We start from the raw sequence: 112,723 nt of genomic DNA, 5'->3' as shown, positions 1-112,723 counted from the left end.
AAGGCCGCTTGGTGCTGTGCGACGTGATGTGGTACGCGCAGGAGCGGTTCAAACCGGTGGGCATGATCGATCTGGCCACCCTGACCGGCGCAATCATCATCGGTCTGGGGCATGAAAACGCGGGCGTGTTTTCCAACAACGACACCTTCTGCGATGCGTTCCTCAAGGCGGCTCGGGCCGAGGACGAAGGCGCGTGGCGGATGCCGCTGGGCGAGGCTTATGACAAGCAGCTGGAATCGCGCATCGCCGACATCAAAAACGTGGGCGGCCGGCCCGCGGGGTCGATCACTGCGGCGCAGTTCCTGCAGCGTTTCGTCAAGGAAGGCACGCCCTGGATCCATCTGGACATCGCCGGTGTTGCCTCGGTGGCCAAGGAAACCGCCTATGCGCCCAAAGGCGCGACCGGCTGGGGCGTGCGGGCGCTGAGCCGCTTCGTGCAGGACAATTTCGAGTAGGCCGATGGGCGCCGTCTATTTCTACCACCTGACCCGTCACCCGCTGGAGCACACCTTGCCGGTGCTGCTGGACAAGGCGCGACAGGCCGGGTGGCGGATTGCCGTGCGGGGCACCGACCCCGCGCGGATGGACTGGTTGGACGAAAGACTGTGGCTGGGCCCCGAGGAATCGTTTCTGCCGCATGGGCGCGCGGGCGGGCCGCATGACGCGCGGCAGCCGATCCTGCTGACCACCGGACCCGAGGCCGCCAATGACCCGGCCTGTCTGATGGCGGTGGACGGGGCCGAGGTGGCCGCCGACGAGGTGACCGCGCTGCAGCGGGTCTGCATCCTGTTCGACGGGAACGATCCGCAGGCGCTGGATCATGCGCGGGGGCAGTGGAAGGTGTTGACCGGGGCGGGCTGCGCCGCCCAGTACTGGTCCGAGGAATCGGGCCGGTGGGAGAAAAAGGCCGAGTCCGGGTGAGGCGGCCACGGGCGGTGGGACCGCCCGCGAGGACAGGAGAGACTGAAATGAAGATGAAGCCTTTGGGCCGCACGGGGATCGAGGTATCGGACCTGTGCCTGGGCACGATGACTTTCGGCACCCAGACCGCCGAGTCCGACGCGCATCGGCAGATGGACACGGCGCTGGCGGCGGGGATCAATTTCGTCGATACCGCCGAAATGTACCCGGTGAACCCGATCTCGAAAGAGACGGTGGGGCGAACCGAGGAGATCCTGGGCAACTGGAATGCCACCCATCCGGCGCGGCGGGCCGAATATGTCCTGGCGACCAAGCATTCGGGTGCGGGTTTTGCCGGCGCGCGCGATGGCGCGCCGATCTCGGCCGAGACCATTCCGGGCGCCGTCGAGGGGTCTCTGCGGCGTCTGCGGACCGACTATATCGACCTGTACCAATTCCACTGGCCCAACCGCGGCAGTTACATGTTCCGGCAGAATTGGGATTACGACCCGTCAGGCGGCGACAGGCAGGCGGTTCTGGACAACATGCGCGAATGCCTCGAGGCGCTGCAGCTGCAGGTGGACAAGGGCAATATCCGCGCCTTCGGACTGTCGAACGAAAGCGCCTGGGGCACCGCCCAGTGGCTGCGCCTGTCCGACGAGATGGGTGCGCCGCGGGTGGCCTCGGTCCAGAACGAATATTCCTTGCTGTGCCGCCTGTACGACACCGACATGGCCGAGCTGAGCGCCTATGAGGATGTGGGGTTGCTGGCCTTCTCGCCGCTGGCCGCCGGATTTCTGACCGGCAAGTATCAGGGCGGGGCGGTGCCCGAGGGATCGCGCATGTCGATCGTGCCGCAGATGGGCGGGCGCAAGGGCGACCGGGTGTTCGATGCGGTCGCGGCCTATCTGGAGATTGCCGCGAAACACGGGTTGGACCCGGTGCACATGGCGCTGGCCTGGTGCCAGGCGCGGCCGTTCATGACCTCGGTCATCTTCGGCGCGACCACGCAGGCGCAGTTGGAGCGGATCCTGGAAGGGCGGGATGTCGTGCTGTCGGATGAGGTCTTGGCCGAGATCAACGCGGCCCATCGCGCGCACCCGATGCCGTATTGAGGGATGGGGGCGCTGCCCCCGTCGCCCTTGGCGACTCCCCCGGGATATTTTTGGCCAGATGAAGTGTGCGCCCGTCAGTGATGGGTGGGCTGGGTGCGGTTCTGTCTGAGGTCGCGGGCGGACTGCCCGTGCGCGGTTCGGAAGGCGCGGGCAAAGCTGGATTGTGACGTGAACCCCGTGGCTTGCGCCACGTCCATCAGCGGCATGTCGGTGTCGGTGACCAGACGGCGGGCCTCGGCCAGGCGCAGTTGCAGATAGTGGTCCTGCGGCGTGGTGTTGAGGCGCAGGCGGAATTGCTGCTGCAGGGTGCGCGGGCTGGTTCCCAAGGCCTTTGCGATCTCGGCCAGGGGCAGCGGATCGTCCAGCGCGGCCTGCATGATCGCGTTGGCGCGGGCGGTCAGGGCGCTGTGGCGGTGTGGCGCGCCGGTGCGGCTTTGCGGTTTGCCGGGTTCGGGGGCGCCTTCGTAGAGGAACAGGCCTGAGACACGGGCCGCGAAGCCGGCGCCGTGGCGTGCCGCTATGATGTGCAGCATCATCTCGACCGCGGGGATCGCACCGCCTGAGGTCAGGCGGTTGCCGGATACGGTGTACCGGTCGGGGCGCACGTCGACTTCGGGGAAACGGGTGGCGAAGGTCTCGAGATCTTCCCAGTGGGTGGTGGCGGCGTGACCGTCAAGAAGCCCCGCTTCGGCCAGCAGCCAGGGGCCTCCGTCGATTCCCGCCATCGTGGCACCGGTATTGGCGATGCGGCGCAGCCCGGCCAGAAGGCTGGGGGTGGCGTGGCGCACCAGGTTGAACCCCGCGATCACGATCATCAGGTCGCAGTGGTCGAGACGCGCCAGCGGGATGCCCGGCACTTGCAGCGCGCTGGTCAGCATCGCCGGCTCGGGCGTGGCGGTCACGTAGTCCCAGTCGAAGGCCGGGCGGTCGGCCAGCCGGTTGGCGGCGCGCATCGGGTCCACCGCCGAGGCGAAGCTGAGCGTGTTGCACTCGTCCAGCACCAGAACGGCGGTTTTCAGCGCGCGGTGCTCGGGCTGGAGGATGTTTTTTGCGGATTTCATCAAGTCTGATTCGCATTCTGGCAAGTTGTCCAGCCAAGGCTGCGCCAGAGTCGGGGCCAGACGCAAATCGGAATCCGGGGAGAAGCCTGGGGAAAACCCATGGCGAAGCCGGGTATAACCTGGGGATAACACCATGCCTTTGGAATTGAACCGCGAAGTCTTCATCACTTGTGCCGTGACCGGCTCGGGCGGGACGCAGGATCGCAGCCCACATGTGCCGCGTTCACCCAAGCAGATCGCCGACAGCGCAATCGCGGCGGCCAAGGCCGGGGCGGCGGTGGTGCATTGCCATGTGCGCGACCCTGAAACCGGCGCGCCCAGCCGCCGTCTGGACCTGTATCGCGAGGTGACGGACCGCATCCGCGACGCCGAGGTGGACGTGGTTCTGAACCTGACCGCCGGCATGGGGGGCGACATCGTGTTCGGCGGGGTCGAAGCCCCGTTTCCCGTGGCCGAGGGGACCGACATGATCGGTGCCTCGGAACGCGTTGCCCATGTGGCCGAATGTCTGCCGGAAATCTGCACGCTGGATTGCGGCACCATGAACTTTGCCGAGGCCGACTATGTGATGACCAACACGCCCGGTGCGTTGCGTGCGATGGGGCGGATGATGACCGATCTGGGCGTGAAGCCCGAGATCGAGGCCTTTGACACCGGTCATCTGTGGTTTGCCAAGCAACTGGTGAAAGAGGGCGTTCTGGCCCCGAATGCGCTGGTGCAACTGTGCATGGGCGTGCCGTGGGGCGCGCCGGATGATCTGAACACCTTCATGGCGATGGTGAACAACGTGCCCGACGACTGGCCCTTCAGCGCGTTCTCGCTGGGGCGGCATCAGATGGCCTATGTGGCGGCCTCGGTTTTGGCCGGCGGCAACGTGCGCGTGGGGCTCGAGGACAACCTGTGGCTGGACAAGGGGGTACTGGCCGAAAACTGGCAACTGGTCGAGCGCGCCGGAACGATCATCGAGAACATGGGCGCGCGGGTGATCGGCCCGGCCGAGGTGCGCGAGAAGTTGGGATTGGTCAAACGGGCGCCTGTGGCGTCCTGACGGCAGGGCGACCCTCGCAAAATCTGTCGAACAACGATGGCCCCCGGTGCGGCGCGGACGTTCGGGGCGAAGGAGAGAAGATGAAGACGGCAGCGATCATCGGTGGCGGCGTGATCGGCGGCGGATGGGCCGCGCGGTTTCTGCTGAATGGCTGGGACGTGCGGGTGTTCGACCCGGACCCCGAGGCCGAGCGAAAGATCGGCGAGGTCCTGGACAACGCGCGGCGGTCGCTGCCCGGGCTAAGCGATGTGCCCCTGCCGCCCGAAGGCGCGTTGAGCTTTCATGCCGACATGGCCGACGCGGTGCAGGGGGCAACGTGGATACAGGAGAGCGTGCCCGAGCGGCTGGATCTGAAGCTGACGGTTTACAAGGGGTTGCAGGAGGCCTGTGATCCGGGGGCGATCATCGGGTCGTCGACCAGCGGGTTCAAACCCTCCGAACTGCAGGAAGGTGCGCTGCGGCCCGAACAGATCGTGGTGACGCACCCGTTCAACCCAGTCTACCTTCTGCCGCTGGTCGAGCTGGTGCCTTCGGCCGCCAATCCGCCCGAACTGGTCGCGCAGGCCAAGGATGTGTTGCGCTCGGTCGGTTTTTTCCCGCTGCAGGTCCGCATGGAGATCGACGCGCATATCGCCGACCGGTTCCTCGAGGCCGTCTGGCGCGAGGCGCTGTGGCTGGTCAAGGACGGCGTAGCCACGACCGAGGAAGTGGACGAGGCAATCCGCATGGGCTTTGGCATCCGCTGGGCGCAGATGGGCCTGTTCGAGACCTATCGCGTGGCCGGGGGCGAGGCTGGGATGCGGCATTTCATGGCCCAGTTCGGCCCGGCGCTGAAATGGCCCTGGACCAAGCTGATGGATGTGCCCGAGTTCACCGACGATTTGGTCGACATGATCGCCGAGCAGTCGGACGCGCAGTCGGGGATGCACTCGATCCGCGAGTTGGAGCGGATTCGCGACAACAATCTGGTGGGCATGATGCGGGCCTTGAAGGCGCGCAACTGGGGCGCGGGGGCGGTGCTGAACCAGCATGACGCGCTGCTGAAGCCGGGTGCCCTGCCGACGCTGGATCAGGCGGATCTGAGCCAGCCGATCCTGACGCTGGCCCGCGCGGTGCCGCTGGACTGGACCGACTACAACGGCCACATGAACGAGGCGCGGTATCTCGAGGCCTTTGCCGCAGCGACCGACCGTTTCATGGAGATCATCGGCTGCGATGCCGACTACATCGCGTCGGGCGGCAGCTATTTCACGGCTGAAAATCACATCCGGTATCTGGACGAGGCCCATGCAGGGGCGAAAATCGAGGTGCGCACGCAGATGCTGTTGGGGCAGGGCAAGAAGCTGCACCTGTTCCACAGCATGTACAAGGGCGACAGACTGCTGGCCACGGGTGAGAGCTTTCTGCTGCATGTCAGCCTTGAAACCCGTCGGCCCTGTGCGCCGTCGCCGCAGATCGAAGCCGCGATGTCTCGCATCGCCGAAGCGCAGGCCGGGTTGCCCTATCCCGAGGGCGCAGGGGCGGCCATCCGCAAACCGGCATGACGGGGCGGGTTCTGATCACCGCCGGGGCCTCGGGCGTGGGGCGCGCGATGGCCGAGGCATTCGACGCCGCCGGCGCGCAGGTCTGGGTGGCGGATGTGGACGCCGAGGCGTCACGGGCCTGCCCGGATCACTGGGGGCGATCGCAGGTCGATGTATCTGATGAGGCCGCCGTCGCAGCCCTGTTCGACGAGATCACGGCGCAGTGGGCCGGTTTGGATGTTCTGTGCGCAAATGCGGGTGTCGCAGGGCCGACCGCATTGGTCGAAGATGTGGCGCTAAGCGATTGGCAGAAATGTATTTCCGTCAATCTGGATGGGGCGTTTCTGTGCGCGAAATACGCGGCCCCGATGCTCAAACGGCAGGGGCGCGGCGTGGTGTTGATCACATCCTCGACCGCCGGGCAATACGGCTATCCCAACCGTGCGCCCTATGCGGCGGCGAAGTGGGCGGTGATCGGGCTGGGCAAGACCCTGGCGATGGAGCTGGGGCCGCACGGCGTGCGCTGCAACGTCATCTGCCCCGGCGCGGTGGAGGGCCCGCGGATGGAGGGCGTGCTGCAACGAGAAGCGGCCGCCAAGGGCATGACCCGCGACCAGGTCTATCGGGGCTATGCGGCGGGTACTTCGATGGGCCGCTTCGTCGAAGCGCATGACATTGCCGCCATGGCGGTGTTCCTGGCCTCGGATGCGGCGCGGCTGGTGTCGGGGCAGGTCATCGCCGTCGATGGGCACACCGTGAACCCCGACCCAAAGCTTTAGCCTTGGTTGGGGCCGCGCATCTGGCGGATCGAGGCGCGAACGGCCTGCCAGTTCTGTGCCTCTTCCACGTTTCCGGCGGCTTCGAATTCGCGGGCTTTCTGGGCAGCTTCCGCCTCGGCCTTGTCGCCATGCGCCGAGTAGAGCGCGCGCGCGTATTGAGCAGTTTTGAGAGCGTCCATTCCTGATATCCTCCTTTGGGTCGGATCGTTCGGATTTTCGCGCACCTCAATATAGGCGATCGGTCGGGAAATTGCACCCGTGGACTGGCGTCACCCTGCCGAAATGGCCGCGCGCAGTTGGCGCAGGTGGGTCGGAAAATGCCGGGCGGTCAGATCAGCTTCGCGGACCAAGCTATCGAAATGGCGCGTAAAAACCTCGATCCGGTCCCGATCGCGAAAGGCCATGTAATGGCTGCCGGCATAGAACACGCAGAGCAGCGGACCAAAGATGGTGACCGGCGCGGAATAGAGCCGCTTGGCATCGAACAGGTAGATGCGCATGCGCGGATACAGCTGTTCGCACAGCTCCAGCATGTGGTCGATCTGGTCCAGCCGCACCTGCAGGGGCAGCCCGTCATAATAGCCAGTGCCATGGGCAAAGCTGTGAATCTCGTACAGCGGCATGGCGATTTCGTAGTCAGACTGGGCGCCGCGCATCCAGGTCAGTCGGTCCTCGGAGGCGCCGATGGCCTGGTCGGCGGTTCGGCCCAGATGCGGCGCGTATTCCCATTCCAGCACGGCGCGGGTTTTCAGCATGTCGGGCAGCGTGGCCGGAACATAGCGGATTTTGTAGCCCGCGGCCTGCTGGTGCCATTCAAAGATGCGTTCGTCGACCAGCGCGCGGGGGGCCTCGGTCATGGTCAGCGAACTGGCCAGCAGCTCGGCCGCGCTCTCGGGTCGGTCCGAGAGGCTGAGCAGCCAATCCGCCGACACCCCCAGAGCCGAGGCGCAGCTGCCCACCACATGGGCATTGGGCAGGCGTGCGCCCGTATCGGTCAGCAACTGGGACACGGTCGAGCGATCGACCCCGATGGTGCGCGCCAGTGCGCTTTGGCTCATCTTCCGCTGGTCCATCGCGCGGGCCAGGCGCAGGCGGAACTGCGCGGCGCGGTCTCGTTTGTCGAAATTTTCCTGCATGTGATGATAAATATCACGGTCGCTGAGATTTGTTAATCATATTCGGAATTCTCGACAAGGCCGGCGGCAGGTAACGCTTGTTTGAAAAGCAAAAAAGACTGGGGACCGGAATGGAAACGCGGCGAAGATCTGTCGTGAAGGCAATCATTTGGAATGCGATGGGCCTTGCGGTCATGACCGTTGTGGGGCTGATCGCCACCGGCTCGGCCGCCGTCGGAGGCGTATTGGCGGTGGTGAACACGGCCATCGGGCTGACGCTCTACGTGATTTACGAACGCATCTGGGCCGGAATTTCCTGGGGGCGGCATGGCTGAGGCGACCACCCCCAAATCCCCCGAATGGCCGACCTTTGCCCTGATCGTAGCCTGCTATGCCCTTTGGCTGATTGCGATTTTCGGCGTTGCGGCGTGGTCGCTGTGGCTGGCGGTGCCGATGATGGGTGTCGTCGCGGCGCTGCATTCTTCGCTGACGCATGAAGCGCTGCACGGCCACCCGTTCCGCGCTAAGTGGCTGAACGAAGCGCTGATGGCGCTGCCGCTGACCCTGTTCATCCCCTACAACCGCTTCCGCGATCTGCATCTGGCGCACCATCAGGATGCCAACCTGACCGACCCCTATGACGATCCGGAGTCCAACTATCTGGACCCGGCGGTCTGGGTCAGGCTGCCGCGGTGGCAGCGGTGGGTCTATCAGGCGAACAACACGCTGTTGGGGCGCATGGTGTTGGGTCCGATCATCGGCCAGCTGGCCTTTCTGCGCGACGACTGGCGCGGCGCAGTGCGTGGGGAACGTGACATTTGGCTGGCCTGGGCCTTGCATCTGCCGGGCGTGGCGGTGGTTCTGTGGATCGTGGCGCAATCAGCGATGCCGGTCTGGGCCTTTTTCCCTTCGGCTTATCTGGGACTGGCGCTGGTCAAGATCCGCACCTTTCTGGAACACCGCGCGCATGAAAAGTCGCGCGCCCGCACGGTGATCGTCGAAGACCGCGGACCGCTTGCGTTTCTGTTTCTGAACAACAACCTGCACGTCGTTCATCACATGAACCCGGCGGCGCCATGGTATCGGTTGCCCGCGCTCTACCGCCGTGGGAAAGAACGCTATTTGGCGTGCAACGAGGCCTATGTCTATCGCTCGTACGGGCAGGTCTTCCGGCAGTATTTCTGGCGCGCCAAGGATCCGGTGGCGCATCCGCTCTGGCCAAAACCCTGATTTGACGACAGAAGGGAAGCCATGAGTTTGTGGATTCCCGTGACCTTGGCCGCCGCCACCTTTCAGACGGTGCGCTTCATGCTGCAGAAATCGCTGAGCAGCGTGAAGCTGTCGGCGACCGGCGCGACCTTTGCGCGCTTTGCCTACTCGGTGCCTCTGGTTTTGTTGGGGTTGGTGGGGGCGATGCGTCTCAGCGGTCTGCCGCTGCCGACGCTGCCGCCTCTGTTCTGGCTCTATGCTGCCATCGGTGGGCTGTCCCAGATCCTTGCCACGATCTGCGTCGTGGCGCTGTTCAAGCAGCGCAACTTTGCCGTCGGCATCACCTTCAAGAAAACCGAGGTGATCCAGACCGCAATCGTCGGCTTCGTCGTGCTGGGCGACCGGGTTTCAACCGGTGCGTTCGCGGCCATCCTGCTGGGGCTGCTGGCGGTCCTGCTGTTGTCGAAGACGCCGGGCGGCAGTGGGGCGTGGTGGCGTCACCTGACCAACCGCGCCTCGCAACTGGGGCTGGGATCGGGCGTCTTGTTCGCCTTTTCCGCGGTCAGTTACCGTGGCGCGTCACTGCAACTGGGCGATGGCGAGGCCTGGTTCCGGGCGCTGGTGACGCTGGCGGTCGTGGTCTCGATCCAGTTCCTGTCGATGGCGCTGTGGCTGGTTTGGCGTGACCGGGCCGAGCTGCGCGCGGTGTGGGACACGCGGCGCACCGGTATCTTCGTCGGGCTGACCAGTCTGGGCGGGTCGTTCTGCTGGTTCTGGGCCTTCAGCCTGCAGAACGCGGCCTACGTCAAGGCGCTGGGGCAGGTTGAGCTGATTTTCAGCCTCATGGCCTCGGTCCTGGTCTTCCGCGAGACGGTGACACGGCGCGAGATTGCGGGGATGGTCCTGCTGGGGCTGTCGATCCTGATCCTTGTCGCCGCGATCTAAGACGCAAAAAAGGCGCGCAGAGGACCGTGCGCCTTCTGATCTTTTACTGTGCCGGCGGGTCAGCCCGCGCGGCGTTCGTCAAAGCTGAGTGCGATGAAGCTGGGCAGGTGATCGCCCATGCCGACGACGGCCGGACCGCCCTCGTCGCGGCGTCCACGGCCCCTGCCACGTTTTTCCTTGGCAGGTTTGTCGGTCGACGCGGCGTCCTTGGCGGGCTTGTCCTTCTTGCCCTCGTCCTTGCGGGTCGAGGCGCGCGATTTCTTTTCGGGCTTTTTGTCCTCGGCCTCGGCCGGTTCGGCCTGAACCGGGTTGTCCAGACGCGGGATTTCCTTCTGGATCAGCTTCTCGATCGCATCCAGCGCCTTTTCATCGCGGGCCGAGCAGATCGTGATCGCCTTGCCTTCGCGCCCGGCGCGGCCGGTGCGGCCGATGCGGTGCACATAGTCCTCGGGGTGGCTGGGCACGTCGAAGTTGAACACATGGCTGACCGACGGAATGTCGAGCCCGCGCGCGGCGACGTCAGACGCCACCAGCAAACGTACCGAGCCGTCGCGGAACCCGTCCAGCGTCTTCATCCGCTGCGACTGGTCCAGATCGCCGTGGATCGGCGCGGCGTTGTAGCCGTATTTCTTGAGCGATTTCGCGGTGATGTCCACATCGGTCTTGCGGTTGCAGAAGATGATGGCGTTGGTGCATTTGTCACCTTCGGCATCGATCAGTGCCCGCAGGACCTTGCGCTTGGTGCTGCCCTCGCGGTCACGGCGGCGGCCTTTGACCATCACGACCCCCTGTTCGATGGTCTCGGACGCGGTGGCCTGACGCGCCACTTCGATCCGGGCCGGGGCGGACAGGAACGTGTCGGTGATCCGCTCGATCTCGGGCGCCATGGTGGCCGAGAAAAACAGCGTCTGCCGGGTAAAGGGCGTCAGCGAGAAGATGCGTTCGATATCGGGAATGAACCCCATGTCCAGCATCCGGTCGGCCTCGTCCACGACCATGATCTGCACGCCGGTCAGCAGCAGCTTGCCACGTTCGAAATGGTCCAGCAGACGGCCGGGCGTGGCGATCAGAACGTCCACGCCGCGGTCGATCAGGGCCTCTTGTTCCTTGAAGCTGACGCCGCCGATCAGCAGCGCCTTGGTCAGCTTCAGATGCTTGGTGTAGGTGTCGAAGTTTTCGGCCACCTGCGCCGCCAGTTCCCGCGTCGGGCACAGCACCAGCGACCGCGGCATCCGCGCCCGGGCGCGACCGCGCGCCAGCAGGGTGATCATCGGCAGGGTAAAGCTGGCGGTCTTGCCGGTGCCGGTCTGGGCGATGCCCAGAACGTCTCGCCCTTCCAGCGCCGGTGGGATGGCGCCTTCCTGGATCGGGGTCGGGGTTTCGTAGCCGGCTTCCTCAATAGCTTTGAGGACCTTGGGGTTCAGGTTCAGATCGGTGAATTTCGTCATGTATGTCCGGTTCATGCGGACACTGACCTGGCCCGCGCGTATGAAAAATGCCGGGCCCGGATGGCCATGCGCACCATGCGCGTTTCGGCTTGGTTGCGGACATAACAAAAAGGTGTGGCAGGGTCAAATGAAGTCGCCGTCATGTGCGGCCGTCATCTGTGATTGCGCTTTTGACGCGACAATTCAGCAACTTCCTGACAAGTGTTTCTGCGGTTTCGTGCCTGGAGGCAACCGCATGTGCAGGCCATGTCCCACGCTCCATCGACACGATTCCCCGGCGTGGCGCTGCGGCCCTCGGGGTGTCATGTCGCGGCGCTGCGGTCAGGTTCGGATGGCAGGGCATCCGGCCCGGGCGGCCGGTCCGACCAGGTCAGGGTGCGATAGTCGAACCCGTATTCGATCGTCGGTTTCACGATGCGGAAATAGGGCGACAGGTCAAAGTCGCGCGGGGCGAACAGCGAATGGTGCCGGATGCTGAGGATCTCGCGGACCTGTCCCGCGTCGCAGTCCTCGGTCAGGACCGGCAGGATCGGATAGCGCACGCTCTGGAACGCTTCGGCGATCAGGGTCGAGCAGATGGCGCGGGTCGGGTCGCCCGAGCCCAGTTCCAGCATCTTGCGGCGAAAACGGGCCGGAACCGGCGGATTCGGCAGCAGATACCGCAGCAGGTCGAAGATGTTCTTCAGGTCATAGGTCTTGCCGATGCTGCCGCGCATGAAGGCGATGATCTGCGCCTCGTCTTCCGGGGTCAGGCCGATGGGGCGGCAGATGCGGGTGTTGAGATGGGCGAAATGCGAAACCGGAACCGCGCGCACGCCCTCCTGCAGGTCGGCCTCGATCATCTGGGTGTCGGGGTCGTCGCCCCCGGCGTAGAAGGCCACATGCGACCAGGTCGAGTTGGTGAGATACTTGATCGCCGAGGCGACCCGGCTGTTGCCCTCGACCAGCAGCACGTCGCAGGGCCGCAGGGTGCGGCGCAGGCGCTCGGGCGTGGTGGTCGAAAAGCTCTGATACCCTTTCAGCGGCTTTTCGATGAACCGCGACAGTGCCCGCCCAACCGTGCCCAGAAGCCTGTTCATGCCGCATCCTCCGCGCTGTGTCCGACGGCAGCATACCGCCCAATCCGGTCCGAACCGGATCACAAACCCGTTGTTATTACGTCATCATCTCCTTGGTCGCGGTCAAGGACAGTTTGGGATAGTCGCGCACCACGCGGTCGATGTCCCACTGAAGCCGGGTCAGATAGACGATGTCGCCGTCGTGGTCATGGGCGATGTGCTGCTTGTTTGCATTGACGAACCTGTCGATCTCGGCCTTGTCGCCCGACACCCAGCGCGCACTGGTGAATTGCGAGGCCTCGAACCGCACCGGCAGGCCGTATTCCAACTCGATCCGGCTGGCCAGCACTTCGAATTGCAGCGCGCCCACGACCCCCACGATGAAGCCCGAGCCGATCGAGGGCTTGAACACCTTTGCGGCACCTTCTTCGGCAAACTGCATCAGCGCCTTTTCCAGGTGCTTGGCCTTCATCGGGTCGCCCGCGCGCACGCCCTGCAGCAGTTCCGGCGCGAAGGACGGGATGCCTGTCACGCGGATCGCCTCGCCCTCGGTCAGGGTGTCGCCGATGCGCAGCTGGCCGTGGTTGGGGATGCCAATGATGTCGCCGGCCCAGGCCTCTTCGGCCAGTTCGCGGTCGGATGCGAGGAACAGCACCGGGTTCGACACCGCCATCGGTTTCTTGGTGCGCACATGGGTCAGCTTCATGCCGCGCTTGAAATGGCCCGAGGCCATGCGGACAAAGGCCACCCGGTCGCGGTGCTTGGGGTCCATGTTGGCCTGCACCTTGAAGACAAAGCCCGCCACCTTTTTCTCGTCGGGCGAAATCTGGCGCGGTTCGGCCGATTGCACCTGCGGCTGCGGTCCGTAGGCGCCGATGCCTTCCATCAGTTCCTTGACACCGAAAGAGTTGATGGCCGATCCGAACCAGATCGGGGTCATGTGGCCTTCCAGAACCGCCTGCGGGTCCAGCGCGGGCAGCAGTTCGCGCGCCATCTCGACCTCTTCCAGCAGCTTGTCCAGCAGGTGCGCGGGCACGTGCTCGGCCAGTTTTGGGTCGTCCAGCCCGTTGATCTCGATGCTTTCTGCCACCTTGTTGCGGTCGGCGCGGTCCATCAGCTCCAGCCGGTCGCGCAGCATGTCATAACAGCCGATGAAATCGCGCCCCATGCCGATGGGCCAGCTGGCCGGGGTCACGTCGATGGCCAGCATCTCCTGGATCTCGTCGATGATCTCGAACGTGTCGCGGCTTTCGCGGTCCATCTTGTTGCAGAAGGTCAGGATGGGCAGATCGCGCAGGCGGCAGACCTCGAACAGCTTCTGCGTCTGGCTTTCCACGCCCTTGGCCCCGTCGATCACCATGACCGCCGCGTCAACGGCCGTCAGCGTGCGATAGGTGTCTTCGGAAAAGTCCGAGTGGCCAGGCGTATCGACCAGGTTGAACCGGTAGGGGCCATAGTCAAACGACATGGCCGAGGCCGAGACCGAAATGCCCCGGTCCTTTTCCATCTGCATGAAGTCCGACCGCGTGCGCCGTGCCTCGCCCTTGGCGCGCACCTGTCCGGCCATCTGGATGGCGCCGCCATACAGAAGGAACTTTTCGGTCAGGGTCGTCTTGCCCGCATCCGGGTGCGAGATGATGGCAAAGGTCCGGCGCCGTGCGATCTCGGGCGGCAGGGTGGGCTGGTTCGAGGCGGTATCAAGCATGACCGCGCGCATAGGCGGGGAATCCTGCCGAGGCAAGACAAAGGGGGTGGTTCGAACCGGGTGGGTGTGTCACACAGAACATATAGTGAACAAATAGTGGAGTGGACCAATGAATTTGAAGGAAATCGCCCAGGAACTGGTGGCCGGCTGCCGCGAGGACCGCGCCAAGGAGAATTTGGAAAAGCTGTATGCGCCCGACGCGGTCTCGGTCGAGGCAATGGACATGCAGGGCATGGGCCGCGAGACCCACGGGATCGAGGGCATTCGCGGCAAGCATGACTGGTGGGAAGGCGCGCACGAGGTGTCCGGCGCGTCGGTCAGCGATCCGTTCCTGCATGGCGAAGACCGCTTCGCCGTAATCTTCGAGGTTCAGGGAAAGGTGAAGGACAGCGGCGAAACCTTTGATATGAAAGAGGTCGGCGTCTATCACGTGGCCGATGGCAAGATCGTGCGCGAGGAGTTCTTCTACTGATTTGCCGCTGCCAATCTGGTCTTCCCTGTCTGGCCGGTGCTAGACATGCGGGCAACAACAGACAGGGGGGATCAGATGGATCTGGGAATCAAAGGAAAACGCGCGCTGGTCTGTGCCAGCAGCAAGGGCCTGGGGCTGGGCTGCGCCGAGGCGCTGGCCGCCGAGGGCGTCGATCTGGTGATGAACGCGCGTGGTTCCGATGCGCTGGTGGCGCAGGCCGACCGGTTGCGCGCCGAACATGGCGTCGAGGTGCAGACCGTGGCCTGCGATGTGACCACGCCTGACGGCCAGGCGCAGGTGATCGAGGCCGCGCAGGGCGTTGATATCCTTGTGACAAACGCCGGTGGCCCGCCGCCGGGCCTGTGGTCCGAATGGGATCGCGAGGATTTCATCAAGGCGCTGGATGCCAACATGCTGACGCCGATCGCCTTCATGAAGGCGCTGTTGCCGTCGATGATGGACAAGGGTTGGGGCCGGGTGGTCAACATCACCTCGCAATCCGTGCGGGCGCCCATTGCGGTGCTGGGTCTGTCGAACGCGGCGCGCACCGGGCTGACCGGCTATGTCGCCGGAACCGCGCGGCAGGTGGCCCCCTATGGCGTGACCATCAACAACCTGTTGCCCGGCATTCACGCCACCGACCGGGCGGACTCGCTGGATGCCGGGGTTTCGGCGCAGAAGGGCATCTCGCTGGACGAGGCACGGGCCGAGCGCGCGGCCACGATCCCGGCGCGGCGTTATGGCACGCGGCAGGAATTCGGCGCGACCTGCGCGTTTCTGTGCTCGCAACATGCAGGGTTCATCGTGGGGCAGAACATCCTGCTGGATGGCGGCGCGACCAACCTGACGATGTGACCGTGGCGCAGGGGTTTTCGCTGAAGGATCAACTGTTCAACGCGGAAAAGACCCGTTACCTGGCCGGCCTGTTCACGCAGGCCGACGCCGGTTTTGACGGCGACGCGTTCGAGGCGCGGGTCATGTCGCGCCTGCCGGAGTTGGAGCTGAAGCAGCGGATCGCGTGGATTGCCGATTGTTTGCAGACGGCCTTTCCCGGCGCGCTGCCCGACGTGGCCCCGGTGATCCTGCGCGCCCTGCCACCGCCTCTGGACCCATCCCTGAGTGATAATGATTTCGGCGACTTCATCTTTGCCCCGCTGGGCGAGTGGGTGGCGCAGGTCGGCGCGGACCATCCCGAAATGGCGCTGGATGCCCTTGCAGAGCTGACCCAGCGGTTTTCGATGGAATGGGCGATCCGACCGTTTCTGAACAGCCATCCCGATCTGGTGCTGGACCGGATGCAGGACTGGTGCGGGCATTCCAGCTATCACGTCCGGCGGCTGGTCTCGGAAGGCACGCGCCCACGGCTGCCTTGGGGGCAGGCGGTCGGGCTGGACCTGTCGGACCCGCTGCCGCTGCTGGATCGATTGCACTCGGATCCGACGCGCTATGTCACCAGGTCGGTGGCGAACCATCTCAACGACATCACAAAGAAAGACCCTGACCTGGCGCTGGACCGCCTGACGACGTGGCATGCCTCGGGTGCGCAGGAGGCCGGCGAGATGCGGTGGATCACCGCACATGCCCTGCGCGGGCTGGTCAAGTCCGGCCATGGCGGGGCGATGGCGCTGCTGGGCTATGATCCCGACGCACCGCTGGAGGTGGACGTTGCGGTGATTGGTGAGGCCCGAATCGGTGGTGTTCTGGAGTTTTCCGTCTCGGTTTCCGGCCCCGAAGATCTTCCGGTTCTGATCGACTATATCGTGCATTTTCAGCGGCCTGGTGGGAAAATCTCACCCAAGGTTCACAAGCTCAGGCAAGCCAATCTGTCAGATGGCCGCCTGCGGCTGAGCAAGCGGCACAGGCTCAAGGGCGACGCCACCACGTTTCGGCTGGTGCCGGGGCCGCACAGGCTTGAGATTCAGGTCAACGGCAAAGTCCGCGCGGGCGTGTCGTTTGAACTGCTGGCCTAGCGCCTCTCTTGCGCCCGATGGGCGCGGTTGTTATCCCGGCGCAAGCCCGATGAATTTGATCGGGAAAAGGCAATTGGGGTCCGTCGGTGGCAATCAACACAGCTCCTCCGCGATTGGAAATCCGCAATCTGGTCTGCCGGTTCGGCGGGCGCACGGTGGTGGATGATGTCTCGCTGACCGTTCAGGCGGGGCAGGTGACCTGCCTGCTGGGCCCGTCGGGCTGCGGCAAATCCACGACTCTGCGGGCGATCGCCGGGGTCGAGATGCAGGATGCGGGCGAGATCTATGTCGACGGCAAGCTGATCTGCGACACCGTGTTCCGGGTGCCGCCCGAACGGCGCGAGATCGGGCTGATGTTCCAGGACTTCGCCCTGTTCCCGCATCTGAGCGTGGCCGACAACGTGGCCTTCGGCCTGAAGGGCGGGAAGGACGAGAAACGCGCCCGCGTCGAGGAGCTGTTGGGCAAGGTGGACCTGCTGCGCTATGTCGACGGCTTTCCGCACCAGCTGTCGGGGGGCGAGCAACAGCGGGTCGCGCTGGCCCGTGCGCTGGCGCCGCGTCCCCGGATCATGCTGATGGACGAGCCGTTCTCGGGCCTCGACAACCGTCTGCGCGACGGCATCCGCGACGAGACGCTCGCCATCCTCAAGGAAGAGGACGCCGCCGTGCTGCTGGTCACGCACGAGCCCGAAGAGGCGATGCGCATGGCCGACGAGATCGCGTTGATGCGGCGCGGCAGGATTGTGCAGCAGGGCGCGCCCTACAACGTGTATACCCGGCCGGTCGACAAGGCGGCGGTAGCGTTTTTCAGCGATGTCAACGTGTTGCGGTCACAGGTGAACGGGGCGCTGGCGGAAACGCCGTTTGGCCAGTTCCTGGCGCCGGGCATCCCGGACGGCACCGATGTCGAGATCGTGTTCCGCCCGCAGCATGTGCGGCTGGATTTCGACCGCAACGGCAAGGGGCCGCTGCCCACCGCCACCGACGGCGTCCCGGCCCGCGGCGTGGTCGAGCGGGCGCGGTTCCTGGGCAACGAAAGCCTGATCGAGTTTCGCATGGACTATGACGGCTCGATCCTGAAGGTCACCGTGCCCAACGTGTTCGTGCCCAATCCGGGCCGGGTGATGTGGCTGACCATCCGCCGCGACAAGTGTTTCGTTTTTCCGGCCTGACCGCCCTGCGCCGTCGATTTACCCGCAAGTGGTGCGCGAATGCCGCAGAAAGGGCCGGGGCGTCGCTTGCCGCATTCGGTGGCTGCGTCTATCAAGGGCCAAACGCGGGGGCACAGCAGGCAGATGCGCATACTTCTGACGAATGATGACGGGATCAACGCGCCGGGGCTGATGACGCTCGAGGCGATCGCGGCGGATCTGGCCGGGCCCGAGGGCGAGGTCTGGGTCGTGGCGCCCGCATTCGAGCAATCGGGGGTGGGCCATTGCATCAGCTACACCCATCCGATGATGATCGCCAAGCTGGGCGAACGCCGGTTCGCGGCCGAAGGGTCGCCGGCCGATTGCGTTTTGGCCGGGCTGCACGAGGTCATGAAGGACGCCCGGCCCGATCTGGTTCTGTCCGGGGTGAACCGGGGCAACAATTCGGCCGAGAACACGTTGTATTCCGGCACCATCGGCGGCGCGATGGAGGCCGCCCTGCAGGGCATACCCGCAATTGCCCTGTCGCAGTATTTCGGGCCGCGCAATCTGGGGCTCGAGGATCCATTCCAGGCCGCGGCGCGCCACGGCGCCGATCTGGTGCGGCGCATCCTTGCGGCGACACCGCCCGAGCAGGTCGACTACCGCCTGTTCTACAACGTGAATTTCCCGCCCGTTCCTGCCGACGAGGTGCTGGGCACCCGCGTGGTGCGCCAGGGCTTTCGGCGCGACACGCATTTCTCGGTCGAGCCGCACACCTCGCCCTCGGGGCGGCGGTTCCTGTGGATCAAGGGCGGTTATCAGCACAACCCCACCGCGCCCGGAACCGACGCGGCGGCCAATCTCGAAGGTTACATCTCGGTCACGCCGATGCGGGCCGACCTGACGGCGCATGACGCGCTTGACGCTTTGAAGACGATCGAATGACTGGACCGGACCCGGAAACCAAGATGCAGTTCCTGTTTGCCCTGCGCTCGCGCGGGGTCACGGATGCGCGCGTACTGGACGCGATGGAGCAGATCGACCGCGGCAGGTTCGTGCGCGGCCTGTTCGCCGAACGGGCCTATGAAGATACGCCGCTGCCGATTGCCTGCGGTCAGACGATCAGCCAGCCTTCGGTCGTGGGGTTGATGACGCAGGCGCTGCAGGTCTCGCCGCGCGACAAGGTGCTCGAGGTGGGCACCGGGTCGGGCTATCAGGCGGCGGTTCTGGCCAAGCTGGCGCGCCGGGTCTACACGGTCGAGCGCCACAAGCGCCTGGTGCGCGAAACCGGAGAGCTGTTTCGCGAGTTGGGGTTGACCAACATCACCGCGATGCATTCGGACGGATCCTTTGGATTGCCCGAACAGGCCCCCTTTGACCGGATCATCGTGACCGCCGCCGCCGAGGACCCGCCCGGGCCGCTCTTGGCGCAGTTGAAAATCGGCGGTATCATGGTGTTGCCCGTGGGGCAGTCGGATGCGGTGCAGACCCTGATCCGGGTCACCAGAACCGAATCCGGCTTCGACTATGACGAATTGTTGCCCGTCCGGTTCGTGCCCTTGTTGGAAGGGCTGGGCCGCGACGAAGCGTAGAAGCCGTAGCAAAAAAAGGGCGCCAGAACCCCGGCAAACAGGGGCAGGTGTTGAGGACAGAGACATGAGAGCAGTTTCCAGGTCAGTCTTGGGTCGCGGCGCGTCGGCGCTGGCCACGGTCGCGGTGCTTGCCGGGTGCGAGGGGCCGCTGGATTACGATCTGCGGGGCCAGGTCGGCGGGTTTTCGACCACCGCGGCCGCCTTGTCGGCCACAGCAGACCGTCCGACGCCGGATGCGCGCGGGGTGATCACCTATCCCACCTATCAGGTGGCGGTGGCCCGGCGGGGCGATACGGTCGGCGCGGTCGCGGCGCGCGTCGGCCTGCCCGAGGCCGAACTGGCCCGGTTCAACGGATTGCTGCCCAGCGACCAACTGCGCGAGGGCGAGGTTCTGGCCTTGCCCCGGTCGGTCGGGGCCGGGGCAGGCAATGTCGATATCGCCTCGATCGCCACGACGGCCATCGATCAGGCACCGGACACCGGTGACGTGCGGGTCTCGACGCTGGAACCGGCCAAACCTGCGCCGGTCACCTCGACGGACGAGCCGATCCGCCACAAGGTCAAGCGCGGCGAGACGGCCTATACCATTTCCCGCCTGTACCAGGTGCCGGTGGATGCGCTGGCCGAATGGAACGGGCTGGGCCCCGATTTCGCCGTGCGCGAGGGGCAGTACCTGCTGATTCCGGTCAAGGACCAGAGTGCGCCGCGCCAGGCGGCGGCGCCCGCGGCAACGGCGGTGACCGAGCCGGGGCAGGGGTCGCCGACGCCCACGCCGCCCAGTGCCACCCAGCCCCTGCCGGATGAAAAGATCGCACCGCCGGCCCCGGCGCCGGACGTGACCGCCGAGGCGCCGACCCAGACCAGCGCTTCGGCCCTGGCGATGCCGGTCACCGGCAAGATCATCCGGCCCTATGCCAAGGGCAAGAACGAGGGGATCGACATCGCCGGCAGCCCCGGCACACCGGTCAAGGCGGCCGAGGCCGGAACCGTGGCCGCGATCACGGCCGATGCCGACCAGATCCCGATCATCGTGGTCAAACACAGCAACGATCTGCTGACGGTCTATGCGAATGTCGAGGGGATCTCGGTCAAGAAAGGCGACCGAGTCAAGCGCGGCCAGAGCATTGCCAAGCTGCGCGGGGGCGAGAACGCCTATGTGCATTTCGAGGTGCGCGAAGGCTTCGAGTCGGTCGATCCGGAAACCTATCTGCGCTGAAAACTCCGCGCGATCTTTCAGGGCTGACGGGTCTCAGGCGGTCGGGTCGTAATCGGCCAGCCGCTTTCCGGGCTCGTCGGCAAAGATCTCGGGCAGGGGCGTGACGCTTTCGATCAGGTCGATGCGGAACACGCGGAAGGCGTCGCGCAGTTCGCACCAGGCGGTCAGGGTCCAGACCCGGCCCCAGTATTCCATGTGCAGGGGGCGGATCGTGCGTTCGGTCAGGGTTCCGTCGATGCGCCGGTAGGTCAGCCGCAGTTTCTGGCGCGATTTGATGGCCGCCCGGATCGGCGCCATATGCGCCAGCCCGCGGGCGGCATCGGCAAAGGGGTAGACGGCGAATTTCCAGGCATCCGCCTCGGCCACCACCTGGGTGGGCAGTACCGCGTCGATCTTGGCGGCCAGCGACTCGGCGGCGGCCTTCAGGTCGGGGTCGGCGGCCTCGGCCACGATGGCCATCCCGAGGTTCAGCGCCTCAAGCTCGGCCGGGCTGAGGTTCAGCGGGGGCAGGGTGATCTGCTCGCGCACCATGTAGCCCACGCCGCGTTCGCCCTCGACCGGAACGCCCGACGCCATCAGCGTGTCCATGTCGCGATAGATGGTGCGGACCGAAACCTCGAGCCGGTCCGCGATGTCCTGCGCGCGGTGCAGTTTGCCGTCGCGCAGGATCTGGATGATGTCGAACAGGCGGTCAGTACGGCGCATGACACGCCGACCGGACCGCGATCAGGCGGTCATGTTCCATAGCACTTTCTCGTGGCGCATCTGGATGCTGGCGGGATCGATGGCCGCCATCAGACCGGCGGCAAAATCCTGCTGCGGGAACTGCGCGGCGGCGTCCTGCGCGGCCTTCATGTCGGTCCAGATGACATAATCGGTCCAGCGGCCATCCTCGCCCTGGCTCAGCTGTCGGTGTGCAAAACCCGGGGCCGCGCGCACGAAGGCTTCGGTCGTCTGGCTGAGCCTGACGAACTCTTCCGGCGTGGTGCCATCGGCGAGGGTGAAGGTGACGATTTCAGCAACATGGGTCATGTGAGTCTCCGTTGACCAGGTTTCGATGCCCTGTTCCTAGTCGCCTACAACTGACATAAACCTGTCAGTTGGAAATTGCCAGCCCGCAAAAAGCGCCCGAGCGGCCCGGATTTGAACGCGGATTTGACTTGCGTCACTTTTTTCGGCGGTCCGGTGGGCGTAGACAGGCTTCCAGATCACATTCCCGGCGCGGCGCGCCGACGTAGAAGGAGAAGAGACATGCTCAACAATATCGGCCTTCCCGGCCTGCTGCTGATCGCCGTCGTGGTGCTGGTGCTGTTCGGCCGCGGCAAGATCAGCTCGTTGATGGGTGAAGTGGGCAAGGGCATCACCGCATTCAAGAAGGGCGTCAAGGAAGGCAGCGAAGAGATCGAACAGGACGCGTCCGAGCTGGCCAAGGATGTCACGCCCGAGACCGACAAGGACAAGGTCTGATCGCCCATGTTTGACCTGGGCTGGACCGAGCTGCTGGTCATCGGCATCGTTGCCCTGATCGTCGTGGGGCCCAAGGACCTGCCGGTGCTGTTCCGCAATGTCGGGCGGTTCATCGGCAAGGCCCGTGGCATGGCGCGCGAGTTTTCCAGCGCCATGAACGAGGCGGCCGACCAGGCGGGCGTGAACGACATCAAGAAAGGTCTGGACGCGGCCACCAACCCGGTGGGCAGTGCGATGGACGGCGTCAAGCAGGCGGCCCAGGACATGGCCAAGAGCATGGACCCGACCAAGTTCGACCCCGACAGCGAAACCGGCAAACTGGCCGCTGAGCGCGCCGAGCAGGCCAAGAAGATCCAGGCCGCCACCGCCCGCGCCGCCGCCGAGCGCAAGGCGAAGGAAGCCGCCGAGGCCCTGGCCAAGGCCGAAGAGGCCGAAGCCGCGCTGAAAACCGAAGGCAAGACATGAGCAAGACCGACGAGATCGAGGATACCTCGGCCCCCCTGATCGAGCATCTGGCCGAGCTGCGCACGCGTCTGATCCACAGCGTCGTGGCCTTTCTGATCGGCATGATCATCTGCTTTTCGGTGGCGACGCCGATCTTCAACTTTCTGACCCAGCCCCTGTGCGATGTTCTGTCCCAGCGCGGACAGGACTGTGACCTGATCTTCATCTCGCCGCAGGAGGGCTTCTTCGTGGCGATCAAGGTCTCGCTCTTGGGCGGGTTCATTCTGGCCTTTCCGTATATCGGGTTGCAGATGTGGCGGTTCGTTGCGCCGGGGCTCTACAAATCGGAAAAGAACGCCTTTCTGCCGTTCCTCGTGGCCTCACCTTTCATGTTCCTGCTGGGCGCCAGCTTCGCCTTCTACGTGGTCACGCCGCTGGCCTATGACTTCTTCCTTGGGTTCCAGCAATTCGGGGCCGAGGGCGAGGCCGTGGCCGAAGGAGCTGCGCCGCTGAGCGTGGTTTTCCAGGGCTCGGCGCAGGAATATCTGAACCTGACGATCAAGTTCATCGTGGCCTTTGGTCTGTGTTTCCAGCTGCCGGTTCTGTTGACCCTGATGGGCAAGGCCGGGCTGGTCAGCGCCGAAGGTTTGGGCGCGGTGCGCAAATATGCCGTGGTGGGCATTCTGGTTCTGGCCGCCATCGTGACCCCGCCGGACGTGATCACCCAGATCATCCTGTTCGTCGTGGTCTATGGCCTGTACGAGATTTCGATTTTCCTGGTGGCCCGGGTCGAGCGGAAGCGTGAAGAACAGCTGCGGGCCGAAGGCTACTATGACGATGAAGAAGCCGCCGATGATGCGATGATGGATGAGTTTGACGCAGAAGACGGCAAATAAACCCGAGCAGTAAATGGGGAAGGGCGTGCCTTGGCGGGTGCGCCCTTTCTTCATCCGGGTCTTGTTGGCGGCCCGTGAACGTGGTTGAAATCGGCCGCAAGACTTCGGAGGACCCATGGACGACCAAGCCCTGAACCGCATCGCCGACGCCTTGGAGCGCATGGCCCCGGCGCCGCTGGCCGCGCCCGATTTCTCGGCCGCCCCCGCCTTTGTCTGGCATGTCGCGCCCGACCGGCTTGAGCCGGTGCACCATGTCAACCGCGTCGATCTGGATCTTCTGGTGGGCATCAACCGGTCGCGCGATACGCTGCTGGACAACACGCGCCGCTTCGCCGCCGGGTACAAGGCCAACAACGCGCTGCTGTGGGGGGCCCGCGGCATGGGCAAGTCCAGCCTGGTCAAGGCGGTGCACGGCACCCTTCAGCCCGAGTTTCCCGACCTGAAGCTGGTCGAGCTGCAGCGCGAGGACATGGGTTCGGTCGCGCGGTTGCTGAACCACCTGCGCGCCGCACCTTACCGGTTCATCCTGTTCTGCGATGACCTGTCGTTCAGCCATGACGACCAGCACTACAAGTCGCTGAAGGCCGTGCTGGACGGCGGGATCGAAGGCCGGCCCGAAAACGTGGTGTTCTATGCCACGTCGAACCGCCGCCACCTGATGCCGCGCGACATGATCGAGAACGAGCGTTCGAGCGCGATCAACCCGTCCGAGGCGGTCGAGGAAAAGGTTTCGCTGTCCGACCGGTTCGGGTTGTGGCTGGGGTTCCACCCCTGCGATCAGGACGAATACCTTGCGATGATCGACCGGTATTGCGCGGCTTATGGCGTCAGCGTCGATGCCGACGTTCTGCGGGCCGAGGCGATCGAATGGCAGGCCACGCGCGGCGCGCGTTCGGGCCGGGTGGCGTGGCAGTTCTTTGTCGATCTGGCGGGCCGGAAGGGCGTTCACATCGAATGAAAACGGCGCCCGCTTGGGGCGCCGCAAAATCTTTCCCGTCTTTCTGACCGAAAGGTCTCAGCCCAGCATGGACAGCAGGCGCGCGGCCTCGTCCGAGGGGCTGGCCAGCTTCGACCGGTCCTCACCGGGGAAGAAACGCGCGCGCAGGGCTGTGGCCATCGGCTGGGGCTGCAACACATGAACCTTAGGCCCGGTGCGCACGGTTTCGGCGGCCCAGCTGCGTGCCATGGCGATCTGCGCGGCCTTGGTTGCACCATAGGTGGCGCAGAACTTCTCGCCCGCGCGGGGGTCATCAAAGAACACAGCCTGTCCAGCCTCACCCAACAAGGGCGCGACATAGGGGATCAGCACCGAAGTTGCCGAGGCGTTCACGTCCACGGACTTTTGCCAATCCTTGGGGTCGATGAAATTTGCGGGCGTCAGCGGTGCGGTGTGAATGGCCGTATGCAGCCACAGGTCCAGCTTGCCCCAGCGGTCATGGATGCCCCGGCACAGCGTGGCCATGGCGTTGGGGTCGGCGATATCCATCGGCGCCAGGGTGGCCGCGCCCCCTTTGGCCTTGATGCGGTCATCCAGGTCTTCCAGCCCGCCGGTGGTGCGGGCAACGGCGACGATGTGATACTCGGGCGCCAGCGCCTCGGCCAGAGCGGCACCAAGGCCGCGCGACGCGCCGGTGACAAGTGCGATTTTGGTCTGATCGGTCATGCGCGGGGTTTGAACCCAAGCGCGCAGCCCGTCAAGCCCGGATCAGCTTCCGGGGATGGCGATGCGCTGGGTCCGGCCGCTTTGTCGCAGCATGATGCCATCTTTGTCGATGGCTACGATCGTGCCCGAACCAAAGCGGCTGCCTGTCTTGACCTCTTTCACCCGTCCAGACGATGAGCGCATCAGCGCGCGCATGTCATTGGCGGGACCGAAGACGCCCAGGACGGTCGTGCCATTCTTGCTGAGCGCGCCCTTTTGGGTGGCCGCGCTTTCGACTCTGGGATTTGCCATGTGAACTGGCCGGATTGGTGACCCGGCCTCCGAGTGATTGCGTGAGTGAGCAGCCGGCTGGCTAGCAGAGCCAAAGGGGAAGGAAAAGCCGGTGCAGAGACCCTCGGCCATGTTTTGCCATGCCGCGTGCGCCCATGAAAAAGGGGCCTTGCGGCCCCTGAAACAAGTCCCTGATTCCCGGCCTTATTCGGCCGCCGGTTGCATCTTGAACCCTTGTTCAACCATGTCCGCCGGAGTGACCGGATATTCACCCGAGAAGCACGCATCGCAATACTGCGGGCAGTCCTTGTTGCGGCCCTGCGATTCGCCCACGGCCCGGTACAGCCCGTCCAGCGAGATGAACCGAAGGCTGTCGACCGCCAGATGCTTGGTCATCTCGTCCTCGGTCATGGTGGCGGCCAGCAGCTTTTCGCGCTGCGGCGTGTCCACGCCGTAGAAACAGGGCCAGGCCGTGGGCGGCGAGGCGATGCGGAAATGCACCTCTTTCGCGCCGGCATCCAGGATCATTTCCTTGATCTTGCGGCTGGTCGTGCCGCGCACCACCGAGTCGTCCACCAGGATCACCCGCTTGCCCTCGATCAGGGCGCGGTTCACGTTCAGCTTGAGCCGCACGCCCATGTTGCGGATCTGCTCGGTGGGCTCGATGAAGGTGCGGCCCATGTACTGGTTGCGGATGATCCCCATCGCGTAGGGAATGCCCGATTCCAGCGAGTATCCGATGGCCGCGGGCGTGCCGCTGTCTGGCACGGGGCAGACCAGATCCGCCTCGACCGGGCTTTCCTTGGCCAGTTCGCGCCCGATGGCCTCGCGCGTTTCATAGACCGAGCGCCCTCCCAGAATCGAGTCGGGGCGTGAGAAATAGACATGCTCGAAGATACAGAATTTGCTGGGCTGCGGGCGGAACGGGAAATGGCTTTCGACCCCGGTGTCGGCATTGATCACCACCATCTCGCCGGGTTCGATCTCGCGCAGGAATTCGGCGCCGATGATGTCCAGCGCGCAGGTTTCCGAAGCAAGACACCAACCATCGCCGATCTTGCCCAATACCAGCGGGCGCACGCCCAGCGGGTCGCGCACGCCGATCAGCTTGGTGCGCGTCATGGCGACCACCGAGAAGGCGCCCTCGACCCGGCGCAGCGCGTCCTCCATCCGTTCGGGGATGTTGCGCTGAAGCGAGCGCGCCATCAGATGGATGATGCATTCGCTGTCGGACGAGCTCTGGAAGATCGAGCCGCGCTCGATCAACTCGCGCCGCAGGGCGTTGGCGTTGGTGATGTTGCCGTTATGCGCAATCGCGGCGCCGCCCATGGCGAACTCGCCGAAAAACGGTTGAACGTCGCGGATGGCGGTCTGGCCCTTGGATCCGGCCGTAGAATAGCGCACATGACCGATGCCGATCGGTCCGGGCAGGCTTTCGATGATGTCGGACGAGGTGAAATTGTCGCGCACATAGCCGAACCGGCGGGCCGAGTTGAAGCCAAGCTGGGGGTCGTGGGTGACGATCCCTCCGGCCTCTTGCCCGCGATGCTGCAGGGCGTGCAGCCCCAAAGCGATGAAACTTGCGGCATCCTGGACGCCGACGACACCGAAGATCCCGCATTCTTCGCGGAGTTTGTCGTCATCGAACGGGTGGGCGGGGGGCATCTGCGGGCTTGGCAAGACGGGCAGCTCCGATTCCGTGGCGGGTTGGCCCTCACATAATGTCTAAACCCGCGCATGTCATCAAAGGATCACAAATCGTTTTGCCGCAGCGCGGATTTGGGGTTCAATAATGGGCAAAAATATCGCCACCGCAGGTGTTCCGAGGAGTACGGACCTGCGGTCCCAAGCCGAGATGGAGGTGGCATGTGGCAAGGTCGACCCGGACCCAAGAAGGAAGAACGCGTCAAGCGCAGGTGTCATCGGTGCCGCGGAATGGGACGCGCGCCCTGCCAGATCTGCATGGGCAAAGGTGAGGTTCTGAAAGGCCGCGATCATCTTGGCCGTCCGCAATTCGCCCGCTGCGATGGCTGTTTCGGCCTGAAGACATCGCGCTGTTCGATTTGCGGTGGCGAAGGGTTCGTCTGACCGGAAAAAGAAAAAGCCCGGCCGCGGCCGGGCTTGGTCGGCAATTCCGGGTCGCCGTTATTGACCCTGTGAACCCGCGGTGCAGGTTGCCACCAGTTGCTCGTATTGCGCGGTGACCCAGCCCAGGGCGGCCTCGGGGTTCTGCTCTTGGATCTTGTCGCTGAACTGTTCGAACACCTTGGCCGAGCGGCTTTCATCGACGATCGTGTAGGACTGCCCGGTCATGACGGTGTCGTAGACAAAGAAGGCGATGGCCACCAGAAGGATGCCGCGCGCGATGCCGAAGAAGAAGCCCAGCGCCTGATCCAGACCTCCCAGCGCCGACCGCTGCACCAGCGAGGAAAACAGCGGGGTGAAGATACTGACCACGATCAGGGCCACGGCGAACACGGCGGCGAACCCGGTGATGACAGACAATTCGCAGCTGTCGCGCAGGAAATCCCCGACCACCGGGATTTCCTTGACCAGCGGTACCGCTTGAGGCGCGAAGATGAAGGCCAGAACTGCGGCGGCAACCCATCCGGCGATGGCCATGACCTCGCGCATGAAGCCGCGTGAATAGGCCAGGATGCCCGACAGCACGACGATCAGGGCAACGACCCCGTCAATGATTGTAAAACCTTCCATGGCCCTCGCCTGTTCTTTTCTTCTACCCCTCGGGGCGCGACCTTAACCTGCTCCGAAGGTTTCGCCAACAAACCCGGCCAGATCAGAGGGTCGGGTGAGTGTCAGACCTGCCACAGTGCCGGTTTTCCCGCCTGCCGGAGCAATTGCCGATGTGAAACCAAGTTTTTGCGCTTCTTTCAACCTGTTTTCGGTCTGCGGGGCCGGTCTAAGTGCCCCGGACAGCGAGATTTCTCCGAAAACCACGGTGTCGGCGGGCAGAGCGGCGTCCTCGCGCGCGCTCAGCAGGGCGGCGGCCACGGCGAGGTCGGCCGCAGGCTCGCTGATCTTCAGGCCCCCGGCCACGTTCAGATAGACGTCGAGCCCCGCAAAGGGGATGCCGCAGCGCGCTTCGAGCACGGCGAGGATCATCGCCAGCCGTCCGCCGTCCCATCCGACGACCGTGCGGCGGGGCTGTGAATGGGGCGAGGGGGCGACCAGCGCCTGCAGTTCGACCAGAACCGGCCGCGTGCCCTCGATGCCCGCGAAAACGGCCGAGCCGGGGCTGGGCGTGCCGCGTTCCGACAGGAACAGGGCCGAGGGGTTGGTGACCTGTGCCAGACCTTTGCCCGTCATCTCGAACACGCCGATCTCGTCGGCGGGGCCAAAGCGGTTCTTGACCGCGCGCAGGATGCGGAACTGGTGGCCGCGCTCGCCCTCGAAATAGAGGACGGTATCGACCATGTGTTCGACCACGCGGGGGCCGGCGATCTGGCCTTCCTTGGTGACGTGGCCGACCATGATGATGGACACGCCATGGCGCTTGGCAAAGCTGGTCAACTCATGCGCGGCGGCGCGGACCTGGCTGACCGATCCTGGCGCGCTGTCGACATTGTCCGCCCACATGGTCTGGATCGAGTCGATGATGGCAAGGCCAGGTTTTTCGGCCTCGAGCGTGGTCAGGATGTTGCGCAGGTTGGTCTCGGCGGCCAGCTGCACCGGTGCGTCCTCGAGCCCCAGACGGCGCGCGCGCATGCGGACCTGCGCGCTGGCTTCTTCGCCCGAGACATAGATGGTTTTCAGCCCCGACCGGGCAAACCGCGCGGCGGCCTGCAGCAGCAGGGTGGATTTGCCGATGCCCGGATCTCCGCCCACCAGCAGGGCCGAGGCCGGGACCAGCCCGCCGCCCAGGACACGGTCCAGTTCCTCGACACCGCAGACTGTGCGGGGGGGCGGGGCCTCCTCGGTGGAGAGGTCCGTCAGGGTGACGGTCTGCCCGCGTTTGCCGCCCAGCGATTTCTTGGCTGGTCCGGCTGACAGCGGGGTGTCCTGCACGATCGTGTTCCACTCGCCGCAGGAATCGCACCGCCCGGACCACCGGGAATGCGCCGCGCCACAGGCCGAGCATGAGAAAGAGGTTGATTTTGCCATGCCGCATTTGGTGCCCGAGGATGGGCGGTTCTTCAAGCCCTTGCGTGGCGCTGTTCCGGCAGGCGGGCCGCGGCGTCAGGCCCGGAGGGGCCATCCTTCGCGGCGGGTGCTGGCGCACCCGTCGACCAGTGCCTAATCGGTAGCGCGGGGCGGGGGCATGGCGATGACGCTCGACGCGGCCGGGTCGCTGTCGTCCGGCGGGGTCTGCAACTGGGCGGACAACTCGGGCAAAAGCTCGAACAATTCCTCGCGAAGGCGGGCCAGTTGCGCCTTGGCGATGGATTCCTCGATCTCGATGTCGCGGGTCCACTGCCGCAATTCATGCTGTATGGTCTGGGCCTCTTCGATCCGCTGCTGGAACAGCGCGACCTCTTCCTGCCGCTGTTGCAGGAACGCCCGCGCCCGGGCGACCTTGGCCGCGCCATAGGTCTCGGCCAGTTCGTGGCTGACCTGGCTCATCTGTGCGGCCAGTTCGAGGATCTCGGGTTCCAGCGATTGCAGGTCGGGATGGTCGCGGAGGAACGCCATGCGCTCTTTGACCGCGTCGAATTCCGAGGCCAGCGCGAACACGCCGCTACGGTCGGCCGCATGGGCGATCTGGTAGGCGTCGATTACGTCCTGCATCTGCAGCGAGAACGTCCGATGCGCGTTTTCCAACGCCATCATGCGCGCGCTGGAAGGCAGATAGAAGGCGAGCATCAGAACCAGAGCGGTCAGGCCGATCTGGATGTAGGTGCCGGCGTTCGGGATGTCCCGCCCGCCCAAACCAGCCTGCATCGTCAGCCAGGGCCAGACATTCACGGCGGCCAGCAGGGTGGCGGACACGGCAAACAGGGCGGCGGCGCAGATCAGGAAAAACGTCAGTCGCAGGAATGCGTTCTGGAAATGAATTGAAATCGAATGGAGGGCGGCCATGACAGTCCTACTCCTTTTGAAACCGGCAAAACCGGGCCCGGGCGGAGTATCCATCAAACGTGCAAGACGGTCCGCGTCGGACCCTGAAACAAAAATGACTTGGCTGCTCGAATACAGGTCATCATAGCCAGAAATGCGTTTTCAATCAATCAGGTCCGGGGGTTTCGTGAACCAGATTTCACTTCGGTAACGTAGCCCAGCGCGATCGAGGCAAGGATGCAGCCGGTGAACAGGTAGAGGCCCCACGCTGTTTCGATCGTTGCGTAGGAAATGCCCTTGGCCAAGGTGATGTAGAGCGCGATGAGAAAGATATCGGCCATGGCGAGCTTGCCCATGACGTTCAGCGCGGGCTGAACCCGCGGGTCCAGCAGGTCCCATTGGACCAGCGCGGTGCCGATGGTTTTGATGTACGGGGCAAACAGGGCGAAGACGGTGACGACCAGCGCGAGGAAGATGTCGGATTTCCACAAGGACTGGAGGCCGGTGATGACGCTGATCTCAGAAAGGCCGAAGATCGGCAGCAGGCCCGCGCGCATCAGCGGGGCGAACCACGCGATGGGGTAGAGGATCAGCAGCAAGAGGGTGGCGAGGCGGAGGGTCATGACTACTGCGCTGTCTCAAACTCAAGGCTTACCCACCCCACCAGCGTCGCCATGACTAGGAAAACAAGAGCTGTCGCGATATTGCCTTTCCTCTTCTTTTGGAAGCGCAAGAGCACCTCTTTATGCAACAACCAAGCCGAAATAGCGACTCCGACTAAGGCGGGCGCGCTATCAAGGAAGATGGAGTTTTTGCCAGCAAATGCAACGATGTTTGAAATGATTGTTCCCGGGATAATACCGTACACCAGGCATCTTAGCAGTGGTTTTGGGACCGAAAATGAACGGGCAATCGAGAAAATCAAGCCGTGTTCAGAGAAAAAAACCAAACCAGTAGTACGGAAATGAAGTAGACGCCGGGCAGCGACAGAAAAAAACATCTGTGAAGGGCTTATCACCGCACGGCCTCAATCGGTCCCTCGGCATTGCCACTGATGAATTGCTCGACATAAGGATCACCCGAGGAATCCATCTGGCTGACCGGGCCGGTCCACTGGATCACCCCGTCATGCAGCATCGCCACGTTGTCGGCAATCGCGCGCACGGAACTCATGTCGTGGGTGATGGTCATCGCGGTGGCGCCCATCTCGGTCACGATTTCTCGGATCAGGTCGTTGATGACGCCCGACATGATCGGGTCCAGGCCCGTGGTGGGTTCGTCGAAAAAGATGATCTCGGGGTCGGCGGCGATGGCGCGGGCCAGCCCCACGCGTTTCTGCATGCCGCCCGACAGCTCGGAGGGGTACAGATCGGCCACATTGGCGCGCAGGCCCACGCGGCGCAGCTTGTCGATGGCGATCTCGCGGGCCTCGTGCGCCGGGCGCTTGAGCGAGCCGCGCAGCAGACGGAAGGCCACGTTCTGCCAGACGGGCAGGGAATCGAACAGAGCGCCGCCCTGGAACAACATGCCGAACCGGGCCAGAAAAGCGTCTCGGTCGCCGGTTTCGGCATCCTGACCATCGACATAGATCTTGCCGCTGTCGGGCTTGATCAGGCCCAGAATGCACTTCAGCGCCACCGATTTCCCGGTGCCCGACCCCCCGATGATGACCATCGAGGTGCCCGTGGGAATCTCCAGGTTCACGCCTCGCAGAACATGGTTGTCGCCAAAGGCCTTGTGTACGTTTTCCAACCGGATCATAGCGAGAAGAACACCCCCGTCAGAACGAAGTTGGCGGCCAGAATCAGAACGGCCGCGGCCTCGACCGAGCTTTTGGTCGCGCGGCCCACGCCCTGGGCGCCGCGGCCCGAGTGCATGCCGTAGTAGCAGCCCATGATGGCGGCGATCACTCCGAAGGCCGCGCCCTTGACCAGCGAGGACAGGATGTCCAGCGGTTCCAGGAAATCGACCGTATTCTTCAGATAGGCCGCGGGGTTGAAGCCCAGGTTCTGGGTGGCCACCGCATAGCCGCCGGCGATGCCGATGATGTCGCCCACCGCCACCAGCACGGGCAGGGTGATCAGTGCGGCCAGAACGCGCGGGGCGGTCAGGTATTTCATCGGGTGGGTCGACAGGGTGACCAGCGCGTCGATCTGCTCGGTCACTTTCATGGTGGCGATCTCAGCCGCGATCGACGAGGTGACGCGCGCCGCGATCATCAGGCCGACCATGACGGGCCCCAACTCGCGCACCATGCCGATGGCGACGATCTGGGGCACCACGGCCTCGGCGTTGAAACGCGCGCCGCCGGCATAGATCTGCAGCGCCAGCGCGCCACCGGTGAAGATGGTGGTCAGCCCCACCACCGGCAGCGACAGCCAGCCGATGTTCAGCAGGGCCACGCCGAATTCACGCGGGTAGAAGGGCGGGCGAAAGATATGCGACACCGCATCCAGCGCAAACAATGCCACGCGGCCGAACGCGGCCAGCAGGTTCAGGACCGCGCGGCCCAGTTCGCCAAGCCATGCGATCGGATTCATTCGACGTAACCCCGCGAATAGCGGCTGCCGAGCGAGGTCAGGATCTCGTACCCGATGGTGCCTGCGGCCTCGGCCAGGTCGTCCACCGTCTGATGGCCGTTGAGAATGCGCAGACGTTCGGGAGTGTGCGGCAGGTCGGTCACGTCGACGGTGATCAGATCCATCGAGATGCGGCCGACCACCGGGCAGGGCAGGTCACCGGCGAAGGTGTCGATGCCGCCTCCGATGGCGCGGTGCAGCCCGTCGGCATAGCCCGCGGCCACCGTGGCGATGCGCGACGGGCGCCGGGCCTTCCAGGTATTGCCATAGCCGACGGTTTCGCCGACGGCCAGATCGCGCACCTGGATCACCGGCAGGTCGACGGTGACGACCGGCTTGGCCGCGGCGAAGGGCAGGCCGCCATACAGGCCGATCCCCGGGCGGCACAGGTCGAAATGGTATTCGGGGCCCAGCAGCATGCCGCCGGTGGCGGCCAGCGACCGGGGGGCCGAGACGCCCTCGGTCATGCCTCGAAACGCCTCGAGCTGCTGGCGGTTCATCGGGTGGTCGGGTTCGTCGGCGCAGGCCAGGTGCGACATGATCAGCACCGGGTTCAGCGCCTCGGCCCGGTTGCGCAGGGCGGACCAGTCGGCGGGCTCCAGCCCCAGGCGGTTCATGCCCGTGTCCAGTTGCAGGCCGAACGGATGCACCGGTAGCGCCTGGATGTGGCGCTGGAATTGTTCGGGCGAGTTGAGCAGCGGCACCAGGTCGTGATCGCGCAGCAGATCCGCGTCGCCTTCCATGTGACCGGAGAACACGAAGATCAGAGGGCCGGGGCCGATCGCCCGGCGTACGGCGGCGCCTTCCTCGGCCACGGCAACAAAGAACTTGCGGACGCCTTCCTCGGCCAGCGTGCTGGCAACGGGACCGGCCCCCAGGCCATAGGCGTCGGCCTTGACCACGGCGCCGGTCTCGGTGTCGGTCTTTGCGTCGAGCGCCCGCCAGTTCCCGGCCAGCGCGTGAAGGTTGATCGTCAAACGTGCGGTACTCATGATCCGTTCATGACATCGCGCTGCACGAGGTCAAGGGGGAATGCGCCGCAAATGTGCGGAATCTCCGCGACTTGGGCCGCATGTGGCCGGGCCGGCCCCGACCGGGGCGCGATTGACGGCCACCCGCATTGTTCCCCCATCAGGGTCAAAGTCGGCGACTGACCTCGATCGTTCACATGGCCGACAGGGGAGAGGGGGTCAGTACCCCTCGATCTGACCACTCTGCTGCCAGGGTTTGACAAGGTTGCCGAACCGGGTGAACTGCGCCTCGAAGGCCAGTTCGACCGTGCCGATGGGGCCGTGGCGCTGCTTGCCGACGATGACCTCGGCCTTGCCGTGCAGGCGCTCCATCGCCTGCTTCCACTCTTCCATCTTCTCCAGTTCGTGATCTCCGGGTTTTTCGCGCTCTTTGTAGTATTCCTCGCGGAACACGAACATCACCACGTCGGCGTCCTGCTCGATCGAGCCGGATTCGCGCAGGTCGGACAGTTGCGGGCGCTTGTCGTCGCGGTTTTCCACCTGACGCGACAGCTGCGACAGGGCGATGACGGGGATGTTCAGTTCCTTGGCGATGGCCTTCATGCCCATCGAGATCTCGGCGATCTCGTTCACGCGATTGTCGGACATGCCGCGGCACAGCTGCAGATAGTCGATCACCAGCAGGTCCAGCCCATGCGTCCGCTTGAGCCGCCGCGCGCGCGCCGCCAGCTGGCTGATCGGCAGGGCCGGCGTGTCGTCGATGAACAGCGGGCAGGCCTCCAGCGCCTTGGCGGCGTCGACGAAACGGCGGAACTCGTCCTCGGTCATGTCGCCCTGGCGGATCTTGTGGCTGGAGATCTCGGACGCCTCGGCCAGGATCCGCCCGGCCAGCTGCTCGGCGCTCATCTCCAGCGAGAAGAAGCCGACGACGCCGCCATCGACCGCCCCTTCGGTGCCATCGGCGCGGATGCCGCGCTTGTAGGCCTTGGCCACGTTGAAGGCGATGTTGGTCGCCAGCGAGGTTTTCCCCATCGACGGCCGCCCCGCAAGGATGATCAGGTCGGACGGATGCAGCCCGCCCAGCTGCTTGTCCAGATCGATCAGCCCGGTCGAGATCCCGGCCATGCCGCCGCCGCGCTGATAGGCTTCGTTGGTGACGTTCACCGCCTCGGTCACGGCCTTGAGGAAGGACTTGAACCCCTGTTCGGTCTGCCCCTGTTCGGACAGCTGGTAGAGCTTCTGCTCGGCTTCGACGATCTGTTCCTTGGGTTCGCTGGCCACATCGACCCGCGCCGCCTTGTCCGAGATGTCACGGCCCAGCCGGATCAGCTCGCGCCGGATCGCGAGGTCATAGATCATCTGGGCATAGTCATGCACGGCGAAGGCGCTGATCGAGGCGCCGGCCAGCTTGACCAGATAGGCCGGACCGCCAAGCTCCTTGAGACCCTCGTCCTCGGCCAGGAAGGATTTCAGCGTCACCGGCGAGGCCAGCGCGTTCTTGGCGATGCGCGCGGCGGCGACCTCGTAGATGCGGGCATGGACCGGATCATAGAAATGCTCGGGCCCGATGATCGAGGCGACCCGGTCGTACAGGTCGTTGTTGGTCAGGATCGCGCCCAGAAGCTGCTGTTCGGCTTCGATGGAATGCGGCATGGTCTCGGCGTTCTGAATCTGCGCCGCCGCCTGCTCGATACTGCTGATCTCGTTCATTGCTGCTCTCGCTGTCCCCATGGGACGAAGGTCATATCGCGGCCCCGTGAGTCGGGGCAAATTGTATGTTTTCTGGGGATATGCTGTGCATATCTTTCGCCCTCTGCATCTTGCCGCAGGGACCGGTCATTCGTCAACATCTTGTGGATAGGCAGCCAGGCTGACGGCCAGTGTTTCCCGGCCGTCAACAATGGCCCGACGGTCAGACCTTGTTGGCCTCCTGCCAGCCGCGCGGGTCGTTCAGGAAGGCTTCGACCCCGTCAAGTGTTTCCGCATCAAAGGCTTGCTGCGCCTTGGCCTCGGCCAGAACGTCCCACCAGGTGCACAGGTGGTGCAACTGCACGCCATGATCGCCCAGCGTCTTTTCGGTTTCGGGGAAGATGCCATAATAGAAAATCACCGCCGTATGCCCGCAGGTGGCGCCGGTTTCGCGGATCGCGTCCACGAAGGAGAGCTTCGAGCCGCCATCGGTGGTCAGGTCCTCGACCAGCAGCACACGCTGGCCTTCGGTCATGGCCCCTTCGATCCGGGCGTTGCGGCCATAGCCCTTGGGCTTCTTGCGCACATAGGTCATCGGCAGGGCCATGCGCTCGGCCACCATAGCGGCGAAGGGGATGCCCGCGGTTTCACCGCCGGCGATGTTGTCGAAGGCCTCGAAGCCGGCATTCCGCATGACGGTGACCGTCAGGAAGTCCATCAGGGTCGATCGGATGCGCGGGTACGAGATCAGCTTGCGGCAGTCGATATAGGTGGGGCTGGGCAGGCCGCTGGCCAGCGTGAACGGCTCGCGCGCGTTGAAATGCACCGCCTTGATCTCCAGCAGCATCCGCGCGGTCAGGCGGGCGATTTCCGTGCTGTCGGGAAAGGAACTGGGGATCATGGCGGGACCTCGGTGCTGAAATGACGTTGCGGGCTGATAGCCTGCCGACCGGCCCGATGTCGAGAGGGGTTGGCGCAAAAGAAAAGCGGACCTTGCAAGAGGTCCGCTTGGTGCCCGGATGGGCAGTCGAGTCAGCCAAGGTGGGCTTAGCTGCTCATGTCATAGGCCCGTTCTCCGTGGACCGACAGGTCGGGCCCGTTCGTTTCGGTCTCGGCGTCTACGCGAAGCGGGGTGACAAGCGCAACCACCTTGACCAACACAAACGTGACAACTGACGTAAAGACACCCACGATCACCAGCCCGCCCAGCTGCGCGGTCCAGGTTCCCAGGCCGAAGACGGCGATCATGATGGTGCCGAAGATGCCGCCCACGCCATGCACGGCGAACACGTCCAGCGTATCGTCGATGTTCAGCACGTTGCGGACCACGTTCACCGCCTCCTGGCACAGGATGCCGGCGACCGCGCCGATGATCAGCGCCTGAACCGGATCGACATAGCCCGAGGCCGGCGTGATCGAGGCCAGACCCGCGATGGTTCCGGTGACCAGACCGACCAGCGAGGCCTTGCCGTATTTGATCCGCTCCCACAGCGCCCAGCTGAGCGATGCGGTGGCGGCCGAGATATGCGTGACCGTCAGCGCCATGGCCGCGCCGCCATCCGCGGCCAGCTGCGAGCCGCCGTTGAAGCCGAACCAGCCGACCCACAGCATCGCGGCCCCGATCATGACGTATCCGGGGTTGTGCGGCGGGGTGGTGCGGTTCTTGCGCGGCCCCAGGACCCACGCGATGATCAGAGCGGCCAGACCGGCGGTTTCGTGCACCACGATGCCACCGGCAAAGTCGCGCACGCCGATTTCACCCAGAATGCCGCCATCGGTCAGGATGCCGCCGCCCCAGATCCAATGCACAACCGGCGCATAGCACAGCAGCATCCACAGCCCCGAGAAGACCAGCACGAAACCAAAGCCCACGCGTTCCACATAGGCGCCGACGATCAGGGCCGGGGTGATGATGGCAAAGGTCATCTGGAAGGCAAAGAACAGCACCTCGGGCAGGGTGCCCGACAGGCTGTCGGCATCGACGCCGTTCAGAAACGCCTTGCCCAGCCCGCCCCACAGGCCGGAACCGCCGTCGCCGAAGGCGATTGAATACCCCGCGACCAGCCACAGGATGCTCATCAGACAGGCGATCGCGAAGCAGTGCATGAAAACGCTCAGCACGTTGCGGGCGCGCACCAGCCCGCCATAGAACAGGGCCAGGCCCGGCAAGGTCATGAACAGGACCAGCGCCGTCGCGACGATGATCCAGGCGGTATCGGCTCCGTTCATTGGGCCGTTCTCCTCTTTCCTGATGCTGCGCCAAGGGGCGCGGTGTGAGTGACGTGCCGTGGGTTCAACCGAACGGGCGCCGAGGAAAAAAGAGGCAGGGTGTGAAAAAGGTGCCTGTTTTGGCGTCCTTTCTCCAAGTGGTGACAAAAAGTGCGCCGTATCCGGGCGGGTGCCAGAAATTTAGGCGAGTTCGGAAAGTCCGTTTTCCAGCAGTTTCAGCGCATGATCCCGCGCCGCGCGTCTGACATTGGCGCGGCCCGCGGCGCCGAACTCGACGGTTTCGGTCAGGGTGGGGCGGCCTGTGACGGCAAGGCCGAAACAGACCCGGCCCTCGGGCTTGAACTCGGACCCGCCGGGCCCCGCGATGCCGGTGATCGAGACCGCAAGCTGCGCCTGGGAATGCGCCAGCGCACCCTCGGCCATCTCGCGGGCGACCTCTTCAGAAACGGCGCCATGGGCCTCCAGCGTCTCGGCACGCACGCCCAGCATGTCCTGCTTGGCGGCGTTGGTATAGGTGACGAAGCCTCGGTCAACCACGGCCGAGCTGCCGGGAATGTCGGTCAGCGCGGCGGCGACCATGCCGCCCGTGCAACTTTCTGCTGTGGCGATCATGACGTTCAGCGCCTTGGCGCGGTCGAGCAGTTCGGCGACGGTCATAGGCCCAGTACTCCATGTGCGATCCCGGCCAGGATCAGAACACCCACGGCCGCGAACGCGCCCGCGATCACGTCGTCCAGCATCACGCCAAAGGGGTCGCCGCGCCGGTCGGCCCAGCCGATGGGGCCGGGTTTGGTGATGTCGAACAGGCGGAACAGCAAGAACGCAGCGATCCAGCCCGGCCACAGGGCGGTGACCGCGATGTCATGCGCCCAGGCGGGATAAGACACGGCCCAGATGGCGATGAATTGGCCCGCGACCTCGTCGATGACGATCTCCGAAGGGTCGTGATCGTCCTGCCTGGCGGTCATGACGCCCGTGGCCCAGGTGCCGGCCACCAAGACGGCGACAGTGGCGACGGCCAGCAGCGGGAAGCCGCCCAGCAGGTGCAGCGCCAAGGCCAAAGGCAGGGCGGCCAGCGAGCCCCAGGTGCCGGGGGCAGGGCGCAGATATCCGACCCCGCCCACGGTTCCGATCAGGCGCGCCAGAGTCATGGCTTCACCAGGCAGGCGGTCGCGATAGCGGCGATGCCTTCCTTGCGGCCGGTAAAGCCCAGCCGCTCGGACGTGGTGGCCTTGATCGACACACGGTCGGCCTCCAGCCCCATGATTTCGCCCATTTTCTGCCGCATCGCCGCGGCGTGCGGGCCGATCTTGGGGTATTCGCAGACCAGCGTGCAGTCGATGTTCGAGATGCGAAAGCCCATGCGCGCGGCCAGATCCACCGCATGGCGCAGAAAGATCTCGCTGGCGGCGCCTTTCCACTGTGGGTCGGATGGGGGAAAGTGCTGACCGATATCGCCCTGTGCCAGCGCGCCATAGATCGCGTCGGTGACGGCGTGCATGCCCACATCCGCGTCGGAATGGCCCTGCAGCCCCCGATCATGCGGGATCTCGACGCCGCACAGGATCACGTGATCGCCCGGCCCGAACCGGTGCACGTCATATCCGTTGCCCAGCCTTACATCCATGTCTGACCTCAATATCCGTTCGGCCCGGGCAAAATCCTCGGGCCGTGTGATTTTCAGATTGTCCGCGTCGCCCGGCACGATGGCCACGTCAAGACCGGCGGCCCGGGCCACCTCGACATCGTCGGCGGCCCCTCCGGGATGCGCCGCATGCGCGGCGACGATGGCGTCATAGCGGAACCCCTGCGGCGTCTGCGCGGCAAACAGGCCCGTGCGATCTCGGGTGCCGGTGACCTGGTCGTTCTCTCCGGTCCACAGCGCATCGGTGACCGGCAGCCCCGGCGCCGCGGCGGCGTGGGTGTCGAGGGCCGCCAGCACGTCACCAATGACCCGCGCGCTGACACAGGGCCGGGCCACGTCATGAATCAGAACCTTGCTGACGCCGCGATCGGCCAGAGCCTGCAACCCGTTGCGAACGGATTCTGCCCGGTCGGCGCCGCCGGGCGCAAGAATCAGGCCGCTGTCGGCGAATTCCGCCCAGGCCTCGGGGTCATCGGGGGACAGGACCAGCACGACCAGCGGCACCTGCGCCTTGATCCGGTCGATCGTCCAGTCGGCCACGCGCCGCCCGGCCAAGGGGCGCCACTGCTTGGGCTGGCCCCCTCCGGCGCGCAGGCCGCGCCCGGCGGCGACGATGATGGTGGCGGTTGTCATGTCTGAATTTCCGACCCTCGTTTGGCTTCTGTGTTTAGGCGGCGGTGAAAGCAGAGGCAATCACTCGCGGTCACCTGATTAAAAAATAGGCAGATGATGATTTTGCGGGCTTGCAGGCCGTGGTTTTGTTGTTCATACGCGCCGGATTCGATATGAAAACCGCAATTGCTCAAGGATTAGGCACGTTGACGCTGCGTATTGCCGAGAAAACTTTGACCCCGCCGGTGCTGCTGGCGCCGATGGCCGGAATCACCGACCGACCGTTTCGCGACCTCGTCATGCGGTTCGGCGCCGGGATGGTGGTCAGCGAGATGGTCGCCAGCCAAGAGATGGTGCAGGCCAAGCCCGGCGTGCGCGAACGGGCCGAGCTGTCGGCGGATGTGGAAAACACCGCCGTACAGCTGGCCGGGCGCGACGCCTATTGGATGGCCGAGGCCGCGCGGCAGGTTGCCGACCGGGGCGCGCGGGTGATCGACATCAACATGGGCTGCCCGGCCAAGAAGGTGACGAACGGTTATTCCGGCTCGGCCCTGCTGAAGACACCCGACCATGCCCTGACCCTGATCGAGGCGGTCGTGGGCGCGGTGGAGGTGCCGGTGACGCTCAAGACCCGGCTGGGGTGGGACGACACGCTGCTGAACGCGCCGGACGTGGCGCGGCGGGCGCAGGAGGCCGGCGTTCAGATGGTCACGATCCACGGGCGCACGCGCTGTCAGTTCTACAAGGGCGAGGCGGATTGGGCCGCGATCCGCGCGGTCAAGGACGCGGTCAGCATTCCGGTCGTGGCCAATGGCGACATCACCAGCCCCGAGCGTGCGCAGGCAGCGCTGGAGCAGTCGGGCGCGGATGGCGTCATGGTGGGCCGTGGCGCGCAGGGCAAACCGTGGCTGCTGGCGCAGATCGCGCACGAGCTGTGGGGGACGCCGGCGCCGGAGGTTCCCGAAGGCGACGACTTGGCCGACATGGTGCGGGCGCATTACGAGGCGATGCTGGGCTTCTATGGCGCCGATCTGGGCCTGCGTGTCGCGCGCAAGCATCTGGGCTGGTACATGGACGAGGCTGGAACGCCGGCGTGCCTGCGCCGCGCGGTCCTGACCGCGCGCGATCCGGCCGAAGTTCTGCGGCTGATCGGCGACGCGTTGACGGAAAAGGCCGAGGTGGCGGCATGATTTCCGATCAGGTCTTGTGGGCCTCGCTGCCGGTTCCGGCCTTCATCATCGACCCCGAGGACCGCATCGCCGACGTCAATTCCTCGGGTGAGGGGTTCCTGAACGCTTCGCGCAAATCGGTGGTCGGGCATCCGGTCTGGGACCAGATCGCCGTGGACGCGCCGCTGGAAGAGGCTTTTACGCGCGCCCGCGCTCAGGGCACGCCGCTGTTCGTGAATGACGTGGACGTGGGTTCGGGCAATCGCGCGCCGCTGCAATGCGCGCTGCAGATCGCGCCTCTGCTTGGGCATCCGGGGTCGATGATCATGATCGTCTCGCCGCGCGAACTGGCCAGCCGCATGACCCGCGGCAACACGGTCAAATCGGCGGCGCAATCGGCGATCGGCATGGCCGAGATGCTGGCGCATGAAATCAAGAACCCGCTGGCCGGGATCACCGGTGCCGCACAGTTGCTGAGCATGAATATCGGCCCGCAAGACCTTGAGTTAACGGATCTTATCGTGGCCGAGAGTCGCCGTATCGTGAAGCTGCTCGAACAGGTCGAGCAGTTCGGAAACCTCTCGCGGCCCGAGTTCAAGCCGGTCAACATCCACGACGTTCTGGACCGCGCGCGCCGCTCGGCGCTGCTGGGCTTTGGCGCTGACATGACCATCATCGAGGATTACGACCCTTCGCTGCCGCTGGCCTATGGTGACCCGGATCAGCTGTTGCAGGTGGTTCTGAACCTGCTCAAGAACGCCTCCGAGGCCGCCGGCCCCGAGGGCGGAACGATCCGCCTGCACACCTATTTCGAACATTCCTTCCGTCTGCGGCGCAGTGACGGCTCGGGCCACTCGCTGCCGCTGCAGATCGAGATCATCGACGATGGCCCGGGCCTGCCCGAGGACATCCGCAGCGACATTTTCGACCCTTTCGTTTCCGGCAAGGAAAACGGCACCGGGCTGGGTTTGGCGCTGGTCAGCAAGATCGTGTCCGACCACGACGGTTGGATCACGGCCGAGTCGGTGCCGGGGCGGACGGTTTTCCGGCTGTCGCTGCGCCGCGCGCCGCGCGAGGCAAGGCCGGACAAAGAATAGTCTAGGAGAACACCAGATGGATGGCACGGTACTGGTTGCAGATGATGACAGAACGATCCGGACGGTTCTGACCCAGGCCCTGACGCGGGCGGGCTGCAAGGTGCATGCGACCTCGTCCCTGACGACGCTGATGCGCTGGGTCGGCGAGGGCAAGGGCGACGTGGTGATCTCGGACGTGGTCATGCCCGATGGCAACGGGCTGGAAATGCTGCCCAAGATCGCACAGGATCGGCCGGGCCTGCCGGTGATCGTGATCTCGGCTCAGAACACGATCATGACGGCGATCCAGGCGGCCGAGGCGGATGCCTATGACTACCTGCCCAAGCCGTTCGACCTGCCGGACCTGATGAAGCGCACCGCCCGCGCGCTCGAGCGCAAGCAGCGCGCACGATCCGAGCCGGATACCCCGAGCGAAGAGCGCCCCGACGACCTGCCGCTGGTCGGTCGTACCCCGGCGATGCAGGCGCTGTACCGTCTGGTCGCGCGGGTGATGAATACGGATCTGTCGGTGCTGATCTCGGGCGAAAGCGGCACCGGCAAGTCATTGATCGCGCAGGCCATTCACGATTTCTCGGACCGGCGCACGCTGCCCTTCGTGACGGCCAACTCCGCGGATCTGATCGACCTTGAAGGCCCCGCGCGCGTCATGGCGCGGGTGCGGGGCGGAACCCTTCTGTTCGACGAGATCGGCGATCTAGACGACGAAATCCAGGCTCGTATCGTGCGGATGATGGACACGCCCGGCGATCACGTTCCGCGCTTCATGGCCACCAGCCAGGCCGACCTGACCGAGGCGATGGAGCGCGGTCAGATCCGACAGGACCTGTATTACCGCCTGAGCGGGGCCACGATCCAGGTGCCCGCCCTGCGCGAGCGCGTCGACGACATCCCGCTGCTGGCCGAGCATTTTCTGGCGCGGGACGAGCGCGACACCGGTTCGAAACGCTGGCTGGGGCCCGAGGCGGTCGGACTGGTGCGCCGCTATTCCTGGCCGGGCAACGTGCGTCAGCTGGAGAACGCCATCCGACGGCTGAGCCTGACCAGCCGGTCCGACGAGATCACCAAGGCCGAGGTCGAGGCGGTTCTGGGCAGCCAGCCCGAGGCCGAGCCTCTGCTGGGCGGGGGCGAGCGCGAGAAGCTGTCGTCGTCGGTCGCGCGCCACCTGCGGCGGTATTTCGACCTGCATGGAAACATGCTGCCGCCGCCGGGCCTGTACCAGCGCATCCTGCGCGAGGTCGAGGCGCCGCTGATCGAAATCGCGCTGGAGGCCACGGGCGGAAACCAGGCGAAATGCGCCGATCTTTTGGGGATCAACCGGAATACGCTGCGCAAAAAGATCACCGATCTCGATATTCAGGTGACACGTCGCCGTAAACTGATGTAATATCGCCACACAAAACGTGGCATCCGGGCATGCGCCCGGCAAGGACCACGACATATGGCGGTAAGTCGCGCAAGCGGCACATCAGGATGAGGGCAGATGGTGGCAACCAGGGCACAGAACCGGCCGATGGTTATCCTGGATCGGTGGCGGAAGTCCCGAAAGCTGCGCAATTTCGGCACGTTGGGTCTGGTGGTTCTGGGGCCGGCCCTGGCCTTGGCGACCTATCTGGTGATCGGGCCGTTCGATCTGGGCGCGACCGCGCCGTCGCTGCGGCTGATCCTTCTGGCGGATCTGGTGTACGTTCTTGTCGTGGCGGCCCTGGTGCTCAACCAGTTGGGTCGCCTGATTGCCGCGCGGCGTGCGAAATCGGCGGGGTCCCGCCTGCACCTGCGGCTGATCGGCGCCTTCACGCTGCTGGCGCTGGTGCCCACGGTGATCGTGGCAATCTTTGCCGGCCTGACGGTGAATATCGGGCTCGAAGGCTGGTTCTCGGACCGGGTGCGGCAGGTGGTGGGCTCGTCGCTGACGGCGGCCGAAGCCTATGAGCAGGAGCACCGGCAGGGCCTGACGCAGGATGCGCTTGTGCTGGCCCGGTTTCTGGACAATGCACGCTCGCTGGATTTCTTCATCTCGGATGGGGAACTGCGCGAGGTGCTGGCGCAGGGGCAGGCCCAGATCCAACGCGGCCTGCGCGAAGCCTATGTCATCGACGGCAGCGGCGAGATCCGGGCCCGGGGGGACCGGTCCTATCTGTTCAACTATGAACGACCCACTCCGCAGCAGTTCGAGCAGGCGCGCGCGCAGGGCCATCTGGTCATCGCCGACTGGCCCAACGACGAGTTCCGCGCTCTGGTCCCGTTGGAGGCCTTTCCCGACCGGTACCTGTATGTCAGCCGCGCAGTCGACGGGCGGTTGCTGACTCTGTTGGACGACACCAAGGAAACCGCCCAGTTCTACCAACAGCTCGAACGCGAACGGGGCCGGGTCCTGTTCGAATTCGGCCTGCTGTATCTGGGCTTTGCGCTGATCCTGATCCTGGCAGCGGTGTCGCTGGGCATGTGGTTCGCCGAACGTCTGTCGCGCCCGGTGGGGCGACTGACCACCGCCGCGCAACGGGTCGGGGCCGGTGATCTGGACGTGCAGGTCATCGAAGAATCCGGCGATGACGAGATTTCCATGCTGGGCCGTTATTTCAACCAGATGACCCGGCAATTGAAGGCGCAGCGGGATACGTTGCTGGAAAACACCCGCCAGATCGAAAGCCGGCGGCGGCTGTTCGATTCGGTGCTCAGCTCGGTCACGTCGGGCGTTGTCGGGGTCGATCCGGACGGGCGGGTGACATTCGTGAACCGGTCGGCCGAACGGCTGCTGGACTGGTCCGGCAGCGACCGGCATCCGCCGATCGGCATTGCCGTGCCCGAATTTCTGCCGTTGTTCGAGAAATTGAAGGAAAGCGGGCAGGAGGCCGTCCAGGGCGAGGTCAAGGTGATCCGCAAGGGGCGGCTGGAGAACCTGCTGGTGCGCATGGCCACGCGTCGCGGCGAGGATGGCCGCCTTGAAGGCTATGTGGTGGCGTTCGACGACGTGACAGACCTGGTCAGCGCTCAGCGGATGGCGGCCTGGGGCGACGTGGCGCGCCGGATCGCGCACGAGATCAAGAACCCGCTGACCCCGATCCAGCTGAGCGCCGAGCGCATCAAACGCAAGTTCGCCCGCAAGCTGGAGCCCGAGGACGGCGCCACGCTGGAATCCATGACCGATGTGATCGTGCGCCAGACCAACGACCTGCGCCGAATCGTGGACGAGTTCTCGAAATTCGCGCGGATGCCCGAACCGGACCGGCGCCAGGAGGATGTCGTCACTCTTGTCGGCGAGGCGGTCTTGCTGCAACAGGCCGGGCAGCCGGAAGTCGAGATCACGGCGGATCTGCCGGATCGGCCGGTGCTGGCCGACGTGGATGCGACCATGCTGAGCCAGGCCTTGACGAACCTGATCAAGAATGCCGGCGAAGCGATTGAAACACTGAAGGAAAAGGGCGCGCCCGAAAACCTGAAGCCGCAGATCCGCGTTGCGCTGGAAACGATTGATGACGGGGTTCAGATCACCATCGCGGACAACGGGGTCGGTCTGCCCGAGGATCGGGCCAAGCTGTTCGAACCCTATGTGACCACCCGCGACGAGGGGACGGGGCTGGGCCTGCCCATCGTCAAGAAGATCATTGAAGAACACGGCGGTTCGCTGACCCTCGAAGATGCCCCCGTGTTCGCCGGACAGGACCATTTTGGCGCGATGGCCGTGATCCGCTTGCCGTTGACCGACGCGGTCCCGGCCGCAGCGCCGCAGAAACAGGCAATAAAAACCAACTCACTGAAAGCAGGCCAAAGATGAGCGACATTCTGATCGTAGATGACGAGCGCGATATTCGCGAACTTGTGTCCGACATTCTGGAGGACGAAGGCTACACCACCCGGCTGGCCGCCAACTCGGACGAGTGCATGAACGCAATCAACGCCGAGCCGCCGGGGCTGCTGATCCTGGATATCTGGCTCAAGGACAGCCGGATGGACGGCATCGACATCCTGAAGGCGGTCAAGCGCGACAATCCCGACATTCCGGTGGTGATCATCTCGGGGCACGGCAACATCGAAATCGCCGTTGCCGCGATCAAGCAGGGCGCCTATGACTTCATCGAAAAGCCCTTCAATATCGACCAGTTGATGGTGGTGATCCGCCGCGCCATGGAGACCTCGCGCCTGCGCCGCGAGAACGCCTCGCTCAAGCGCAAGGAAGTCAGCTGTTCCGAGATGATCGGCAGTTCGGCCGCGTTCCGCGCCATGGTGGCCCAGTTGGACAAGGTGACCAAGTCGAACGGTCGGGTGATGCTGCGCGGCCCGGCCGGGTCGGGCAAGGAGATCGCCGCGCGCTACATCCACGCGCATTCCAACCGCGCCAACGCCCCCTTCGTGACGGTGAATTGTGCCGGGATCGAACCCGAGCGTGTGGAAGAGGTTCTGTTCGGCCGCGAGTCGCCCGAACGCGGCATCGAATCCGGTCTTCTCGAACAGGCGCATGGCGGTGTGATCTATTTCGACGAAGTGGCCGACATGCCGCTGGGCACTCAGTCCAAGATTCTGCGGGTGCTGGTGGATCAGCAGTTCCAGCGCGTCGGCGGCAGCGACAAGGTGCGGGTCGATCTTCGGGTGATCTCGTCGACCAACCGCGACCTCGAGGCCGAGATCGCGGCCGAGCGGTTCCGCGAAGAGCTGTATCACCGCCTGAACGTGGTTCCGATCGCGGTGCCGTCGCTGGAGGACCGGCGCGAGGACATTCCGGTTCTGGCGCGGCATTTCATCCAGATCTGCAACGAGACCCAGGGCCTGCCCGTGCGCGAGTTGTCGGACGAGGCGGTGGCGCTGCTGCAGACCATGAGCTGGCCCGGAAACGTGCGACAGCTGAAAAACCTGGTCGAACGAGTGCTGATTCTGGGCGACGGCAGCGGCCCGATCGAGGCGCGCGAACTGCCCAGCGACGAAGACAAGAGCGAAGAGCCGGGCCGCGTGGTGCTGTCGGGCGCGCTGGCAACCTTGCCCCTGCGCGAGGCGCGCGAGGCCTTCGAACGCGAATACCTGCTGACCCAGATCAACCGGTTCGGCGGCAATATCAGCCGCACGGCCAACTTCGTGGGGATGGAGCGCAGCGCGCTGCACCGCAAGCTGAAGTCGCTGGGGGTGGTGACCTCAAGCAAATCCGGCGCCCGGGTGGCCCGGGTGGACGAACCCGAACCGGCCGAGTGACGGGCGGCTTGCCTGCGGGGGTGAATGCCCCTGCGGCGCAGGCGCGAACCGGTGTCGTCCGCGTCAGGGCGTGATGATCTGGAAGGATCCGTCGTCGAATTTGACATAGCAGGCGCTGCCGGTCAGCGGCGGCAGGGTGGTGGTCCGCTGGGGGGCAATTCCGCGTTTCTGGCTCTGCTTGCAGGGCGGCAGGCTGACCGGCAGGTATCCCTTGCGCGCCATGCATTGCGCCTCGACCGTGTCGCGCAGGCCCTTGTTCGCATCCACGGTATAGACCCGCCCCGGCTCCCACCAGCCGGCCGAGCGATAGCAGCGTCCGCGGCCGTCGCAATAGGTCTGGCCCGGCCAGTAGACCGGCGGAGATTGACGCACCTGGTTGGCCACGGGCACCTCGTTCAGCGCCGCGACCTGGCATTCGGTTGTGTCGGTCTGCATCCGGGTCACGCTCGCGCCTTCGCGATAATACATCGACAGAGGGCCGCAGGCGGCCACGGCAAGCAGGATCAGACAGGTGGGCAAAACGGTTTTCATGCCTCGATCTTGCATCACGGATCAGGTCATGACAATTCAATTGACCGCATTCGGGGCATCTGTCATTCAAAACGCTCAGGCAGAAGGGCCAAGGGAATGAAGGTCATCATTTGCGGTGCCGGCCAGGTCGGGTGGCAGATTGCGCGGCACCTGTCGGGCGAGTTGAACGACGTGACCGTCGTGGACAACAACCCGGACCTGGTGCGCCGGGCGATCGAAACGCTGGACGTGCAGGGCGTCGCGGGCTTTGCCAGCTATCCCGACATACTCGAACAGGCCGGGGCGCGGGACGCCGACATGATCATCGCCGCCACCCATTCGGACGAGGTGAACATGGTCATCTGCCAGATGGCGCATTCGGTGTTCTCGATCCAGCGCAAGATCGCGCGGCTGCGTGCGAAGTCCTATCTCGAGGCGATTCACCGCGATCTGTACCGGCGCGACCATCTGCCCATCGACGTTGTGATCAGCCCCGAGCGCGAAGTGGCCGCCGCGGCCATGCGTCGTCTGTCGGCGCCGGCGGCCTTCGACACCGAGCTGTTCATGGACGGCATGGCGCAACTGCTGGGCATCCGGCTGGACGAGGATTGCCCCATCGTGAACACCCCTTTGCGTCAGTTGACCGATCTGTTCTCGACCCTCAGCGCGATCGTGGTGGGGGTTCGGCGCGACGGCACGCTGTTTGCACCGGAATCCGAAGATCAGCTTTTCGTGGGCGACGAATGCTATGTCTTTACCCACGTCAAGGACGTGGACCGCACGATGGAGGTCTTCGGCAAGACGCAGAAAAAGCAGGACCGCGTGGTCATCGTCGGTGGCGGCAATGTCGGGCTCGAGGTCGCGCGCTCGCTGGAAGAGCGCGAGGGTCGGATCCGCGCCAAGGTGATCGAGCGCGATCGGCGCTGCGCCGAGAAGGCCGCCGAGGCGCTGGAGCGCACGATCGTTCTGAATGGCGACGGTCTGGATGCCGCGTTGCTGCGCGAGGCCGGGATCGAACGGGCCGACGCCATGCTGGCCGTCACCGATGACGACCGGACCAACATGCTGTCGGCGGTGCGAGCCAAGGCCGAGGGGTGTCCGCTGGCGATTGCGCTGATCAACGATCCCAGCATGGCGGCCCTGACCGGCCCGCTGGGAATCGATGCCTATATCAACCCGCGCGCCACCACGGTCAGTTCGATCCTGCGCCACATCCGGCACGGTCGTGTGCGGCAGGTCTATTCGATCGGCGACGCCGAGGCCGAGGTGATCGAAGCCGAAGTCCTGTCGACCTCACCGCTTGCCGGGCAGAAACTGCGCGACATCGCCTTCCCCGAAGGGGTGCTGGTCGGCGCGCTGCGTCGGGGCGACGAGGTGCTGCGGCCGTCCGGCAGCCTGCGGATCGAGGAAAAGGACGTGCTTGCGATATTCGCCATGGCCAGTGACGTGCCCGAGGTCGAACGCCTGTTGCAGGTGTCGATCGATTTCTTCTGATGGCCGTCGCGCGCAACGGACAGATCGGCGTTCTTCAACGCCTGCCCCTGTTCCTGCTGATCTGGGGCGTTGCGTCGGTGGCGATGTGGATCCCGGCGATCTATGCGTTGGCGCTGAACGACCATCATACGTCTCAGTCCTTTTTCTATTCCGGCGTGATCGGGGTGTTTCTGGTGTCGATCATCGGATTGGCCCTGTCCAACCGGCGCCCGCGCAGGGGTACGTTGGGGCAACTGGCGGTGCTGTTGGCCACGCTGACCGTGCTGCCGGTCTTTCTGGCGGTGCCGATGCATGACGCGCTGGGAAACACGCGCTTTCTGAACGCCTATTTCGACATGGTCAGCGCCGTGACGACCACCGGCGCCGATCTGTTCAGCGATCCCGGCCGCCTGTCGGCCCCGGTGCATCTGTGGCGCGCGCTGGTCGGCTGGATGGGCGGGCTGCTGATGTGGGTCTCGGCGGCGGCCATCCTTGCGCCTCTGTCCCTGGGCGGGTTCGAGATCACCGCACGCGGTGAGCCGGGGCGGCCGGTCTCGGGTGTGGCGCAGAGCGAATTGACCGATCCTCGCGGCCGCCTGTTTCGCGTGGCCCGGACCCTGACGCCCGTCTATGCGGGCCTGACGGCCGTGATCTGGATCCTGCTGCTGATCGCGGGCGAACAGGGTCTGACGGCGATTTGCCATGCGATGTCGATCATGGCGACGTCGGGGATTTCACCCGTCGGCGGTCTGGAGGGATCGACCGCGGGGATCACGGGTGAGGCCATTCTGTTCCTGTTTCTGTTCTTCGCTCTGTCGCGGTTGACCTTTTCGACCGATACAGCGGTATCCGGTCATACCCGTCTGGACAAGGACCCTGAATTCCGCATCGGCCTGCTGATCGTGGTCGCGGTCGCGGCCCTGCTGGTGTTCCGGGCCCTGGCCGGCATGGCCGAGATCGGAGGGCAGGCCACCGGGTTGCAGATTCTCAACGTGATCTGGGGCATGCTGTTCACGGTGCTGTCCTTCCTGACGACCGCCGGGTTCGAAAGTGCCTATTGGAACGATGCGCAGCAGCTGTCGGGCCTGGGAACGCCGGGGCTGGTGCTGATGGGGCTGGCGCTGATCGGGGGCGGGGTGGCCACGACGGCGGGCGGGGTCAAGCTGTTGCGGGTCTATGCGCTGTATCTGAACGGCGCGCGCGAGCTGGACCGCCTGATCCACCCGTCATCGGTCAGCGGCGCAGGGGCGGGCAATCGCCGCATCCAAAGCCAGGGGGCTTACATCGCGTGGATCTTCCTGATGATGTTTGCCCTGGCGCTGGCGGTCTTCGACGTTCTGCTGGCCGCCGAAGGTGTGGGCTTTGAGCAGGCCATGGTTCTGAGCGTCGCCGCGCTGAGCACCACCGGCCCTTTGATCGAACTGGCGACGGACGTGCCTTTGCGGCTGATCGACCTGTCAGCGGGGGCCAAGCTGTCACTGTGCGCGGGAATGGTGATCGGGCGGCTGGAAACGCTGGCGATCATCGCGCTGATCACGCCCAGCCTGTGGCGCGATTGAATCGGTTCGGGTTACTGCCTGATTTTTCATCTGGAATATCTGTTCGTGTCACTCCATACTCGGCCCGAGGGAGCGCGTTGGTCCGCAGCGCGTATGCAAGAACAACGGCGAGATAACAAAACATGGCTTCGGACAGACAGAATCTTCAGGATGCCTTCCTGAACAATGTACGGAAAGCAAAGGTTCCCGTTACGATTTTCCTGATCAACGGCGTGAAATTGCAGGGTGTCATCACCTGGTTCGACAATTTCTGCGTGCTGCTGCGCCGCGACGGACAGTCGCAGCTGGTCTACAAGCACGCGATCTCGACCATCATGCCGTCGCAGCCGATCAACCTGTATGAAGGCGAAGACGCCTCTTGATGGAACATGACCGGACGCGCACCCGGGCCTGGGTGCTGCATCCCGATATCAAGTCAGATGACCAGCGCCGCGACCCCGTTCCGGCGCTGGAAGAGTCGGTGGCATTGGCTGCCGCCTTGCCCGATCTGGATGTGATCGGGTCCGAGATCGTGCGCCTGCCGCGGGCGCAGCCCGGCCTGCTGTTCGGCAGCGGCAAGATCGAGGAACTGGGCGCGCGTTTTGCGGAAAACGAGATTCAGCTGGTTCTGGTCGACGGGCCGGTCACCCCGGTTCAGCAGCGCAACCTGGAGAAGGCGTGGAAGGTCAAGATCCTCGACCGGACGGGGCTGATTCTGGAAATTTTCTCGGACCGCGCCCGCACGCGCGAGGGTGTGCTGCAGGTCGAGATGGCCGCGCTCAGCTATCAGCGCACGCGCCTGGTGCGGGCCTGGACCCACCTGGAACGTCAGCGCGGTGGGCTGGGCTTTGTCGGCGGGCCGGGGGAAACCCAGATCGAGGCCGACCGGCGTGCGATCGACGATCAACTGGTGCGCCTGCGCCGCCAGTTGCAGAAGGTCGTGAAGACACGGACGCTGCACCGCGCTGCGCGGGCCAAGGTGCCCTATCCGATCGTGGCGCTAGTGGGCTATACCAACGCGGGAAAATCGACGCTGTTCAACCGCCTGACCGGGGCCGAAGTCATGGCCAAGGATATGCTGTTTGCCACGCTGGACCCGACCATGCGCCGGATCGAACTGCCCGACGGCCCCGAGGTGATCCTGTCCGACACGGTGGGTTTCATCTCGAACCTGCCGACCGAACTGGTCGCGGCCTTCCGGGCCACGCTCGAGGAGGTTCTGGCCGCCGACCTGATCGTGCATGTGCGCGACATCAGCCATGCCGAGACCGAGGAGCAGGCCGAGGATGTGCGCACGATCATGGCCTCGTTGGGTGTGGACGACACCCGCCCTCAGCTTGAAGTCTGGAACAAGATCGACCTGCTGTCCGACGAAGACCGGAAGGCCGTGCAGGCCCGGGCCGAGCGCGATCCGGCGGTGTTCCCGATCTCGGCCGTGACCGGCGAGGGCATCGATCCGCTGCTGAGCCAGATCGCCACGATCCTGCAGGGCGTGCGCCGGGAGGAGGTTCTGAAACTGGGGTTCGCCGACGGCAACAAACGCGCCTGGCTCTTCCGGCAGGACGTGGTGCGCGGCGAAAAACAGACCGAGGACGGGTTCGAGATCACCGTTCTGTGGACCGACAAGCAGGCCAACCAGTTCGCGGGCCTCTGACGGTCAGGCCCCGTCGATCTGGCGCTGATGATCGTCGGCATCGAACCAGCCCAACGACGACTGGATTTTGTACTCTGCATCCAGCTCCCATTCTTCCCAGCCGCGCGTAATCACCGCATTGCCGGTCCGGGCGTGGTGCCCTTCAAGGGTCCAGACGAAAATGGCGTGGGGACCGGCCCATCGCAGCATATCGCAGCGTACTTCAAGGTCGGGAAAGTCGTTGTGAAACCTGCGCGCCATGTCCGCGATGGCCGCCCGCCCAACGATGGGGGCGCCGCGATTGATGCTGATCTGTCCGTCCGACGTAAAGAATTCGGCCACGGCATCAGCGTCCCCCGAGCTCCAGGCGATGGCATAGTCGCGGGCTAGATTGTTCAGGGTATCGCGCAAACTGGCCATGATTTTCCCCCTCGCGCTGCGGTCCGGGCGCTCGGGAATGGTAGGCCAAGCCACGGGGCCACGTCCACGGGGCTACAAAAAAGGGGCGGGGGTCCGCCGAAATCCCGACTATTGCGGCATCAGACGGGTGGTCCCGACGGCGGCGGCGCGGGCCAGATCCAGATCCAGCGACATCGGAATGTATTCACCCCGGCGCCACAGCTGCGCCTGATCGTCATAATAGCGCGACAGGAAATGGCCCGATTGCCCGGTCGCCGTGATGAAGACCGAGCTGTCGGGGTCGGCAAAGTCATAGACCCCACGATAGCCCGCGCCGTGCACGTTCTGGAACGGGTCCGGCCCTTCGCCCGAGGTGCGTCCGCGCAGCAGGGTGTTGTCGCCGCCGCTGGTCGATTGGCGGATATTGACGAAATAGCGCAGCACCGGAACCTCGCCCAGCACCGGGTGATAATGGGTGGCCTGGTGGGCATCGCCCCAGCGCAGGGATTCCAGTTGGCTGCCATAGCGCTCGGAAATCCAGACCAGCGCATCGTCCAGGGCCAGCCGGGCCATGTCGGTGCAGGTTTCCACCGGTGCGCTCTGCCGGACGTCGCACCAGGCCGAGGCCCCGTCGATGTCGCGGAAAACGCGTTCGATGAACAGGGGCTCGACGTGCTTGAATTCCTTGGCCAGAGGCCCAAGGTCATCAGCGATCAGGCGTTTTTGCAGCGCGCGGACCCAGGCCGCATAGATCAGCGGCTCGGGCAGGTGCTCGTTCATCTCGCCGTTCCATTCGGCCAGCAGGGTCAGGGCGATCTGGCGCTGGCGTTCGGGGGTGCCTTCGGGCGCGGCCTCGCCGGTGAACCACAGGTCGGCCCCGATCAGCGGCAGCAGCGACCGCGCGGTGAAGCTGACCGTGTCCAGCTGCGCCTCGATGAAGCTGTCGCGGGTGTGCACCTCGCGCGATTGCATCAGGCGTTCCCAGCGGTGGATGCGCTGCGTATCGCCCCATTCATAGGACACATGCAGGGGGAAAGGCCGGTCGATGATCTTGTTGTTGGTGTTGCCCAGCACGCCGCCGGCGGGGGCCACGAATTCGGGGTTGTCGGAATAGGGCAGACGGCCCTGCCAGCGGTTGGCCGCGATCCAGCCCGGCGTCGGGATGCGCCCGCGGCTTTGGTTGTTCAGGTCGCGCCGGGGCATTGCGCCGATCAGCTTCATGCCGATCGTGGTCTTGTCGACCACGGACAGGTTCTGCGACGGCGCGATGTACGTCTCGGCGGCGTCGATGGCTTCGCCCACGCTATCCGCGTTCATCAGGGCCATCGAGGCGCTGATCGAAGTGTCGCGCGGGCTGAGCGCCGTCCAGGACAGCGAGGCCACATGCCCCGGCGGCGTGATGGTTTCCAGGTCGTAGTGCGTGCCGGGCAGGACGGGGCCGTTCTCGGTCCAGCGCAGGGTCAGGGTGATCGGGGGCGCGTCCTTGATTTCGATGATCGAGGGGCGCGTCTTGAAGGGTTTGTAGCCCTCGGGCGTCAAGTATTCCTCGGGGTTGTCGGGGTTGACCTTCTCGATATGCACGTCCTGATCGTCAAGATAGGACGAGGTCAGCCCCCAACCCAGCCGGTCGCTGCGGCCGGACATCACCGCGGGAATGCCGGGGATGGTGGCACCGATGACGCCGCCTTTGGCCAGTTCCAGCCGCGCCAGGTACCAGATCCCCGGCGCGGTCAAGCCCAGATGCGGGTCGTTGGCCAGCAAGGTGCCGCCGCTGGCCGAGCGCGACGGCGCCGCGGACCAGGCATTCGACGCCCCCGCCAGACCGCGTTCGGGGAAGGGCGACAGTGGCGAATCCGGCATGTCGGTTCCTTGGGCATAGCGTGGCAGGCCGGGAAACAGCGCGGAATATTCCGGCAGCGCGGCGATCCCGTCGCCGGGTACGTCGGGCAGGATGTCGGCCAGTCGCGCGGGATCGTTCAGCATCAGCGAGACGCGCGCGCGCAGCACCTCGTCGGCCAGGTGGCCGGACAATTGCACCGCCATCAGCTTGATCAGGGCAATGCTGTCGCCGGGTTGCCAGGGGGCCACGGGGGCGTTGAACAGGAACATCTCGGGTGCGCCGCGGCCCAGGGCGCGGTCGTTGATCTCGTCGAGGCGGGCGTTTACCCCGGCTGCATAGGCGCGCAGGGCGGATTGGGTATAGTCATCCTGAACCTCGAAGGACTGATGCGCGAGCGTGTACAGATCCAGCCGCCGCATCAGCTTGTCGATCTGGACGGTGCGCGGCCCGAACAGTTCGGACAGGCGACCCTGGACCGTGCGGCGCATGACGGTCATCTGCCACAGCCGGTCCTGCGCGTGGGCGTAGCCAAGGCCGAAAAAGACGTCGGGGTCGGACTGGCCCAAGATGTGCGGCACGTTGGCGTTGTCGCGTACGATCTCGACCGGGGCTGACAGGCCCTTGACCTTCAGCGTCTGGTCATAGTCGGGCAGGGATTGGCTGGCCAGGTAATAGACAAGCCCGACAGCGGCCACCGCCAGAACAACCAGCCCCGAGGCGATCCGCAACAACCAGCGAAAGACAAGACCCATCAGCAGCGCCCCAAATCAACCCATCCAATCGCGGCGGAGGTTAAATCATGCCGCCGCCGACCAAAAGAGCCCGCCCCCGGAAAATACCGGCCGGAAACGAAAAACCCTGCCGTCACGCCACGCGGAGGGCAGGGTCTGATTCCGGTCCTGTTCGGGGGATCAGGGAATGATGCGCGTGTATTTGACGCCTTCGACGGTGGCGCCGACCTGCAGCCCGGCCTGGCCGAACACCGCGGCCAGAACCGGTTTGCGCAGGGTGGTCAGGTCGGTCGACAGCTGGTCGCCCTGGTCGCTGACCACATAGCCGATATCGGCGCCTGCGGTCCAACCGTTGGACCGGCGGAACTCGTTCAGCGCGTCCTGGGTCATAAAGAACAGAACATGCGCATATTGCTGGGCGCCGATCTGCAGCCCCGCCGTGCCCTTGACAGCCGAATAGTAATCGACCGTGGCACCGTTGATGCGCAGCGCGCCGCGCCCATAGCCGCCGCCAAAGACGAATCCGGCCTCGGTGATCAGCGGCATGACCAGCATGCCGTTGGCCTTGTTGGCGATTTCGACCGTGTTGGGATACCGGGCGAACATCTCGTTCAGCGTGGCATCGACGCGGGCGTCGATGGTGGCCGCGTTCGAATTGCCGACGCCGTTGCCGCAAGCGGCGGTCAGGGTCAGTCCGGCCATGCCGAGGGCAAAGCCGCGACGGCTCAGTCGTGGTGTGTTGGAGCTGCTCATGTTTCTTTTTTCTCTGTCGATGTGCCTGAAAAGCCGGGTGGTCCCGATCTTGTGTGCAAGAATACGCCGAACGGAGTCGGGTGTCACGGGAAAACCGGCGGGCCAAGGCCGGCCCATCGGCGGAAAATCGCGGAGTCCCGCGGGATTAGCCTTGCAGCAGCTTGGCGACCCGTGGCGCGAAATAGGTCAGGATGCCGTCGCAGCCCGCGCGTTTGAAGGCCAGCAGGCTTTCCAGCATCACCTTTTCGCCGTCGATCCACCCGTTCTGCGCAGCGGCCTGGATCATCGCGTATTCACCCGACACCTGATAGGCATAGGTGGGCGCGCCGAACGTGTCCTTGACCCTCCGGCAGATGTCAAGATAGGGCATGCCGGGCTTGATCATCACCATGTCGGCGCCCTCGGTCAGGTCGCGCTGGATCAGGCGCAGTGCCTCGTTCGAGTTGCCCGGTTCCATCTGATAGGTCTTTTTGTCGCCGGTCAGTGCCCCCGAGGCCCCCACCGCATCACGGAAAGGCCCGTAGAAGGCGCTGGCATATTTCGCGGCGTAGCTGAGGATCATGACGTCGTGATGGCCCGCGGCCTCGAGTGCCTGGCGCATCGCGCCGATCCGGCCGTCCATCATGTCGGACGGGCCGATGATGTCGGCTCCGGCCTCGGCCTGTGCCAGCGTCATCTTGACCAGCGCCTCGACCGTTTCATCGTTCACGATCTTGCCGTCCACCACGTACCCGTCATGGCCGTTGATGTTGTAGGGGTCCAATGCGACGTCGGTCATCACCGCGATTTCGGGCGCGGCCTGCTTGATCGCGCGGATGGCACGGTTGGACAGGTTGTCGGGGTTCCACGCCTCGGCGCAATCCTGCGTCTTGAGGCTGGGATCGGTGTAGGGAAACAGGCAGATCGCCGGGATGCCCATCGCCTGCGCCTCGGCCGCCGCCTTGGCGATCAGATCGACCGAGCGGCGCACCACGCCGGGCATCGAGGGTACGGGCTCTTCTATGCCCTCGCCGTCGCGCACGAAAACCGGCCAGATGAGGTCATCCACGGTCAGGGTGTTTTCGCGCACCAGGCCCCGGATCGCCTCGGACTGGCGGGCGCGACGAAAGCGGCCGTGGGGGTAAGGGGCGATTGTCGGTTTCATGGCGCGTTCTCCTTGAACAGTCGCGCATTGGGTGGCATGAATTTGCACAGGTCTCAAGGGTACCAATGGCCGCGCCGTTGCGATAGAACCGCCTGAGAATTTTGAACAATGAGGCAAGTTTGGACTGGTACTCCACGATCTTCGAGCTCATCGACATGCGCAGTTTCTCGAATCTGTGGTACTGGATCGCGCTTGCGGTGCTGTGGTCCACGGCCAGCCACTGGGTGATGGGGGTTCCATATGATCTGGTCGTGCGCGCCCGTCGCGTCGGAGGCCAGGCCGAAACCGACCTGCTGGACATCGTGCGGATCAACACCAATCGCATGCTCTACATTGCCGATGTTTCGGGGGTCGTGATCCTGGCACTGTGCTGTTTCCTGTTTGCGGGTCTGGCGACGCTGGGGTTTTACTATCAGGTCGAGTTCGCCCAGGCCGTGTTTCTGTTGCTGTTCCCGATGGTTCTTGTCGGCGCAAACAGTCTGCGGGTGGCCCGGAACCTGCGGCGGCAGGACTTGACGGTTGAAGGAGTGTCCAAGGCATTGCACCGGTGCCGCCTGGCAACCCAGATCATCGGAATGTTGGCGATACTGGTCACTTCGATGTGGGGCATGTATCAGAACTTTTCGATAGGCGTTCTGGGATAGAAAATTCGGAAAGGCGGCTTGATGAAGGCTCCGAACCACGTGACAGTCGGCGGCGCCCCCGAGGGGTTTGACGCGCAGCTGGTGCTGAACGAGGTTGCCCGCTCGGGCGGGCCGGTTCTGCATGTGGCGCGCGACGATAAACGTGCCGAGGCGATGCGCGCCGCGCTGCGTTTCTTTGCGCCCGACATGCCGGTGATCCTGTTTCCCGGCTGGGATTGCCTGCCCTATGACCGGGTGTCGCCCAACCCCGACATCGCGGCGGCGCGGGTGGCGAGCCTGGCGGCGCTGGTGCACCAGATGCCCGAGCGCTTTGTCCTGCTGACCACGCTGAACGCGGCCACCCAACGCGTGCCGGCGCGCGACGTGCTGCGGCAGGCGGCGTTTACCGCTCGGGTCGGACAGCGCATCGACGAGGCCGCGCTGCGCGATTTTCTGGTTCGCATGGGGTTCAGTCAAAGCCCCACGGTGATGGAGCCCGGCGACTATGCCGTGCGCGGCGGGATCATCGACATCTTCCCGCCGGGCGAAGCAGGGCCGGTGCGGCTGGACCTGTTCGGTGACGTGCTTGACGGCGCGCGCCGGTTCGATCCGGCCACCCAGCGCACCACCGAAAAGCTTGATCTGGTCGAACTGGCCCCGGTCTCCGAGGTGATTCTGGACGACGCCGCCATCACCCGGTTCCGTCAGAACTATCGCATCGAATTTGGCGCGGCCGGCACGGATGATCCGCTGTATGAGGCGGTCAGCGCCGGGCGCAAGCATCAGGGCATGGAACACTGGTTGCCCCTGTTCCACGAAAAGCTGGAAACGCTGTTCGACTATCTGCCGGACGCGACGATCACGCTGGACGATCAGGTCACGCCCGCGCGGCTGGCCCGGTGGGACAGCATCGCCGATCAATACGAAACCCGGCGTCTGGCGCTCGAGAACCGCTCGCGGTTGGATTCGGTCTATAAACCCACGCCGCCGGGCCTGCTGTATCTGGACGACGACGCCTGGACCCAGGCGGTGGCGCAGCGGCGGGTTATGCAGTTCAGCCCCCTGCCGCAGGCCAGCGGGCCGGGGGTGATCGACGCGGGCGGTCGGATCGGGCGCAACTTTGCCCCCGAGCGGCAGCAGGAAAGCATCAGCCTGTTCGGCGCGCTGGCCAGCCACATCAAGAACAAGCTGGACAAGGGGCCGGTTCTGGTCGCTTCGTACTCCGAGGGCGCGCGCGAACGCCTGACCGGGTTGATCGAGGACGAGGGCCTGGCCGAGGCAATTCCCGTGACCGACGGCTCGCGGATCGGAAAGCGCGGCCTGCACTTGGCGGTCTGGGCGTTGGAGCACGGCTTCGAGACGCCCGACATGACGGTGATCTCGGAGCAGGACGTGCTGGGCGACCGGCTGATCCGCCAACCCAAGAAACGCCGCAAGGCCGAGAATTTCCTGACCGAGACCCAGTCGCTCAGCCCCGGCGATCTGGTGGTGCATGTCGATCACGGCATCGGCCGGTACATGGGCATGGAGGTCGTGACCGCCCTGGGCGCCGCGCATGAATGCCTGCTGCTGGAATATGCCGAGGGCGCCAAGCTGTACCTGCCGGTCGAAAACATCGAGCTGCTGTCGAAATACGGGCACGAGGAAGGTTTGCTCGACAAGCTGGGCGGTGGTGCGTGGCAGGCCAAGAAGGCCAAGCTCAAGGAACGCATCCGCGAGATGGCCGACCGTCTGATCCGCATCGCGGCCGAACGCGCCCTGCGCAAGGCCCCGATCATGGACCCGCCGCCCCACGCGTGGGAGGAGTTCAGCGCCCGTTTTCCCTATCAGGAAACCGAGGACCAGCTGCGCGCCATCGCCGACGTGATGGAGGACCTGCACTCGGGCACGCCGATGGATCGCCTGATCTGTGGCGACGTGGGCTTTGGCAAGACCGAGGTCGCCATGCGCGCGGCCTTCGTTGCGGCCATGTCTGGCCTGCAGGTGGCGGTGATCGCGCCCACCACGCTGCTGGCGCGTCAGCACGCCGCCAGCTTCAAGGAACGGTTCCGGGGTTTCCCGTTGGAGGTCCGGCAATTGTCACGTTTCGTCTCGGCCAAAGAGGCGCAGCAGACCCGCGAGGGGCTGGCCAAGGGCACGGTCGATATCGTGATCGGCACCCATGCACTGCTGGCCAAGGGCATCCGGTTCCAGAGCCTCGGGCTGTTGATCATCGACGAGGAGCAGCATTTCGGCGTGGCCCACAAGGAACGGCTGAAGCAGTTGCGCTCGGACGTGCATGTGCTGACGCTGACTGCGACGCCGATCCCGCGCACGCTGCAACTGAGCCTGACCGGCGTGCGCGACCTGTCGATCATCGGCACGCCGCCCGTCGATCGCCTTGCGATCCGCACCTATGTCAGCGAGTTCGACGCCGTCACCATCCGCGAGGCGCTGCTGCGCGAGCATTATCGCGGCGGGCAGAGTTTCTACGTGGTGCCGCGCATCTCGGACCTGCCCGAGATCGAGGAATTCCTGAAAGAACAGCTGCCGGAATTGACCTATGTGGTGGCCCACGGCCAGATGGCGGCGGGCGAGTTGGACGACCGGATGAATGCCTTCTACGACGGCAAGTATGACATCCTGCTGGCCACCACGATCGTCGAAAGCGGGCTGGACATTCCCACCGCCAACACGATGGTTGTGCACCGGGCCGACATGTTCGGGCTGGCGCAGCTTTATCAGATCCGGGGCCGGGTGGGACGGTCCAAGACCCGCGCCTATGCCTATCTGACCACCAAGCCGCGCGCGCGGCTGACGCCGGCCGCCGAAAAGCGGCTGCGGGTTCTTGGCTCGCTCGATACGTTGGGGGCCGGGTTCACGCTGGCCAGCCAGGATCTGGACATTCGCGGCGCGGGCAACCTGCTGGGCGAGGAACAATCGGGCCAGATGCGCGACGTGGGATATGAGCTCTACCAGTCGATGCTGGAGGAGGCGATCGCCAAGATCAAGGCCGGCGAGATGGAGGGGCTGAGCGAAGCCGACGACCAGTGGGCGCCGCAGATCAACCTGGGCGTTCCGGTGCTGATCCCCGAAGACTACGTGCCCGATCTGGACGTGCGGCTGGGCCTCTACCGCCGCCTGTCGTCGCTGTCGACCAAGGTCGAGCTCGAGGGCTTTGCCGCCGAGTTGATCGACAGGTTTGGCCCGCTGCCGAAAGAGGTGAACACCCTGCTGTTGGTGGTGCGGATCAAGGCCATGTGCAAACGCGCCGGCATTGCCAAGCTGGACGGCGGACCGAAAGGGGCGACGATCCAGTTCCACAACGACAAGTTCGCCTCGCCGCAAGGTCTGGTCGAGTTCATCCAGAACCAGCGCGGGCTGGCGAAGGTCAAGGACAACAAGATCGTGGTGCGGCGCGACTGGAAGAAGGACAGCGACAAGATCAAGGGCGCCTTTGCCATCGCCCGCGATCTGGCCGAGAAGGTCGCCGCCGAGAAAAAGAAGAAGGCCAGCGCCTGAGGGCGCGGCCTAGTCCCCGGCCACGAAGGTACACAGCTGCCAGTCGCCGCTGTCCGATTTCACGAAGGCCGCGCGATAGCCGACCATCGACCACAGAAAGTCGGAATAGATATAGCCGCGCGTTCCGTCGGTCAGGATGACGCCCTGATATTCTGCCTTGTCCAGATAGTCCGGCACGATCACCACTTCATGGCTGATCAGGCCCAGAATGGGCGCGCCGCGGTTCGGGGCCCGGCGCAGGCTGACATTCTGACCGGTCACGAAATAGGCGGTGAACGGGTCCAGCGCCGCCGGCAGGGTAAGCCGCCACTGATGCGGCATCCAGAATTCGCCATCCTCGTCGAAATAGCCGGGCTGGGCCAGCGTGGTCTCGAGGTCGCGCCAGTAGTTCTCGCGCATTGTGTCGGCGTGGCGGCGGTCGGCCTCGGGCAGGGTCTCGGGATCGACCGTCAGGTTGGCGCGGAACGTCTCGGGGCCGTCCGGGTCGCCGTGGCTGGTATAGATCTCGGGGCAGGTGGCGGTCATCACGCCCTCGAGGTCGCGGGCGGCGACCTTGGCGCGCAGGTCCGCACGAAAGGCTTCCAGCGTCGGGTCTTTACTGGCCTCGTCCACAGGCGGAAAGGTTTGACGGTCGGCCAAAGCGGGCCCGCAGAACAGCGCGATTAGCGCAGCATTCAACAGTTTCATTCAGCGGCTCTCATCGCGGCCTGGGCGCAGAAGCACGAGGCGCCGACGCTGCGGTCGGCCCGCGCCAGGGCCAGGTCAAGTCGTTGTCGGATCAACTGCAATTCCTCTACCGCGCCACGCGCGTTGAGACAATCGTGCAAACCCTTGAGGCTCCAGACATTGTCGGGATGGACCGAGGCGCGGCTGAGGGTGCCGCCCAGACCCAGATCCTCGCGATAGGCGGCTTCGGCCTCGGCCACGTGGCCCTGTTCGAACAGCAGCGCCCCCAGCGCGTGGCGGGTGGGCTGCATCCAGCCCCAGGGCTCGTCATAGGGCAGGTTGTCGTCCAATTCGACCGAGCGGCGCAGATGGGCAAAGGCCGTGTCGAAATTGCCTTTGCGGTACTCGATCTCGCCCCGCAGCATCTCGCGCGCGATCTCCAGCAGGTCGATCACGCGGTTGTTGTGCAGCAGGCGGGTTTCGGGCACGCGGTCTTTGGCGGCGAGGAACAGCTGTTCCTCGGCCTCGGCCTCGGCCACGTCGCCGGTGGCGGCATGGGCGATGGCGCGGGCGTAATGCGTGGTCGCCGTCACCGTCAGATACAGGTCGGGATCGGGGGGCAAGGGCAGGGCCTTGGCTTCTTCCCACCGGCCAAAGCGGATCAGGATATGCGGCCCCATGGCCATGTAGCTTTCGAAATAATCCGCCATGGGCGGGCTTTCGATGCGCAGCATTTCCTCGGGCGTGGTGTCCCACAGGCCCTTGTTGGCACGCAGGGCGGGCTCCATCTGACCGAGGAACAACGCGCCATAGATGACAAAGTGGTAGTTGTGCTGCCGATAGCCGGTGTAGATGTTGAACGCGCCTTCGCGCTGGTAATATTTCAGATCGGCGATGACCGCCTGTTCGTTCCAGTGGACGACGTTCTGGTAGTGCCCGCACAGCACGTCGATATGGGTGGGCATGTGCACCAGGTGCCCGGCATCCGGCACCAGCGTGCGCAGCACGTCACCGGCCTTCAGCGCCTTTTCTGGCGTGGGCGACATCTCCATCAGATGTACATAGAGGTGCAGCAGGCCCGGATGCGACATCGCCGCCGGATCGTTGGCCATGGCCCATTCCAGAGCCTCTTGCGCTTCCAGCGTGGCGGCGCCCTCGGCGGGCTGGCCTGTCCTGAGGTCCCACATCTGCCAGGGGGTCAGGTTCAGCAGCGACTCCACATAGATGGTGCGCAGGTCCAGATGGTCGGGCTGGGCCACGAAGGCGGCGCGCATGGCGTCGGCAAAGTCGTGGTCCCAGCGGTGCATGTCGGGTGCCGGGTCACGCTGGGGGTAGCGGGCGGGCAGGGCGCGGACCAGTTCGCGTTCGACAGACGTGCAGCGGTCCAGCAAGGCCAGTGCGCGCTGGGTCGCGTCATAGGCGCAGGTCAGGGCCTTGGCCTTGCCCGCGTCGTCCAGCAGATCCCAGGGCAGGTTGTAGTTGGGCCCGGCTGCATAGGCCACGCCCCAATGGGCCATGGCGCAGTCCGGGTCATGCTCCAGCGCGCGCTGGAAACACACGACCGCCTCTTCGTGGTTGTAGCCGTAGGTCCAGACAAGGCCCCGGTCGAACCACAGCTGCGCCTGATCCGAGGACGTGGTGATGGGGCAGCCATGCGTGCCCAGATCGTAATAGTCGCTCATGCCGAATTTCCCCCTGACTGGGGTCAGCCTAGCGCAGTTCGGGCGCGCGGGACAGGTCAGGCGGGGACGCGGTCTTCGATCCGGCCCATGTGGACCATCAGCCCGAAGGCCAGCACGCACATGGTCAGGATGCCGATGGTCAACGGCCCCAGCGTGCCGTCGAACAGCAGCCCCACCGGCGCGGCGATGGCGGCGGCCAGCACGGTCGAGATCGACCCGATGACCGAGGCCGCCATGCCCGCGATGTGGCCCATCGGCTCCATCGCGATGGCATTCAGGTTGCCCATGGTGACGCCGGCCATGAAAAAGACCGTGGTCTGCCAGAACACGAACAGCGCAAACGAGGCCTGCGGCGACAGGTTCGACATGTTCAGGGCAATCACCAGCGAGGTGATCAGGATCTGTCCGGCCAGCGCCCAGGTCACCATGCGACGCATGCCCACGCGCACCACGACGGCCGCGTTCAGCAGGCTGGCCGAGCCGGACATCAGCGCCACGAACCCGAACCAGAAGGGGAAGCTGTCGGCGCGGTCGTGGATCACGTCATAGACCGGCTGCACCATGGTCAGCATGGTGAACAGCATGCCCATGCACAGGGTCTGGACAAAGATCGACAGACGCACGGTGGGGTGGGCGAACATCTCTTTCACCGCATCGACCATCAGTGGCAGGCGGAACGGGCGGCGGTTTTCCGGCGCGAGGGACTCCGGCAGTCGGAACCCCATCCAGACAATGATGACCAACGCAAACAGGATGAACGACATGAACACGCCGCGCCAACCGGCAAAGGCGATCACGGCGGCTCCGGCCATGGGCGCGATGGCGGGCACCAGGGTGAAGATCATCATCGCGATGGACACGATCCGCGCCATTTCCCGGCCCGAGAACAGATCGCGGATGATCGCCATGGCGACCACGCGGGGTCCGGCGGCCCCCAGCCCCTGAACCACCCGGGCAGCCAGAACAAGCTCCAGCGACGAACTGGCCCAGGCCACGGCCGATGCGAGAATATAGAGCGCCGCGCCGGCAAAGATCACCGGCCGGCGCCCGACCGCATCCGAGATCGGGCCGGTGAAGAACGTGCCGATCCCCATGCCCAGTACAAAGCTGGTCAAAATCAGCTGCGCCCGGTTCACGTCATCAGGGCTGAGCTGCGCGCCGATCTCGGGCAGTGCGGGCAGCATCGAATCAATCGAAAATGCGATGGTGGCAAACATCATCGCGATCAGCGCGATGAATTCGGCCTTGGAAATACGGTCAGCCATGCGGGGACTCCTTGCCTCAACGCGCTAACACGACAGGGCAAGGTGGGCTAGGTGCAATCGCGCACAGAACTCTGTGCTATTCTGCAGAGGAAGGCTCAAGCTGAGACATGATCTCGTCGATGACCTGCGCCCACAGCTCGGGCGGTTGGGCGCCGGGTACTGCGTGCTGGTTGGCGACGATGAAGGTGGGGACCGAGTTCACCCCCATTTCGCGCGAATGGGCGTCGCGTTTGCGGATGTCGTCCCGGTCGGCGTCGGATTTCAGCAGTTTCAGAACCACGGCGGCGTCCATGCCCACGCTGTCGGCGATGTCGGCCAGAACCTCGTGGTCGCCGATGTCGCGGCCCTGCACGAAATAGGCGTCGAACAGCGCATCCACCACCTCGTTCTGTTTGCCCTCGATCCCGGCCCAGTGGATCAGGCGATGGGCGTCCAGCGTGTTCGGCGTGCGCTTCATGGCCTCGAAATTGATGTTCAGGCCGGCCTTTTCGGCGTGTTCCACCACCGGCGCATAGGCTTTGACCGCACCTTCCTTGCCACCGAACTTGCGTTCCAGGTATTCGCGCCGGTCCATGCCGCCTGCGGGCATGTCGGGGTTCAGCTGGAACGGATGCCATTCGATCACGAAGGGATGGTCCGGGGCCGAGGCCAGTGCCTTGTCCAGGTTGGTCTTGCCGATATAGCACCACGGGCAGATCGGGTCGGACAGGATATCAAGCTTGACGGTCTGGGTCATTCTTCGGGTGCCTTGAAATAGGCCGGCAATGCGCGGCGCAGGAGTTTTCCGTTGCCCCCGGTGGGCAGTTCGGGAAGGTGGATGAAGGCGCGGGGTTGCTTGTAGCGCGCCAGGTTGGCCTCGACATAAGCGCGCAGGGCGGTTTCGTCCAGTTTTTCCGGCCCGGAATAGAAGGCGGCGATCACGAAGGTGTCCGGTTTGACCTCGACCGCCGCCGCGCCGACCTGAGAGATCCCGGGAAAGCGCGACAGGACGGATTCAACCTCGACCGGGGACACGCGATAGCCGCCGGCGTTCATCATGTCGTCGTCGCGTCCCAGATAGGTGATCTGCCCATCCACGGCCATCGCCCCCTGATCGCCGGTCAGGAACCAGTCGCCCTGCATGCGCGCGCGGGCCTCGTCCGGAGCGTTGAGGTAGGTCAGCATCAGCCCCGGGTCCGAGCGGTGAATGGCGATGGTGCCTTCCTGCCCCTGCGGAACCGGCCCGTCAGGCCCCAGGATCGCCACGCGGCGGCCCGGTTGCGGCTGGCCCAGCGCATCGCCGCGCGCGGGGTGAGATGGGCTGGATGAGATGAAGGTCGAGCATTCCGACATACCAAAGGCCTCGTACAGCTCGGTCCCGGTGGCCTGAACCCAGCGTTCGTGCAGGGCGCGCGACAGTTTCTCACCGGCACTCAGGCCGTGGCGCAGATGGGGCAGGGGCAGCGTGTACGCCGCGTTCAGCATCTTGCGGTACACGCCGGGGGCGGCCGCAAAGATCGAGGCGCGGTGGCGGCGCAGCAATCCGGGCAGGGCGGCCGGGTCGGTTCCGGCTTCGGGGATCAGCGCGGTGGCGCCGATGGTCCACGGGTCCATCAGGCCGGTGCCCAACGTGTAGGTCCAGTTGAACGCGCCCGCGTGGCACAGGCGGTCGGCCTCGCGCAGGCCGTACCAGCCATCGACCATCATCTGCCGCGCCCAGATCGCGCGATGCGCATGGGCCACAGCGCGTGGCTTGCCCGAGGTGCCCGAGGTATAGACGACATAGGCCATGCGTTCCGGGTCGCCCATGTCGAACGCCGCGGGCGGCAGGTCGCGCATGGCGGCAAGGTCGGTCAGGCCGATCTGGTTGGGATGCGCGGCACAGGCCACGGACGGATCGCGCAGAATGGCGGTTGGGGACAGATCCCGGATCATCCGTTCCGTTTCCGGCTCGGTCAGTTGCGAGGAGGTCGGCACCGGGATCAGCCCGACCGCGATCGCCCCCAGATAGGCGATGGGAAAATCGACCGTATTGCCCAGGCGCATCAGCACGATGTCGCCGGGCACCAGGCCCGCACGCAGCAGCCCGGTTCCGGTGCCCAGAACTGCGGATTTCAGCTGTGCATAGGTCCAATCGTCCGAGCCATCGGCGCGCAGCACGGACAGAGCCACCTTGTCGGCCATGGCATCGGCACGGCGCAGCACATGGGCGGCCAGGTTGAACGGCGCGGGGCAGGGCGGCGGCGGCCCCTGATCGAAGATCGACAACATGCGCCTTGGCTATTGCCCTTTGTCACGCGTTGCAAGCGCGCGGCGCTGGCCCTATAGAATGACGCATGACGAGCAAAGACCACAAATCCATCGTACGCATCGCCCGCGACAACGGCACCCAGTCCGAGCCCGAGCCGGTCGATCTGGGCGCGCGCGTGCGCGAACTGCGCAAGGCGCGCAACTGGACGCTGGAACAGGCGGCCAATCAGGCCGGGCTGGCACGCTCGACCCTGTCCAAGATCGAAAACGGCCAGATGTCGCCCACCTATGATGCTCTGAAAAAGCTGGCGACGGGACTTGAGATTTCGGTGCCGCAGCTGTTCACCCCGCCCGAGCGTGATCAGGTCATCGGCCGCATGGCGGTGACGCGCAACGGGCAGGGGGCCGCGCACGCCACCACGACCTACGAGCACGAATTGCTGGCCGAAACGCTGACGAAAAAGCAGATGCTGCCCTATCGCGCGCGCGTTCGGGCGCGGTCGATGGACGAATTCGACGGCTGGGTGCGTCACGACGGCGAAGAGTTCCTGTATGTGCTTACCGGCGTGGTCCGCCTGTACACCGAATTCTACGAGCCCGTCGAAATGCGCCGGGGCGACAGCGCCTATTACGACGGCAGCATGGGGCACAACGTGATCTCGGTCAGCGAGGAAGACGCAACCATTCTGTGGGTGACGTCGCTGGCCTAGCGATGCGCCAGTTCGCGGTTCAGTCCTTCGGTGAACAGGAAATCCTCTACCTCTTCATGGGCCTCGGTCATCGTCAGGTGATGGCGTTCGGCCAGGTAGGCCTCAAACCGTTTTCGGTCGGCTCTGACGCGTGCCATGTCTTGGTCGCGCAAGTTTGGAAAACGGCGCTTGGCGCGGGCATAGGCCGCGCTCCAGTCTTGTGTCAAATCAGTCCAGTTCAACATCTGCGAGCCTCCCGCGGTTCGGGTTTCAGGACTGCTCTCCTCACTTGTAGCGTACGTAGCGCGATATGGTGTCGCGGGCATGACAAAATGTCGCAGGTCGGTCCTCACTTCGTACAGCCGTACGCGGAAAGGTCCCAAGGACCCTGTGCACCGTTTCACACCTGTCCGTGGGGGGCGGTCCCAACCGGTGGGTTTTGCATGCAAAGGCCTTAAACGTCTGGTTTTTTTCCGGAAAGCTGCGGTTCAAAATACTCGGAATACTCTCCAGCAATTCCAATATTTCGACGTAAGGCTGGTTTGAAATACAGGATCTGCGACTTTGCTGAATACGCTGTAGGTCGCGTCCCAGCCGGGTCATTTTCTTGTGGGTGGGTGATGTGCCGTTTTTTGCCGATCTTCCGTAGGCGCACGCAAGTCCAGGGCTGCCCGCGGGCGCGACCGCCCCCGCGGGCCTTGCGTCAGTCCTCGTACCACCAGACATCGGGCATGAATTGCGGGCCGTCTCCATAGATCGGCAGGATTTCGGGGTGCCGCATCTGCTTGACATGGGCGATGCGGCCGACGTCGAAACTCCAGATCGGAATGACATAGCGCCCCGCCGTCAGCACCCGGTCCAGCGCGCGGGTGGCGGCCACGAATTCCTCGTGGCTTTCCGAGGCCAGCATCGCATCGATCAGCCCGTCGACGGCGGGCGAGGCGACGCCCATCAGGTTGCGCGTGCCCGGCGTGTCGGCGCCTTCGCTGCCCCAGTACAGGCGCTGTTCGTTGCCCGGCGACAGCGACAGCGCGCGGCGGAACGGGGTCATGTCGAAGTCCAGCTTGGAAATGCGTTGGGTGTATTGGGCGTCATCCACCTTGTCGACGGTCAGCTCGATCCCCAGCCGTTCCAGCGCGCGGGCATAGATCTCGGCGATGGCGTCGACGTTCTGCACCACGTTCAGGCCGCCCTGGCTGATGATCAGGTTCACCTTGAACGGCTGGCCTTGGGCGTTGCGCAGCACCCCGTCCTGGATGGTCCAGCCAGCCTGTTCCAGCAGGTCGGCCGCCTTGCGGATGTCCTTGCGGTTGCGGACCGAGGCGTCGCCTTTTGGCAGGTCGTACCCTTCCAGCGCGCCGGGGGGCAGGTCATCGGCGTAGGGCTGCAGCAGCTCGGCCACGCGCCCTTTGGCCGGCCCGGGCCGCATGGCCAGGTCGGACCCCGAGAAATACGATGTGATCCGCGGCTGTGCCCCGCCGGTGAAGGTGCCGCTGATGTATTCGAAGTTGAAGGCGAGGATCAGTGCCTCGCGCACGCGCCAGTCGTCGAACGGCGCACGTCGGGTGTTCATGACCAGCCCGGTCATCCCCGACGGTTTCCTGTGCGGGATCTCGGTTTTGACGATGTCGCCCCGCTGGACGGCGGGGAAATCGTACTGCGTGGCCCATTTGTCGGCGTTGAATTCGCGTATGGCCGATAGCTTGCCGGCCTTGAAGGCCTCGAACAGAACGGTCTGGTCGCCGTAGAATTCGATCCGCATCTCGTCGAAGTTCATCGTGCCGCGCCGGAAGGGGACATCATTTCCCCAATAGTCGGGGTTGCGCTTGAAATTCACGAAACGCCCGGCTTCGTAGTCGTCGATCACGTAAGGGCCGGTGCCGATGGGAATGTCCTGCAGAGGGGCCTCGGCGAAATCCTTGCCCTCCCATTGGGCCTTTTTCAGGATCGGACGCAGGCCCGCGATCAGGGCCAGCTCGCGGTCGGGCTCGTTGAAGGTGATCCGGACCGAGCGCGGCCCGGTCTGTTCGATGCTGTCGATCTTGGACCACAGGCCGCGATAGCGCAGGTGCCCCTGGGTGCCCAGCGTCTCGTACGACCAGATCACGTCCTCGACCGTGACAGGGGATCCGTCCGAGAATCGGGCATTCTCGCGCAGGGTGAATTCGACCCAGGATCGGTCGGGCGCGGTGTCGATTGATTCGGCCAGAAGGCCGTAGAGCGTGAACGGTTCGTCCCAGGACCGGCCCATCAACCCCTCGTGCGTCCAGAACCTCAACTGCCACGGGGCGGTGCCTTTTTGCACGAACGGGTTCAAGCTGTTAAAGCCGCCGGTGTTGCCGAACACGACTTTGCCGCCCTTGGGCGCGTCCGGGTTGGCATAGGGCAGAGACACAAAATCCGGTGGTAGAGCAGGGTCGCCATACATAGCTATGCCATGGGTCGAATCTGCGAGCGCTGACGTAACGGAAAGTGCGGCGGTGATTCCCGCGATCACGGGGCGAAGCGGGCGAAGAAAATCGGGGCTCATTTTGGAAACAATCCTGCTCTGGCCTTATTTTGTTGGGATTCACCGTACCGATGATTTTTCATATTTTCAAACTTTTAGCTTGGATGAAGGCGCGGAATTGCTTATAAAGAATGCACTGCTCGATAGGTTTCTTGCCTGTATGAAACCTGCCTCAATAACTTAACGCCCGCTTCGTGCGGGCGTTTTTTTTGCCTCTAGCCCCGAGTTTCCCGCCATGAACTGTCCGTAACCGCCCTGGGCCATTCCCCGTTTATTTTGCAGGTGCAGCATGGCACTGTGTCGGTAAAACATGAGTCTGTGGGAGACCCCAAATGAACCTGTCGGGAAAAACAGCAATCATCACCGGTTCGAATTCGGGCATCGGGTTGGGAATCGCGCGCGAACTGGCCAAGGCGGGGGCCGACGTTGTTCTGAACTCGTTCACCGACCGCGATGAGGATCACGCGCTGGCGGCCGAGATCGGCAAGGAGACCGGAACCAACGCGCGCTACATCAAGGCCGACATGTCCAAGGGCGAGGAATGCCGCGCGTTGATCGAAAAGGCCGGAGCCTGCGATATTCTGGTCAACAACGCAGGCATTCAGCACGTCGCGCCGATCGACCAGTTCCCGGTCGAGAAATGGGACGCGATCATCGCCATCAACATGAACTCGGCCTTTAACACGACGGCGGCGGCGCTGCCGATGATGCGCAAGGCCGGGTGGGGACGGATCGTCAACATCGCCTCGGCGCATGGGCTGACGGCATCGCCCTACAAGGCGGCCTATGTCGCGGCCAAGCACGGGGTCGTCGGCATGACCAAGACCGTGGCGCTGGAAACCGCGCAGGAGCCGATCACCTGCAACGCCATCTGTCCGGGCTATGTGCTGACGCCGCTGGTCGAGGCGCAGATCCCCGACACGATGAAGGAATACAACATGAGCCGCGAGGACGTGATCAAGAACGTCATGCTCGAACGGCAACCGTCCAAGCAATTCGCCACGGTCGAACAGCTGGGTGGAACCACCGTGTTCCTGTGCTCGGACGCGGCCGAACAGATCACAGGCACCACGATCTCGGTCGACGGCGGATGGACCGCCTTGTGATCCGCGGCGCGCGCCGGGGCCGGCGGACATGGTAAAGCGCATCAATCTTGCCCTGCAGGGCGGCGGTGCGCATGGCGCCTTTACCTGGGGCGTGCTGGACCGTCTGCTGGACGACGAAGACATCGAGGTCGCAGCGATTACCGGAACCTCGGCCGGGGCGTTGAACGGAGCCGCGTTCAAGGCCGGCATGGTTCATGCCGGTCGCGATGGCGCGCGCGAGACCCTGAACGCCCTGTGGGAGAGGATGGGCGCGGTGGGCGACATGCGCATCGCCAACTGGCTGGCCGGGATGGAACCCGCCCAGATCGCGCAGGCGATGGAGTATTCCTTGCCGTTCTCGGTGGCCGATACCTGGTCGCGGATGGTATCGCCCTATGCCTATGGGCCGTTCTACCGCAATCCGCTGGCCCCGGTGGTCGAGGCCTTTGACTTTGGTGAGGTCTGTGCGGATCAGGGGCCGCGCCTGTTCGTTTGCGCCACCTGCGTGCGCAGCGGCAAGATCCGGGTGTTCACGGGCGATGAGGTGACGACTGACGCGATTCTCGCCTCGGCCTGCCTGCCGAATCTGTTCCAGGCGGTTGAAATCCACGACCCCGAAACGGACCGGACCGAAGCCTATTGGGATGGCGGCTATACCGGCAACCCGGCGCTGTTTCCGCTGTTCAACGCGGGCCTGCCCGAGGATGTGGTGATCGTGAACATCAACCCGCTGGAGCGCGACGAGGTTCCCAAGACCCCGCAGCAGATTCAGAACCGGATCAACGAGATCAGCTTCAATTCGTCCCTTCTGCGCGAGCTACGGGCGATCAACTTCGTGCAGCGCCTGCTGGCCGAGGGCAAGTTGAAGGCGGGCGAGATGAGCCGGGTCTTGGTACACATGATTGCGGATGATGTCTTGATGAACAGCCTGTCGGTGGCGACCAAGACGGTGCCCAACCCGGTGGTTCTGCACAGCCTGAAACAGGCGGGCCGGGCCGCGGCCGACCGGTTTCTGGCCGATCACAAACCCGATCTGGGTGCGCGCAGCACCGTTGATCTGCCCGCGATGTTCGGCTGATCACTCGGGCGGCTGCGTGGGGTCTTTCTGGTTCGGATAGACCAGCCCGGCCGAAATCACCAGCTTGGCGGCATCTTCGATCGTCATGTCCAGCAGGATCACGTCTTCTTCGGGGAAGAACAGCAGAAAACCCGAGGTCGGGTTCGGCGTGGTCGGGATGAACACGCTCAGCAGGCCGCCGCCGGTTTCGGCGCGTTTGTTGATCTCGCCCTTTGCCTCGGTCGAGACGAAGCCGATGGCCCAGATGCCCCGGCGGGGATACTGGACCAGGCAGGCCTTCTCGAACGACCGCTCGGTCTGGGCAAAGACGGTTTCCGAGATCTGCTTGATCCCGGAATAGATCGACCGGACGACGGGCATCCGGTTGACCAGGCTTTCGGCAAAATGGATCAGCGACCGCCCCAGGATGCCTTTGGCGATCCAGCCGACCAGAACCGTGAAGATCAGGAAGAACAGCACGCCCACGCCGCGCAGGTTGATGCCCACATATTGCTCGGGCCGGAACTGGTGCGGGATCAGGGGCAGGACCGCACTGTCGATCCAGCCGACCACCGACAGGATCAGCCACAGCGTCAGCCAGACCGGTGCGATGACGACGATACCCGTCAGAAACGACGCGCGTAGCCGCGACAGCAGGCCGGGGCGGCGGTGGGGTTCTTCATCAAACGGTGTGTTCATCGCGGTTCCGAGCGGTTTGCCGGACTAATTAATCAGTCCGGCGCCTTGGTACAATAGCTCCGTTTGACGCTTAGTCAGCCTGAGCCTTCAACGCCTTGGCGATACCAGCCGCAAGGCGCGCATTGTTGCGCACCAGGGCGATGTTGGCGGTCAGGGATCGGCCCTCGGTCCGCTCGTAGATGCGCTGCAGCAGATAGGGCGTGACGGCCTTGCCGGTGATGCGATGTGCTTCGGCGTCCTGCTGGGCCGAGGCGATGATCGGGTCCAGTTCCTCGGACGGGATCTGATCGGCCAGCGGGATCGGGTTGGCCACCAGTTGCCCGCCGGGCAGACCCAGCGCGCGGCGCGTGGCATGGGCCTTGGCGATCTGCTCGGCCGTGTCCATCCGCAAGGGGGCGGCAAAGGGCGACTTGGCCGACCAGAAGGCCGGGAATTCATCCTGCCCATGGGCAATGACCGGCACGCCAAGTGTCTCCAGCACTTCGAGCGTTTTGGCCAGATCGAGGATGGCCTTGGCCCCGGCAGCCACGACCGTGACCGGGGTCTGCGCCAGTTCGTGCAGGTCGGCCGAGATGTCAAAGCTGGTTTCCGCGCCGCGATGCACCCCGCCGATGCCGCCGGTGGCAAAGACCTCGATCCCCGCGAAATGGGCCGCGATCATCGTGGCGGCAACGGTCGTGGCCCCGGTCCCGCCCGAAGCGATGCAGGCCGCCATGTCTGCGCGCGAGATCTTGGCCACGCCCTGCGCCTGTCCCAGATCCTTCAACTGATCGGGTTCCAGCCCCACATGCAGCCGGCCGTCGATCACCGCGATCGTGGCCGGAACGGCGCCCGCGTCGCGGATGTCCTGCTCGACCTGGGCCGCCACTTCGATGTTCTGAGGGTAGGGCATGCCGTGGGTGATGATGGTGCTTTCCAGGGCAACGATGGGGGTTCCGTTGTCCTTGGCCGCGCGCACTTCGGCGGAATACTGGATGTCGATCACAGGGGGGTCTCTCCGGATACATAGGTTGCGGCGGCATGCAGGGCGCGGGTCAGCGCCTCGTCGATGCTGGCGCCATTGGCTTCGGCGGCGATATGGGCCGCCATGAACGTGTCGCCCGCCCCGGTCACGCGTGTGACCAGAACCGACGGGGGTTTCTGGGTGATCACCGCCTGGGCACTGGCCACGGTGGCCGAGTTGCCCCCGTCGGTCACCAGCGCACGCAGCGCACCCCGCTCCAGCAGCGCGCGGGCGGCGGATTCGGAATCGGCGAACTCGCGCTGGCACAGCAGCCCGGCTTCTTCGAGGTTCACATACAGCGTGGCCCGGCCGTGCTTGAGGAACGGCAGCAGCCGCTCGGCCTTGCCGGGCGAGGCCGGGGCCACGCGCAGGTCGGCACGGGCGAAGGCCGGGCTGACGGCGATCTCTTCCAGAAGGTCCAGCGTCAGGTTGCCGTCCAGCGCGATCTGCCCTTCGAACGGGGTGTTTTCATAGCCCAGCGGGCCATGGATCAGCGGGCGCAGGATCTTGGCGCCGGCAGCCTCGAGCGAATGGGCATCGGCGATGGCGGCGATCAGGCCGTTGGCGCCTTCGACCGCCATGTAACGGTCGGTGGGCAGGTCCTGCGAGCGGTAGACATGGGTCGTGTCCATGCCCAGCCGTTTGCAGGCATGGACCAGCTCGTCGCCCTCGGGGTCGCTGCCGATGGCGGTCAGCAGGGTCGGGGTCATGCCGAAACGCACAAGCGTCATGGCGATGTTCATCGCCACGCCACCGGGCAGGCGCGTGATGCGGCCGGGCACGTCCGAACCCTGCCGCATGTGGCTGGCGGATCGTCCGATCACGTCCCACAGAACGGACCCGATACACAGGATGTCAGAATTCCGAGTCATGTCCTCGTCATGCCGCAGGGTCGCCATGGGCGCAAGCCGGAAGCGGGCGGAAACGGGCCTCCATGAGCGAACGGACTTGTCAAACGCCCATATCCCGGAAACACTCGGGGGCAGTGTTTTGTTTCATTTCCGGATCCCTCGGGATGGGTTTCATCATTCGCCTGCTGGCTGTTCTCAGGCACCATCTGCCGCCCATCAGTTGTGTCTGTGTCCTGCTTGTGTTGGCCGGTCCGCTTGCGGCGCAAGGCGTTGGCCGGTCGGTCGTGGAGTTTCAGGCCAAGGGCGAGCAGTTGCTTGTGGAAATCACCCTGAATGCCGAGGCGCTGCTGGCCGGGCTTGACCCGCAGGACGTGGCGCAGGGCGGCGACGGCGGCAGCACGCATTATGCCCGGCTGCGCCGACTGCCGTCTTCGGAACTGGAACCTTTGCTGCACGCACATGTGGCAGAGTGGAAAAGCGCGATGAAGATCGACGCGAACGGCCCGGTCGATCTGTCCTACGAGGGGGCGCGCATTCCCGTGGTGGGGAATTCTAGTATGCCCAGGCTGTCACGGGTGCTGCTGGTCGGTACATTGCCGTCCGGGGCGACCGAGCTGCGCCTGACTTGGCCTGCCGGGTTCGGCTCGGTGGTTCTGAGGCAGACAGGCGTTGACGCGCCCTATACCGGGTTGCTGGCGGGGGGCGAGACCAGCCCCGCCATTCCCTTGCGCGGTGGCGCGGGGATGGGGCCACGAGAGGCTGCCGAAACCTTCTTTCGGCAAGGCGTGGCACGGGTTTGGCAAGACGAGGGGCAGCTTCTGGCGCTGGCCCTGGCGCTGGTTTTTCTGACCCTGTGGGTGCGCCCCGTTCTGACGCAATTCACCGCCCTGGCGCTGGGTGTTCTGTTGGCGCAGCCGCTCGGGCTGTCCCGCCTGCTTGGGTTCGGGGATCAGGCGTATTGGCTGGCTGTTGCCGGGGCTGTCGTCATTCTGGCGACATGGAACCTGATCGGGTCGCGGGCGGGTGCGTTGCGGTTGGGGGCGGTCTTCCTGACCGGCGCGGTACTTGGCCTGGGCCTGTCGCACGAACTGATCCGCTTGGGTGTTCCTCCGCTTCATGTCGTGCCGGCCCTGCTGGCCTATTCGGGCGGGGTCTTGCTGGCGATGGCGAGTGTCGCCGGTCTGGCACTTGCCATAATGACCGTGCTGCTGCCCGATGCGCCCCGGCTGCGGGGGCGCATTTCGACCGTCGCATCGCTGATGCTGGCGGGTCTGGGGCTCTACTGGGTCGTGCTGCCGGTCCTGCCGCTCTAGCGCATCGGCGCCAGCAGTGTGTCGAGCGCGCGCAGCGGGTCGTCGTCGCCCCAGATCTCGTCACCGAGGCCAAAGAAATCGGTGCAGGGGGCGAGTTCGGCAACCAATTCGGGCGTCAGGCCGCCTTCGGCGACCACCGGAACCTCGATCATCTCGGACCACCATTGGAACAGGTCGCGTTCGGCGCGGTTTCCGGTGCCCAGCGCCACCTCGCCGACCGGGCCAAAGGCCACATAGTCGGCCCCGGCTTCGCCCGCGGTCATCCCGTCATGGCGCGAGGTTCCGCAGAAACTGCCCACGATGGCATCCGCCCCCAGCTCCTTGCGCGCGGCCCGGACCGAGCGGGCCGCATCGTCCAGATGCACCCCGTCCAGCCCCAGCCGTTGCGCCAGCAGGACATGGTTCGAGATCACCAGCGCCACGTCGCGCGCATGGGCCACCTCGCGGCAGGCGTCGGCCGCGCGGGCGATGGCGTCCTCGTCGCTGCCGGCCAGCGCCAGCCGGATGCAGGCGATCTCGGTCCCGTCCAGAACGCGGGCCAGCCGGTCGGGAAAGGTGGCCGGGTCGATGGTCGGCGGGGTGATCAGATAGATCTGAGGCTGCTCGGGGGTGTCCATTGGCGGATCCTTCGCGGTTGGTCTTTGGCGCGGTTTAGCGGATTGCGGCGGCGAATCAAACTTTATTGCCCGCAGACCGCGTGATTTGCAATCGGGCAGGGCGGCCGGGCTTGCCCTGTGCAATCGGCGGCAGTATGGCAGGCGCAACTTTCGGAGATCAAAATGCCCAGCGACAGACCCCAGCCCTCATTCGTGCTTGTCCGCCCGCAGATGGGCGAAAACATCGGTGCCGCCGCGAGGGCGATGTGGAATTTCGGTCTGGACCGGATGCGCATCGTCGCCCCACGCGACGGCTGGCCCAACCCCAAGGCCGTGGCCATGTCGAGCGGTGCCGGGCGGCTGCTGGACGAGGCGCAGCTGTTCGACGATCTGGCCGGCGCGTTGGGCGACCGCACATTCGTTTTCGCCACCACGGCCCGTCAGCGTGGCCTGACCAAGCCCGTCTACAGCCCCGAACGCGCCATGCAGATCGCGGCCCAAAAGGTGGCGGCGGGCGAAAAGGTGGCCGTGCTGTTCGGGCCCGAGCGGGCCGGATTGGAGAATGAAGACATCGCCAAGGCCAATGCGATCATCTCGGTGCCTGTGAACCCCGAATACGCCTCGCTGAACCTGGGGCAGTGCGTGTTGCTGACCGCCTATGAGTGGATGCGCCAGACCGGCGACGTGGTGCACGAGGCCACCGATCTGGGCAAGGGCGACTGGGCCACGGGCATCGAGGTCGAGAAACTGGTCGAACACTACGAGCAGCGGCTGGAGGAGGCCGGGTTCTTCTACCCGCCGGAAAAGGCCGAAGGGATGAAGGTGAACCTGCGCAACCTGTGGTCGCGCATGCGCATGACGCGGGCCGATGTGCAGATGCTGCACGGGATCATGCGTCAGATGGTCCGCTGGAAGGACAAGGGCTGAGGCTGGACCTTCCCGGGCACTGGCCCTAGCTTGCGGGAAAATCAAGGACATGAGGACGGCATGAGCGGCAAGCGCAGCATCTTCGAAGAAGTCTCGGGTGAACAAAAGCAGGAAACGGTCCAGCCTGGCATGATCGACCGCGGCCGGGGCGGGGCACGCAAGGCCATCCGTATCTGGCTGATGGTCCTGTTCGCGCTTGTCGTCGTGATGATCGCGGTGGGCGGGTTGACCCGCCTGACCGACAGCGGCCTGTCGATCACCGAATGGCGACCGGTCACCGGGGCGATCCCGCCGATGTCCGAGGCCGACTGGCAGGCCGAGTTCGACAAGTACAAACAGATCGACCAGTGGCGGATCATGAATCAGTGGATGGAGTTGGAGGACTTCAAAACCATCTACTGGTGGGAATGGGGCCACCGGCAGCTGGGCCGTGTGATCGGCCTGGTCTGGGCGCTTGGGTTCTTTGGCTTTCTGGTGTTGCGCAAGATCCCCGCAGGCTGGACCGGGCGCCTTGCGATCCCCGGACTGCTGGGCGGCGTTCAGGGCGCCGTCGGTTGGTGGATGGTGGCCTCGGGCGTGACGCAGGGCGAGGGGATGACCGCAGTTGCCAGTTATCGCCTGGCCACCCATCTTGGCCTTGCGTTCGTGATCCTGGGCTTTCTGGCCTGGTACATCTTCATGCTGGGGCGCGAAGAACGCGACCTGATGCAGGCCCGCCGCGCCAAAGAGGCGCGGCTGTTTTCGCTGTCGACCGGGCTGCTGCACTTTGCCTTTCTGCAGATCCTGATCGGCGCGTTGGTGGCGGGCATCGACGCCGGCCGGTCCTATACCGACTGGCCGCTGATCGGCGGGCAACTGCTGCCGCCGGACGCCACCGCGCTTGAACCGATGTGGCGCAACTTCTTCGAAAGCCCGGGGCTCGTGCAGTTCATCCACCGCTGTGTGGGTTATGCGCTGTTCGCCTTCGGTATCTTCGTCTGGCGGCGCGGCGGCAGCAGCGCCCACCCGCAGACCCGGTTCGCCTTCAACGCCATGTTCGCGGCGCTGTCGCTGCAGGTGGTCGTGGGCATCCTCACCGTGGTCTATGGCGCGCCCTGGCAGATCGCCATCTTCCATCAGTTCATGGCCGTGGTCGTCTGGACCCTGATCCTGCGCGCCCGGTTCCTGACCGCTTTTCCCATCGCAACCTCGCTGCGCGGAGCTTGACCCAATGACTGCATTCAATGACCTGATGGCCTTTCAGCGCGAAACCGAGGCGCTGGCGCAGATCTCCGGCCGCCTGGGCTGGGACCAGGAGACCGTCATGCCGCGCGGCGCCGTCAACCAGCGCGCCGAGGAGCTGGCCGCAATCGAAGCCGTGTTGCATGCGCGCCGCTCCGATCCGCGCGTGGCCGAGTGGCTGGAGAACGCTCATGCCGACACCGAGGTCGGTCAGGCGCAGCTGCGCGAAATCCGCCGCACATACGAGCGCACCGTAAAGGTGCCCGCCGATCTGGCCACCGCCATCGCCCGCGTGACCTCGGCCGCGCAGGGCAAGTGGGCACAGGCCCGCGCCGACGAGGACGTACCTGCCTTTCTGCCGGTTCTCGAAGAGGTCGTGGCGCTGAAACGCGAAGAGGGCGCGGCTTTGGCCCAGGGCGGCGATGTCTATGACGCGCTGGTCGAGGACTATGAGCCCTACACGACGGCCGCCGAGATCGCCGATATCTTCGACGCCCTGCGCCCACGCCTGGTTGCGCTGCGCGCGGCGGTGCTGGACCGGCCGTCCCCAGCAGGCGTGACCGGAACGTTCGACGAAGCGGCCCAGATGAAGCTGACGAAAAAGCTGGCGGAGACTTTCGGCTACGACCTGAACCGGGGGCGGGTGGACAAGGCCGTACACCCGTTCTGTTCGGGCAGCGGCGACGACGTGCGCGTCACCACCCGCACCAGCGAGACCGACCCGTTCAACTGCTTCTACTCGACCATCCACGAGGTCGGGCACGCCTGCTATGAGCAGGGCATCGACCCGGCTTACGCGCTGACACCGCTGGGCCAGGGCGTGTCGATGGGCGTCCATGAAAGCCAGAGCCGCATCTATGAAAATCAGCTGGGCCGCTCGCGCGCCTTCACGGGATGGCTGTTCCGGCAGATGACGGACACCTTCGGCGATTTCGGCATTGCGGACGAACAGGCCTTCTATGCCGCCGTCAACCGGGTGCACAACGGATACATCCGCACCGAAGCGGACGAGGTTCAGTACAATCTGCACGTCATGCTGCGGTTCGATCTGGAACGCGCGCTGATGTCGGGCGATCTGCTGGTACAGGACCTCGAGGCCGCCTGGAATGATCGCTTCCATGCCGATTTCGGCTATGCGGTCGACAAGCCGTCGAACGGCTGCCTGCAGGATGTGCATTGGTCGGTTGGCCTGTTCGGCTACTTCCCGACCTATTCGCTGGGCAATGTCTATGCCGGTTGCCTGTACCAGGCCCTGCGGGCGGCGGTTCCCGGTCTGGACGAGCAACTGGCGCAGGGCGATACCGCCGCTGCGACCGGCTGGCTGCGCGAGCATGTTCAGCAGCATGGCGGACTGTATGCCCCACGCGAACTGATCCGCCGCGCCAGCGGCATGGAGCCGGGGCCCGAGCCGCTGCTGGCCTATCTCGAAGAAAAATTCGGCGCGCTCTACGGTCTGTAGAGGGCGCCGCGAAAGGCTGCCGGGGCGGCCTTTCGTTTCGACTTACCGACAGCCTTTCAGGTCTTCCATCTCGCGGATGAGAGACACCAGATGCTGCTGCTCGTCATCCAGATCCGGTGACTTGGTGTGGCATTCGTCATTACCGAACACCTGCTTGCCCAGTTCGCTGTCAAAGCAGTAGCCGTTGACGTGGAAGATGAAATTCCGCCGCAACCACAGTTGGTCACAGTCGAACTCGGCCAGCGCATCCATGATCCCGGATCCGGTGTCGCCCTCGGGCTGCGCAGTGGGTTCGGCGTCAACTCCGGGCAGGTCGGCCAGGAAACTGGTCATCGGATAGGCGATCAGCATGGGATAGGCCCGCGGTTCCACGTCGCGGTCCAGCAGACCCTGCCAGTAGCGGCGCGGAGTTGACTGAAAGGCGTAATCCGCGGGGTCATAGCCGCCCGAAGGAAACTGCGTTCCGATCATGACCTGGATGGCGTTCATGGCGGTCGAGGCCTCGTGGGCGTCGCGTTGCCTGGCCAGCAGATCCACGTCGCCGATATCGGCATATGTGTCCAGCCTGACCAGACAGTCCTGCGCCGAATAGGGGCCGCCGGTGCGATAGCCCCGGGCGACGCCATAGATGTGCCCGTCGCCCTGTTCCAACTGGATGTCGTAGCTGAAATCGGCATCGTCGATCCAGGCGGCGGCGACGGCCTTCTGGAAATCCTCCCAGATCATGGGCATCGAGGCCAGCGGGTGCCGCTTCCAGGTTGGACCGAAGGCCCAGTCGAACATGCCGTCGTCCAGCATGAAGACGTTGTCGCAGATGGCCTCGATCAGGTCTTCGTCCAGCCGGGCCCGGATGTCGATGCCGGTCACGGCGACATCGGCCAGAAGCGCATCGCCGACCGTATCGATATAGTACATGCCCCGCGGCGGCGTTTCGAGCGTACGCTGGAACAGATACGTGTTCATGAACAGATCGCCCTGGGTATCGCGACGCTGGGACATGGTGAAGATTCCGGCCGCATTCCGAATGGCATGGGAATAGGCGCCATTGACGGCTGCTGCGCCGGTAAACCGGTCGCCGTCACCCAGATCGATCCGCGGCGCGTGTACGCCCAGTTTGGCGGTCGCGGCGATCGAGCGGTGTTTCGCCCATAGGACGGTTTCACCTTCTTCCAGCCATGCGCCGGCAAAGAACAGGATCGAGCAGGCAGACGTGCAGGTATCCCCGTCGATCACGCGGGTTTCCAGCCCGGCGCCGATCCGGGCCAGAAAACCGGCGATCTCCAGGGCGGTGTCGAAATCGCCGCCGGTGCTGTCCAGGCACAGGACCGAGTTGTTGACATAGTCGCTGTAGGAACTGCCATACGGGCCGTCGGGCGTGTAGTCGTAGATTGCGTGGAAATATTCCAGCTCGTGACCTTCGATTTCGCCGGTCAGAACCATGTCGCATTCGGCATAGGCTTCGGCCGGTTTGTACTGCGACACGAACGGTTCCAGGTGGTCCGGCGGTGGCGTGTCATATTTGTGGAAGATGATGAGGTCGGCGGCCGTTGCCGGAACTGCGGCGCACAGGGTCAACCAGGCGGCCGCCAGCAGTGGCCCGACAGTGGGGCGTATCAAGGCGTTCCTTACAAGTCCTTGCAAACAATCATGTGTCTCAGGTCGAGACATATTTTGCCTAGCGGGCCGGATGGCACGAAAACAGGCCATGCGCACCAGAACCCGGCAAAATGTTGCTTTTGAACATCAAAAAGGAAAACGCCCCGAACAGCGCGGGCTGTCCGGGGCGTGATCTTTCAGGTCTGCGGCCTCAGGTCACGCGCCGTCTTCTTCTCCGTCGCCCTGATCGGCGATGCGGGCGACGCTGACGACCTCTTCGCCCTTGCCGGTGTTGAACACCTTGACCCCTCCGGCGCTGCGGGACCGGAACGAGATGCCGTCGATCGGAACCCGGATCGACTGCCCCTTGGAGGTGGCCAGCATGATCTGATCGTCGATTTCGACCGGGAACGAGGCCACAAGCGGGCCGCCCCGCATCGCCTTGTCCATCGCCGTCACGCCCATGCCGCCGCGACCGCGCACCGGATAGTCATGCGACGAGCTGAGCTTGCCCGATCCCTTCGCCGTGATGGTCAGGATCAGGTTCTCGGCCGCCGACATCTCGGCATAGCGTTCCTGCGGCAGGATGCTGTCGGCATTGCCGCCATCCTCGTCGGTCTCGGCCTCGTCGGTCACGCCGGCCATCAGGCGGCGCATCTTCAGATAGGCGGCGCGCTCGTCCGGGGTGGCCTCGAAATGGCGGATCACCGACATCGAAACCACGCGGTCGCCCGGGTTCAGCCGAATGCCGCGCACGCCGGTCGATTTGCGCCCCTTGAACACCCGCACGTCGGTGGTGGGGAAACGGATCGCCCGGCCGGAATTGGTGACCAGCATCACGTCGTCATCGTCCGAGCAGATGCGCGCGTTGACCAGTTCCACGCCCTCGGGCAGGTCCATCGCGATCTTGCCGTTGCGCTTGACGTTGGTGAAGTCGCTCAGCGCGTTGCGGCGCACGTCGCCGGCGCTGGTGGCGAAGACGATCTGAAGGTTTTCCCATTCCTCGTCCGGCACATCGACCGGCATGATCGCCGCAATCGAAACGCCGGTGGGAATCGGCAGGATGTTGACGATCGCCTTGCCTTTGCCGGTGCGCCCCGACTGGGGCAGGCGCCAGGTCTTGAGCTTGTAGACCATCCCGTCGGTGGTGAAGAACAGCAGCTGGGTATGCGTATTGGCCACGAAGAGGGTGGTGACCACGTCTTCTTCCTTGGTCTGCATGCCCGACAGCCCCTTGCCACCCCGCTTTTGCGCGCGGAAATCGGCCAGCGGCGTACGCTTGATGTAGCCGCCCGAGGTCACGGTCACGACCATGTCCTCGCGTTCGATCAGGTCCTCGTCTTCCATATCGCCGGACCAGTCGACGATTTCAGTGCGGCGCGGAACGGCAAAGTTCTCTTTCACCTCGCGCAATTCGTCGGCGATGATGCCCATGATGCGTTCGCGCGAGGACAGGATATCCAGGTATTCCTTGATCTTGGCGGCCAGGTCTTCCAGCTCGTCCGTGACCTCTTTGACGCCGATCTGGGTCAGGCGTTGCAGGCGCAGATCAAGGATCGCGCGGGCCTGAACCTCGGTCAGGTTGTAGGTGCCGTCGTCGTTCATCTTGGACAGCGGGTCGTCGATCAGGCGCAGGTAATCGGCGATGTCCGCGGCCGGCCAGCGCCGGGTCATCAGCTTTTCGCGTGCCTCGGCCGCGTCGGCCGAAGACCGGATCGTGGCCACGACCTCGTCCACGTTCGACACCGCCACGGCCAGACCGCACAGGATATGGCTGCGTTCCCGCGCCTTGCGCAGGTCGTATGCGGTGCGGCGGGCGACCACATCTTCGCGGAAGTCGATGAAGCTGGTCAGGAAGCGGCGCAGGGTCAGCTGCTCGGGGCGGCCGCCGTTCAGCGCCAGCATGTTGCAGCCGAACGAGGTCTGCATCGGCGTGAACCGGTACAGCTGGTTCAGCACCACCTCGGGCGTTGCGTCACGTTTCAGTTCGATCACCACCCGCACGCCGTTGCGGTCGGATTCGTCCTGAACGTGGCTGACGCCTTCGATGCGCTTTTCGCGCACGGCTTCGGCGATCTTCTCGATCATCGAGGCCTTGTTCACCTGATAGGGGATCTCGTCCACGATGATGGCATATCGGTCCTTGCGCAACTCTTCGACGCGGGTCTTGGCGCGGATGATGACGCTGCCGCGGCCCTCCAGATAGGCCTTGCGCGCGCCGGACCGGCCCAGCATCACGCCACCCGTGGGGAAATCGGGGCCGGGAATGTATTCGATCAGTTGTTCGCTGGTCAGGTCCGGGTCTTCGATCAGCGCCAGCGTGGCATCCACGACCTCGCCCAGGTTGTGCGGCGGGATGTTCGTCGCCATGCCTACCGCGATACCGCCGGCGCCGTTGACCAGCATGTTCGGGAACCGCGCGGGCAGGACGGTGGGTTCCTTGTCCTTGCCGTCGTAGTTGTCCTGGAAATCGACCGTCTCTTTCTCGATATCCGCCAGCAGCGCGGCGGCGGGCTTGTCCATGCGGACCTCGGTGTAGCGCATGGCCGCCGGGTTGTCGCCGTCCATCGAGCCGAAGTTGCCCTGACCATCCAGCAGAGGCAGCGACATCGAGAAATCCTGCGCCATCCGCACCAGCGCGTCATAGATCGCGCTGTCGCCGTGCGGGTGGTACTTACCCATCACGTCGCCCACCGGACGGGCCGATTTGCGATAGGGTTTGTCGTGGGTGTTCCCGGTCTCGTGCATCGCATAGAGGATGCGCCGATGCACCGGCTTCAAGCCGTCGCGCAGATCGGGGATCGCTCGGGACACGATGACCGACATCGCATAGTCCAGATAGGACGTGCGCATCTCGGATTCGATGGATACCGTCGGGCCGTCGTAGACCGGGCGCTCGGGCGGGGTTTCATCCATGTTTTCGGGGATTTCTGGCGTATCGCTCACGTAAACTGCCCGTTTATTGTGCTGGGTCTATATCTTGTGAATGCATCTTATCAGACCCGGCACATAAGGTGCAAGCAAGCAGCGCAGATGCCGGGCAAATCTCGGGTTCGGATCTCTTAACATGTTGTTTTAATGAAATTTGAATGGGAATCATGCTAGTCTGAAGAGACCTTTTGAGAAATTGGAGGTCTGAATGAAGCAAACCGAAACCGAGCTGATGCTGAAAGGGTACGGGCTGACGACGGCGGAGTTCTTTTATCGCATGCCCGACTACATCCATGTTCTGAACACGTTCATCTGGCAGGACTACGATCTGGCGCCGGATCATCCCAAGCTGTTCAAGTTCATCGAATTCTGGCAGCGCGAGATCGAGGGGCCGCTGCATTCGGTCCGCTTCACCCACCGCAAGATGATAGCCCCCGGCGAATGGCAGAATGTCGTGGGTGAATACCGGCTGAATTAGGCGCGGACCTCACCAGATCCTTTGCCTTGACGCTCTTGGGGCCTGGCCCCCGACCCAACGGGGCCGACCCGGACTTGCCTGACGTTTCGACGACGAGTCTCGGCACTGATTGTATTCCTTGGCCTGATCCGTCAGCGCGATTTCAGTTCCGCCCCAAGTCGCCATCTCTGCATTTTTGATTTCACCCGCATCAGCAATAGAGTGATTTCGACAGATGTCTGATTGAACACGGATTTTCATCGGAACGTTTCGGAATGGTCGAGAAGATGATTGCGCTAACATTGGACATGTGCGTGCGGGCGGGTTAAGGACGCTTCATGGTTTCACGCGTCATACCTGTCGATCCGTTCGATCTGGTCATCTTCGGCGGCACCGGCGACCTTGCCCAGCGCAAGATTCTGCCGGCCTTGTTCCGTCGCTACTGTGCCGGGCAATGGCACGATGGCGTCCGCATCCTCGCGGCCGCGCGGTCGGAGCATGATTCCGACGCCTTTCGTGCGATCGTGGCGCGGTCGCTGGCCGAATACGCGCCGGAGCATGCAGGGCAGGACGACCTGCGCAGCGGGTTCCTGCAAAGCCTGGACTATGTGCAATTGGACGCCGGGGCCGACCCCGGTTGGGATGTGCTGGCCCGCAAGCTGACCGAGGATCGGATCCGGGCCTTTTATTTTTCGGTCGGGCCCAGCCTGTTCGGGCCGCTGGCCGAGCGGATCCGGCAGCATGGGCTGGCCACCCCGCAGACGCGCATCGTGGTGGAAAAGCCGTTCGGTCACGACCTGGACAGCGCGCGCGCGCTGAACGCCACGCTGGCAGCCTATTTCGACGAGAATCAGATCTATCGGATCGACCATTACCTGGGAAAGGAGACGGTCCAGAACCTGATGGCCGTCCGGTTCGGCAACATGCTGTTCGAACCGCTGTGGAACAGCCAGTATGTCGACCACATCCAGATCACCGTCGCCGAAACCGTCGGCGTGGACGGGCGCGAGGAGTACTACGAGCGCGCCGGCGCCATGCGCGACATGGTGCAGAACCACCTGATGCAGCTTCTGTGCCTGATCGCGATGGAACCGCCTGCCAAGTTCGATTCGGACGCGGTGCGCGACGAAAAGCTCAAGGTGATCCGCGCGCTGGATCCGGTGCAGCCGCATCACATCGTGCGCGGGCAGTATACCGGCGGCCCCGACGGGCCGGGCTATCGCGAGGTGGTGGGCAATCCGCGCTCGACCACCGAAAGCTATGTTGCGCTGCGCGCGCATGTCAGCAACTGGCGGTGGGCGGGCACACCGTTCTATCTGCGTACCGGCAAGCGGCTGGTGGCACGGTCCTCGGTCATCAACGTGATCTTCAAGGACGCGCCGCATTCGATCTTCGGGGCCGAGGCCGGGCGGCATGCCAACACGCTGTCGATCCGCCTGCAGCCGAATGAAGGCATCACGCTGAAGGTCACGATCAAAGAGCCGGGGCAGGGCGGCATGCGCCTGATCGACGTGCCGCTCGACATGAGCTTTGCCGAAGCGCTGGGGCCCGAGAACCATCAGGCCCCCGACGCCTATGACCGCCTGGTGATGGATGTGATCCGGGGCAACCAGACCCTGTTCATGCGCGGCGACGAGGTCGAGGCCGCCTGGGCCTGGACCGACCCGATCATCGCCGGATGGCAGGCGCGCGGCGACGTGCCCAAACCCTATGACAGCGGCAGCACCGGTCCCGGCGACGCCGAGCTGCTGATGAAACGCGACGGTCGCCAATGGCAGGGGATCAAGCCATGAACATTCAGGAATACGCTGACCGCGACATGCTGGCCATCGACGTGGCCAATGTGCTGGCCGGAGAGCTGGAGACCGCGCTGCTGCACAATGACACCGTGGCCTTGGCTGTGCCGGGCGGCACCACGCCCGGCCCGATCTTCGACAACCTGTGCGCGGCCGACCTGGACTGGGACCGCGTGCGGGTTCTGCCCACCGACGAACGCTGTGTTCCGGCCGACAGCGACCGGTCGAACGAACGGCTGATCCGCGAGCGTCTGCTGACCAACCGCGCCGCCGCGGCCGAGTTCGTGCCCTTGTTCATTCCCGGCAAGTCGCCCGAGGACATCCTGCCCGAGATCGAGGCGCTGATCGTCCCGGTTCTGCCGCTGTCGGTTCTGGTGCTGGGCATGGGCGACGACATGCACACGGCCTCTCTGTTTCCGGGGATGGCCGGGCTGGACGCGGCCCTGGATGGGGATGCGCCCCCGCTGACGGTCGCCCGGCCGCAATCGCAGCCCGAGCCGCGCATCACGCTGACCGCGCCGGTGCTGAACGGGGCGTTGTCCAAGCATCTTGTGATTTTCGGCCCGAAAAAGCGCGACGCGTTGGAGCGGGCCATGTCCCTGCCGCCCGAAGAAGCTCCGATCGCGGCGGTGCTGGACGGCATTTCGGTACATTGGGCGGAGTAGGACATGCAGCTCGACAAACTCAGAACCTTTGCCGCGCAGGCGGCGGATACCCGCATACTCGACCTGTTCGCGCAGGACCCCGACCGGGCGCAGACCTTCTCGGCCTCGACCGGCGATCTGTTGTTCGACTATTCGAAAACCCTGATCGACGCCGATATCCGCGCGGCGCTGATCGACCTGTGCGATCAGGCCGGCCTGGCCGAACGGCGCGACGCGATGTTCCGGGGCGACAAGATCAACGAGACCGAGGGCCGCGCGGTGCTGCATACCGCGCTGCGCAATCTGGATGGCGGCCCGGTCGAGGTTGATGGCCAGGACGTGATGCCCGAAGTTCTGGACACCCTGCAGCGCATGCGTGTGTTCGCCGAAGAGGTCCGGGGCGGAACGGCCCAGGGGGCCGGGGGCAGCTTTACCGACGTCGTGAATATCGGCATCGGCGGTTCGGACCTTGGGCCGGTGATGGCGACGCTGGCGCTGGCGCCCTATCACGACGGGCCGCGCCTGCACTATGTCTCGAACGTGGATGGCGCGCATATCGCCGACACGCTGCGCGAACTGGACCCGACGCGGACGCTGGTGATCGTGGCGTCCAAGACCTTTACCACCATCGAAACCATGACCAACGCGCGGACCGCGCGGGCCTGGATGCTGGATGGCGGCGGCGACCCGGCGCGGCAGTTCGCGGCCGTGTCCAGCGCCGTGGACAAGACGGCAGACTTCGGCATCCCGTTTGACCGCGTATTCGGCTTTGCCGATTGGGTCGGCGGGCGCTATTCGGTCTGGGGGCCGGTCGGGCTGCCGGTGATGATCGCGGTGGGCTCGAACGCGTTTGACGCGTTCCTGCGCGGCGGGCAGGCGATGGACGTGCATTTCCGCGCCGCGGACTGGGCCGAGAACATGCCGGTGATGCTGGCGCTGGTGGGCATCTGGCACCGTCAGGTGCTGGGTCATGCCAGCCGCGCGGTGTTGCCCTATGATCAACGTTTGTTGCGGTTGCCGGCCTATTTCCAACAGCTCGAGATGGAATCGAACGGCAAATCGGTGGCCATGGACGGCTCGGCGCTGAGCGTGCCCTCGGGGCCGGTGGTCTGGGGTGAGCCCGGCACCAACGGGCAGCACGCGTTTTATCAGCTGATCCACCAGGGCACCGACGTGATCCCGTGCGAATTCATGGTGGCCGCCGAAGGCCACGAGCCCGAACTGGCCCATCATCACCGTCTGCTGCTGGCCAACTGCCTGGCCCAGTCCGAGGCGTTGATGCGCGGCCGGTCGTTGGAGGAAGCGCGGGCGCGCATGGCCGAGAAGGGCCTGCAGGGCGACGCGTTGGAGCGTCAGGCCCGGCATCGCGTGTTCCCTGGCAACCGGCCCTCGACCACGCTGATCTATCCGCAGCTGACGCCCTTCGTTCTGGGCCAGATCATCGCGCTCTATGAGCACCGGGTGTTCGTCGAAGGCGTGCTGTTGGGCATCAACTCGTTCGACCAGTGGGGGGTGGAACTGGGCAAGGAACTGGCCACCTCGCTGGGGCCGATCGTCGATGGCGATGCGGGCACCGAGGGCAAGGACGGCTCGACCGCGGCACTTGTGGCCTATGCGCTGCGGCATCGGGGCTGAAGCCCTGCAAATCTGACGGCCTGCCGCCACGGCAGGCCGCAATCTTTTATTGTCAGACAATTGAATGATTGGCAGGATCGGCCCCGAGGAGAAGCCCCGGGGCCGGCCACGCCGCCGTGCCGCCTGGCCGCAACAGACGCCGCATCAAGCCGGCGCGACAAATGGGAGGATGTCCATGCTGGGACAGATGATGACGCAGCCGCTGTTGATTTCGTCACTGATCGATCATGCTGCGCGCTATCATGGTCAGACCGAGATCGTTTCGGTCGAAACCGACGGAACCGTCACCCGGACGACCTGGGGCGAGATCGCCGCCAATGCCCGGCGCATGGGATCCGCGCTGACCAAGCTGGGCCTGCAGCCGCAGGACCGGATCGGCACCCTGGCCTGGAACAACCGCCGGCATCTGGAAATCTACTATGCGGCCTCGGGTGCGGGTTTCGTCTGCCACACGATCAACCCGCGCCTGTTCCCCGAACAGCTGGTTTACATCATCAACCACGCGCAGGACCGGGTGCTGTTCTTCGACGCCACCTTCATCCCGCTGGTTGCCGCGATCCGCGATCAACTGACCGAAGTGAAGCATTTCGTCCTGATGGGACCGCGCAACGTGGATGCTCTGCAGCAGATCCCCGGACTGGAATTCTATGACGAGTTGATCGAGACCGGCGACGCCGATTTCGAATGGCCCGTCTTCGATGAAAACACCGCCTCGAGCCTGTGCTACACCTCGGGCACGACCGGCCACCCCAAGGGCGTTCTGTATTCGCACCGTTCGACCGTTCTGCACAGCTTTGCCTCGAACACCCGCGACGTGATCGGGTATTCGGCGATGGATGTGGTGATGCCGGTGGTGCCGATGTTCCACGTCAATGCCTGGGGGTCGCCCTATGGCTGCGCCATGTCCGGTTCGCAGATGGTGCTGCCCGGGCCGGACCTGCATGGCGAGGCGCTGGTGAACCTGATCGACACCTATGGCGTGACGCTGGCGATGGGGGTTCCCACGATCTGGCAGGGCCTGCTGGCCCATGCCGCCAAATGCGGCACCAAGCTGGAAAGTCTCGAACGGACGGTGATCGGCGGTGCGGCGTGCCCGCCCTCGATGATCGCGACCTTCCGGGAAAAATACGGCGTCGACACCGTGCATGCCTGGGGGATGAGCGAGATGAGCCCGCTGGGCACCGCCAACATCCCGCTGGCCAAGCATCGCAAGCTGCCGATCGAGGAGCAGCACAAACTGCGCGAAAATCAGGGCCGTCCGCCCTTTGGGGTCGAGCTGAAGATCGTCGATGACGACGGCAACGACCTGCCGCATGACGGGGTCACGCAGGGCGACCTGATGGTGCGCGGCCACTGGGTGCTGGACAGCTATTTCCAGCTGCAGGATCAGGAGCTTCTGCAGGATGGCTGGTTCGCCACCGGCGATGTGGCCACGCTGGACCCCGACGGCTACATGACCATCCGCGACCGCTCCAAGGACATCATCAAGTCGGGCGGTGAATGGATCAGCTCGGTCGAGCTGGAAAACATCGCGGTGGCGCACCCGAAACTGGCCACCGCGGCTGTGATCGGCGTGCCGCATCCCAAATGGGACGAACGCCCGCTGCTGGTGGCCGTCAAGGCCGAGGACGAGGACCCGTCCGAGGCCGAATTGCTGGAGTTTTTTGACGGCAAGATCGCCAAGTGGCAGGTGCCGGACAAAGTGGTTTTCGTCGATGCGCTGCCATTGAACGCAACGGGCAAGGTTCTGAAACGCAAGCTGCGGGATGAGTTCAAGGACGCCCTGACGGGGTGACTTGTACGGGTCTTTGATAAATGGCTCCGGCGGTAGGGATCGAACCTACGACCAATTGATTAACAGTCAACTGCTCTACCGCTGAGCTACGCCGGAACGGTGCGCGCCGTATAGCAACCCGGTCCGGCGGCGTCCAGAGGGCGACGCAAGATTTTTTCGATCGATTTTCAGGTTGCGCGAACACCGGGAAATGCGCGCCACGGCGCGGGTTTCAGAAGCGATTTCGGAGGGAGGATTTTGGCTCCGGCGGTAGGGATCGAACCTACGACCAATTGATTAACAGTCAACTGCTCTACCGCTGAGCTACGCCGGAACTGAGGCGGATATAGCAACCCGAATTTTCAAGGTCCAGAGGGGAAAAGCCGTCGATGCGAATTTTTTTGACGTCAGGCGACCCGGGTGAATTCCGCCTGAATGCCAAGCGCGCCGTTCGGGGTAACTCGTTGTTTCCCGGTCAGGTCGACCAGATGGGCAAAAACGTTGCGCTCGGCCGCGGGCAGCAGGGCAGAGGGCGTGTCGGAATAGATTCGTCGCGCCAGATCCCGCGCTGTTCCCGGTGCCTGTGACAGGGTGTCGAGTATCTGTGCCTCGCGCGCTTGCCGGTGCCCGATCAGCCAATCCAGCCGGCAAGCGGGGTCGGTGATCGGCGCACCGTGACCGGCATGGAACACCGACCAGGACCGGGCGCGCAATTTGTGGCAGGAGGCCATGAAATCGGTCAGGTCTCCGTCGGGAGGAGACACCAGCGAACTGGCCCATCCCATCACATGATCGGCGGTGAAACAGACATCATTCCATCCCAGCGCGATGTGATTGCCCAGATGGCCCGGCGTGTGGATCACCTCCAGCGCCCAGCCGTCACCTTCGATCCGGTCCTGGTCGGCCAGCTCGATGTCGGGGCGGAACGCGGCGTCGATGCCTTCGCCGCCGCCGGCCATCCCCTGTGCGGCCAGCCGGGCCATGACCGTGCTGCGCCCGGCCTCGGGGCCGCCGAAGGCCAGAATGGGCGCGCCGGTCCGCTTGGCCAGCGGCGCGGCAAGCGGAGAGTGGTCCAGATGGCTGTGCGTCACGATGATGTGGCTGATGCGCTGATCGGGGGCCAAGGCGTCGAGGATGGCCCGAAGATGGGAGTCGTCGAGTGGGCCGGGGTCGATCACGGCGACGTCGCGGCTGCCAAGAAGGTAGGTGTTCGTGCCGCGATGGGTCATGGGTGACGGATTCGGGGCCAGAATGCGCCTGAGGCCCGGTTGCAGCTGGACGGGCAGTCCGGGCTGCGGGTCGAATTCGTCGTCTGCCATCTGTCGTCGCCTCTTTCGCATGTCTGAACGGCCCGCTAGGTTTAGCGCATGACCGCACGCTGGCTCAAACCCTATATGCCGCGCAGCCTGTACGCGCGCGCGGCGCTGATTCTGGTGCTGCCGATGGTGGTCGTGCTGCTGGTCGTGTCCATCGCCTTCGTGCGCGAACATCTCAAGGACGTGACGCAGCAGATGACCCATGCCGCGTCGCGCGAGGTGCGGTTGATTCTCGACACGATGGCGGAATCCGAAACTCAGAACGAAGGCCTGGCCCAGGTGCGGCCGCTTCTGAAGGGGCTGGCCATGCAGGCCCGGTTTCTGGGGCCAAACGAGTCTCCGACGATCGAGGCGCGCCGCTGGTATGATTTCATCGCGCCGCAGGTCGAATCGTTTCTGCGCGATGAGCTGCCCGCGCTGTCGGCGGTTTCCTTGCCGAACAGCCAGATGGCCACCCTGTATCTGCAGACCGATCTGGGGGTGCTCGAATTGCGTTTCGACCGGCGGCGGCTGTCGACCGTGGCGCCGCATCAGTTGATCGTGACGATGGTGTTCTTCGCGGTGCTGATGACGTCGGTGTCGTTTCTGTACATGCGCAACCAACTGCGGCCGATTACCCGGCTGGCCGAGGCGGCGCAGGCCTTCGGGCGGGGTCGGGTTGTACCGTTCTCGCCGGGCGGGGCGGTCGAAGTGCGCGCCGCGGGCAGTGCGTTTCTGGACATGCGCGCCCGCATCGAGCGGCAGATCGAACAGCGGACCTTGATCCTGTCGGGCGTCAGCCATGACCTGCGCACGCCTCTGACGCGGCTCAGGCTGGGCCTGTCGTTGCTGCCCGAGGAAGACGCCGCACCGCTTTTGCAGGACGTGGCCGAGATGCAGTCGTTGGTGGATGCGTTCCTGCAGTTCTCGCAGGGCGTGTCCGAGGGCGACCCCGTCGATGTCGACCCGGCCGCGCTGGTGCGGCAGATCGTCGACGATGCCCAGAGGGCCGGCCAGAATGCCGCCTTAGGGACCATCACGGGCGAAGGCACGGTCAAACTGCGCCCGGTTGCCATCCGGCGCGCGGTCGAGAACCTGATCGGCAATGCCGTCCGCTATGGGACGCGGGCCGAGGTCGGTATCACTCTGACCGGCAGGTCTTTGCGGATCCGGGTCGAAGATGACGGGCCGGGCATTCCGCCGGACCAGCGCACCGAAGCCGTGCGCCCGTTCAGCCGTCTTGACCCGGCGCGCAACCAGAATCAGGGCAGCGGCGTCGGGCTGGGGCTGGCGGTCGTGGCCGATGTGGCCCGCGCCCATGGCGGCGTGCTGCGTCTGGGCAAAAGCGAAAGCATGGGCGGATTGTGTGCCGACATCATCATCGGGCGATGAACGGGAAAGTGGTAGGCCCGGAGGGACTCGAACCCCCAACCAAAGCGTTATGAGCGCTCTGCTCTAACCAATTGAGCTACAGGCCCGCCCGACCGCTTGGGTATCACGCAGAACGGCCGCGTCAAGCCTGACCGTTGCAACGCGGCGCACAATCGACTAACCCGCGCTGAAAGCATTCATGAGGGAACGGCCATGACAGCGGGCAAGAACGGCATCACCTATGCAGATGCGGGCGTGGATATCGATGCGGGCAACGCGCTGGTCGACCGGATCAAGCCCGCCGCAAAGAGGACGAACCGCCCCGGCGTCATGAGCAGTCTTGGCGGGTTCGGCGCGCTGTTCGATCTGAAAGGGGCAGGGTATTCCGACCCGATCCTGGTGGGGGCAACCGATGGCGTGGGCACCAAGCTGCGGATTGCGATCGACACCGGCGTGGTCGATGGTGTGGGTATCGACCTGGTGGCCATGTGCGTGAACGACCTGATCTGCCAGGGGGCCGAGCCGCTGTTCTTCCTGGATTACTTCGCCACGGGCAAGCTGGACACCGGCACCGCCGCGCGGATCATCGAAGGCATCGCCGAGGGCTGCGTCCGCTCGGGCTGTGCCCTGATCGGGGGTGAAACCGCCGAGATGCCGGGCATGTACCCCGATGGCGATTTCGACCTGGCGGGCTTTGCCGTCGGCGCGATGGAGCGCGGCAGCGATCTGCCCGCCGGTGTGCGGGCCGGGGATGTTCTGCTGGGGCTGGCCTCGGACGGGGTGCATTCCAATGGCTATTCGCTGGTGCGCAAGCTGGTTCAGATCTCGGGCCTGGGATGGGATGCGGATTCGCCCTTCTGCGACGGGCCTTTGGGAGAGGCGCTGCTGACGCCTACGCGGCTCTACGTCAAACCCGCCCTGGCCGCGATCCGGGCCGGTGGCGTTCATGCGCTGGCGCATATCACCGGCGGCGGGCTGACCGAGAACCTGCCGCGCGTGCTGCCCGACGACCTGGGTGTGCAAATCGACCTGACCGCCTGGGACCTGCCGCCGGTGTTCCGCTGGATGGCGGAAACCGGGGGCATTGCCGAGGCGGAAATGCTCAAGACCTTCAACTGCGGGATCGGCATGATCGTCGTCTGCGCCGCCGACCGCGCCGATGACCTGGCCGCCCTGCTGTCGGATGCCGGCGAGAGCGTCGCGCGCATCGGGTCGGTCACCGAAGGGGCGGGCGTTTCCTACGCAGGTAAGCTGCTGTGAGCCACAAGCGCGTCGCCATCCTGATTTCCGGGGGCGGGTCGAACATGGTGTCGCTGGTCGACAGCATGACCGGTGACCACCCGGCGCGGCCTTGTCTGGTTCTGTCGAACAATGCAGATGCTGGCGGACTGGCCAAGGCTGCGGATCGCGGGATTGCCACAGCCGTGGTCGATCACCGGCCGTTCGGCGGTGACCGCGCCGCGTTTGAGGCCGAGCTGTGCAAGCCGCTGCTGGAAGCCAAGCCCGACATCATCTGCCTGGCGGGGTTCATGCGGGTGCTGACGGGCGATTTCGTGTCGCGCTTTCAGGGGCGGATGTTGAATATCCACCCCTCGCTGCTGCCCAAATACAAGGGGCTCAACACCCACGCCCGGGCCATCGCCGCCGGAGATGCCGAACATGGCTGCACCGTGCACGAGGTCACCGCGGCGCTGGATGACGGCCCGATCCTGGGTCAGGCCCGGGTCAAGATCGCGCCGAATGACACACCCGAGACCCTTGCGCGGAAGGTTCTGGAGTGGGAACACAAACTGTACCCGGCGGTTCTGGAGCGGTTTGCCCGTGGCGACAAGGCGCCGGTCATGTTGCCTTGATATCCCTCCAGAGATTTACATGCGGCGCGCAATCGGCTTATGGTCTGCCGAAGCGCTCGGGGCGGTGAAAGACCAACGGGCATTGACCGAAGCAAGAGCAAGAACAGCACGCGCATGAAGACCCTGAAGACCACGCAAGACCTGGCCGACTTCTGCACGGCTGCGGCCAAGTTTCCCTATGTGACCGTCGATACCGAGTTTCTGCGCGAACGAACCTATTACTCGAAGCTCTGCCTCGTGCAGCTCGCCGTGCCGTCGGACGACGAAGACAGCGCGGTTCTGGTCGATCCGCTGGCCGAGGGGATATCGCTCGCGCCGCTGTATGACCTGTTCCGGGACGAAAACGTCGTCAAGGTGTTCCACGCCGCGCGGCAGGATCTCGAGATCTTCTGGGTCGAGGCCGGTGTCTTTCCCAAACCGCTGTTCGACACCCAGGTCGCCGCCATGGTCTGCGGGTTTGGCGAGCAGGTGGGCTATGAAACGCTGGTGCGCAAGATCTGCAAGCAGGGGCTGGACAAGACCTCGCGCTTTACCGACTGGTCGCGCCGCCCGCTGAGCGATGCGCAAAAGACCTATGCGCTGGCCGATGTAACGCATCTGCGTCAGATCTACGAACACCTCGCGGCCGAGCTTGAAAAGACCGGCCGCAGCCGCTGGGTCGCGGAAGAACTGCAGGTTCTGACCAATCCCGACACCTATGACATCCGCCCCGAAGAGGCCTGGCGTCGGGTCAAGACGCGCACCAATTCCGGCAAGTTTCTGGCCGTTGTGCGCGAACTGGCCAAGTTCCGCGAAGCCTATGCGCAAGAGAACAACATTCCCAGAAACCGGGTGTTCAAGGATGACGCGCTGATCGAGCTGGCCTCGACCAAGCCCCGCACCCATGCGGATCTGGGCGGCTCGCGGCTGTTGCTGCGCGAGGCCCGCAAGGGTCCGATCGCAGATGGCATCCTCGAAGCGGTCAAACGGGGCGTCAACTGCCCGCCCGAGAACATGCCCAAGGTCGACAACAGCCGTGACAAGCTGAAGGTCAACCCGGCCCTGGCCGATCTGCTGCGGGTACTGCTCAAATCCAAGACCGAAAGCGCCGGCGTGGCCGCAAAGCTGATCGCCAACAGTTCCGAGTTGGACCAGATCGCGGCGGGCCAGCGCGACGTGCCGGCCATGTCGGGCTGGCGCTACGAGGTGTTCGGCGAGGACGCTCTGAAACTGTGCGAGGGAAAGATCGCACTGGCCGCCAAGGGGCAGGACGTCAAGGTCGTGCCGCTGTAGGGCGGCTCAGCGCCGTCGCGACTCCAACGCGTTCTGCTGGCCTTTGACGCGGATCAGGCGGATGCCGTCGAGGTCATCCTGGCTGATGTCGATCGCGTCGGTCAATTCGCGCGTCCGCTCGGGCCCCTGCGGCGTGGCAAAGGGCGGATAGTTCACGCGGAATTCAAGCTCGAGCACGCCGTTCTTGCGGTTTTCCTCCGACTCAACCGGACGCAGTTGGGCGTCATAAGCCCCCTGGCGAAAGGCCGTGCCGCTGGCCAGAACGATCGCGCCCGAGGGGCTGCGGTCGATCCGCAACTCGTCGATCGTGGTGATCAGAACGCTGGTGTCCTCGGCCTCGGGCCGGGCGAAGAACCCACGCCCGGAACCCTGATCGGGGACCAGGGCGTTGGCGTCATCAGCGGGCGTTTCGACCGGGGCGGCGGGGGCGCTGCGGCCGAACCAGTTCGACGGGTTCACCCGCGAATCCCGCCAACCACTGCAAGCCGAAAGGGTCAGGGACGCGATCATGAGAGCGGACAGAGTTTTTTGCATGGACCCAACGCTTTGCACAGAGTTACCCGATACCGATTAGACTAATTCCAGTGGTTTGAAAAGGCGCGCTTGGGGTGGACAGGCCCGGTTTCGCGGCTTAGGTCAGGCCTGAGATGGAAACCAGAGGATCTGTGCCCATGGCAAGCCCCGCGTTCGAGGACATCGTCGAGGATTTCGAATTCCTGGAGGACTGGGAAGATCGCTATCGCTATGTGATCGAGCAGGGCAAGGCCATGCCGCCCCTGGACGACGCGCTCAAGGTCCCGGCCACCAAGGTGGACGGCTGCGCCAGCCAGGTCTGGCTGCACCCGGTCATCGAAAACGGGGTTTTCCGCTTTGACGGAGACAGCGACGCCCTGATCGTACGCGGACTGATCGCGGTGTTGCGGGCGTTGTACAACGGCCTGCCGGTCTCCGAGGTGCCCAAGGTGGATGCGGCGGCCGAACTGGCGCGGCTGGGTCTGAACGAGCATCTGTCGTCGCAACGCTCCAACGGGTTGCGGGCGATGGTGCAGCGCATCCGCAGCGTCGCCAGCGAACACGCCTGATCCGGGCGTCAGTCTCTGGGGACGCGGCTGGCCCAATCCGACAGAGTTCGCTCCAGATCGCCATACCCGGTGAAGCGGCGTTCGAAGGTCAGGCCCATACGGTCGGCGCAGTCCTTGGCTCGCTTGGTCAACTCAGGGTCGTCGATTTGCGCCTGATAGACCAGCTTGGTGTAGTTCCCGAAATACATGTCGCGCAGCTGCGGATGACGGTCGAGCCCCAGCGGTTTCCAGACGAAGGCATCGAACTGACGCGCCAGGAAATCGGTCAGATAGAAGGCCGTGGCCTCCTCGTCGCCATGTTGGGCAAACCGGTCATTGCCCTCGAAGAACGAATAGCAATGCGGCCCCTTCACCATTTCGACGCCCAGCCGTTTGCAGGCCTGCTCCAGCAGGCCGCCGGTGCCGCAGTCGGCATAGACCACGAAGATGCGGTCGAAATCGTTGCGGTGCCGGGCCACGGCATCCTCGACCGCCTGGGTGATCCGTTCGGGGTGTACATGCAGGATCGCCGGCAGGCAGGTCAGGGCCAGATGGTCCCAGCCGTTGCGCCGTTTCAGATCGAGGATCTCGCGCGCCAACGCTCCGCAAGCGATCAGAAGAACGTTCTGCCGCGCGGCCGTGTCTGTATATCCGCGGATCGTCAGGCTTTCGTCATCCGGAAGATCATCGCTGTGCATGAGCCGCTTTCCCTTGGTGCCACACCCAGCAGATACCGTCCGGGCCGACGATGCAAGCTCGGTTCCGACATGGTCTGTCAGGCGACCGACGCCATGGTCTCGTATGCGCGCAGGGCAGGGCGCCCCGTTGGGCCAAAGGCCTGCAGCCCGCGTTGCGCAAGCTCGGGGAAGAGGCTCAGAACTTCGGCGCGGGCGGCTTCGTCCAGGCTGCTCCACCCAAGGGTGCCGGGGTGGAAGCTTTCGCTGATGCACCCCTCGGACCAGACAAGCTCGTGCCGGTCGAACAGCAGATGCAGATAGGTGACATGGCCGCCGGGGCGCAGCGCGATCGAGTGGCCGTTCACCAGATGCTTCGCGGGTGCCAGCGCTTCGGCGTGGCCGGTGTTCAGCTCGACCCGCCAGTCGCGCACCAACATGCGATGTTGCTGCGAAACCAGAAGGTCACGGTCGTTGCCGATGACCCCGCGCCGAAACAGGACCGGAGCGAAAGCGCCCCGGGCAGGCACCGTGCGACGCCCGATCCAGCGCAGCGGCTGCAGGCCGTGATCGACCGTGGCCACCAAGTCGCCCGGTTTCAGAGAGTCGACAGGGCGGTCGCCGGTCTGAGTACGGATCCGGGTGCCTTGCGTGAAGCATGTGACCAGGTCCCAGGTCTCGCGACTTGCGGTCAGACCGCGGTAGTTGCGCCCCGCCAGGCTGTTCAGCCGGATCGACTGAATCGGTCCGGCGGACAAGGCGGCCTGATCGCTGTTGGGAGAGAACTCGGGCGCAAGATAGGTATTTCCGTCCGTGTCCTGCGCGATGACCGCGCTGATGTCGGCCGTTGTTCCATCGGTATAGGTGATGGTTGCGTTGTAGATCGACGTGCCGTCGAAGGTCTGGGGCGGTCCCCCGTCGATCGAAAACCTGTCGCCATTGGCGAGGTTCATCTCGTACACGCGGCCGGGGTTGCCGACGGCGCTCCAGGTCACGGCGTTGTTGAGAAGGGCATTGCCCGGCCCGCCGAATTGAGACCCGACCAGAGCCTGCGCGTTTTCGGCGCGGTAGTTTCCTTCGACCGTGTCAATATCGGCCAGATTGCCCAAATAGATGGCTGTAAACGTCGTTGGCACCTGAAACCTCGCGTACTCGTGCGAAAAGCTTTGCCAGAAATAACATCAATAGGTTTAAGGAATTGTTTTGGCAGCATGAAATGCCATCTGAACAAGAAAACCGCCCGTGAACGGGCGGTTTTCCGGTGTTGAGGGGTGATTCAGCCGGCCAGCTGATTGTGTTTGCGCGACACGAATTCCTTGGCCGTTTCCACCGCCACGGCGGCGTCGCGGCAATAGGCGTCGGCGCCGATGGCCTTGCCGAACTCTTCGTTCAGCGGGGCGCCGCCCACCAGCACGATATAGTCGTCGCGCTTGCCCTGCTCGACCAGCGTGTCGATGACGACCTTCATGTAGGGCATGGTCGTCGTCAGCAGGGCGGACATGCCCAGAATGTCGGGCTGTTCGGTCTCCAGTGCTTCCAAATAGTTCTCGACGGGGTTGTTGATGCCGATGTCCACCACCTCGAACCCGGCGCCTTCCATCATCATGGACACGAGGTTCTTGCCGATGTCGTGGATGTCGCCCTTGACGGTGCCGATCACCATCTTGCCCACGCGCGGCGCGCCGGTTTCGGCCAGCAGCGGCTTGAGGATCGCCATGCCGCCCTTCATCGCGTTGGCGGCCAGCAGAACCTCGGGGACGAACAGGATGCCGTCGCGGAAGTCATGCCCAACGATGGTCATGCCACCGACCAGAGCCTTGGTCAGAATGTCGTACGGAGCCCAGCCGCGTTCCAGCAGAATGTTGACGCCTTCCTCGATCTCTTCCTTCAGGCCGTCATACAGGTCATCAAACATCTGTTCGACGAGCTCGTCGTCATTCAGTTCCGACAGGACGATGTCTTCTTCATCGGACATGGGGCAAATCCCTGAGCTGTTGGGGCCTTGGGCCCGTGGTGGCTGTTTTTTCCGTTTTGGCCAAAACGTCGCAGGCGGACTGTGACGATTGCGACCTCGGCGGTTCCGGGACCGACCTATAGGCGAAATTCTTGCGCCCAACGAACGAAAATTTCACATGATCATCCTGTGGAATTTTCACGTGGGGTTCTTCTTCGGAGTTTGACCGGGTTGCGGCCGAACGCGGTTCGACTTGCGCCGAGATCGTCCTGCCGCTATCACTGAAAGACGAGAACAATAGGTGAACAACTATGCGTGTTCAGCAGGAAAAGCGTGCGCGCGGCGCCCGGTCCAACCAGGCCGGCCGGTACGAGCGGTTCGCGCATGAAGACTTTGATGACGGCTGGGATATCCCCGAGGTTCTGCCGCCTCTGCGCACGGATGTCCGGAACGAAACCGCGCGGTCACTCGTCACCTACAACAGGTCGCCGGATCTGCCGTTCGACCGCTCGATCAACCCGTATCGGGGGTGTGAACATGGGTGCGTCTATTGTTTTGCCCGGCCGACCCATGCCTATCTGGGCCTGTCGCCGGGGCTGGATTTCGAAACCCGCCTGATCGCCCGGCCGAACGCGCCCGAGATCCTGCGGGCCGAGCTTTCGGCGCGCCGCTACAAAGTGGCGCCGATCGCGTTGGGAACCAACACGGACCCGTACCAGCCGATCGAAAAGACGCGCGAGATTACAAGGCGTTGCCTCGCGGTGTTGCAAGACTTCAACCATCCCGTGGCCATCGTGACCAAGGGAACGCTGGTCGAGCGGGACCTGGACATCCTTGCGCCGATGGCGGCCAAGGGGCTGGTGCGGGTCGGCATTTCGCTGACCACGCTGGATGGCAGCCTGTCGCGGCGGATGGAGCCGCGCGCGCCGTCGCCGCAGCGGCGGTTGCAGACCATTCGGGCGCTGACCGAGGCCGGGGTCCCGGTGCGGGTGATGACCTCGCCCGTCATTCCCGGCCTGACCGACCACGAGCTTGAGGCCCTGCTGGAGGCTGGCCGGGATGCGGGGGCGGATGCGGCCAGCTGGATCATGCTGCGCCTGCCGCGCGAGGTCTCGGACCTGTGGAGGGAATGGCTGGCAGATCACGAGCCGGGCCGCGCCGAAAAGGTCATGGCGCGGCTGCGCGAGATGCATGGCGGCAAGGACTATGACCCGCGCTGGGGGCATCGGATGCGGGGCGAGGGCGTCTTTGCCGAACTGATCGCCAAGCGGTTCAATGCAGCCGTGGCCCGGTTGGGTCTGGCGGTGCGATCGCCCGATCTGCGCTGCGATCTGTTCGCGCGGCCGCCGTTGCCCGGCGACCAGATGTCATTGTTCCAATAAGATAAGACCCCGCGCTTGGCGGGGTCAGGTTCTTCAGCGGTTTTCGATGTCGACATAGTCGCGCCGGGTCTCGCCCAGGTACAGCTGGCGCGGACGGCCGATCTTGTTCTGCGGATCGGCGATCATCTCTTTCCACTGGCTGACCCAGCCGACGGTCCGCGACAGGGCAAAGATCGGGGTGAACATCGAGGTCGGGAAGCCCATCGCCTCGAGGATGATGCCCGAGTAGAAATCGACGTTCGGGAACAGCTTCTTCTCGGCGAAATACGGATCTTCCAGGGCCTGTTTCTCAAGCGCCTTTGCCACCTGCAGTTTCGGGTTGTTCTCGATGCCCAGCAGGTCGAGCACTTCGTCGGCCGATTGCTTCATCACCTTGGCGCGCGGGTCGAAATTCTTGTACACGCGGTGGCCAAAGCCCATCAGTCGGAACGGGTCGTTCTTGTCCTTGGCGCGGGCGATGTATTCGGGGATGCGGTCGACGCTGCCGATCTCTTCCAGCATCTCCAGGCAGGCCTGGTTGGCGCCGCCATGTGCCGGGCCCCACAGACAGGCGATGCCGGCCGCGATGCAGGCGAACGGGTTCGCGCCCGAAGACGAGGCCAGGCGCACGGTCGAGGTCGAGGCGTTCTGCTCGTGATCGGCGTGCAGGGTAAAGATGCGGTCCATGGCGCGACTGAGGATCGGGTTGACCTCGTAATCTTCGGCCGGAACGGCAAAGCACATGCGCAGGAAGTTCGACGCATAGTCCAGATCGTTGCGCGGATACACGAAGGGCTGGCCGATATGGTACTTGTAGGCCCAGGCCGCGATGGTGGGCATCTTGGCGATCAGGCGGTGCGACGCGATCTCGCGCTGGCGCGGATCCGAGATGTCGGTCGAATCATGGTAGAAGGCCGACATCGCGCCCACGACACCCACCATGATCGCCATCGGGTGCGCGTCGCGGCGGAACCCGCGATAGAAATACTGCATCTGCTCGTGCAGCATCGTGTGGTGGGTGATGGTGGATTCGAACTGCTCCAGTTCGTCGGCCTTGGGCAGATATCCGTACAGCAGCAGGAAGCACACCTCGAGGAAGTGGGATTTCTCTGCCAGTTGGTCGATCGGATAGCCGCGGTGCAGCAATTCACCCTTTTCACCGTCGATATAGGTGATGGTGCTGTCGCAGCTGGCGGTCGAGGTAAAGCCGGGGTCATAGGTGAACACACCCGCCTGGCCATACAGCTTGCGGATGTCGATGACGTCCGGCCCGGCAGTCGGCGAGAGCACCGGCAGTTCGTAGGTTTCGCCGTGAACGGTCAGCGTGGCGGTCTTGTTGCTCTCGGTCATGGTATCCCTTCCTCAATCATGCGTATGCCGGAGCCCGCACCGATGGTGCGCGCAGCCCGTGCGTCGTTGGTCCTAGCCGAGCAGCGTTACCCGAACGTGAAGTCAGGCCTGGTTCGCTGCGTCGGATATCCGCGCCAAGGTCTCATCCCGCCCCAGCACGAGCATCATGTCAAAAACCGAAGGAGTCACCGCCCGTCCCGCCAGTGCCGCCCGCAGCGGGCCGGCCAGCTTTCCGAACTTCAGCCCGTTCGCCTCGGCGAACGAATTGAGAACCTCCTCCAGAGCATCTCGCGTCCAGCTAGCATTTTGCAGGTGCGGCGTCAATTGCTTCAGTATACCATCGGATACTGAAGCAAGCGCCTTCTGCGCCTTCTCATCCAAGTCGATCGGGCGTGAGGCCAGAACAAACCGCGCTTTTTCAAGCAGTTCCGGGAAAGTACGTGCGCGGTCCTTGAGACAATACATCGCGCGTTCCAAATCGGCCGCCTGACCGTCCGTCAACTGCGGCAAATTCGCGGCCTCAAGATAATCCTGAATTTCTTGCCGCAACGCAGCATCGTCCGAGATCGCGATGTGCTGACCGCACAGATTTTCCAGCTTTTTCAGGTCGAAACGCGCGGGGCTTTTGCCGATTCCGTCCAGATCGAACCATTCCCGTGCCTGTTCGTCGGTGAAAAATTCGTCGTCCCCGTGGCTCCAGCCCAGCCGCGCCAGATAGTTGCGCATGCCGGCCGCGGGATAGCCCATCGCCTGATATTCCTGCGCCCCCAAAGCGCCGTGGCGCTTGCTGAGCTTCTTGCCGTCGGGGCCGTGAATCAGCGGGATATGGGCCCAGACCGGAACGTCCCAGCCCATGGCTTGATAGATCATCATCTGGCGGGCTGCGTTGTTCAGGTGGTCATCGCCGCGTATCACATGGGTGACGCCCATGTCATGGTCATCGACGACCACCGCCAGCATGTAGACCGGTGTCCCGTCCGAACGCAGCAGCACCATGTCGTCCAACTGGTCGTTGCGGATGGTCACATCGCCCTGCACCTTGTCGCGGATCACCGTCACGCCCTCTTGCAGCGCCTTGATGCGCACCACGAACGGGCGGTCGGGATGGGTGCTGGGGTCGGCCTCTCGCCAGGGGCTGCGGAACAGGGTCGATTTCCCCTCGGCCCGGGCCTGTTCGCGGAACGCCGCGATTTCTTCCTGGGTCGAGAAGCACTTGTAGGCCTTGCCTTCGGCCAGCAGCTGATTGGCGACTTCGGCGTGCCGGTCGGCGCGGGCGAACTGGCTGATGACCTCGCCGTCATGGTCCAGCCCCAGCCAGGCCATACCCTTCAGGATGGCCTCGGTCGCCTCGGGGGTCGAGCGTTCTCGGTCTGTGTCCTCGATCCGCAGCAGGAACTTGCCGCCGCGACCACGCGCATACAGCCAGTTGAACAGTGCGGTGCGGGCGCCGCCGATATGCAGGAAACCGGTGGGCGAGGGGGCGAAACGGGTGACGACCTGTTCGGACATGGGCGTGATTAACCTTTTGGTAACCGTGGTGGGCGTAGTCTGGCGCCTGTCTAACGAGCCTCAAGGACGGGGGCAACCATGCGTGTTCTGGCACGGGTCGAAGACGCGCTGCTGAACCAGCGCGGGCATCTCTTTCCGTGGTCTCCGGTCTGTCTGGCAATCGGCATCGGCCTGTATTTCGGACTGCGGTTCGAGCCCGGTCCGAGCCTGTATCTCGGTGTGTCCGTCATGGCCCTGCTCGCCATGTGGGCCGGCTGGCGGATGCACGAAGCCTGGGCGCCGTTGGCAATTGGGGGGGCGTTGATCGCCGCCGGGTTTCTCCTGGCCGGTGCGCGCGCCCACATGGTCGCAGAGCCGGTTCTGCAATGGCGCTTCTATGGCCCGGTCGAGGGGAGGGTCGTAGCGCTTGACCGGTCTGCGTCGGGCGCGCTGCGGGTGACATTGGACCAGGTACGGATCGGGGACGTACCGCCGGACCAGACGCCGCGGCGCGTCCGGCTTTCACTGCACGGGGATCATGTCACGCCGGTTCCGGGTCAGCGGATCATGACCACAGCACATCTGAGCCCGCCGCAAGGCCCGGTCGAGCCCGGCGGGTTCGACTTTCGCCGCCATGTCTGGTTCCAGGGGCTTGGGGCGGTCGGCTATTCGCGCGTGCCGGTTCTGACGGTTGCGCCGCCGCGGGCCGAGGGCGTGCGCATCGCCGGTTGGCGTATGGCCATATCGCGGCATGTCCAGTCGATCCTGCCCGGCGATGTCGGAGGCTTTGCCGCCGCCGTCACGACCGGAGACCGAAGCGGCATGTCTCGTGCCACGCTCGAAGGGTTGCGGGCGTCGAATCTGGCGCATCTTCTGGCGATTTCCGGGCTGCACATGGGGTTGCTGACGGGGTTTGTCTTTCTGGCCTGCCGGATCGCGCTGTCGGCGATCCCGCCGGTTGCGCTGCGGCTTCCGGTGCGCAAGGTCGCGGCGATGTGCGCGCTGGCGGCCGCCACATTCTATCTGTTGATGTCCGGCGGCAATGTCGCGACCGAGCGCGCCTTCGTCATGGTCGGCGTGATGTTCTGCGCGGTGCTGATCGACCGCCGCGCCATATCGCTGCGCGCAGTGGCGGTTGCCGCGCTGATCGTGTTGGTGCTGCGGCCCGAAACGCTGCTCAGCCCGGGTTTCCAGATGTCCTTCGCGGCAACGACCGCGCTGGTCGCCGTGTTCGGCGCCTTTCGAGAACTCCGCCTGACTGAAGCGCCCCGATGGGTGAAGGCGGCCGGCGGACTCGTGGCGTCGTCCGCCGTGGCGGGCCTTGCCACCGCTCCGATCGGGGCTGCACATTTCAACGGCGTCTCGCATTATGGCTTGTTGGCGAATATCCTGTCGGTCCCCGTCATGGGCACGGTCGTCGTGCCGGCGGCGGTGGCGGCGGCGATCCTGGCACCGCTGGGGTTCGAGGCCGTGGGGATTCAGGTAATGGGCCTGGGGCTCGGGTGGATCCTGACGGTTTCGGATTGGGTGTCCGGTCTGGACGGGGCACGCGGCTTCGTGTCCAGCCCTCCGGGCTATGTGCTGCCGGTCTTAGCCCTGGGGGCGCTGTGGGTCGTGTTGTGGCGCGGCTCGGCGCGATGGTTGGGGGCCGTGCCGGCCCTGGGAGTGTTCCTGCTGTGGAACCAGGCCAGCCGGCCCGAAGTTCTGATTGCCGATACCGGAGGTCTGGTCGGCGTGATGACCGAACAGGGACGGGCGCTCAGCAAGGAAAAGGGCGGCGGGTTCATCGCCTCGGTCTGGCTGGAGAATGACGGGGACGGCGCCGTCCAGGCACAGGCGGCCCGTCGTTGGCCCGACGATGGCGGGCTGGTGCGCCGGATTGCTCTCGGAGAAACCGAGCTGGTGCATGTCACCGGCAAACGCGCGGCGAAAACGTTGACTGGCTGCACCGACGGCCAGATCGTCGTTAGCCCGGTACCGCTGCACCTGACCGGTGGATGCGCGGTTTTCGGACCCGAGGAACTGCGGCGCAGCGGCAGCCTTGCGCTGAAGGGCGGGCAGCTTGTCAGCAGCGCCGACATTGGCGGCAACCGGCTGTGGTCCCCGGTTGCGCCGCGCGATGCAAAAATTCAGTAGGTGCGGATCAGGCCGACAAGCCGCCCCTGGACCTTGACCTTGTCCTCGGGCAGCACGCGGGTTTCATAGGCCGGGTTGGCCGCTTCCAGCGCGATGGCGTTCCCCTTGCGAAAGAACCTCTTCAGAGTGGCTTCCTGATCCTCGACCAGGGCGACGACGATATCGCCATTGTCGGCGGTCGAGGTTTCGCGGATGACCACGACATCCCCGTCGTTGATCCCGGCATCGATCATCGAATCGCCGCGCACCTCAAGCGCGTAGTGCTCGCCGCGACCGGACACCATCGTTCCGGGCACGGCCACGTGATGCGAGACATGGCTGATGGCTTCGATCGGCACGCCGGCCGCGATGCGCCCCATGACGGGTAGCTCGGTCGCGTCCACGGAAACGGGCTCGAAATTGGCGGGGCGGGGCTCGTCGGGCCTGTCGCCTTCGATCACCTTGGGCTTGAAGCCGACGGTGGGTTCGCCACCCAGGCTTTCCGGCAGTTTGACGATCTCGATCGCGCGGGCACGGTGGGCAAGGCGACGGATGAAGCCCCGTTCCTCGAGCGCGGTGATCAGGCGGTGAATGCCGGATTTCGATCGCAGGTCCAGCGCGGTCTTCATTTCGTCGAAGCTGGGCGGAACACCATCCGCCTGCACCCGCTTGTGGATGAATTCCAGCAAATCCAACTGCTTCTTGGTCAGCATCGCTCAAACCTCGCCGCTCATGCGTTTTCTTTTGTTCTACGCATGTTCACCTTTTGTGTCAACGGTGGCGGTGGCCGGGGTCAGATCGGCAGATATTGCACGATCTCTCCGCTGGCGCGTTCCGGGTCGTGGGGCGGGCGTACGATCAAGGCGTTGGATCGCGCCAGAACGCCCAGCAGAGAACTGTCCTGGTCGTCGAAGGCGCTCAGCCCCTCATCGCCCAGCCACGCACGCATGTAGTGTTCGCGCGGGCCGTTGGCGGGCAGGGGGCTGGCCAGTCTTGCCTGTTTCACCTCAGGCCCGGCCGGGGTCAGGCCCAGCATCCGGCGTACCATCGGCACCAGAAAGACATATCCGCAGACCATGGCGCTGACCGGGTTTCCCGGCAGGCCCACCATCGCGGCCTCGCCCAACTGCCCGGCCATCAGCGGTTTCCCAGGCCGCATGCGGACCTTGTAGAACGATTGCTGCAGGCCCAACTTCTCTGAGGCTTCGCCGACCAGATCATAGTCGCCGACCGAAGCGCCGCCGATCGTCACGACGACGTCCGCGCCTTGCGCCAGATTCAGCGCGATCTCGAGTGACTTGATCGTGTCCCGCGCGATCGGCAGCATCCGCACATGCGCGCCCGCGTCTTCCAGCAACGCCTTGAGGCCAAAGGAGTTCGACGCGATGATCTGGTCCGGCCCCGGAGTTTCGCCGGGCATCACCAGCTCGTTCCCCGTGGCAATCAGCGCGATCTGCGGCTTGCGGGCCACCGGGACCGCAGGAACGTTCATCGCGGCAAGCAGGGCCAGATCCCTGGCGTTCAGCCTCCGGGGTGCGCTGAGCGTGGAGCCAACCCGGAAATCCACGCCCGCCGGGCGGATGTTGGTCTTGGGTCCGGGTTCGTCGGTAATTGTCAGCAGGTCGCCGCGTCGCTGGGTATCTTCCTGAATGACAATGAAATCCGCGCCATCCGGCACCGGGGCGCCGGTGAAGATCCGAACCGCCTGTCCGGGGCCGACGGTTCCGTCAAACCGCTGGCCTGCGGTCGCTTCGCCGATGACTTTGAACATGGCATGCAGTTCGACCTCGGTCGCCTTGACCGCGTAGCCATCCATCGAAGACGCCGCAAAGGGCGGTTGGTCACGGTTCGCAGTGACTTCGGCGGCCAGGACGCGCTCCGCCGCCTCGGCTAGCGGAACCTGTTCGGTTTCCATCTCCGGCGCCAGGTCCAGGACCAGAGCGCGCGCCTCGTCTACCGTGATCATGACGCCTCGTAACGTCCCGATTTTCCGCCATCTTTCAGAATGACGCGGATACCGCCGATCTCCATCGCCTTGTCCACGGCCTTGGTCATGTCATAGACGGTCAACGCTGCGGTCGAGACCGCGGTCAACGCCTCCATCTCGACACCGGTCTGGCCGGTCGTCTTGACGGTGGCCTCGATCCGAACCCCGGGCAGGTCCGGGTCCAGCGTCAGGTCGACCGAGACCTTGGTGATCGGCAGTGGATGGCATAACGGGATCAGGTCCGGGGTCTTCTTGGCTCCCATGATCCCGGCCAGCCGGGCCACCCCAAGCACATCGCCCTTTTTGGCTCGACCTTCCGAAATGATATCAAAGGTTTCGCGGGCCATCTTGACGTATCCGCCTGCCACCGCGATGCGATCGGTCACGCGCTTGTCCGAGACATCGACCATATGCGCCTGGCCGTCGCTGTCGAAATGGGTCAGTGGCATCACATCACCCCCGGCACCAGCGGGTTCGCCAACAGGCGGCGGGTCGCGGCGGCCACGTCCTGCTGGCGCATCAGGCTTTCGCCGATCAGGAAACACCGCGCCCCATAGCGGGCGATATCGGCCAGATCCTCGGGGGTGTTCAGACCGCTTTCGCACACGATCGTACGGTCGGCCGGGACCAGTTTGGACAGCCGGCGCGTCGTATCAAGCGAGGTCTCGAAAGTCTTGAGATTGCGATTGTTTATGCCGATCAGCGGGCTTTTCAGTGCGGTCGCGCGCTCCAGTTCGGCCTCGTCATGCACCTCGATCAAAACATCCATGCCCCAGTCAAAGGCCGTCTGTTCAAGTTCAGCCGCCTGCGCATCTTCGACCGAGGCCATGATGATCAGGATGCAGTCCGCCCCCAATGCCCGGGCCTCGACCACCTGATAGGGATCGTACATGAAATCCTTGCGCAGGGCCGGCAGGTTGCAAGCGGCGCGCGCGGCGGTCAAATATTCCTTGGCGCCCTGAAAGCTGGGTGTGTCGGTCAAGACCGACAGGCAGGCCGCACCGCCTTCTTCATAGGCTTGCGCCAGTGCGGGCGGGTCGAAATCCGCGCGGATCAGGCCCTTGGACGGGCTTGCCTTCTTGATTTCCGCGATGAGCCCGTATCCTTGGCGGCTGGCCCGGTGCAGTGCCTCGGCGAAGCCACGGATTGCGGGTGCCTCGCGGGCGTCCTGTTCGACGGCCTCCAGCGGTTTGCGCGCCTTGTCGGCGGCGATTTCTTCCAGCTTGTAGGCCTTGATCCTGTCGAGAACGGTTTCGGTCATGCAGCTTCCTGTGTCAGTCGCGCCAGAGCGGCGATTTTTTCCTTGGCCTTGCCGCTGTCGATGCTTTCAGCGGCCATGGAGACGCCGTCCCGCAGGTCCTCCGCGGCATCCGCCACGACCAGCGCGGCGGCCGCGTTCAGCAGTACGGCGTCGCGATAAGCCGACGGTGCGCCCTGAAGCAGGGCGCGGAACGCCGTGGCGTTGTCTTCTGGCGTGCCGCCGACGATGGCCTCGAACGGATGCACGGGCAGGCCGGCATCCTCGGGGTGCAGTTCGACCTCTTTGACGCGCCCGTCTTCCAGCGCGGCGACCCAGCTGATGCCGGTGATCGTCAGCTCGTCGGTGCCGTCCGAGCCATGCACCAGCCAGGCGCGATCCGACCCCAGCAGGCCCAGCGTTTCGGCCATCGGGCGGATCAGGTCGCGGCTGAAGGCGCCGGTCAACTGGCGTTTCACCCCGGCCGGGTTGGTCAGCGGCCCCAGGATGTTGAAGATGGTGCGGGTGCCCAGTTCCTGACGTGTGGGCATGACATGGGCGATGGCCGGGTGATGCATGGGCGCCATCATGAACCCGATGCCAACCTGTTGCAAAGCCTTTTCAACCACTTGCGGGCCAACCATCACGTTGATGCCCATCTGTGCCAGCGCATCCGCCGCGCCCGATTTCGAACTCAGATTCCGGTTGCCGTGCTTGGCCACGGTCACACCGGCCCCCGCCACGACAAAGGCCGTGGCGGTCGAGATGTTCAGCGTGCCCTTGCCGTCGCCGCCGGTGCCGACGATATCCATGGCGCCTTCCGGGGCCTTGACCGCGTTGCATTTCGCGCGCATCACCGCTGCGGCCGCGGCGTATTCCTCGACCGTTTCGCCGCGGGTGCGCATGGCCATCAGCAGACCGCCGATCTGGCTGGGCGTCGCTTCGCCCTCGAACAGGATCTCAAAGGCCTGTTCGGCCTCGGCGCGGGTCAGGGCGCGATCGGCTGCGGCCCCGATCAGCGGTTTCAATGCGTCGCTCATGCGGGGACTTTCATCTCGTTCAGGAAATTCTTGAGCAGGGCATGACCATGCTCGGATGCGATCGATTCCGGGTGGAACTGAACCCCGTGAATGGGCAGCGTCCTGTGCTGCAGGCCCATGATCGTGCCATCCTCGAGCTCGGCTGTGATTTCAAGGCAGTCTGGCAGGCTTTCGCGCTCGACAACCAGCGAATGATAGCGCGTGGCCTGGAACGGCGAGGGCAGGCCCGCGAACACCCCTTTGCCGGAGTGGTGCATCGTGCCCATCTTGCCGTGCACGATCTCGTGGCAGCGCACGATCTTGCCGCCAAAGGCCTGCCCGATGGTCTGGTGGCCCAGGCAGACGCCCATCAGCGGCGTTCCGGTCTCGGCCGCGGCCTGGGTCAACGCCAGGCAGATGCCGGCCTGGTCCGGGTCGCAGGGGCCGGGGCTGAGCAGGATGCCGGCGGGGTTCATCGCCATGGCCTCCTGCACGTTCAGCGCGTCGTTGCGGCGCACCACCATTTCGGCGCCGAGCTCGCCCAGATAGTGGACCAGGTTGTAGGTAAACGAGTCGTAGTTGTCGATCAGCAGCAGCATATTGCACGTGTCTTGTGTTTGGGCAATTCGGACTGGCGATCCAGCCGCGAGCCACGGTATAGTGTTGGCACATACATGCTCAGGCTTGCAGGGCAGCGTCAAGGGGACAAGCTGCCGATGACGGGTCGCGGGCAAGCGCCGCACAGATGGCGCCGGGTTCACCGAGGCAGATTGCAGGGCGAGAGGCAAAAGAGATGGGCGGATTTTTCGGCGGGGTCTTGACCGGCGCGGTTGTCGTCGTGGTGGTGGGGGTCGTGTTGTCCCTGAACGCACCCTTGGGCAGCAGGCCCGAACTTGTGACCACCGCCCCCGAGGCCAAGGGCGTCGCGCCGCAGGCCGAGGAAACCGATCTGTCCGAGCCCGGGCCCGATGCCGATCTGGTCGAACTGGCGCCGCGGGGGTTGAACGCCTTGGATGACGCGACGGGCCAGACCGAGGCCCCGATCGGCATCGCCGCCGAGCCGGATGCGCGCCCCGATGTCAAACGTCAGATCGGACAGGTCGAAAAGCCGGCCACCGGTGCTGCGTCAACGGTGGAGATTGCGCGCGTAGCACCGGCTGCACCCGCTGCGCCGTTGACCGCCCCGGTGACGCAGGATCAAGGCGCCGAGCCGGTTTCGGTCGATCCGACACCGCCCGCCGCA

The 112,723-nt window shown here is 64.7% G+C and carries 108 protein-coding genes and 3 tRNA genes (2 of these 111 only partly in view); 51 read left to right on the top strand and 60 right to left on the bottom strand.

All coding sequences use genetic code 11. The features are described 5' to 3' along the window. The 3 genes in view from F3H26_RS02735 to F3H26_RS02725 are tightly spaced (at most 47 nt apart) and all read left to right on the top strand, a layout consistent with a single transcriptional unit that may run on beyond the window. Positions 1–455, top strand: partial view of a leucyl aminopeptidase gene (locus tag F3H26_RS02735; RefSeq protein WP_149774542.1) — the final stretch only. The gene continues 1,018 nt to the left of window position 1, outside the view; only the last 455 of its 1,473 coding nucleotides appear in the window; its start codon lies off the left edge, out of view; the stop codon is at positions 453–455. Positions 456–459: 4 nt separating this feature from the next. Beyond that, the gene (locus F3H26_RS02730; protein WP_149774541.1) at positions 460–921 is read left to right on the top strand and encodes a DNA polymerase III subunit chi; all 462 of its coding nucleotides are present in this window, start codon (positions 460–462) and stop codon (positions 919–921) included. A 47-nt stretch (positions 922–968) separates the two neighbouring features. Beyond that, positions 969–2,015, top strand: a complete 1,047-nt coding sequence (locus F3H26_RS02725) for an aldo/keto reductase (protein WP_149774540.1) — start codon at positions 969–971, stop codon at positions 2,013–2,015. Between the two features lie 74 nt (positions 2,016–2,089). Here F3H26_RS02725 and F3H26_RS02720 read toward each other — a convergent pair whose 3' ends face one another. Beyond that, complete coding sequence (locus tag F3H26_RS02720; RefSeq protein ID WP_149774539.1) at positions 2,090–3,076, bottom strand: GlxA family transcriptional regulator; 987 nt, start codon at positions 3,074–3,076, stop codon at positions 2,090–2,092. A gap of 133 nt (positions 3,077–3,209) precedes the next feature. Here F3H26_RS02720 and F3H26_RS02715 point away from each other — a divergent pair, with 133 nt between their 5' ends. The 3 genes from F3H26_RS02715 to F3H26_RS02705 all read left to right on the top strand — a co-directional run bounded on the left by F3H26_RS02715 (position 3,210) and on the right by F3H26_RS02705 (position 6,426). Then, entirely contained in the window at positions 3,210–4,124 is a 915-nt protein-coding gene (locus F3H26_RS02715; RefSeq protein WP_149774538.1) for a BKACE family enzyme, read from the top strand. A gap of 80 nt (positions 4,125–4,204) precedes the next feature. After that, the gene (locus F3H26_RS02710) at positions 4,205–5,668 is read left to right on the top strand and encodes a carnitine 3-dehydrogenase (RefSeq protein WP_149774537.1); all 1,464 of its coding nucleotides are present in this window, start codon (positions 4,205–4,207) and stop codon (positions 5,666–5,668) included. Continuing rightward, the gene (locus F3H26_RS02705; RefSeq protein WP_149774536.1) at positions 5,665–6,426 is read left to right on the top strand and encodes an SDR family oxidoreductase; all 762 of its coding nucleotides are present in this window, start codon (positions 5,665–5,667) and stop codon (positions 6,424–6,426) included. Before F3H26_RS02710 ends, F3H26_RS02705 begins: the two co-directional genes overlap by 4 nt. Here F3H26_RS02705 and F3H26_RS02700 read toward each other — a convergent pair. Then, positions 6,423–6,605 carry a hypothetical protein gene (locus F3H26_RS02700; protein WP_093962276.1) on the bottom strand — a complete coding sequence of 61 codons (183 nt, stop codon included), beginning with the start codon at positions 6,603–6,605 and terminating at the stop codon, positions 6,423–6,425. The genes F3H26_RS02705 and F3H26_RS02700 overlap by 4 nt on opposite strands. Positions 6,606–6,695: 90 nt before the next feature. Continuing rightward, on the bottom strand, positions 6,696–7,562 hold the full coding sequence (locus F3H26_RS02695) for a helix-turn-helix domain-containing protein (protein ID WP_149774535.1): 867 nt from the start codon (positions 7,560–7,562) through the stop codon (positions 6,696–6,698). A 110-nt stretch (positions 7,563–7,672) separates the two neighbouring features. On the opposite strand from F3H26_RS02695, the gene F3H26_RS02690 reads away from it, so the two are divergent. The 3 genes from F3H26_RS02690 to F3H26_RS02680 are packed head-to-tail and all read left to right on the top strand — an operon-like array spanning position 7,673 to position 9,695. Further along, the gene (locus F3H26_RS02690; protein WP_149774534.1) at positions 7,673–7,876 is read left to right on the top strand and encodes a DUF2061 domain-containing protein; all 204 of its coding nucleotides are present in this window, start codon (positions 7,673–7,675) and stop codon (positions 7,874–7,876) included. After that, positions 7,869–8,771, top strand: a complete 903-nt coding sequence (locus tag F3H26_RS02685) for a fatty acid desaturase (protein WP_149774533.1) — start codon at positions 7,869–7,871, stop codon at positions 8,769–8,771. Before F3H26_RS02690 ends, F3H26_RS02685 begins: the two co-directional genes overlap by 8 nt. Positions 8,772–8,792: 21 nt before the next feature. Beyond that, complete coding sequence (locus tag F3H26_RS02680) at positions 8,793–9,695, top strand: DMT family transporter (RefSeq protein WP_149774532.1); 903 nt, start codon at positions 8,793–8,795, stop codon at positions 9,693–9,695. Between the two features lie 59 nt (positions 9,696–9,754). Here the strand turns inward: F3H26_RS02680 and F3H26_RS02675 are convergent, their stop codons facing one another. From F3H26_RS02675 to F3H26_RS02665, 3 genes are all read right to left on the bottom strand, one after another. Continuing rightward, positions 9,755–11,143: a DEAD/DEAH box helicase gene (locus F3H26_RS02675; RefSeq protein ID WP_188127674.1), complete on the bottom strand. Its 1,389-nt coding sequence runs from the start codon at positions 11,141–11,143 to the stop codon at positions 9,755–9,757. A gap of 302 nt (positions 11,144–11,445) precedes the next feature. Beyond that, on the bottom strand, positions 11,446–12,222 hold the full coding sequence (locus F3H26_RS02670; RefSeq protein ID WP_149774530.1) for a YiiX/YebB-like N1pC/P60 family cysteine hydrolase: 777 nt from the start codon (positions 12,220–12,222) through the stop codon (positions 11,446–11,448). 76 nt (positions 12,223–12,298) lie between these two features. After that, positions 12,299–13,906, bottom strand: coding sequence for a peptide chain release factor 3 (locus F3H26_RS02665; RefSeq protein WP_149774529.1), 1,608 nt, complete (start codon positions 13,904–13,906; stop codon positions 12,299–12,301). Between the two features lie 109 nt (positions 13,907–14,015). On the opposite strand from F3H26_RS02665, the gene F3H26_RS02660 reads away from it, so the two are divergent. The 7 genes from F3H26_RS02660 to F3H26_RS02630 all read left to right on the top strand — a co-directional run bounded on the left by F3H26_RS02660 (position 14,016) and on the right by F3H26_RS02630 (position 20,289). After that, entirely contained in the window at positions 14,016–14,378 is a 363-nt protein-coding gene (locus tag F3H26_RS02660) for a nuclear transport factor 2 family protein (protein WP_149774528.1), read from the top strand. Positions 14,379–14,453: 75 nt separating this feature from the next. Continuing rightward, positions 14,454–15,233, top strand: coding sequence for an SDR family oxidoreductase (locus F3H26_RS02655; protein ID WP_149774527.1), 780 nt, complete (start codon positions 14,454–14,456; stop codon positions 15,231–15,233). Positions 15,234–15,235: 2 nt separating this feature from the next. Beyond that, a complete protein-coding gene (locus tag F3H26_RS02650) occupies positions 15,236–16,348 on the top strand; it encodes a hypothetical protein (RefSeq protein WP_149774526.1) in 1,113 nt (370 codons plus the stop codon). 86 nt (positions 16,349–16,434) lie between these two features. Then, a complete protein-coding gene (locus tag F3H26_RS02645; protein WP_188127672.1) occupies positions 16,435–17,520 on the top strand; it encodes an ABC transporter ATP-binding protein in 1,086 nt (361 codons plus the stop codon). A gap of 123 nt (positions 17,521–17,643) precedes the next feature. After that, positions 17,644–18,426 (top strand): 5'/3'-nucleotidase SurE, encoded by a 783-nt coding sequence (gene surE / locus F3H26_RS02640; protein WP_149774525.1) that lies wholly within the window; start codon positions 17,644–17,646, stop codon positions 18,424–18,426. Next, positions 18,423–19,073 carry a protein-L-isoaspartate(D-aspartate) O-methyltransferase gene (locus F3H26_RS02635; RefSeq protein ID WP_149774524.1) on the top strand — a complete coding sequence of 217 codons (651 nt, stop codon included), beginning with the start codon at positions 18,423–18,425 and terminating at the stop codon, positions 19,071–19,073. The genes surE and F3H26_RS02635 overlap by 4 nt, the downstream gene beginning before the upstream one ends. 64 nt (positions 19,074–19,137) lie before the next feature. Continuing rightward, positions 19,138–20,289 carry a peptidoglycan DD-metalloendopeptidase family protein gene (locus F3H26_RS02630; protein WP_149774523.1) on the top strand — a complete coding sequence of 384 codons (1,152 nt, stop codon included), beginning with the start codon at positions 19,138–19,140 and terminating at the stop codon, positions 20,287–20,289. Positions 20,290–20,322: 33 nt separating this feature from the next. On the opposite strand, the gene F3H26_RS02625 is transcribed toward F3H26_RS02630, so the two are convergent. Together F3H26_RS02625 and F3H26_RS02620 are read right to left on the bottom strand one after the other, a co-directional pair. Beyond that, positions 20,323–20,994 carry a helix-turn-helix transcriptional regulator gene (locus F3H26_RS02625; protein WP_149774522.1) on the bottom strand — a complete coding sequence of 224 codons (672 nt, stop codon included), beginning with the start codon at positions 20,992–20,994 and terminating at the stop codon, positions 20,323–20,325. 21 nt (positions 20,995–21,015) lie between these two features. Beyond that, the gene (locus F3H26_RS02620) at positions 21,016–21,321 is read right to left on the bottom strand and encodes a hypothetical protein (RefSeq protein ID WP_149774521.1); all 306 of its coding nucleotides are present in this window, start codon (positions 21,319–21,321) and stop codon (positions 21,016–21,018) included. Positions 21,322–21,540: 219 nt separating this feature from the next. Between F3H26_RS02620 and F3H26_RS02615 the strand changes: the two genes are divergently transcribed. The 4 genes from F3H26_RS02615 (at position 21,541) to F3H26_RS02600 (ending at position 24,054) form a co-directional block, all read left to right on the top strand. Continuing rightward, positions 21,541–21,756: a twin-arginine translocase TatA/TatE family subunit gene (locus tag F3H26_RS02615; RefSeq protein ID WP_149774520.1), complete on the top strand. Its 216-nt coding sequence runs from the start codon at positions 21,541–21,543 to the stop codon at positions 21,754–21,756. Between the two features lie 6 nt (positions 21,757–21,762). Continuing rightward, positions 21,763–22,221, top strand: coding sequence for a Sec-independent protein translocase protein TatB (tatB, locus tag F3H26_RS02610; RefSeq protein ID WP_149774519.1), 459 nt, complete (start codon positions 21,763–21,765; stop codon positions 22,219–22,221). Further along, positions 22,218–23,096 carry a twin-arginine translocase subunit TatC gene (gene tatC, locus F3H26_RS02605; protein ID WP_149774518.1) on the top strand — a complete coding sequence of 293 codons (879 nt, stop codon included), beginning with the start codon at positions 22,218–22,220 and terminating at the stop codon, positions 23,094–23,096. Before tatB ends, tatC begins: the two co-directional genes overlap by 4 nt. Before the next feature lie 115 nt (positions 23,097–23,211). Beyond that, positions 23,212–24,054: an ATP-binding protein gene (locus F3H26_RS02600; protein WP_149774517.1), complete on the top strand. Its 843-nt coding sequence runs from the start codon at positions 23,212–23,214 to the stop codon at positions 24,052–24,054. A gap of 57 nt (positions 24,055–24,111) precedes the next feature. On the opposite strand, the gene F3H26_RS02595 is transcribed toward F3H26_RS02600, so the two are convergent. The 18 genes from F3H26_RS02595 to F3H26_RS02510 all read right to left on the bottom strand — a co-directional run bounded on the left by F3H26_RS02595 (position 24,112) and on the right by F3H26_RS02510 (position 39,791). Beyond that, complete coding sequence (locus tag F3H26_RS02595) at positions 24,112–24,759, bottom strand: SDR family NAD(P)-dependent oxidoreductase (RefSeq protein ID WP_149774516.1); 648 nt, start codon at positions 24,757–24,759, stop codon at positions 24,112–24,114. Between the two features lie 42 nt (positions 24,760–24,801). Then, entirely contained in the window at positions 24,802–25,050 is a 249-nt protein-coding gene (locus F3H26_RS02590) for a pilus assembly protein PilP (RefSeq protein ID WP_149774515.1), read from the bottom strand. Positions 25,051–25,233: 183 nt separating this feature from the next. Then, positions 25,234–26,694 (bottom strand): amidophosphoribosyltransferase, encoded by a 1,461-nt coding sequence (gene purF / locus F3H26_RS02585; protein WP_149774514.1) that lies wholly within the window; start codon positions 26,692–26,694, stop codon positions 25,234–25,236. A gap of 78 nt (positions 26,695–26,772) precedes the next feature. Then, positions 26,773–27,027 (bottom strand): hypothetical protein, encoded by a 255-nt coding sequence (locus F3H26_RS02580; protein WP_149774512.1) that lies wholly within the window; start codon positions 27,025–27,027, stop codon positions 26,773–26,775. A gap of 147 nt (positions 27,028–27,174) precedes the next feature. Further along, positions 27,175–27,744, bottom strand: a complete 570-nt coding sequence (locus F3H26_RS02575) for a CvpA family protein (RefSeq protein WP_149774510.1) — start codon at positions 27,742–27,744, stop codon at positions 27,175–27,177. A 42-nt stretch (positions 27,745–27,786) separates the two neighbouring features. Beyond that, on the bottom strand, positions 27,787–29,151 hold the full coding sequence (radA, locus tag F3H26_RS02570) for a DNA repair protein RadA (protein ID WP_149774508.1): 1,365 nt from the start codon (positions 29,149–29,151) through the stop codon (positions 27,787–27,789). A gap of 132 nt (positions 29,152–29,283) precedes the next feature. Further along, positions 29,284–30,066 (bottom strand): kinetochore Spc7 family protein, encoded by a 783-nt coding sequence (locus F3H26_RS02565; protein WP_188127671.1) that lies wholly within the window; start codon positions 30,064–30,066, stop codon positions 29,284–29,286. Positions 30,067–30,215: 149 nt separating this feature from the next. Continuing rightward, the gene (locus tag F3H26_RS02560; RefSeq protein WP_149774506.1) at positions 30,216–30,668 is read right to left on the bottom strand and encodes a paraquat-inducible protein A; all 453 of its coding nucleotides are present in this window, start codon (positions 30,666–30,668) and stop codon (positions 30,216–30,218) included. A 2-nt stretch (positions 30,669–30,670) separates the two neighbouring features. Continuing rightward, positions 30,671–31,045: a hypothetical protein gene (locus tag F3H26_RS02555; RefSeq protein ID WP_149774504.1), complete on the bottom strand. Its 375-nt coding sequence runs from the start codon at positions 31,043–31,045 to the stop codon at positions 30,671–30,673. Positions 31,046–31,059: 14 nt separating this feature from the next. Continuing rightward, positions 31,060–31,806, bottom strand: a complete 747-nt coding sequence (locus F3H26_RS02550; RefSeq protein WP_149774502.1) for an ABC transporter ATP-binding protein — start codon at positions 31,804–31,806, stop codon at positions 31,060–31,062. Next, positions 31,803–32,585, bottom strand: a complete 783-nt coding sequence (locus F3H26_RS02545) for an MlaE family ABC transporter permease (RefSeq protein WP_149774500.1) — start codon at positions 32,583–32,585, stop codon at positions 31,803–31,805. Before F3H26_RS02545 ends, F3H26_RS02550 begins: the two co-directional genes overlap by 4 nt. Further along, on the bottom strand, positions 32,582–33,616 hold the full coding sequence (gene alr / locus F3H26_RS02540; protein ID WP_149774499.1) for an alanine racemase: 1,035 nt from the start codon (positions 33,614–33,616) through the stop codon (positions 32,582–32,584). Before alr ends, F3H26_RS02545 begins: the two co-directional genes overlap by 4 nt. Before the next feature lie 198 nt (positions 33,617–33,814). Beyond that, on the bottom strand, positions 33,815–35,305 hold the full coding sequence (locus F3H26_RS02535) for a replicative DNA helicase (RefSeq protein ID WP_149774497.1): 1,491 nt from the start codon (positions 35,303–35,305) through the stop codon (positions 33,815–33,817). Positions 35,306–35,507: 202 nt separating this feature from the next. Further along, a complete protein-coding gene (locus F3H26_RS02530) occupies positions 35,508–36,185 on the bottom strand; it encodes an orotate phosphoribosyltransferase (protein WP_149774495.1) in 678 nt (225 codons plus the stop codon). A gap of 146 nt (positions 36,186–36,331) precedes the next feature. After that, the gene (locus tag F3H26_RS02525) at positions 36,332–37,513 is read right to left on the bottom strand and encodes an ammonium transporter (protein ID WP_149774494.1); all 1,182 of its coding nucleotides are present in this window, start codon (positions 37,511–37,513) and stop codon (positions 36,332–36,334) included. A 180-nt stretch (positions 37,514–37,693) separates the two neighbouring features. Further along, positions 37,694–38,170, bottom strand: a complete 477-nt coding sequence (locus F3H26_RS02520) for a CinA family protein (protein WP_149774493.1) — start codon at positions 38,168–38,170, stop codon at positions 37,694–37,696. Continuing rightward, a complete protein-coding gene (locus F3H26_RS02515; RefSeq protein WP_149774492.1) occupies positions 38,167–38,664 on the bottom strand; it encodes a phosphatidylglycerophosphatase A family protein in 498 nt (165 codons plus the stop codon). Before F3H26_RS02515 ends, F3H26_RS02520 begins: the two co-directional genes overlap by 4 nt. Next, a complete protein-coding gene (locus F3H26_RS02510; protein ID WP_149774490.1) occupies positions 38,661–39,791 on the bottom strand; it encodes a bifunctional 2-C-methyl-D-erythritol 4-phosphate cytidylyltransferase/2-C-methyl-D-erythritol 2,4-cyclodiphosphate synthase in 1,131 nt (376 codons plus the stop codon). The genes F3H26_RS02515 and F3H26_RS02510 overlap by 4 nt, the downstream gene beginning before the upstream one ends. A 152-nt stretch (positions 39,792–39,943) precedes the next feature. On the opposite strand from F3H26_RS02510, the gene dusB reads away from it, so the two are divergent. The 5 genes from dusB (at position 39,944) to ntrX (ending at position 47,214) form a co-directional block, all read left to right on the top strand. Continuing rightward, positions 39,944–40,960, top strand: a complete 1,017-nt coding sequence (dusB, locus tag F3H26_RS02505) for a tRNA dihydrouridine synthase DusB (RefSeq protein ID WP_149774488.1) — start codon at positions 39,944–39,946, stop codon at positions 40,958–40,960. After that, the gene (locus tag F3H26_RS02500) at positions 40,957–42,036 is read left to right on the top strand and encodes a two-component system sensor histidine kinase NtrB (RefSeq protein WP_149774486.1); all 1,080 of its coding nucleotides are present in this window, start codon (positions 40,957–40,959) and stop codon (positions 42,034–42,036) included. The genes dusB and F3H26_RS02500 overlap by 4 nt, the downstream gene beginning before the upstream one ends. A gap of 16 nt (positions 42,037–42,052) precedes the next feature. Next, complete coding sequence (locus F3H26_RS02495) at positions 42,053–43,420, top strand: response regulator (protein ID WP_149774484.1); 1,368 nt, start codon at positions 42,053–42,055, stop codon at positions 43,418–43,420. Positions 43,421–43,516: 96 nt separating this feature from the next. Further along, on the top strand, positions 43,517–45,808 hold the full coding sequence (locus F3H26_RS02490; protein WP_149774483.1) for a sensor histidine kinase NtrY-like: 2,292 nt from the start codon (positions 43,517–43,519) through the stop codon (positions 45,806–45,808). Beyond that, on the top strand, positions 45,805–47,214 hold the full coding sequence (gene ntrX / locus F3H26_RS02485; protein WP_149774482.1) for a nitrogen assimilation response regulator NtrX: 1,410 nt from the start codon (positions 45,805–45,807) through the stop codon (positions 47,212–47,214). The genes F3H26_RS02490 and ntrX overlap by 4 nt, the downstream gene beginning before the upstream one ends. Before the next feature lie 63 nt (positions 47,215–47,277). On the opposite strand, the gene F3H26_RS02480 is transcribed toward ntrX, so the two are convergent. After that, complete coding sequence (locus tag F3H26_RS02480; protein ID WP_149774481.1) at positions 47,278–47,745, bottom strand: hypothetical protein; 468 nt, start codon at positions 47,743–47,745, stop codon at positions 47,278–47,280. 96 nt (positions 47,746–47,841) lie between these two features. Between F3H26_RS02480 and trkA the strand changes: the two genes are divergently transcribed. From trkA to hflX, 4 genes are all read left to right on the top strand, one after another. After that, positions 47,842–49,218: a Trk system potassium transporter TrkA gene (gene trkA / locus F3H26_RS02475; protein WP_149774480.1), complete on the top strand. Its 1,377-nt coding sequence runs from the start codon at positions 47,842–47,844 to the stop codon at positions 49,216–49,218. Next, positions 49,218–50,756, top strand: coding sequence for a TrkH family potassium uptake protein (locus F3H26_RS02470; RefSeq protein WP_149774478.1), 1,539 nt, complete (start codon positions 49,218–49,220; stop codon positions 50,754–50,756). The genes trkA and F3H26_RS02470 overlap by 1 nt, the downstream gene beginning before the upstream one ends. A gap of 122 nt (positions 50,757–50,878) precedes the next feature. After that, positions 50,879–51,118 carry an RNA chaperone Hfq gene (gene hfq / locus F3H26_RS02465; RefSeq protein WP_005982826.1) on the top strand — a complete coding sequence of 80 codons (240 nt, stop codon included), beginning with the start codon at positions 50,879–50,881 and terminating at the stop codon, positions 51,116–51,118. Further along, positions 51,118–52,389 (top strand): GTPase HflX, encoded by a 1,272-nt coding sequence (gene hflX, locus F3H26_RS02460; protein ID WP_149774477.1) that lies wholly within the window; start codon positions 51,118–51,120, stop codon positions 52,387–52,389. The genes hfq and hflX overlap by 1 nt, the downstream gene beginning before the upstream one ends. 3 nt (positions 52,390–52,392) lie before the next feature. Here the strand turns inward: hflX and F3H26_RS02455 are convergent, their stop codons facing one another. The 4 genes from F3H26_RS02455 to hemB form a co-directional block, all read right to left on the bottom strand. After that, positions 52,393–52,788 (bottom strand): nuclear transport factor 2 family protein, encoded by a 396-nt coding sequence (locus F3H26_RS02455; protein ID WP_149774476.1) that lies wholly within the window; start codon positions 52,786–52,788, stop codon positions 52,393–52,395. Between the two features lie 108 nt (positions 52,789–52,896). Beyond that, positions 52,897–55,359, bottom strand: coding sequence for a penicillin acylase family protein (locus tag F3H26_RS02450; protein WP_149774475.1), 2,463 nt, complete (start codon positions 55,357–55,359; stop codon positions 52,897–52,899). A 159-nt stretch (positions 55,360–55,518) separates the two neighbouring features. After that, positions 55,519–56,091 (bottom strand): lipid-binding SYLF domain-containing protein, encoded by a 573-nt coding sequence (locus F3H26_RS02445; RefSeq protein WP_149774474.1) that lies wholly within the window; start codon positions 56,089–56,091, stop codon positions 55,519–55,521. 145 nt (positions 56,092–56,236) lie between these two features. Continuing rightward, positions 56,237–57,235 carry a porphobilinogen synthase gene (hemB, locus tag F3H26_RS02440; RefSeq protein ID WP_149774472.1) on the bottom strand — a complete coding sequence of 333 codons (999 nt, stop codon included), beginning with the start codon at positions 57,233–57,235 and terminating at the stop codon, positions 56,237–56,239. A 119-nt stretch (positions 57,236–57,354) separates the two neighbouring features. Here hemB and F3H26_RS02435 point away from each other — a divergent pair, with 119 nt between their 5' ends. Beyond that, entirely contained in the window at positions 57,355–57,879 is a 525-nt protein-coding gene (locus tag F3H26_RS02435; protein ID WP_149774471.1) for a component of SufBCD complex, read from the top strand. Between the two features lie 21 nt (positions 57,880–57,900). Next, a complete protein-coding gene (gene mfd / locus F3H26_RS02430) occupies positions 57,901–61,359 on the top strand; it encodes a transcription-repair coupling factor (protein WP_149774469.1) in 3,459 nt (1,152 codons plus the stop codon). Between the two features lie 9 nt (positions 61,360–61,368). Here the strand turns inward: mfd and F3H26_RS02425 are convergent, their stop codons facing one another. From F3H26_RS02425 to F3H26_RS02405, 5 genes are all read right to left on the bottom strand, one after another. Beyond that, complete coding sequence (locus F3H26_RS02425; RefSeq protein WP_149774468.1) at positions 61,369–62,046, bottom strand: SH3 domain-containing protein; 678 nt, start codon at positions 62,044–62,046, stop codon at positions 61,369–61,371. After that, complete coding sequence (locus F3H26_RS02420) at positions 62,043–63,707, bottom strand: tetratricopeptide repeat protein (RefSeq protein WP_149774467.1); 1,665 nt, start codon at positions 63,705–63,707, stop codon at positions 62,043–62,045. Before F3H26_RS02420 ends, F3H26_RS02425 begins: the two co-directional genes overlap by 4 nt. A gap of 56 nt (positions 63,708–63,763) precedes the next feature. Then, a complete protein-coding gene (locus F3H26_RS02415; RefSeq protein ID WP_149774465.1) occupies positions 63,764–64,972 on the bottom strand; it encodes a multidrug effflux MFS transporter in 1,209 nt (402 codons plus the stop codon). 76 nt (positions 64,973–65,048) lie between these two features. Further along, on the bottom strand, positions 65,049–65,708 hold the full coding sequence (locus F3H26_RS02410; protein ID WP_149774464.1) for a DsbA family oxidoreductase: 660 nt from the start codon (positions 65,706–65,708) through the stop codon (positions 65,049–65,051). Continuing rightward, the gene (locus F3H26_RS02405) at positions 65,705–67,222 is read right to left on the bottom strand and encodes a class I adenylate-forming enzyme family protein (protein ID WP_149774462.1); all 1,518 of its coding nucleotides are present in this window, start codon (positions 67,220–67,222) and stop codon (positions 65,705–65,707) included. The genes F3H26_RS02410 and F3H26_RS02405 overlap by 4 nt, the downstream gene beginning before the upstream one ends. A gap of 65 nt (positions 67,223–67,287) precedes the next feature. Here F3H26_RS02405 and F3H26_RS02400 point away from each other — a divergent pair, with 65 nt between their 5' ends. Further along, on the top strand, positions 67,288–67,911 hold the full coding sequence (locus F3H26_RS02400) for a helix-turn-helix domain-containing protein (RefSeq protein WP_149774461.1): 624 nt from the start codon (positions 67,288–67,290) through the stop codon (positions 67,909–67,911). Here F3H26_RS02400 and F3H26_RS19885 read toward each other — a convergent pair. Continuing rightward, positions 67,908–68,048, bottom strand: coding sequence for a hypothetical protein (locus F3H26_RS19885; RefSeq protein WP_316634580.1), 141 nt, complete (start codon positions 68,046–68,048; stop codon positions 67,908–67,910). The genes F3H26_RS02400 and F3H26_RS19885 overlap by 4 nt on opposite strands. Positions 68,049–68,593: 545 nt before the next feature. Then, complete coding sequence (locus F3H26_RS02390) at positions 68,594–70,420, bottom strand: extracellular solute-binding protein (RefSeq protein ID WP_149774460.1); 1,827 nt, start codon at positions 70,418–70,420, stop codon at positions 68,594–68,596. A 311-nt stretch (positions 70,421–70,731) separates the two neighbouring features. Here F3H26_RS02390 and F3H26_RS02385 point away from each other — a divergent pair, with 311 nt between their 5' ends. After that, positions 70,732–71,505, top strand: coding sequence for a 3-hydroxybutyrate dehydrogenase (locus tag F3H26_RS02385; protein WP_149774459.1), 774 nt, complete (start codon positions 70,732–70,734; stop codon positions 71,503–71,505). A 28-nt stretch (positions 71,506–71,533) separates the two neighbouring features. Continuing rightward, positions 71,534–72,562, top strand: coding sequence for a patatin-like phospholipase family protein (locus tag F3H26_RS02380; RefSeq protein ID WP_149774458.1), 1,029 nt, complete (start codon positions 71,534–71,536; stop codon positions 72,560–72,562). Here F3H26_RS02380 and F3H26_RS02375 read toward each other — a convergent pair whose 3' ends face one another. The 3 genes from F3H26_RS02375 to F3H26_RS02365 all read right to left on the bottom strand — a co-directional run bounded on the left by F3H26_RS02375 (position 72,563) and on the right by F3H26_RS02365 (position 75,115). After that, on the bottom strand, positions 72,563–73,240 hold the full coding sequence (locus F3H26_RS02375) for a DUF502 domain-containing protein (protein WP_149774457.1): 678 nt from the start codon (positions 73,238–73,240) through the stop codon (positions 72,563–72,565). Between the two features lie 70 nt (positions 73,241–73,310). Then, positions 73,311–74,225, bottom strand: coding sequence for a pseudouridine-5'-phosphate glycosidase (locus F3H26_RS02370; RefSeq protein ID WP_149774456.1), 915 nt, complete (start codon positions 74,223–74,225; stop codon positions 73,311–73,313). After that, a complete protein-coding gene (locus F3H26_RS02365) occupies positions 74,222–75,115 on the bottom strand; it encodes a PfkB family carbohydrate kinase (protein WP_149774455.1) in 894 nt (297 codons plus the stop codon). Before F3H26_RS02365 ends, F3H26_RS02370 begins: the two co-directional genes overlap by 4 nt. Positions 75,116–75,258: 143 nt before the next feature. Here F3H26_RS02365 and F3H26_RS02360 point away from each other — a divergent pair, with 143 nt between their 5' ends. Next, positions 75,259–76,407 carry a hypothetical protein gene (locus F3H26_RS02360; RefSeq protein ID WP_149774454.1) on the top strand — a complete coding sequence of 383 codons (1,149 nt, stop codon included), beginning with the start codon at positions 75,259–75,261 and terminating at the stop codon, positions 76,405–76,407. Here F3H26_RS02360 and F3H26_RS02355 read toward each other — a convergent pair. Continuing rightward, positions 76,404–77,024 carry a thiamine phosphate synthase gene (locus F3H26_RS02355; RefSeq protein ID WP_149774453.1) on the bottom strand — a complete coding sequence of 207 codons (621 nt, stop codon included), beginning with the start codon at positions 77,022–77,024 and terminating at the stop codon, positions 76,404–76,406. The two genes, F3H26_RS02360 and F3H26_RS02355, sit on opposite strands and share 4 nt — an antisense overlap. Positions 77,025–77,186: 162 nt before the next feature. Between F3H26_RS02355 and F3H26_RS02350 the strand changes: the two genes are divergently transcribed. The 3 genes from F3H26_RS02350 to F3H26_RS02340 are packed head-to-tail and all read left to right on the top strand — an operon-like array spanning position 77,187 to position 80,610. After that, the gene (locus F3H26_RS02350) at positions 77,187–77,930 is read left to right on the top strand and encodes an RNA methyltransferase (protein WP_149774452.1); all 744 of its coding nucleotides are present in this window, start codon (positions 77,187–77,189) and stop codon (positions 77,928–77,930) included. Positions 77,931–77,990: 60 nt separating this feature from the next. After that, positions 77,991–79,136, top strand: coding sequence for a heme A synthase (gene ctaA, locus F3H26_RS02345; protein WP_149774451.1), 1,146 nt, complete (start codon positions 77,991–77,993; stop codon positions 79,134–79,136). 4 nt (positions 79,137–79,140) lie between these two features. Further along, positions 79,141–80,610 carry a carboxypeptidase M32 gene (locus F3H26_RS02340; RefSeq protein ID WP_149774450.1) on the top strand — a complete coding sequence of 490 codons (1,470 nt, stop codon included), beginning with the start codon at positions 79,141–79,143 and terminating at the stop codon, positions 80,608–80,610. A gap of 42 nt (positions 80,611–80,652) precedes the next feature. Here F3H26_RS02340 and F3H26_RS02335 read toward each other — a convergent pair whose 3' ends face one another. Continuing rightward, positions 80,653–82,227: a YARHG domain-containing protein gene (locus F3H26_RS02335; RefSeq protein ID WP_188127670.1), complete on the bottom strand. Its 1,575-nt coding sequence runs from the start codon at positions 82,225–82,227 to the stop codon at positions 80,653–80,655. Positions 82,228–82,422: 195 nt separating this feature from the next. After that, on the bottom strand, positions 82,423–85,152 hold the full coding sequence (gene gyrA / locus F3H26_RS02330; RefSeq protein ID WP_149774448.1) for a DNA gyrase subunit A: 2,730 nt from the start codon (positions 85,150–85,152) through the stop codon (positions 82,423–82,425). A 193-nt stretch (positions 85,153–85,345) separates the two neighbouring features. On the opposite strand from gyrA, the gene F3H26_RS02325 reads away from it, so the two are divergent. The 5 genes from F3H26_RS02325 (at position 85,346) to F3H26_RS02305 (ending at position 91,464) form a co-directional block, all read left to right on the top strand. Next, a complete protein-coding gene (locus F3H26_RS02325) occupies positions 85,346–85,615 on the top strand; it encodes an usg protein (protein ID WP_149774447.1) in 270 nt (89 codons plus the stop codon). 317 nt (positions 85,616–85,932) lie between these two features. Further along, on the top strand, positions 85,933–87,387 hold the full coding sequence (zwf, locus tag F3H26_RS02320) for a glucose-6-phosphate dehydrogenase (RefSeq protein WP_149774446.1): 1,455 nt from the start codon (positions 85,933–85,935) through the stop codon (positions 87,385–87,387). After that, on the top strand, positions 87,384–88,055 hold the full coding sequence (gene pgl, locus F3H26_RS02315; protein WP_149774445.1) for a 6-phosphogluconolactonase: 672 nt from the start codon (positions 87,384–87,386) through the stop codon (positions 88,053–88,055). Before zwf ends, pgl begins: the two co-directional genes overlap by 4 nt. Positions 88,056–88,058: 3 nt before the next feature. Continuing rightward, positions 88,059–89,669 (top strand): glucose-6-phosphate isomerase, encoded by a 1,611-nt coding sequence (gene pgi, locus F3H26_RS02310; RefSeq protein WP_149774444.1) that lies wholly within the window; start codon positions 88,059–88,061, stop codon positions 89,667–89,669. Positions 89,670–89,844: 175 nt separating this feature from the next. Further along, positions 89,845–91,464 (top strand): long-chain-fatty-acid--CoA ligase, encoded by a 1,620-nt coding sequence (locus F3H26_RS02305; RefSeq protein ID WP_149774443.1) that lies wholly within the window; start codon positions 89,845–89,847, stop codon positions 91,462–91,464. 21 nt (positions 91,465–91,485) lie between these two features. Here the strand turns inward: F3H26_RS02305 and F3H26_RS02300 are convergent. The 3 genes from F3H26_RS02300 to F3H26_RS02290 all read right to left on the bottom strand — a co-directional run bounded on the left by F3H26_RS02300 (position 91,486) and on the right by F3H26_RS02290 (position 92,762). Next, positions 91,486–91,560: transfer RNA gene (locus F3H26_RS02300), tRNA-Asn, on the bottom strand. A 142-nt stretch (positions 91,561–91,702) separates the two neighbouring features. Continuing rightward, a tRNA-Asn gene (locus F3H26_RS02295) sits at positions 91,703–91,777 on the bottom strand. 73 nt (positions 91,778–91,850) lie between these two features. Beyond that, entirely contained in the window at positions 91,851–92,762 is a 912-nt protein-coding gene (locus F3H26_RS02290; RefSeq protein WP_149774442.1) for an MBL fold metallo-hydrolase, read from the bottom strand. 48 nt (positions 92,763–92,810) lie between these two features. On the opposite strand from F3H26_RS02290, the gene F3H26_RS02285 reads away from it, so the two are divergent. Further along, complete coding sequence (locus F3H26_RS02285; protein ID WP_149774441.1) at positions 92,811–94,130, top strand: ATP-binding protein; 1,320 nt, start codon at positions 92,811–92,813, stop codon at positions 94,128–94,130. Between the two features lie 9 nt (positions 94,131–94,139). Here the strand turns inward: F3H26_RS02285 and F3H26_RS02280 are convergent. After that, a tRNA-Ile gene (locus F3H26_RS02280) sits at positions 94,140–94,216 on the bottom strand. A 106-nt stretch (positions 94,217–94,322) separates the two neighbouring features. Between F3H26_RS02280 and purM the strand changes: the two genes are divergently transcribed. From purM to rnd, 3 genes are all read left to right on the top strand, one after another. After that, on the top strand, positions 94,323–95,369 hold the full coding sequence (gene purM, locus F3H26_RS02275) for a phosphoribosylformylglycinamidine cyclo-ligase (RefSeq protein ID WP_149774440.1): 1,047 nt from the start codon (positions 94,323–94,325) through the stop codon (positions 95,367–95,369). Further along, positions 95,366–95,962: a phosphoribosylglycinamide formyltransferase gene (gene purN / locus F3H26_RS02270; protein ID WP_149774439.1), complete on the top strand. Its 597-nt coding sequence runs from the start codon at positions 95,366–95,368 to the stop codon at positions 95,960–95,962. Before purM ends, purN begins: the two co-directional genes overlap by 4 nt. A gap of 114 nt (positions 95,963–96,076) precedes the next feature. Beyond that, positions 96,077–97,234, top strand: a complete 1,158-nt coding sequence (rnd, locus tag F3H26_RS02265) for a ribonuclease D (protein ID WP_149774438.1) — start codon at positions 96,077–96,079, stop codon at positions 97,232–97,234. 6 nt (positions 97,235–97,240) lie between these two features. Here rnd and F3H26_RS02260 read toward each other — a convergent pair whose 3' ends face one another. Continuing rightward, positions 97,241–97,744: a hypothetical protein gene (locus tag F3H26_RS02260; RefSeq protein WP_223162409.1), complete on the bottom strand. Its 504-nt coding sequence runs from the start codon at positions 97,742–97,744 to the stop codon at positions 97,241–97,243. 161 nt (positions 97,745–97,905) lie between these two features. Here F3H26_RS02260 and F3H26_RS02255 point away from each other — a divergent pair, with 161 nt between their 5' ends. Then, the gene (locus F3H26_RS02255; protein ID WP_149774436.1) at positions 97,906–98,316 is read left to right on the top strand and encodes a SufE family protein; all 411 of its coding nucleotides are present in this window, start codon (positions 97,906–97,908) and stop codon (positions 98,314–98,316) included. A gap of 8 nt (positions 98,317–98,324) precedes the next feature. Here the strand turns inward: F3H26_RS02255 and F3H26_RS02250 are convergent, their stop codons facing one another. The 3 genes from F3H26_RS02250 to F3H26_RS02240 all read right to left on the bottom strand — a co-directional run bounded on the left by F3H26_RS02250 (position 98,325) and on the right by F3H26_RS02240 (position 100,944). Further along, the gene (locus F3H26_RS02250; protein ID WP_149774435.1) at positions 98,325–98,993 is read right to left on the bottom strand and encodes a DUF1638 domain-containing protein; all 669 of its coding nucleotides are present in this window, start codon (positions 98,991–98,993) and stop codon (positions 98,325–98,327) included. Positions 98,994–99,070: 77 nt separating this feature from the next. After that, complete coding sequence (locus F3H26_RS02245; RefSeq protein ID WP_149774434.1) at positions 99,071–100,105, bottom strand: Hint domain-containing protein; 1,035 nt, start codon at positions 100,103–100,105, stop codon at positions 99,071–99,073. Positions 100,106–100,245: 140 nt separating this feature from the next. Next, entirely contained in the window at positions 100,246–100,944 is a 699-nt protein-coding gene (locus F3H26_RS02240; protein ID WP_149774433.1) for a corrinoid protein, read from the bottom strand. A gap of 290 nt (positions 100,945–101,234) precedes the next feature. Here F3H26_RS02240 and F3H26_RS02235 point away from each other — a divergent pair, with 290 nt between their 5' ends. Continuing rightward, a complete protein-coding gene (locus F3H26_RS02235; protein ID WP_149774432.1) occupies positions 101,235–102,305 on the top strand; it encodes a PA0069 family radical SAM protein in 1,071 nt (356 codons plus the stop codon). Between the two features lie 33 nt (positions 102,306–102,338). On the opposite strand, the gene gltA is transcribed toward F3H26_RS02235, so the two are convergent. Then, positions 102,339–103,634: a citrate synthase gene (gltA, locus tag F3H26_RS02230; protein WP_149774431.1), complete on the bottom strand. Its 1,296-nt coding sequence runs from the start codon at positions 103,632–103,634 to the stop codon at positions 102,339–102,341. Between the two features lie 102 nt (positions 103,635–103,736). Next, complete coding sequence (gene gltX, locus F3H26_RS02225) at positions 103,737–105,143, bottom strand: glutamate--tRNA ligase (protein ID WP_149774430.1); 1,407 nt, start codon at positions 105,141–105,143, stop codon at positions 103,737–103,739. A 78-nt stretch (positions 105,144–105,221) separates the two neighbouring features. Here gltX and F3H26_RS02220 point away from each other — a divergent pair, with 78 nt between their 5' ends. Next, entirely contained in the window at positions 105,222–107,258 is a 2,037-nt protein-coding gene (locus tag F3H26_RS02220) for a ComEC/Rec2 family competence protein (RefSeq protein WP_149774429.1), read from the top strand. Here F3H26_RS02220 and lexA read toward each other — a convergent pair. The 6 genes from lexA to F3H26_RS02190 form a co-directional block, all read right to left on the bottom strand. Further along, on the bottom strand, positions 107,252–107,950 hold the full coding sequence (gene lexA / locus F3H26_RS02215; protein ID WP_149774428.1) for a transcriptional repressor LexA: 699 nt from the start codon (positions 107,948–107,950) through the stop codon (positions 107,252–107,254). The genes F3H26_RS02220 and lexA overlap by 7 nt on opposite strands. 80 nt (positions 107,951–108,030) lie before the next feature. Then, positions 108,031–109,203 (bottom strand): molybdopterin molybdotransferase MoeA, encoded by a 1,173-nt coding sequence (locus F3H26_RS02210; protein ID WP_149774427.1) that lies wholly within the window; start codon positions 109,201–109,203, stop codon positions 108,031–108,033. After that, complete coding sequence (moaC, locus tag F3H26_RS02205; RefSeq protein ID WP_149774426.1) at positions 109,200–109,673, bottom strand: cyclic pyranopterin monophosphate synthase MoaC; 474 nt, start codon at positions 109,671–109,673, stop codon at positions 109,200–109,202. Before moaC ends, F3H26_RS02210 begins: the two co-directional genes overlap by 4 nt. Further along, a complete protein-coding gene (gene trpC / locus F3H26_RS02200) occupies positions 109,673–110,485 on the bottom strand; it encodes an indole-3-glycerol phosphate synthase TrpC (RefSeq protein WP_149774425.1) in 813 nt (270 codons plus the stop codon). The genes moaC and trpC overlap by 1 nt, the downstream gene beginning before the upstream one ends. Further along, positions 110,482–111,501, bottom strand: a complete 1,020-nt coding sequence (gene trpD / locus F3H26_RS02195) for an anthranilate phosphoribosyltransferase (RefSeq protein ID WP_149774424.1) — start codon at positions 111,499–111,501, stop codon at positions 110,482–110,484. Before trpD ends, trpC begins: the two co-directional genes overlap by 4 nt. Then, positions 111,498–112,079 (bottom strand): anthranilate synthase component II, encoded by a 582-nt coding sequence (locus F3H26_RS02190; protein WP_149774423.1) that lies wholly within the window; start codon positions 112,077–112,079, stop codon positions 111,498–111,500. The genes trpD and F3H26_RS02190 overlap by 4 nt, the downstream gene beginning before the upstream one ends. Before the next feature lie 194 nt (positions 112,080–112,273). On the opposite strand from F3H26_RS02190, the gene F3H26_RS02185 reads away from it, so the two are divergent. Beyond that, a protein-coding gene (locus tag F3H26_RS02185; RefSeq protein WP_149774422.1) for a polysaccharide deacteylase family 2 protein crosses the window boundary here: on the top strand, positions 112,274–112,723 show its beginning. The gene runs 1,026 nt beyond the window's last position; 450 of the gene's 1,476 nt are visible here — the first part of the coding sequence; it begins with the start codon at positions 112,274–112,276; its stop codon lies beyond the right edge, outside the window.

It is taken from the genome of Ruegeria intermedia, from assembly GCF_900129345.1.
Lineage (GTDB): Bacteria > Pseudomonadota > Alphaproteobacteria > Rhodobacterales > Rhodobacteraceae > Ruegeria > Ruegeria intermedia.
This window is presented reverse-complemented; position numbering and strand designations above follow the sequence as displayed.

Coding starts and splice junctions, on each gene's coding strand:
- F3H26_RS02390 (WP_149774460.1), bottom strand. CDS start 70,420: ATGAGCCCCGATTTTCTTCGCCCGCTTCGCCCCGTGATCGCGGGAATC.
- F3H26_RS02600 (WP_149774517.1), top strand. CDS start 23,212: ATGGACGACCAAGCCCTGAACCGCATCGCCGACGCCTTGGAGCGCATG.
- F3H26_RS02665 (WP_149774529.1), bottom strand. CDS start 13,906: ATGCTTGATACCGCCTCGAACCAGCCCACCCTGCCGCCCGAGATCGCA.
- F3H26_RS02630 (WP_149774523.1), top strand. CDS start 19,138: ATGAGAGCAGTTTCCAGGTCAGTCTTGGGTCGCGGCGCGTCGGCGCTG.
- F3H26_RS02350 (WP_149774452.1), top strand. CDS start 77,187: ATGCCCAGCGACAGACCCCAGCCCTCATTCGTGCTTGTCCGCCCGCAG.
- F3H26_RS02525 (WP_149774494.1), bottom strand. CDS start 37,513: ATGAACGGAGCCGATACCGCCTGGATCATCGTCGCGACGGCGCTGGTC.
- F3H26_RS02250 (WP_149774435.1), bottom strand. CDS start 98,993: ATGCACAGCGATGATCTTCCGGATGACGAAAGCCTGACGATCCGCGGA.
- F3H26_RS02425 (WP_149774468.1), bottom strand. CDS start 62,046: ATGAAACTGTTGAATGCTGCGCTAATCGCGCTGTTCTGCGGGCCCGCT.
- F3H26_RS02680 (WP_149774532.1), top strand. CDS start 8,793: ATGAGTTTGTGGATTCCCGTGACCTTGGCCGCCGCCACCTTTCAGACG.
- moaC (WP_149774426.1), bottom strand. CDS start 109,673: ATGCCACTGACCCATTTCGACAGCGACGGCCAGGCGCATATGGTCGAT.
- F3H26_RS02660 (WP_149774528.1), top strand. CDS start 14,016: ATGAATTTGAAGGAAATCGCCCAGGAACTGGTGGCCGGCTGCCGCGAG.
- dusB (WP_149774488.1), top strand. CDS start 39,944: ATGAAAACCGCAATTGCTCAAGGATTAGGCACGTTGACGCTGCGTATT.
- purM (WP_149774440.1), top strand. CDS start 94,323: ATGACAGCGGGCAAGAACGGCATCACCTATGCAGATGCGGGCGTGGAT.
- F3H26_RS02615 (WP_149774520.1), top strand. CDS start 21,541: ATGCTCAACAATATCGGCCTTCCCGGCCTGCTGCTGATCGCCGTCGTG.
- F3H26_RS02635 (WP_149774524.1), top strand. CDS start 18,423: ATGACTGGACCGGACCCGGAAACCAAGATGCAGTTCCTGTTTGCCCTG.
- F3H26_RS02405 (WP_149774462.1), bottom strand. CDS start 67,222: ATGTTGTCGATCTTCGATCAGGGGCCGCCGCCGCCCTGCCCCGCGCCG.
- lexA (WP_149774428.1), bottom strand. CDS start 107,950: ATGCTGACCAAGAAGCAGTTGGATTTGCTGGAATTCATCCACAAGCGG.
- hflX (WP_149774477.1), top strand. CDS start 51,118: ATGGAACATGACCGGACGCGCACCCGGGCCTGGGTGCTGCATCCCGAT.
- gltA (WP_149774431.1), bottom strand. CDS start 103,634: ATGACCGAGAGCAACAAGACCGCCACGCTGACCGTTCACGGCGAAACC.
- F3H26_RS02690 (WP_149774534.1), top strand. CDS start 7,673: ATGGAAACGCGGCGAAGATCTGTCGTGAAGGCAATCATTTGGAATGCG.
- F3H26_RS02705 (WP_149774536.1), top strand. CDS start 5,665: ATGACGGGGCGGGTTCTGATCACCGCCGGGGCCTCGGGCGTGGGGCGC.
- F3H26_RS02530 (WP_149774495.1), bottom strand. CDS start 36,185: ATGATCCCCAGTTCCTTTCCCGACAGCACGGAAATCGCCCGCCTGACC.
- F3H26_RS02260 (WP_223162409.1), bottom strand. CDS start 97,744: ATGATCGCGTCCCTGACCCTTTCGGCTTGCAGTGGTTGGCGGGATTCG.
- F3H26_RS02560 (WP_149774506.1), bottom strand. CDS start 30,668: ATGACCCTCCGCCTCGCCACCCTCTTGCTGCTGATCCTCTACCCCATC.
- F3H26_RS02590 (WP_149774515.1), bottom strand. CDS start 25,050: ATGGCAAATCCCAGAGTCGAAAGCGCGGCCACCCAAAAGGGCGCGCTC.
- F3H26_RS02450 (WP_149774475.1), bottom strand. CDS start 55,359: ATGGGTCTTGTCTTTCGCTGGTTGTTGCGGATCGCCTCGGGGCTGGTT.
- F3H26_RS02550 (WP_149774502.1), bottom strand. CDS start 31,806: ATGATCCGGTTGGAAAACGTACACAAGGCCTTTGGCGACAACCATGTT.
- F3H26_RS02305 (WP_149774443.1), top strand. CDS start 89,845: ATGCTGGGACAGATGATGACGCAGCCGCTGTTGATTTCGTCACTGATC.
- F3H26_RS02220 (WP_149774429.1), top strand. CDS start 105,222: ATGCGTGTTCTGGCACGGGTCGAAGACGCGCTGCTGAACCAGCGCGGG.
- F3H26_RS02500 (WP_149774486.1), top strand. CDS start 40,957: ATGATTTCCGATCAGGTCTTGTGGGCCTCGCTGCCGGTTCCGGCCTTC.
- F3H26_RS02545 (WP_149774500.1), bottom strand. CDS start 32,585: ATGAATCCGATCGCATGGCTTGGCGAACTGGGCCGCGCGGTCCTGAAC.
- F3H26_RS02655 (WP_149774527.1), top strand. CDS start 14,454: ATGGATCTGGGAATCAAAGGAAAACGCGCGCTGGTCTGTGCCAGCAGC.
- F3H26_RS02730 (WP_149774541.1), top strand. CDS start 460: ATGGGCGCCGTCTATTTCTACCACCTGACCCGTCACCCGCTGGAGCAC.
- F3H26_RS02380 (WP_149774458.1), top strand. CDS start 71,534: ATGGTAAAGCGCATCAATCTTGCCCTGCAGGGCGGCGGTGCGCATGGC.
- F3H26_RS02480 (WP_149774481.1), bottom strand. CDS start 47,745: ATGAAAACCGTTTTGCCCACCTGTCTGATCCTGCTTGCCGTGGCCGCC.
- F3H26_RS02400 (WP_149774461.1), top strand. CDS start 67,288: ATGACGAGCAAAGACCACAAATCCATCGTACGCATCGCCCGCGACAAC.
- pgi (WP_149774444.1), top strand. CDS start 88,059: ATGCAGCTCGACAAACTCAGAACCTTTGCCGCGCAGGCGGCGGATACC.
- F3H26_RS02675 (WP_188127674.1), bottom strand. CDS start 11,143: ATGACGAAATTCACCGATCTGAACCTGAACCCCAAGGTCCTCAAAGCT.
- F3H26_RS02625 (WP_149774522.1), bottom strand. CDS start 20,994: ATGCGCCGTACTGACCGCCTGTTCGACATCATCCAGATCCTGCGCGAC.
- F3H26_RS02620 (WP_149774521.1), bottom strand. CDS start 21,321: ATGACCCATGTTGCTGAAATCGTCACCTTCACCCTCGCCGATGGCACC.
- F3H26_RS02210 (WP_149774427.1), bottom strand. CDS start 109,203: ATGATCACGGTAGACGAGGCGCGCGCTCTGGTCCTGGACCTGGCGCCG.
- F3H26_RS02240 (WP_149774433.1), bottom strand. CDS start 100,944: ATGTCCGATGAAGAAGACATCGTCCTGTCGGAACTGAATGACGACGAG.
- F3H26_RS02535 (WP_149774497.1), bottom strand. CDS start 35,305: ATGAACGAGATCAGCAGTATCGAGCAGGCGGCGGCGCAGATTCAGAAC.
- alr (WP_149774499.1), bottom strand. CDS start 33,616: ATGAGTACCGCACGTTTGACGATCAACCTTCACGCGCTGGCCGGGAAC.
- F3H26_RS02595 (WP_149774516.1), bottom strand. CDS start 24,759: ATGACCGATCAGACCAAAATCGCACTTGTCACCGGCGCGTCGCGCGGC.
- zwf (WP_149774446.1), top strand. CDS start 85,933: ATGGTTTCACGCGTCATACCTGTCGATCCGTTCGATCTGGTCATCTTC.
- F3H26_RS02410 (WP_149774464.1), bottom strand. CDS start 65,708: ATGACCCAGACCGTCAAGCTTGATATCCTGTCCGACCCGATCTGCCCG.
- F3H26_RS02290 (WP_149774442.1), bottom strand. CDS start 92,762: ATGGCAGACGACGAATTCGACCCGCAGCCCGGACTGCCCGTCCAGCTG.
- F3H26_RS02575 (WP_149774510.1), bottom strand. CDS start 27,744: ATGGAAGGTTTTACAATCATTGACGGGGTCGTTGCCCTGATCGTCGTG.
- trkA (WP_149774480.1), top strand. CDS start 47,842: ATGAAGGTCATCATTTGCGGTGCCGGCCAGGTCGGGTGGCAGATTGCG.
- F3H26_RS02285 (WP_149774441.1), top strand. CDS start 92,811: ATGACCGCACGCTGGCTCAAACCCTATATGCCGCGCAGCCTGTACGCG.
- F3H26_RS02360 (WP_149774454.1), top strand. CDS start 75,259: ATGGGTTTCATCATTCGCCTGCTGGCTGTTCTCAGGCACCATCTGCCG.
- ntrX (WP_149774482.1), top strand. CDS start 45,805: ATGAGCGACATTCTGATCGTAGATGACGAGCGCGATATTCGCGAACTT.
- rnd (WP_149774438.1), top strand. CDS start 96,077: ATGAAGACCCTGAAGACCACGCAAGACCTGGCCGACTTCTGCACGGCT.
- ctaA (WP_149774451.1), top strand. CDS start 77,991: ATGAGCGGCAAGCGCAGCATCTTCGAAGAAGTCTCGGGTGAACAAAAG.
- F3H26_RS02565 (WP_188127671.1), bottom strand. CDS start 30,066: ATGGCCGCCCTCCATTCGATTTCAATTCATTTCCAGAACGCATTCCTG.
- F3H26_RS02710 (WP_149774537.1), top strand. CDS start 4,205: ATGAAGACGGCAGCGATCATCGGTGGCGGCGTGATCGGCGGCGGATGG.
- F3H26_RS02355 (WP_149774453.1), bottom strand. CDS start 77,024: ATGGACACCCCCGAGCAGCCTCAGATCTATCTGATCACCCCGCCGACC.
- F3H26_RS02580 (WP_149774512.1), bottom strand. CDS start 27,027: ATGATCGCGGCCTTTCAGAACCTCACCTTTGCCCATGCAGATCTGGCA.
- F3H26_RS02340 (WP_149774450.1), top strand. CDS start 79,141: ATGACTGCATTCAATGACCTGATGGCCTTTCAGCGCGAAACCGAGGCG.
- F3H26_RS02685 (WP_149774533.1), top strand. CDS start 7,869: ATGGCTGAGGCGACCACCCCCAAATCCCCCGAATGGCCGACCTTTGCC.
- F3H26_RS19885 (WP_316634580.1), bottom strand. CDS start 68,048: ATGGCACGCGTCAGAGCCGACCGAAAACGGTTTGAGGCCTACCTGGCC.
- F3H26_RS02255 (WP_149774436.1), top strand. CDS start 97,906: ATGGCAAGCCCCGCGTTCGAGGACATCGTCGAGGATTTCGAATTCCTG.
- pgl (WP_149774445.1), top strand. CDS start 87,384: ATGAACATTCAGGAATACGCTGACCGCGACATGCTGGCCATCGACGTG.
- F3H26_RS02455 (WP_149774476.1), bottom strand. CDS start 52,788: ATGGCCAGTTTGCGCGATACCCTGAACAATCTAGCCCGCGACTATGCC.
- F3H26_RS02700 (WP_093962276.1), bottom strand. CDS start 6,605: ATGGACGCTCTCAAAACTGCTCAATACGCGCGCGCGCTCTACTCGGCG.
- F3H26_RS02670 (WP_149774530.1), bottom strand. CDS start 12,222: ATGAACAGGCTTCTGGGCACGGTTGGGCGGGCACTGTCGCGGTTCATC.
- F3H26_RS02415 (WP_149774465.1), bottom strand. CDS start 64,972: ATGGCTGACCGTATTTCCAAGGCCGAATTCATCGCGCTGATCGCGATG.
- hfq (WP_005982826.1), top strand. CDS start 50,879: ATGGCTTCGGACAGACAGAATCTTCAGGATGCCTTCCTGAACAATGTA.
- purF (WP_149774514.1), bottom strand. CDS start 26,694: ATGCCCCCCGCCCACCCGTTCGATGACGACAAACTCCGCGAAGAATGC.
- tatC (WP_149774518.1), top strand. CDS start 22,218: ATGAGCAAGACCGACGAGATCGAGGATACCTCGGCCCCCCTGATCGAG.
- F3H26_RS02365 (WP_149774455.1), bottom strand. CDS start 75,115: ATGACTCGGAATTCTGACATCCTGTGTATCGGGTCCGTTCTGTGGGAC.
- F3H26_RS02725 (WP_149774540.1), top strand. CDS start 969: ATGAAGATGAAGCCTTTGGGCCGCACGGGGATCGAGGTATCGGACCTG.
- F3H26_RS02385 (WP_149774459.1), top strand. CDS start 70,732: ATGAACCTGTCGGGAAAAACAGCAATCATCACCGGTTCGAATTCGGGC.
- F3H26_RS02515 (WP_149774492.1), bottom strand. CDS start 38,664: ATGACTCTGGCGCGCCTGATCGGAACCGTGGGCGGGGTCGGATATCTG.
- F3H26_RS02490 (WP_149774483.1), top strand. CDS start 43,517: ATGGTGGCAACCAGGGCACAGAACCGGCCGATGGTTATCCTGGATCGG.
- trpD (WP_149774424.1), bottom strand. CDS start 111,501: ATGAGCGACGCATTGAAACCGCTGATCGGGGCCGCAGCCGATCGCGCC.
- trpC (WP_149774425.1), bottom strand. CDS start 110,485: ATGACCGAAACCGTTCTCGACAGGATCAAGGCCTACAAGCTGGAAGAA.
- F3H26_RS02520 (WP_149774493.1), bottom strand. CDS start 38,170: ATGACCGTCGCCGAACTGCTCGACCGCGCCAAGGCGCTGAACGTCATG.
- mfd (WP_149774469.1), top strand. CDS start 57,901: ATGAAGGCTCCGAACCACGTGACAGTCGGCGGCGCCCCCGAGGGGTTT.
- F3H26_RS02325 (WP_149774447.1), top strand. CDS start 85,346: ATGAAGCAAACCGAAACCGAGCTGATGCTGAAAGGGTACGGGCTGACG.
- F3H26_RS02720 (WP_149774539.1), bottom strand. CDS start 3,076: ATGAAATCCGCAAAAAACATCCTCCAGCCCGAGCACCGCGCGCTGAAA.
- F3H26_RS02235 (WP_149774432.1), top strand. CDS start 101,235: ATGCGTGTTCAGCAGGAAAAGCGTGCGCGCGGCGCCCGGTCCAACCAG.
- F3H26_RS02190 (WP_149774423.1), bottom strand. CDS start 112,079: ATGCTGCTGCTGATCGACAACTACGACTCGTTTACCTACAACCTGGTC.
- hemB (WP_149774472.1), bottom strand. CDS start 57,235: ATGAAACCGACAATCGCCCCTTACCCCCACGGCCGCTTTCGTCGCGCC.
- F3H26_RS02420 (WP_149774467.1), bottom strand. CDS start 63,707: ATGAGCGACTATTACGATCTGGGCACGCATGGCTGCCCCATCACCACG.
- radA (WP_149774508.1), bottom strand. CDS start 29,151: ATGGCAAAATCAACCTCTTTCTCATGCTCGGCCTGTGGCGCGGCGCAT.
- F3H26_RS02555 (WP_149774504.1), bottom strand. CDS start 31,045: ATGTTTTTTTCTGTCGCTGCCCGGCGTCTACTTCATTTCCGTACTACT.
- F3H26_RS02695 (WP_149774535.1), bottom strand. CDS start 7,562: ATGCAGGAAAATTTCGACAAACGAGACCGCGCCGCGCAGTTCCGCCTG.
- F3H26_RS02445 (WP_149774474.1), bottom strand. CDS start 56,091: ATGAGCAGCTCCAACACACCACGACTGAGCCGTCGCGGCTTTGCCCTC.
- surE (WP_149774525.1), top strand. CDS start 17,644: ATGCGCATACTTCTGACGAATGATGACGGGATCAACGCGCCGGGGCTG.
- F3H26_RS02495 (WP_149774484.1), top strand. CDS start 42,053: ATGGATGGCACGGTACTGGTTGCAGATGATGACAGAACGATCCGGACG.
- F3H26_RS02715 (WP_149774538.1), top strand. CDS start 3,210: ATGCCTTTGGAATTGAACCGCGAAGTCTTCATCACTTGTGCCGTGACC.
- F3H26_RS02510 (WP_149774490.1), bottom strand. CDS start 39,791: ATGACAACCGCCACCATCATCGTCGCCGCCGGGCGCGGCCTGCGCGCC.
- tatB (WP_149774519.1), top strand. CDS start 21,763: ATGTTTGACCTGGGCTGGACCGAGCTGCTGGTCATCGGCATCGTTGCC.
- F3H26_RS02470 (WP_149774478.1), top strand. CDS start 49,218: ATGGCCGTCGCGCGCAACGGACAGATCGGCGTTCTTCAACGCCTGCCC.
- gltX (WP_149774430.1), bottom strand. CDS start 105,143: ATGTCCGAACAGGTCGTCACCCGTTTCGCCCCCTCGCCCACCGGTTTC.
- F3H26_RS02375 (WP_149774457.1), bottom strand. CDS start 73,240: ATGAACACACCGTTTGATGAAGAACCCCACCGCCGCCCCGGCCTGCTG.